This is a genomic window from Mucilaginibacter sp. MD40 (genome assembly GCF_002288635.1).
Classification (GTDB): Bacteria; Bacteroidota; Bacteroidia; order Sphingobacteriales; family Sphingobacteriaceae; genus Mucilaginibacter.
The window spans coordinates 1622701-1738043 of the sequence record NZ_NRSW01000001.1; the positions used below are offsets into that span (position 1 = coordinate 1622701).

Here is a 115343-nt window from a genome sequence, read left to right on the forward strand (position 1 = left end):
ATGACCTGATCACGCCTGTAAGCGCCATACCAAATAGTACCGGAGATGTTTTGCTAAAGCTATTTTTTACAGCGAAGGGAACACTATTCTTCTTAGATAAAACTCACATTGTGTTCGATCTGTATGCTATTTTGCCATGGACGGGTATCATGTTTCTTGGTTATTTATTCGGCACGCTCTACAAAAGCGGTTACAATCCGGCAAGCCGCAGGCGGTTCTTATTAATAGGTTCGGCGTCGTTATTCGTACTGTTTGTGGTTTTAAGGGTACTCAACGGGTATGGCGACCCCGCTCCGTGGTCGGTTCAAAGAAACCCTGTTTTTACAGTAATATCGTTCTTAAATATCAGTAAATACCCGCCATCCCTTATGTATTGTTGTTTAACATTATCAGTAGGCCTAATGGTGTTGGCACTTACAGAGAATGTTTCAGGTAAGTTGGTGGAGTTTTTTAAGACTTACGGCAGCGTGCCATTTTTTTACTACGTGCTGCACTTTTACCTCATACGCATCATAACCGTTATCGTGTTCTTTTTACAGGGCTTCAAAACCTCGCAGATCATTACGCCTAACGATCCGTTCTTGTTTACGCCGCCTCATATGGGTTTTAGCCTTAAGGTAGCATACCTATTCTGGCTGGGTGTAATACTGATACTATACTACCCTTGCAAATGGTTTTCAAAATACAAGAAAACTCACCGGCAGTGGTGGTTAAGCTATTTATAGTTATATGTACTGCTGCAACACCTGCTGCAATTGCGAAGCCTGTAATACGCCGCTTTGCCGCCATTTGCTTTGGCCTTTCTGGAAGATCATTAACGTAGGTACGCTTTGTACATGATATGCGCTGGCGGCTGACGGGTTTTTGTCAATGTCGATTTTTATGATGGTGACCTTATCACCCAGCGCGTCTTTTACCTGCTTTAAAATAGGGGGCATCATTTGGCATGGGCCGCACCATTCGGCAGAAAAGTCAACCAGGACGGGCTTGTCAGAGGCGATTATATCTTTAAAGTTTGCCATAACATCACTTGTTTAATAGTATTAACGCTAAAGGTGGTGATACGTTTGAAAAAAAAAGGCCAGTTAAAGGCCTTCGTAGGTTTTATCGATCAGGAAGGCAAGTGCCTCCTCTATTTTTTTCCTGCCGCCTGTTGTTGCCAGGTCGATACCGCAAAAAGTTGACCCGTTTAATTCGGCGAATAAATTTAAATAATAGGTGCCTGCGATAATTACCGCCATTATTGCCCTGTAAGCTTCGGCGTTATCAGCAAAATGCGGGTCGGTAATGCCTTGTAATAATACCTCACCGTTTGCTTCCTGTCTGGCGGTAAGGGTTTTTAACGCATCGCGCTCTTCGGATAAACGCCAAAGCAAAATTTTCTGAAACTCAGGGTTTTGATGCACATAATCAAATTGCGCCAGTACCATCTGCTTTACAAAGTCATGGCCGCCATTAGGGAACTCAGTTGGTAGTTTATCGCCTTTAACATTACTCCAGAAATCAAGCGAACTTATATACTCATCCAGCAATCCATTTAGGCTGCCGAAATAATTGTAGATCATTTTTTTATCCATGCCCGCCACTGCGGCCACACGGTTTACACCAAGTGTGCTAAAGCCGCCAGTCTTGATGATCTTGCCAACAGCTTTCAATAATTTTTGCTTGCTGCGGTCCTTGTTACGGGTAACGGCTTGCTGCGTTTTTTTTGTTGTAGCCATTGTTAAAGGATGTTTTGCCAAAAATGTTGAAAAGTTGAAACAAAAATAAGTCACCAAATAGTGACTTATTTAATTTTTTATATAATATTTGTATGTCCTTAAGGCGTAACGGCTAATGGAGATATTTGAAAATACGCAGAATTATATTAACAAACAATAAAAACAGACCTCCTAAATCTTGTGCAATTAAAGGCTATCTCGTAATGAGTGGCCTTTTTGTTTTTATTCGTCTTCACTCATAAACCGTTTCCACCAGTTAGAATTGTAAGGTCCTGTAACATCGGTAGGCTGCCCTGGTTCTGGTAACAGCAGGTCAATGTTTTTTTGCAGGCCAAATTCCACCAGTTTTTCGCCGGGCTCATACCAGGCGTGGGGTGCCAGGTTAAAAGTAGCCCAGTGTATAGGCATCATCAGTTTTCCCTTTAAGGCCAGGTGGGCGTTGCTGGCATTGTCAGGGCCCATGTGTATGTCCGGCCAGTATTTGCCGTAAGCGCCAATTTCAAGCAGGGTAAGGTCAAAAGGGCCATAGGCTTCGCCGATCTTCTCAAAATCAGGCGACCAGCCGGAATCCGCGCCAAAGTATATATTATGTTGCGGGCCTTTGATCACGAATGATGCCCAAAGCGTTTCATTACGGTGGGTAATGCCCCTGCCCGAAAAATGCCTGGAAGGGCAGGCGGTTATACTGCAATTTTTAATGGTCACTACATCGCCCCAGTCAACCTCATGTATAAGTTGCGGCGATATACCCCACTTTACCAGATAGTTTGCTACTCCCAATGGGGTAATAAAAGGAATATCTTTACCGGCGAAGAAACGTATGGTAGCCTCGTCGAGATGGTCGTAATGATCATGTGAGCAAATGACCACATCAATAGGAGGAAGCTGTTCAAGCGGCAGCGGCGGCTGAAAAAAGCGTTTAGGACCTATGAGTTGAGAGAAGGAAACCCGCTGGCTCCATACCGGGTCGGTGAGTATACGGATGCCGTCTATCTCGATGATCAGGCTGGAATGGCCAATCCAGGTAATACGCATGCCGTTTGCAGGAGCAGTTTGATAAATACTTATATCCGTCTTAAATGGACCTAATGGCTTTTTGGGAGTATTTTCCGCCTTGGTATTGATATATTCTTTCAGAATAGGGATCATCACATCAAGCCCGCCTTCCTTTGTTGGGATGGTATTGATAAACTTAGGGCCTTCTTTGCGTGATTTGGGTATGCTCATGCCACAAGTATAAACGGTTTTGACCGTTAAGTAAAAATGGTCAGTATTTATTTTACTTTAAGATGTTTTACCGGCAAAAAAAGCTATCGCGGTATTAGCGCATTGCTCCAGTTGCAGGGTTAAGGTATTGGCAAGATAAGGGTGCGTGGCATTAAACACATGGTCGGCATTATTTATCACTACAAATTCCGCCCTGGGTTGAGCTTGTTGTAGCTCACGGCCGTGGGCCAACGGTACACTGGTATCCTTATCGCCATGGATGATGAGCCAGGGCTGGGTGATTTCCGCGGCTTTGCGCGGGATATCTAAGCGGGCCGGGTTTTTCTCCAGATCTTCCAGCATGGTTACACAGTAGGGCATGTCCTGTCCGGTACGCGCGTTTTTCATATACATTACACCTTGCAGCCGCCACTGCTCCTCTGCCTGTTTCGGCCATAGGTTGTAAAAGCTGCTGATTGCAGCCATCGTCACTAATTTCTTAATGCGGCTATCTTCGGCGGTTTTAACGATGCTGATGCCGCCCCCCATACTATGCCCTATCAGGCAAACGCCATCGGCGGCAGGTATGGCCGAGCCGCTGCAGGCAAAATCGATAACGTTCTTCAGATCATCCAGCTCAATGGAAAAGGTGTTATCGCCAAAGGCTATCAGGTCGGCAAATTCGGTGAGGTGATCGGGTGTAGTGCCGTTATGTGAGAAGTTAAACTTAAGAAACCTGAATCCATTCTCTGCAAAACGGCGCGCTACCAAATGATGCGCGCCCCAGTCCTTAAACCCACGTATACCGTGCGCAAATATTACCAGTGGCGCCTTTGGGGAAATATCATCATAAGTAAGGTCGGCGGTAATGGGCCTGCCCTTGGCGCCGGGTATGGTGTATTGCTCGGTAAGGATCATGTGTTAAAATTCAATTTCTTTAACAGTAATATCTGATGATTTTAAAACTACAGTATCTGCCCATAGATCTCCAAGACGCTGATGTTTTGGTGTCTTAACAATTGTAATTAAAGCTGGAATGCCATAAAAAAATATATCAATAGTGTCCAGTAATCTCCGTTTTAAAACATCACTGTATCCCGGCTTTCTGCCGTCAGTTTTAAATACTTTGAGTTTCATTATATCATGTCCGGGCGTGCAGCTATTTGCTGCCTCCAAAACAACAAAATATAAGAGCCAAAATGCTATTAAAGGTAATGCCATAAGGTTATGTACAGTATATTTACCAGGACTGCTATTATCACCAAAGGTGTAAATGTAGACCCCAAATATCAAGCTATAGATCCCGTAATCAATTACGGTAGCGGCAATTCTTTGTAGTAAGTAAGGTTTAGGGTTTATAATATACAATTTCATATCGCAAAATATGAAAATATTGCTCAACGATCCTACACTTTCTTCCCGTTAAAAGTGATGCCGTATAGATCGGTACGTCGGTCTTTCAGGTTTTGTACACTGCCATACTCATGTAGTTCGCCCAAAATGGATAAGTCCACATCCGCTATCACGATCATCTCGCTGTTTGGCGTAGCTTCAGATTGGATGCCGTTGGTAGGAAAACCAAAATCTGATGGGGTAAACACCGCCGACTGCGCATAGGATATATCCATGTTGTTTACATTGGGCAGGTTGCCTACACAGCCGGCAATGGCTACGTAACACTCATTTTCCACCGCGCGTGCCTGCGCGCAAAATTTAACCCTGTTGTAGCCGTTCTGCGTATCAGTAAGGAAAGGTACAAACAATATCTGCATGTCCTGGCTGGCCAATATGCGCGATAGCTCCGGGAACTCCACATCATAGCATATCAGGATGCCTATCTTGCCGGCATCGGTATCAAATACCCGCAGGTCATTACCGCCACGCATGCCCCATGAGCTTATCTCAGATGGGGTAGGGTGTATCTTCACGCTCTCTTCCATGCTGCCATTGCGCCGAAACAGGTATGATACGTTGTACAGGTGCTCACCCTCTATTTTAGGCATGCTGCCCGCAATGATATTTACATTGTATGATACTGCAAGCTTTGAGAATGCCTCCACAATGGGCTCGGTATATTTAGCCAGTTCGCGCATGGCCTTGGCCGCATCCATATGGTTGTATTCGGCCATTAGCGGCGTGTTGAACAGCTCGGGGAATAAAATAAAATCAGACTGGTAATCGCTCACCGCGTCAACAAAGTATTCGGCGTGCTTCATTAATTCGCTGATGTTGTTGTACGGGCGCATTTGCCATTGTACCAACCCTATACGAACAACTGTTTTGTGATTGATAACCGAGCTTACCTCCTCATAGTAAACATTGTTCCACTCTATCAGCGTAGCAAATCCTTTTGAGCGGGCGTCCTCGGGTAGGTAGTTACGCAGTATCTTACGTACGTGAAAATCATTTGCCAACTGGAACGAAAGCGTAGGGTCGTATATCTCCTTATACTTTACTTTGTCAATATACTGGCGAGGTGTAAGGTCATTCTGGAATTTTTGGTAGTTGGGTATGCGGCCTCCTGCAATGATGCTTTTAAGGTTGAGCTTTTCGCACAAAGCCTTCCGTGCCTCATATAAACGGCGGGCCAGGCGAAGGCCACGGTATTTGGGGTGTACAAATATTTCAATGCCGTAAAGCACGTCGCCTTTATCATCATGTGTTTTAAAAGAACCGCCCGCGGTTATCTGCTTATAAGTATGGTTATCGCCGTATTTATCATAGTTAACAATAATACTTAAAGCGCAGCCTACTACTTCGCCGTTTACGGTAACACAGATCTGCCCCTCGGGAAAAAGCTTAATGAGTTTTTTAATGGAGCCCGAATCCCAGTAGTCTTCATCCATATCCAGGTAAGCCGACTTCATAGATTTTTTAAGCTCCTGGTAGTCCTGTGCTTCCAGGTTGCGCAATTCAATACTTTGCAGATCCATAGTGCCTTTTTAACCCATTTTTAAGCCGATTGTTTTATTTAGGGTTTGATTGGCTTAACATGAAACGCTGCTTATTTTCGGTGCCACCAAGCCCAAAGCATAAGCACGGGTTGTAAGAACAGCCTTATCCATGCCAGAGCTGGTGTTACGTGTACTGAGCCAATCTGCATGGGTGCGTGTATAAGCATAGTGATGTGTACCGGAAGAAAAGCGGCTAAAAGGATTATTAAACCCCACGAGGCAACCTTGCGGGTTGCCGGCCGTATCATCAATAATGCTAATATTATTTCCAATATCCCGGCCAGGTAATTGGCAGCAATGGGAGCCGGAATGTAGTGTGGAATAATGCTGATGTAACCTTGCGGATGCACAAAATGGTTGATGCCGGCAAGCAGGTACAATAGCACCAAAATAACGAGGCTGATGTTTTTAAATATTCGCATTTTATGTTGTTCAATCGATTGATTAACGATGAATTTTATAAAAATACGCAATTTTATTGCGGAAAATGCATTATTTATAACCATTCTAAATACGTCTGTTTGACAAATAATTGACATTGCATCCAAAGGGGTGTGTTACTTTTGTTGGGTTAAAAAGAAACTGCTTTGGAGTATTTAAAAGTTATCGCTTTTACACATAAACAGATCGAGCTGAAAGAACTGGGGAAGTTGGTGATTTGCCAGGAAAACTTAACTGACAGGCTTCGGGCAGTGAAAGAACGTTTCGCTATCAACGAGATCTTCTACCTGGCTACCTGTAACCGTGTTGAGTTTGTGATGGCCTCCAAACAACCGCTCAGCCGTGAGTTTGCCGAAACTTTTTTAGCCGCTATGCATGTTGGCCTTTGCCCGCATGTAACCAAAACTTTTCTTGATGCCGCCTCTATTTATGAAGGTCGCGAAGCACTTGTTCATCTTTTACGTACTTCATGCTCTCTTGAAAGCCTGGTGGTGGGTGAGAAAGAAATACTGGCCCAGTTACGCAAGGCATATGAAGATTGCCGTGAGGCAGGCCTCACCGGAGATAAGTTACGTTTGGTAATGGAATGTGTAGTTAAAGCCGCTAAAGAGGTTTATACGCACACTAATATATCCCGTAACCCAATTTCGGTGGTATCATTGGCTTACCGTAAGCTGAAAGATCTTAAACTTTGCTCAAACGCGCGCATCCTGATCATTGGCGCGGGCGAAACCAACCGTAATATCTCTAAATACCTGCAAAAACATAAGTTCTCTAATTTCGCGGTGTTTAACCGTACACTGTCTAAAGCACAGCAATTGGCGGCTGATCTTAACGGCGAGGCATTTGAGCTTACCGATCTTGCCAATTATCATAAAGGCTTTGATGCTATTATTACCTGTACATCAGCGGTTGAGCCTATTATTACCCCCGAAATATACACTTCACTTCTGAACGGCGAAACCGGTAAAAAAACCATTGTTGACCTGGCTATCCCTAATGATACCGCGCCCGAAGTACTGGAACAGTTTGATGTGAACTTTATTGAGGTACATTCACTTAACGAGGTAGCTAAAAAGAACCTGCAGGAACGTTACCACGAACTGGTGCATGCGGAAGCGATAATTGAGCAAAATATTGCTGAATATGGCGTAATGCTTAAACAGCGTAAAATTGAGCTGGCTATGCGCCAGGTTCCTGAAAAGATCAAAGAGATACGCAATAACGCTGTTAACACTGTATTTGCCGATGAGGTACAAGGCCTTGATGAAGAATCTCGCGCCGTGCTCGAAAAAGTGATCAACTATATGGAAAAGAAATATATCAGCGTGCCCATGATCATGGCCAAGGATATATTGATTAACAGCTAATAGTAATGAATTGACCATTTCTGGCCAACTCACATTTCCTCAAGTTTTTCTTCCAATAACCGGTATAAACATACCCGTCAGGCTTTCTTTACAAATTCTGATTTTAAAGCCATTGCGCCAAATCCGTCTATTTTGCAATCGATATTATGGTCGCTATCCACCAGGCGGATGTTTTTAACCTTGGTGCCGGCCTTTATACTTTGTGACGAACCTTTAACAGGCAGATTTTTAATGGTGATCACACTGTCGCCATTGTTGAGGATATTACCGTTGGCATCTTTTACTACAAAACCTTCGTCGGATGTTTGGGTATCTTCCTGGTTCCACTCGTGGCCGCATTCAGGGCAAACCAGCAGATCGTTCATTTCATAGGTAAAGGCAGATGCGCATTGAGGGCAAGGGGCAAGTTCGGTCATGGCGGCAAATTTACTAAAATAGCCGCACAACCGTATGCACAGTTTTGGTTAGCTAATTACACGGCGTGCCTTTAATATCATATTTATGCCGTAGCAGGTAGTAGCCAGGGCCAAACCTACACCTGTAAACACAATCATCGGCATTTTATTTAGCACGTGGTTAAGTGTAAACATAATGGCCAGTACGGCGATAAGGGTGCTCCATGCGCCGATGTAATAATCCATCTTTCTTTCAAATACCTTAGCTAAAGGGAAAAAGTGTAAGCCAACCGCCAACGCTATGGCGGGCACCTGTAGTTCCGGGTGGTGCAGATTAACCACAATGTTAACCGCCAGAAATATTCCGATACCCTCTCCGGCACAAATGATCATGAACCATTTTTCTTTTTTCTTTACTTCAGCCTCATTAACGGGCGCATCAGATACGGGTAAAGTGGGAGCGATTCTTCTGATAAGAAAAATGTAATAAACAAAGCCTATACAGGGTATCACAAAAATACTTAACAGCCATTCATAAGGCAATCCATTAAATCCGTAAAACGCTATGCCAGCCCAAACCAATGTAAACATGGTCATGAGTGTTAAACCGGATATGGTTTGTTTAGCGGTTTCGGTGGTTATGGAGTTCATTTGATATGCCGTTAATTTCTGCACTAAAGCTAATAAAAAACATTATTAATGAACTGATAGAGACTTGATTTGCAGCGTGTTTTTTTGGATTTAATGACAGCGACTTTTTTGGAATTTATCAAAGCTTCTTTTTTGTTATCAATTATGGCCAGTATCTCGCTTACGCGATGACAAGCGTTTGTACCTTGAGAGATATAAGGATACATTTTACCTGAAGACATATAAAGTTTAGTTGATGTAACGTTTTATATGGCGAAGCGTCTTAAAGTCGATATGAAATACTTTTGCCTGTTCCTTTTTTGTTTGTTGCTTTATCTGTAACCCTGTTAAAAGTCAAAAACCGGCTTCTGTTGCCGGCTTAGGCGCACCCGTAATTGACGAGCGTGTTGAATTGGTTTGTATTGCAGCAAGGCTGGCCGAATTTGAGGAATACACTAACGAATACGATAAGTCTTACGTTCAGGATATTCATCAATACTTCGATAAGTTTAAAAACCATCCCTTAATTAAAGTTTACCCGCAGCGAATAAGCAATCACGCTTATTGATTTCTGCATGACTACCGGATTCTCAAATCGGAACATGGTCTTGATCCCGAAAGCGTGCTCATTAAAATGTAAGGCTCGCTTGTATACTTTTCATCGCCAGTAATTTAAAATCAAGTGAAATAGGGATAAAAAAGAAAGGCAAGCGACCGATTTCTCGTGCTTGCCTTTTGCTCCTGAGGCTGGGCTCGAACCAGCGACCCTCTGATTAACAGTCAGATGCTCTAACCGGCTGAGCTACTCAGGAGTATTTCCCGGTTTGGAGTGTGCAAAAGTATGATTTCTGATGTAATTTCACAATATTTGCACAAAAAAATTTTAAAAATATTTTACATGAGTTTGTTAGTCATTGGTACTGTGGCGTTTGACGCAATTGAAACACCTTTTGGTAAAACCGATAAAATAGTTGGAGGCGCCGCTACCTACGCGAGTTTGGCCGCTTCTTACTTCTACAATAAAACAAAGATCATTGCTGTAGTAGGCGACGACTTCCCGCAAGAGGATATTGAGAGTTTCAATGAGCACCATATTGATACCGAAGGCTTGCAGGTTAAAAAAGGGGAGAATTCATTTTTCTGGAGTGGAAAGTACCATAATGATATGAACAGCCGCGATACACTGGTAACAGAGCTAAACGTACTGGCTGATTTTGACCCCATCATCCCGGAAAGCTACCAGGATTGCGAATACCTGATGCTGGGTAACCTAACTCCACAGATACAGCAAACGGTAATTAAACGGCTTAAAAACCGCCCTAAACTAATTGTAATGGACACCATGAACTTTTGGATGGACATTGCCATGGACGACCTGCTGCAGACCATTAAAATGGTAGATGTTTTAACCATTAATGATGCGGAAGCGCGCCAGCTATCAGGCGAGTACTCGCTGGTGAAGGCGGCGCGTAAAATATTAACGCTTGGCCCAAAATACCTCATCATTAAAAAAGGGGAGCATGGCGCTTTATTGTTCCATGAGAACCATATCTTCTCGGCACCTGCATTACCATTGGCCGAGGTTTTTGACCCTACCGGCGCAGGCGATACCTTCGCGGGCGGTTTCATCGGCTACATGGCTAAAGTAGGTACTATCAACTTCAACAACATGAAGAACGCCATTATCTTCGGCTCGGCGCTTGCTTCGTTCTGTGTAGAGAAATTCGGTACCGAAAAGTTAAAGAACTTAACACCACAAGAGGTAAATGAACGCGTACAGCAGTTTGTAGAGCTGTCGTCGTTTGAGATATAACCATTTTAATGTGCAGATTACAGATGCGCAGATATGCAAATTAAGCCGCCTTATCTGTGATCTGCACTTTTTACGCATTGCAGGGCATTAGAATGTTATGGCATTTGCAGATCTGTAATCCGCACATTTGCACATCTTCTAATACTCCAGCCATTTCTTAACTTTGATGCCTACTACATCGCCCTCTTTATAAGCATCAGGCTCATTATTTACTGCACGGAGAATCACACCATTGCTTTCCAGTATCAGGTCTTCATAAGCGCCTTTAAATAGCACTTCTTTCACCAGCCACTCATTCGTTTTAAGCATGGTAGTAACGCGTATCCACTCGGGGTATATTACAACGGTTGCCGAATGTGTATTAATACCACATAATTTGGCTTCATCGGCAGTAAGGATATTGCAATTGGTAAGTAACTCTGCAGTGTATAAGTTTTGCGGATGGTTGTAGAGTTCCTTCGGATGCCCGGTTTCTACTATCTTACCTTGCTTCAGCACTACCAGTACCTCGGCCATGGAAAGTACCTCGGCCGGGTCATGCGATACCATAATTACCGTTAGTCCGGTTTGCTTAACAATCTGCCTGATATCGTGTTGTAAGCCCTCTCTAAACGAGGTATCTACCTGGTTAAAGGGTTCATCGAGCAATAAAACCTGCGGCCGGGTGATGATAGCTCTTGCAATGGCTACACGTTGCTTTTCGCCGCCACTAAGGTCGGCCACGCGTTTTAGCGAGAGGTGCATCATGTTCAACTGGCGCAGCACCTGTTCCGTTTTTTCTTCTTTGGCCTGTACGTTGGTGTTAGGCAGCATAGCCGAAACATTGTCCCAAACGCGGGCAAATAAGTTCAGATCATCGGTGTGCTGTGTTACCATTTTCATGGCATCATGGCCGGGTATCAGCTTTTCTTCCGGGCCCCAAACACGTTCGCCATTGAAAGTGACGGTACCGCTATCAGGGGATAGCAGGCCGTACAGCAGGCGTAACAGGGTGCTTTTGCCACTACCACTTTCGCCTATAATAGCGGTTATTTTACCCGGTGTAACATCCAATGAGATATTGCTCACGCCCGACTGTACCGCCCCTCCGTATGATCTGCTTACTGCATCTGCCCGTAAAAATATTTCGTTAGCCATTAAGGCCAAAGATACGTATTAGCAGCACTTTGAAGATTTTGATTTAAGCGTAAGCAAAAAGGGATTCTCATCATAATGAAAATCCCTCAGTTGTGTATTTTAAATGGCTTGCTTACCAGCCCACGCTCATACCGAAGTTAAACTGCCTCAGGCCGTCCTGCGCGGGGCTGTTATCAAACATATTGTTGAAATAATACTTGGCAAACATCCCTATAGAGCCATAACCTACGCGCAATGCCGCGCCATACCTTACTTTAGCGAAATGGTAATCGCCGGTAAGTTTGGTATCGCCCTGTTTGCTTTCCTGCTTAAGGCTGCTGCTGATGCGGATACCAAGATCTGGCCCGGCCACAAAATGGAAGCGGCGTCCGTCCGCATCATCATGTGTACGGAAGTCAAACGAGATAGGTATACGGATATAAGTAGCCGAAAGTCGGTTCTTGCTATAGTCAACATCATCCTGTGTGTAGGTAAGTGTTGGCTGCCCGCGCTGTATGGTGATGTTATTGCGCAGGCGCAGATTGGTCCAATCGAAACCACCGGCAATGTACACCCTGAAAGCGCTGTTAAAGCGGTAGCCCATTTGCAGCACATCAAAGCCTATGCTGCTGCTGCGCCACGAGCGGTAGCTCAGGAAGCTATTGGCAGGCGAGAGGGTAAAGCTGCCGTTATCATTCAAAGTAGTTAAGCCGATATCAAAACGGGTAAACGTAAGCCCGAAGGAAAAGCCAGGTGCTTTTGACACGGTATGCGTAGTATCGTTAATATTTACCTGCGCTACATCGTCACCAAAACCCAGGCGGATGCGTGTGCGGCGTGTTTTGGTTGTATCGGTTTTAACGGTATCGGTATTGTTTTGCGCGAACAGCGTAGTTGCTGCCAGGCATATGGTTAAGGTTAATAAAAGGCGTTTCATGTTATAAGGTAATTAAAAATCAACGATCTTGTTTTTTTATTTTAATGAAACCAAGGTTAAGGCCTGTAACGCTTGGCTCATCTTCATCTTTGCTTGAAAATTCTATCAGTTTATCTTTCCGTTTATCTATTTTACTCACTACAGCGTTAAGCAGATCGCCAATGCCCCGTATTTTGTGTTTACGTACAGGAGCGGCTGCAAAGGTTTTGTTTTCGGCTGATTTGCTTGCTGCCAGGTTTTCGGCGGTAGGGCCTGTCAGGCTTGTTTTATCCAACAAAGGTGTGCTTTTATCAGGAACGGTAAATTTAATAGCGGGCGTTTTGGGTAAAGCTACCTGTGCCAGGCGTGTTGTTTCAATACCGTTACTATCCGGTTGTTGTTCGGCAATCACCGACTTTGGATTAGGCAATGTTAACTGATTGTGCGCTATATGTCTGTGTGCAGCAACTGGCTTCGCTTTAGCTATCGTCACTTTTTCCGGTACAATCACTTGTGCTAAAACGGGTTGCTTTGCTGCAGGTTCAGCAACACGTGTTTCTTTGGCAGGCTTCTTTTTTATAGGCTGTAGGCCTGCAAACTGTTGCGTTTTTACCGGTTTGTCTACAATTAAATAAACACCTATGGTAAGCATCACCAGCACAGCGGCCGCGATGCTTAAATATACGCGCAGGTTGGTTTGGCGCTTTGGCGCATCCAAGCCATTAGCTATGCTTCTCCACGCCCCTCGTGATGGCTCAACCGATAACTGGCTAAGCTTATCACTAAATAACTGGTCGAGCTCTTTATCCTGCATACTCATATCTTTTACTATCTAATTTTAAGATCTGTTCTTTTAATATAGTCCTCGCTCTTGACAACTGCGATTTTGACGCCCCTTCTGTTATGCCCATTATTCCGGCTATCTCTTTGTGCGAATAGCCATCAATGGCATACAGGTTAAATACCATACGGTAACCGGGCGCCAGTGTTTTTATCAGCTCCAGCAAATCCTTAGCTTCGAGACTGCTGGCTGCCGTTGCGTTCACAGCAGGTTCTTCATGGCCGGTTTCGTTAATATCTACCACCTGCAGCATTTTATGATGCCTGCGCAGGTATTCAATAGCGCTGTGTACCATAATGCGCCTTACCCAACCCTCAAAAGAGCCATCACCGCGGTAATCTGCAATCTTGGCAAACACCTTGATAAAACCGTTCTGTAGCATATCTTCGGCCTCCATACGGTCGGTAGCGTAGCGCATGCATACGCCCAGCATTTTAGAGGCAAACTGCTTGTACAGCTGCTCCTGCGCTTTGCGCTGACCGGCTATGCATCGGCTTACCAGTTCGTTAATCGTGTGCTTAGGTTCCAAAAACATCATTTATTACTAAGATGTGGGGTTTGATGTTTTGGTTGCATGGGTTGGTGAAAAAATAGTATTTTAAGCCAATAATTTTCGTCGTGTAAGATCTAATCTGAGGTTAAATGACAAGGCTCTTTATTTCATTATTTATTTTACTTTATAGTTCCGCGTACTCACAAAGTGTAAATCCAAGCGTTAAAAAGGTAATAAAAATTTTAAAGTCGAATATAGATCAATCATCTAAAAATAGCATAAGCGTAGGCTCGGGAGAATGGTTAATTTGTAATGATGATAGTGCATTTTTCAAAAAAGACACTTTAAAACTTTACAACAACATTAACTTTTTTTATCAGCAAAGTAAATGTTGTGATTTTATTGGATGGACATTTTACAAAACAAGCGCTTTCGTACAATCCAATCTGCAGATATGTAAAGAACCAAGTTCAAGATCAACTCGCACCGATTATTACAAAGCCAAGATGTTTTATAAAAAAGGAAGCACTTATTTGCTGATTAGCAAGTTAAATGATTTAACAAAATCATTTAAAATCATCAATATAAATACCATACACTTAGCGCAGGGTAATCAAGCTACAGTTGTTACATTAAGACGATTGACCGCAGCTATCTCTTCTCCCTAAACCGTTTATAGATCTTAACGGCCATCATCAGGATGATGCTGAAAGCAATGATGCCTACCACGCCAAATATCCAGTTTAACGCGCTTTTAAGCACCACCAGGAAAACGATGGCAAAGAGGATAATGGTAGCCAGTTCGTTCCATAAACGGAGCTGGGTAGATGTCCAGGTGAATTTGCCACGGGCCATCTGTTTCATTTTATTCTGGCAAATGAAATGATAAACCAGCAACCCCACCACAAACAACAGTTTAATGATCAGCCAGCCCGGCCATATCATGTACCACTTGTGCAGGTGTATCATTAAAGCACCGGCAATTACTACCAGGTACATACTGGGCGTAGTGATGATCCACCATAGTTTGCGTTCCATCACTTCAAACTGTTCGGAAAGGATGGTGCGTGCAGGCTCTGGTTTTTCCTGCGCCTCGGTGTGGTAAATAAACAGGCGTACCATGTAGAACAGCCCTGCCATCCAGCAGACTACAAAAATGATATGTATGGCTAAAACGTATTGGTACATACCCCCTCCGCCCCCTAAAGGGGGAACTTTGATTGTTATTTCGATTGCCTCCTGCTCCCCTTCAGGGGCGGGGGCTTAATATCTAAATTCTTTTATCACTTCAACCGCGTATTTCACGTTATCGAACGGAATATCAGGCATAATGCCGTGGCCGAGGTTGAAGATAAAACCTTCCTGGCCGCGCATACGCTCAAACAGGCGATGGATGCGGTCTTTGATCACCGATTTATCAGCGTAAAGGATATGTGGGTCAAGGTTGCCCTGCACGGCTATGCCTTTTGGTAACCTGTTCTTCATATCCAGCAGGTCCACATTCCAGTCTATAGAGATCACATCCGGTTTAGCTTCGGCTATCAACGGCGCGAATACTGAGCTGCCCTTGCAGAACGATATTACCGGAATATCCTTGCGGTTTAGCTTACTGATGATCTCCTGTATGTAACGGTGAGAAAATTCGGTATAATCATCCCATGATAATGCCTGCGCCCAGCTATCGAATATCTGGATGGCATTTACACCCGCTGCAATTTGCAGGTTAAGGTAATCAGCAGTAACGGTAGCTATTTTTGACAATAACTGATGAGCAAGCTCAGGCTGGTTATGCAGCATCAGCTTGGTTAATTTAAAGTCTTTTGACGACCCGCCCTCAACCAGGTAACTCATTACCGTAAACGGTGCACCAGCGAAACCGATCAAAGGTATGCTGCCGTTTAAGCGCTGCTGGATTACTTTGATGGCATCAGCAACATATTGCAGCCTGTCGCCTACATTAGTTTCCAGTGCATCCACATCTGCCTGGGTACGCACAGGGTTGGCAAACTTAGGGCCCACGCCTGCGGTAAAACTCAGGTCGCCGCCCATGGCCTCACCCGTAACCAGGATATCAGAGAACAATATGGCTGCATCAATCCCTAACAGATCAACTGGGAGCATGGTGACATCGGCAGCTATTTCCGGTGTTTTGCACATCTCCAGGAACGAGTATTTGTTTTTGATTTCCCAATACTCAGGCATAAAACGGCCTGCCTGGCGCATCATCCACACGGGTGGTCGTTCAGTTTTCTCTGAAAAAGCGGCTTTTATAAATAACGAATCTTTCATTTGTTTTGGAGAGTCAAGAATCAAGAGCCAAGAATCAAGACAAAATCCCTTTCGATGTCTTGACTCTTGATTCTAATATCTTGGTTCTATTTTAGTGCTTTTGTATTTCCTGCCTCACTTTCAGGATCACGTCCTTCATTTTGGCAGATATGGTATCTTTATGTTTATCAGTTAATTGCAGGTACGCTTTAGCTTTATCATAGTTGCCTTTACGCACGTTGATATTGGCAACGTGCACCAAAGCCGCTACATGGTCGTTAGCGTTCCTGAGCGGAAATAACGCGGCCAGCTCGTAATGCTTTTCGGCCTCGTCAAAATCCTGCTTTTGCAGGCATACGCCCCCGTATATAAATTCATAAAAGCCCCGGCGGTTCTTGCTCAGCATTTCAGGATTATAAACCTGTTGCAGCAAATCCTCGGCTTTAGCATATTCTTTATTATGAAAAGCCTTTGCCGCCAGTACAATGGTACCCTGTTTAAAATAACCCCATATCAGCAGGCCCACAAACATCAGTGCTACGGCTGCTAACTGGTATACCTGGTACCTGATAGCGAAAGCCATCAGTATAATAAACATCCCTGCCACTAATATCCTTGCCCTGTTTGTAAACATGCAATACGATTAGTGGTTATCGGTAAACTTGTAACCTACCCCACGTATAGAGTGGAAATAAACCGGGTTTTTTGGATCCGGTTCAAAATACTTACGGAAGGTAAGGATGAAGTTATCGATGGTACGGGTGGACGGGTAAACGTCATAGTTCCAAACGGTTTCCAATATCTGCTCGCGCGATACGGCTTCGTTACGGCGCTCAATAAGCAGCTTTAAAAGCATAGTTTCCTTTTTGGTAAGAGGAGTAATGCTACCATCATCATTCATCAGTTCAAAAGAGTTGAAATGAATGGTTTTGTCGCCAATTTTATAGCTGTTGAACTCTTTGAGGTCTTCGCCTTTTAAACTGCGTTTAATGAGGTTATTAACACGCAATATCAGTTCTTCCAGGTTGAAAGGTTTGGTGAGGTAATCATCCGCGCCTTTTTTAAGGCCCGATATTTTATCCTCATTGGTATTCTTTGCGGTGAGGAACATGATAGGTACCTCCGAATTCTCCAGCCTAATGGTTTCTGCAACCACAAAGCCGTCAATCTCGGGCATCATCACATCCAGTATCACCAGGTTAAAACGTTCCTCTTTAAATATCTGGAGGGCTTTTTTACCGTTATTGGCTGTGGTAACTTTATATCCTTCCAGCTCAAGGTTTAACTTAATAGCTTCTAACAAGTGTTCCTCGTCTTCGGCCAGCAAAATTCTTTTTTTAGTGGGTGTCATATCTTACGAATAGGTTTATGCAAAAACAACTTCAAAAATACTTCCGGCAGGGCGGTTATCCTTAACTTTTATACTGGCCTGGTGCTTATCTAATACCTCTTTAACAATGTATAAGCCCAATCCGGTACCTTTTGTATTACGTGTATCTTCGCTGCCTACACGATAGAACCTTTCAAATATGCGATTTTTCTCGGTATCTGCTATCCCAATACCATGGTCGGCCACCTGGAAGATAACGCGGCTGTCTTTTTCAAACAGTTTTACAAATACAGTTTCGCATGGACTGGAATATTTTACCGCGTTCTCGATCAAATTGGTTACTACAGATGTTAGGGCAAACTTATCACCGGTTATTTTAATATTAGGTTCAATTTCCGCAGCAATGATCTGCTGGTTGCAATCGCATTTGCTTATCTGCAAACGGTTAACAATACTATCTACCAATACCGACAGATTGAATTCCGCTTTGGGGAAACTGTATGAGCGGTTTTCAATTTTGGCCGCCAGCAGCATGTTCTCTACCATATCGTCCAGCCGCTCCACATCTAAAAGCGACTTATCAATGAAGTTGAGTATCTGCTCCCGGTTAAGGTCGCGTTTTTGAATAGTTTGCAGCAATATTTTGATAGAGGCTAATGGCGATTTAAGCTCATGTGTAACAGAAAGCAGGAAGTTCTTTTTCTGCTCATGCAGTTTAGCCTCTTTGTTAAGCGATTTATGAAGAAAATAGGCGCCTACCAAAAACACCATAATAAACATCATGCCCTCGCCCATGATCATGCCTTTACGGCTCGGGTTAAGGTTTACCAGCATATAACCCCACCAAACCAGTTCGGCAATGGCGTAGATAATAATGGCATAAAATATTACAAGTGTCTTTTTCATTAGCGTGCAGTTTTCAGTCCTCAGTTGGCAGTTATTTGTTTGCAGATTGCTTTGGTGCAAACCGCGCACTGCCTGCTACTTACCACTATTTAAAAACAATATCTAAACTATCAAATATAGCGGTTTTTGTTGTTTCCAGATCAGCGGTGGTATGTGCCGATGATATAAAGCCAACTTCGTAACCTGATGGGCCCATGTAAACGCCGCGGTTAAGTAATTCGCGGTGCATTTCTTTGAACTTCACCATGCTGTTAGGGTCAATCTGTTCAGCGGTGCTGATGCTTTCCTGATCTGTAAACGCGAACCAGAATATAGAGCCGATAGTGAATAGCTTAACCGGATAACCTTTGCCATCAGCGTATTGCCTGATATCGTTTACAAAGGCAGTTGTAGTGGCATTTAAGCTTTCATAAAAGCCTGGTTTTAGCAACTGGCTTAATTGCGCGATACCCGCAGCCATAGCAACCGGGTTGCCCGATAGCGTACCTGCCTGGTATACCGAACCTACAGGCGATATATGATCCATTACTTCAGCCGAAGCACCGTAAGCACCAACCGGTAAACCACCACCAATGATCTTACCATAGGTAATAATATCGGGCTGGATACCATAAACACCTGCCGCACCTTCAAAGCCTACCCGGAAGCCGGAGATCACTTCGTCAAATATAAGCAGTGTGCCATTTTGGGTACAGATATCCCGCAGGTATTGCAGATACTCCCGGCTTTGTAAAAGCAGGCCATTATTGGCCGGGATAGGCTCGATGATAACGGCAGCGATCTGGTCTTTAAACTCCGCGAATGCGTTGTCTAAAGCGTTGGTATCATCTAACGAAACCACAATGGTTTCATTAGCGAAAGCCACAGGCACACCTGCAGATGAGGTTTCACCAAAGGTAACCAGGCCCGAACCTGCCTTAACCAGCAAGCTATCTGAATGCCCGTGGTAGCAGCCTTCAAACTTTAAGATCTTATCGCGTTTGGTATAACCGCGCGCCAACCTGATGGCCGACATTACCGCCTCGGTGCCTGAACTGGTAAAGCGGATCTTTTTAATGAATTTATTGTTACTAAGGATCAGTTCGGCCAGCTCATTCTCCAGCGCGGTTGGCGCACCGAAAGACATGCCCTTTTGCATTACTTCGGTAACCTTTTCGAGTGTGTTAGGGTTTGCGTGACCTAAAATAAGCGGCCCCCAAGAGCAGCAAAAATCAATAAACTCGTTGCCATCCGCATCCCAAATATGGCTGCCATTGCCTTTTTCAATAAACAACGGCGTACCGTAAACAGATTTAAATGCCCTAACCGGTGAGTTTACCCCACCAGGGAAATAGGTTTTAGCTTTCTCGTACAGTTCGGCAGATTTGGCTCTGCTGATATCTTTTATACTCATCTTATTTGGCCCCCTCTAAATCTCCCCCAGGAGGGGGAGACCTTTTTGGAATANTTGGAATAACATTCTAATAATTTTATTAAGCCCTCCCTTTTGGGGAGGGTTTGGGTGGGGCTTCTACAGCCACTTATTCTCCAACACCTCTTTAGCGTGGTAGGTTAATATCGCGCTTGCGCCGGCACGGCGAAGGCTCACCAGTACTTCGGTTATAGCACGCTGATCATTCAGCCAGCCTTTTTGTATGGCAGCTTTTATCATGGCGTACTCACCGCTTACATTGTAAGCTGCAATAGGCAGCTGGGTATTATCTTTTAACAATTTGATCACATCCAGGTAAGGTAAACCGGGTTTTACCATCAGGAAATCGGCGCCTTCTGCTTCGTCCAGGCGGGCTTCTATTAATGCCTCCTGCTGATTAGCAGGGTTCATCTGGTAAGTTTTCTTATCACCAAACTTAGGTGCCGAGTTCAATGCATCCCTAAACGGGCCATAAAAAGCGCTGGCATATTTAGCCGAGTACGACATGATAGATACGTTGGTAAAGCCGTTATCATCCAATACCTGGCGGATGTAGCCTACGCGGCCATCCATCATGTCTGATGGGGCTATGATATCTGCACCGCTCCGTGCATGTGCCAATGCCATTTTTCCCAGTACTTCTAAAGTAGCATCATTCAGTATCTCACCATTTTCCACAATACCGTCATGACCATCGCTGCTGTAAGGGTCCATCGCTACGTCGGTAATTACACAGGCTTCGGGAAACTCTTTTTTAACCGCGTGGATAGCCCGCAGGTACAAACTTTCGTCGCGGTGACTTTCGGTAGCGTACTTATCCTTTAACGCTTCCTCAATGTTAGGGAACAGGTCAAAAGAGTTTAAGCCCAATTTAAGGCAACTCTCTACCTCGCGCAGCAGGTTATCGATAGAGTAACGGTAAATACCCGGCATCGACGATACCTCGGTTTTCTGGTTTTCACCATCAACAATAAACAGCGGAAATATCAAATTGGCCGCGCTTACATGAGTTTCCTGTACCATCTGGCGGATAACTTCACTCTTGCGGTTTCTTCTTGGTCGTTGTAGCATAAGCTTATAGTTCATGGTTGATGGTTCATAGTAAAATCAACAACCTCGTATTAACATGCTCATAATTGGTTTCAGTAAATCACTATGATCTATGAACCATCAACTATGAACTTTATATCCCAAACACTGCCTCGGCTAAACCTACCTCGTCTGGCGAGAAGGGGAGTACGTATTTAACGCCCATCTCATCAAACTTTTTACCGGTTGATTTGCCTATAGCTATTACTTTTTGGCCGGGCTCAAGCAGGTTATTCGCAAAATATGCGTCAACATTGCTTGGGCTGGTAAATATCATTACGTCGGCGCCGCTGGCCTCTACGTCTTCTTCTAAAACAGTTTCGTAAACGGGCAGGTCGATGATCTTGGTATCTGCAGACAAACCCTGATGAATACTTCTCATCGGGTTATCGGCACCCGGGAAAAGTACCGTTGTGCCATTTGCCAGCGCGGCAAAATCGGCGGCAACATCAGCAGTATCGGTACTTTCGCCAACAAAATCAGCAAAGTGGCCATTCTTACGTAACATATCCTCACTACCTGCACCCATTACGCCGAATTTTACCTTCTTAGGAAATTGCGGCTGCAGTTTAAAGAAATATTCAACGGCGTTCTTACTAGTGAAGAATACCCAATCAATGTTCTTTAAAATGTAAGAATCAAAACGGGTGATCACCGGTACCGTACGTATCAACGAGCGGTCTTCTATTTCGATTTTATGTTTCTCCAGTGCCCGGCGGAAGTAGCTGGTTGCCGATATATCTCTTGATATAAACACCTTTGAAGGGAACTTTCTGTCTTTAGCAAACTTGGCCAAAATGCGTTCGGTAACACCCTCAAGTGTTGGCGTTTCTATAAATAAACGATCAGGAAATTCATCCTCATCATCAGATTTTGAGGTGAATACCTGAAATTGTCCGTTCTCTTTACGGCAATAAACGCCCAGTGGTAAGTGGCAACCACCACCAAATTGTTTTAATACGCCCCGCTCTAAAGAAAGCTGTTCGGCCACCTCGGGGTGGTGCAATTCCTGCAGTGCATCAAATAATATTTGATTATTATCGCGAATCTGGATAGCCAGCACACCTTGCGCAGGTGCGGGAATAAACTCCGTGGGAGTGAGTTCCTCTACGTGAAATTCGCTCAGATCGATACCTAAACGGCTAACACCGGCTTTGGCCAGCATAATGGCATCGTATTTCTCGTCGCGTAGTTTACCTATGCGGGTAGGTACGTTGCCGCGTAGGTCTTCTATTTCCAGATCGGGGCGCAGAGCTAATAATTGAGCCTTGCGGCGGTTGGATGAAGTACCCACGATGCCACCGTATTTAACGGAAAGCTTTTGGCGCACATCAACGCAATCCTTCAATATCAGCAACAGTTCAGCCGGGTCTTCCCGTTCTGAAACTGCTGCGATGATGAGTCCCGGCGGATTTTCTGTAGGCAGGTCTTTATGCGAATGTACCGCGATGTCTATAGTGCCTGCCAGTAGTTCTTCTTCTAATTCTTTGGTAAAAAAGCCTTTGCCTTCCAGTTTATCCAGGCTAAGGTTAAGGATACGGTCGCCCTGTGTTTTAATGATCTTAAGTTCTGCAGGGATATGCAATGCTGCAAGTTGGTCCTTAACAAAGTTTGCCTGCCATAGTGCAAGTTCGCTTCCGCGTGTGCCGATAATTACTGTTCTGTCCAAAAGGTTAAATTTTTTACACTGCAAATTTAAGTTTTTACAGGTAGTAACGTGCTATTAATTGAGGATATGAGAGTATCCTGACTATCTGATGAGTAAAGCACGTTGGCTTCAGGTTATCCTCTTGTTGCCTGCCATATAAACCAGGCGTTTAAAATGGCATAGGTGCATATGAGTATCTGTCCGCAAATAAAATCGAACCGCTGGGCGCGTTCCGCTTCGTTGCGTTTTACCAGTTTTAACGAATAGGCCGTGCAGATAATTACCGTAAGGATAAATACCAGGGTGATACCGTGCAGCATATCTACCAGCGTAAATGAGCTGGACTCCGGCAGCGCGGAGTCAACAATGTATTTATTACCAATTACTGCGAACAAGGCACCAACGCTTAATCCGAAGCGCGAGTCGATACTATCGGCATGGATGTAAAAACACATGTAGGCAATAAGAAAAGCCACATACATTCCCAAGAACATCTTCCAGAACAGCCCCATCGCGTCGCGATCAATAGTAAGCAGTACCTTAAAGTTGCTGTACTCGGTATGGGGTTGGGGTATTTTATCGTCGCCAAAGGCGGTTTCATATTTTTTTATACCGGTGCTGATGTCGATACTATCTATGTTCCAGCCTCGCAGGGTAAAGCGCGGATCAAAGTGCTTGCCTAAAGTATCTGCCTTAAATACCAGCGCTTTGGAATCAAACTGCGAATTTTCGATAGAGAACCGTAGTTTTTGCTTGTCAAACGGGAAATTGTTGGTAGCCCAGGAGTCTTTCATTACTGCCTGTAGCTTCATCAGCATATATATGCGGTTATTGCTCGAATCGATAGTAGAGAAGGATGTAGTAACTGATTTGGCTTGTGGTACTTCCAGGTTGTGCAAAAAATCAAACTTTTTGTTCTTGTACTTAAGCCACAACCACATGTTAATGTTATATTCTTTATCCTTAAAGTTGATGTCGTGTATACTGGTAATGTATATACCGCATTGTACGGTATCGATCGGGGCATTCTGAGCATTAGCTTTTAAGGCAGATAGAAAGCCGGCGATAAAAATCAGGATCAGGGTTTTAACTGCTTTTAACATCAAAAGCTATTAACGTTCAATTATAGATGTTGTTTGCAGGGTTATTTAATTTAACGAATTGTTTTTTAGGCAATTAAAAAAACAATTTAACTAATGTTTGGTTGGGTAATAATATAGCAGATACGTTACCCTGTTAAGGGGCTAAAGAGAATATTATACAACAAAGTTGTTTTTTGATCCGCGCATCATAAATCCGCGTGTGTTTTATACTCGTTAGTTATTTAAATACGAACAACAAACACATGAAAACCAATTTTAGAAGCAAGGTAAACGAAATTGTCACCAACATCAGGCGGACCCGCGAAAGGCTTAACTATACACAAGACTACCTGGCGATGCGCATGAACGTTTCACAAAACGCCTACTCAAAAATTGAGCTCGGCTATTCTAAACTCACTCTGGCAAGGCTTATGGAAATATGTGCCATACTGGAAGTGCCTGTATCAGAAATGATAGAGCCGGGCAAACAGCAGCAGGTATACCGGTTAATTTACAACCCGTCCCTACGTTTGCAAACCGTTTAGTTTAATTTAAGTTAATGATTACAGCAATGGCCCGTTTAGCGGGCCATTGCTGTAATATAGTATAGTTTGTATAAAGTATTAAATTAGCGGCACAAGAGCAAATATCCCCTTAATGCATGCCCCATAATAAATTACCTACCGTAAAAGAGATAGCTAAGCGGCTAAATGTTTCCACATCAACTGTTTCGAGGGCGCTGCACAACCACCCAAGTATTGGCCTGGTTACTACCATGCGGGTACATAAAGTAGCCCAGGAACTGGGCTACGAAATAAACAAGACGGCTATTTTTTTTAAAGAACGTAAAACCTATACTATTGGGGTGATAATTCCCGACCTGGCCGAACCTTTTTTTTCGTCGGCTTTAACCGGCATTGAAGATGCTGCGGAAACGTCTCGTTACAATGTGATCATAGGGCAATCGCTAAATAGCTTTGAGCGCGAAAAAAGGATAGTGGCCAACATGAAGGACCACAGGGTTGATGGTATACTGGTATCCATTACCAAAGAAACATCAACCTACGAACATTTTGAGCAGTTGCATAAGTTTAATATCCCTGTAGTTTTTTTTGACCGTGTGCCCAATCGGCAGGATATCAATTACGTAGCCTGTAACCTGGTATCGGGTATGTTGCAGGCAGTAGCTAAACTGGTAGCAAAAGGGTACAGGCGTATAGGCCTTATCAATGGTCCGGCAAAACTTGCCGCCACACTTCAGCGCCTGCAGATCTATCTTAACTGCCTCAGGCAAAATGGGCTGGAGATTGATCAGGATATCATTGTTTCTACCACGTTGAGCAAAGCCGATAACTTAACGGCCATGAATAGGTTACTCGTGCTTGAACAGCCGCCAGAAGCTGTAATTACTTTTAATGATCATGTTTTGCTGGATTGTATGGCGGCCGTAACCAACGCAGGCCTTGAGGTAAATAAGGATATCAGTTTTGTAAGTTTCGCTAATCTGCCTGTTTGGGAGTATATGGATAAGAAGCCGTTGGCTTCTATTGAACAGTTCGCTTACAAGCAGGCTTCAACAGCTGCCGGCTTCCTGTTTAAGCTGATAGATCACTCGGCACAACCTGATGCTCCCGAGATGCCACCATTGCAATGTATAATTGATTCAGAAATGGTTGAATATTCTCAATAGTTATATTTAAAAAAGTAAAATTTACACATACGGTTGCGTAACCTCTTGCAAACGTATGCACAAACTATTCGTATACCCGTTTTTGCCGGCATATTTTCCCAAGCCGGTAATTAATGCCATTTTTACTATGCAATAGCAGGATTCGCGCCTGCCGGTAAACTATACTTTTAAATATATTGCGTAAAATAGCATGCCGCATAAGCCCGGGAATATAGCAGAGGTAGTATCAAACTTTAAATGTAATGCTGATAGCAGCTGGTTTAAAGCGTATGGCTCCGGCCATATTAATGATACCTTCTTTTTGAAAAATTTGTCGGTCGGCGGTCCTCATTATTTATTGCAACGCATTAACCACCATATCTTTCCAAGAGTAGATCAACTGATGCATAACATGCACCGGGTAATAACGCATTTAAAGCAAAAGGTTGAGGCTGCCGGGGGCGATCCGTTTAAAGAAGCCTTAACACTCATTCCCACGCATACCAACCAGTATTATTATCAGGATAGTATGGGCAGCTATTGGCGTATGCTGTATTTTTTGGATGGTGCCCGCAGTTACGATATTGTTACTACTAATAGGCAGGCTTTTGAAGGGGGCAAGGCTTTCGGGAAATTCCAGGCTATGCTGGCGGATCTCCAGGCAAGTGAATTGTATGAGGTAATACCTGAGTTTCATAATATCAGGCATCGTTTGTCGCAGCTTAACCATGCTATCGCTAAAGGTACACCGGAAAGGCTAAAGCAGGTATCGCCAGAGCTGGAAGTGGTTAGGCAATACGCTATGGAAATGCAATACTTTCAGCAGCCTGGGCAGGTGGCCGCGTTACCTCAAAGGGTGATACATAACGATACCAAGTTTAACAATGTATTACTCAACAGCCGCGACGAGGCGCAATGTGTGATTGACCTGGAAACCGTGATGCCCGGGTATGTAGCTTATGATTTTGGCGACGCGATACGCACCATTATTAATAAAGCGGCCGAAGATGAGGCCGATTTAGAAAATATACAGCTGAATATGCCTTTGTTTGAAGCCTACACCAAAGGTTACCTCAAAGAAGCCGCGGGCTTTTTAACCGAAGCGGAGGTTCTGTCGCTTATTAAAGGAGTTTTATTACTTCCCTTTTTACAGTCGGTAAGGTTTCTTACCGACCACATTAACGGTGATATTTATTACAAAATACATTTTGAGGGGCATAACCTGCAAAGGGCAAGGGCACAGTTCAGGTTGTTTCAGCTGCTACATGGCAATGCCGATGTGTTGCACCAGATCATTTTAAACGAATATATAAAATGCAAGGGCCTGCTACGCTAATAGCCGTTGGTCATTGCCAAAGAGCACAAATCCATAACCGATAAAAATATGTTTTTATGAATAGAAGAGATTTTGTTAAGCAAAGCGCCATAGGCGTTGCAGGGTTAACCGTAATACCGTCAGGAACTTTATTTGCCAGAAATGCAGATAAGGTAAGGTTGGGATACATTGGCGTGGGCCTGCGCGGTCGCAGCCATATTAGCGAAGGTTTGTTGCGAGATGATGTAGAAATAGTAGCCATTTGCGATATACAGGAAAGCTCACTTAAATATTGTCGCCAGCAATTTGTAAAAGTGAATAAAAAACTGCCTGCCGAATACACCGGCGGTTTAGACGCCTATAAAAGACTGCTAGAGCGTAAAGATATTGACGCGGTGATTATTGCAACCCCATGGCAGTTTCATAAAAGCCAGGCTATTGATGCTATGCGTGCGGGCAAATATGTAGGCTGCGAGGTAATTGCCGGTATTTCTCTGGAGGACCACTGGGATATCTTAAAAGCGCACGAAGAAACCAAAATGCCTTACATGACACTGGAGAACGTTTGCTACCGCCGCGATGTAATGGCCGTTTTAAATATGGTTCGCCAAAACCTGTTTGGCGAGTTGGTGCATTGTGAAGGTGGTTACCAGCACGATCTGCGCGGTATTTTATTTAATGATGGCAAAAGCTTCTACGGCAAGGGCGGCGAATACGGCCCTAACACCATGGGCGAATCGCAATGGCGCACGCAATGGAACATTAACCGTGATGGCGATATTTACCCAACGCACGGCGCAGGCCCGGTAATGCACTATCTGGATATTAACCATGGTAACCGTTTTACTAACCTTGTTTCGTTTTCAAGCAAGTCGGTTGGTTTAAACCAATATATTGAGAAAGTATCGCCCGGAAATAAGAACGCTAAGATCAAGTTCAGGAACGGCGATGTTACCACCACCATGATCAATTGTGCCAATGGCGAAACGGTGATGTTGAGCCATGATGTGCATTTGCCGCGCCCATATTCGCTGGGCTTCCGTGTACAGGGTACCGGCGGTATCTGGATGGATGTGGCCAACTCTATTTATATTGAAGGAAAATCAGCGCAAGAGGATGTTTGGGATAAGGCTGATGCATGGCTGGAAAAATACGATCACCCGCTTTGGAAAAAGAACGAACACCTGGCAGAGGGTGCGGGTCATGGCGGTATGGACTGGTTTGTATTTAACGCGTTTGTAATGGCTGTTAAGGAACGGAGGCAAACCCCGATAGATGTTTACGACTCATTAACGATGAGCGTGATCACCCCGCTTTCAGAAAAATCCTTAAAAGAAGGTAATACGCCGCAACAATTCCCTGATTTTACCCGAGGTAAATGGAAGCAGAGTAAAAATACTTTCGCTTTGGATGATAGCGGGTTTTAAGTAAAGTTGCAGGCATAAGTTATGCCGGTTTAAACATGTTATTACGAGTATTCGATGGATATCGAAAAGCGTGACAATCCCACACCCAGCTTAAGTTTTGCTAACTATGAGATTGCTTCGTTCCTCGCAATGACATGTTTTCTTAGTCTCTTATGCTAATTTCCTTGCGGATATAAGGTGATGCAAATTGTTACATTTGCTTTATCCTTGAAAGATATTCCAGTACATCAACTTAAAGAAAGAGCCAGTACCGGCCTGGAGATGTGGCAGTATCAAACCGGTGATATGGAAGACGATGATATGCCATTGGCTGCCCATCGGGATGATCACTACATATTTTTTTTGATCACGGATGGGAAGGCGTCGTTGATGATCGATTTTACGGAAGTGAAATTTAACCCCAAAACGCTTTATTATATTTTGCCCGGCCAGGTGCACCAAAGCTTAGATTACAACGAAGCAGCTGGCTGGTTCATCGCAGTAGATACCATGCTTGTCCCGCCCGATTACCGAAAGGTTTTTGAGGGCAGCATGGACTTGCAGCAGCCGCATCGGTTGAATGATGACCAAATGAAGCAATGCACCAGTTTGCTAACGGTGCTGTTGCAGCGTTTCCAGGAAAAAGATAGTTTACCGTTTAATCTGTCGGTGACACACTCTTTGTTGCAGGCATTTGTAGGTATGGTTGCGGGCTGTTACAATTGCGCGGCAAATCCAAGTGTGCGGTTAACCCGGCCAATGGAAATTGTACAACAGTTTAAACGTTTATTAGTTGATAACATTTGTACTGTTAAGAGCCCATCTGCATATGCAGAAATGTTGCGGGTATCTGAAAGTTACCTTAACGAATCGTTAAAAAAGATTACTGGCATGTCTGTAAGTTACTGGATTTCGAACGAATTGGTGTTAGAAGCCAAACGTTTATTATACTACAGCGAATTAAACGTAAAAGAAATAGCCCATAAATTGGGCTATGATGATCATACCTACTTCTCCCGGATCTTCAAAAAATCGGAAGGTATCACGCCTTTATCATTTAGAGCATCATACCGTAAATAGTCCAATCATTCCCGTGGGTTTGCCATTGATGCCGGCTGCTTTTGACCGTTTCTTTGTCTTAAGCAAAACGCACATTATGGAAACATCTACTTTTAACAAACTAAAACAAAAAGCAGGCAACTTGCTTGAGCCGCGCTTACTGCAAACCGGCCGTGTGCTGGACGTAAGACCCTGGGCACCATCAACCATGATAGAAATTGATCTGCATCTGCCATTTACTAATATGGAACATTGGGAGCAGGTGCCTTATATAAAATTCAGGGTTGATCCGCTAACTTATCGTGACTACACACCATCGGGATGGGATGCTGAGACAAGCACCTGTACCATTTTTGTTGATGCGCTGCACAATGGCCCCGGCGCAAAATGGGCCCGGAGCTTAAAAGTTAATGATACGGTTAGTTATTTTAAAAAGATATGTTACACCCAGCATCAGCCAGACCAAACCTCCGCGATAATTGCTTTAGGCGACGAAAGCAGCGTTGGTCACTTGCTGGCACTGCAAAAAATGGTATTACCACATACACGTTTTTCGGGCGGGATTGTTATGGGTAATGAAGACCACCGCAAACAGTTCCACGAATTTTTGTGGACACCCATAGAACCTGTAGAACGCCGCGATGTTTACGGCCACCACAGCCTGATGCAATGGGTGCTAAAACAAAAGTATAGCCTGGAGAATACCATATTTTACTTAACGGGTAACAGTACCATGGTGGGGCAGTTACGCAAATTGCTTAAGCAGCAAGGCTATCCTTCATCACAGATCAAGGCCCAGGGTTTCTGGTCTTAAGAAATCTACGTTAAGCTTATTTCAGCTTAACGTAGGTCTCTATGATCTCGTGGTTAATGTTTAGGCTGTCAATCTTTTCTATTCCTTTTTGTATCAGGGTGTCACCCTTAAATTTTACGGTAAAGTCAAAATCTTTTCCTTCCCAATCGCGGGCGTTCAGGTAGGCTAAATGCTCGGTGTACTTATCGCCTTTAAAATCATAAGTGCCGCCGCCCGCGGTATAAGTAGCTTCCTTACCCTTGCCTTTGCTCAGATCATGGCGCATAAAGGCAAAATGGGTATCATTTAAAATTTTGATCATTTCCTGGTTAGGAACGGGGTATTCTTTAACAGTATCGCCTTTTGTAACCGTAATGGCCGATACCAGTTTCCAGGTGCCCACCATAGGCGAAGCGGATCTTGCTTCTGAATCGGTACTTTCAGCAGGCTTTTGTGTGCATGATGCCAATGCGATGGCCGCAAGAGGCAACAGGTTTTTAACTTTCATGAGATGGAGGTTTGTTGATTTAATACGAATATAAGTGCAATAATAATAAATGCAAGCATGTTAACCTTACTATGCAGGATAATACGTATAACTTACCGGCAAATTTTTATTCTGGAACCAGCGGATTGGTATTACCGGTACCCAACAAGCAGGCTTACCCACCCGAATACCAGAACAGTTCGCGCTTAAATTATTACGGCTCGCTTTTCAACAGCATCGAGATCAACAGCTCATTTTATAGACTGCCCATGGCATCAACTGTTAAGAAATGGGCGAATGAAGTGCCGGATACTTTCAGGTTTACTTATAAACAGCTGCGCGATGTTACGCATAACAAGGAGTTGTTATTTGAGCCTGATGATGTATATCGGTTTTTACAAGTGGTAGATGCCGCGGGTGATAAAAAGGGAAGCCTGTTGATACAGTTTCCGGGGAAAACGGATATTGGCTCTATAAGGCAGTTAGAGAAATTACTGGTCAATACCGGTGATACGGATTGGGACGTTGCGGTCGAGTTCAGAAACAAGAACTGGTATCACGAAGATGTTTACCGCCTGCTTGATGAATACCGGGCCGCAATGGTGATACAGGACATGCCTAAAGCCATTACACCGATGATAGATTCGCCCGCTGATTTTGTTTACCTGCGCTTTCACGGGCCAAATGGCGGTTATCGGGGTAGTTACAGTGAGGTATTTCTGCAGGAGTACGCCCAATTAATAGTTGAGTGGTTAGGTGATGGCAAGCGGGTTTACTGCTACTTTAATAATACCGCGGGCGAGGCGGTACATAATTTAATAACGCTGAATAGCATGGTTGCAGAAGCTGTTGGATAATAAAACAATTGCCCGGTGTAAATGACGGACTTTCGTTATCACTTACACCGGGCAAAGCAATCAACATATTCTATATCATTACCATGGCAATTGTTCGCCTAAGTGATAGAAGCCACCGGTAGGGCCGTCTTCGCCGATAAGCGCCAGTTCCACACTGGTTTTTGCACCATCAACAATTTCCATAGGCGCAACATCATTGCCGCCAAGTTCGGTTTTTACCCAACCCGGGTGCGCGGAGTTTACTTTGATATTGGTATCGGCCAGTTCAATAGCCAGGTGATTAGTAAACATATTTAAAGCTGCTTTTGATGCGTCATATGATAGCACTTTAATGGCCTCTATCGGGCTATTGGGTTGTGAGTGCATAGTTAATGATCCTAAAATGCTTGATAGATTCACGATACGGCCTGCATCACTCTTTTTAAGCAATGGCAGCAGCGCATTGGCTAAATAAACCTGGGCGAAAAAGTTAGTCTGGAAAACGTATTCAAATTCTTCTTCGGTTGTTTCGACGGTGATCTTTTCAAACAACGAACGTTTTGGTGCCACACCTGCATTGTTGATTAAGATATCCAGCTTGCCGAATTTATCTTCTACATAAGCGGCTAAGGCTTTTCTATCATCTGCACTGGTCACTTCAAGTTTAGCGCCGTAAGCGTCTATTCCTTGTTGCTTTAATTTCTCGGCTGATTCATTGGCTACATCCAGGTTGCGGGCAGTAAGGATAACGGTTACGCCTTTCTCACCAAGTTGTTTTGCGGTTTCAAAGCCTATACCTCTGTTTGCACCGGTAATAAGTGCTACTTTTTGATTTTTCATTATTGTATGAAGTTATTTGTTTTATCTTTTATAGACCGTTCGGTCTTTTTTATTTCAAAAAAAAATTAAATACAATTAGCTATAATCTCGTCTTTCAGCATTTTACTGATCTGTTTCATTACATCATTATTGTCGGCTACTCTGGCCATCAGTACTCCTCCTTCGAGCATGGCGAACATCTTGATAGCAAACTCGTCTATCTGCCAGTCGGCCTTGAATTCGTTGTTGGCTTGTCCGCAAGCTAAAATGCCTTTTAATAGAGCCTGCGATTCTTTAATGCTTCTGTTAACCCTTTGCTTTATCGCGGGGTTAGTATCATCGGCCTCCGAGCCAAAATTAAGCATAGGGCAACCACCTTCTATAACAGGCTTATCCACTTTGGCAAAGTGATCTATAAAATAGAACAGCTTTTCTTTAGCAGTTTTTTTCCTGTTTAGTCCGGAGCAAACGCTTTCACTAATAGTATTTAAACAGTAATCTACTACCGCGAATGAAAGCTCTTCCTTGCTTTCAAAGTGCCCATACAAGCCGCCCTTGGCCATTTTGGTAGCTTGCATCACATCACTCATGGCGGTACCTGCAACACCTTTGGTGTTAAATACCGGCGCCGATTGCTCTATAATGAATTGCCTTGTACGTTCTGCTTTTGTCACGGGTCAAATATAGACCGTTCGGTCTATTTTGGCAAGCATTCTTTTTACAAATGTTAATGTAATGACAATTGTTACAAACACCGGTTTAAACTATTATAGCTTTAGCACCGTCATACCACCAAAAAAACAGAAAAACAGATGAAAAAGATATTTTTAATGTTAGCGTTTGTTGCCGGCATAGGTGTTGCCGCAAATGCACAAACCAAAGTAACCAAGACCCCGGAACAACGTGCGCAGCATAGGGCGGCCGCTTTAAGCAAAAAGCTTAACCTCAATGCAGATCAATCTGCCAAGGTGAATGCCATATTCGCTCAACAGGCTTCACAAATGGATAGCCTTAAAACAAATAAATCCGGCGACCGGAAAGCAAACTTTGCAGCCCGTAAGGCTATATTTACCAACACCGATGCCCGTTTGAACGCGGTGTTAACCCCGGAGCAGGAAACCACTTATGCCAACCTGAAAACTGAAATGAAAAATAAATTTCATAGCAGGCACCATGGCGCTAAAACCCCCGATGAAAAAGCGCAGCGTTTAACCGGCGTGTTAACTAAAAAGTTATCGCTAAGTGCCGACCAGTCTGCAAAAGTGAATAGCATATTGCTGCAAAGCGCTACGCAAATGGATAGCTTAAAAGCCAACAAACCAGCCGACCGTGCAGCCGTAAAGCAATCACGTAAGGCTATGCTGCAGAACGCCGATGCGCAGTTGAAAACAGTTTTTACCGCGGAGCAACAAAAAGCCTACGCCGACCTGAAAGCTAAAATGATAGAACGTATAAAGGCACACAGAGGCGCGAAAGTAACCGCGCCAAGTGCAGGATAAATAGTGTGATTGATGAGTAAGTGAGTGGCGGGCAGCGTAATGTTGCCCGCTTTTTTATTTTAAGGCCTCGGCAAGGAGCTTGTTTAACTCTTTATAACGTTCGCCACGCCCATCGTTGTTAAAATAATACGCAACCAGCATGGCGGCATATTGCCCGTTATTATTTACTACCGGGTAGCTGCCAAACAGGCCCGGGCTGCTGACGTTGCCGCCATCCATTACCCACTCGCCAAATCCATAACCAATACCCCCGGCTTCTTTCGGCGTATAAGCGATTTTAACATCAGCTGTTAAGCGGTTAACCTGCATTTGTTTGATGCTCTGTTCAGATAATATACGTTTGCCGTCGGCCGCAATACCCTTGTTAAGTATCATCACCAGAAATTTGAGGTAATCATTAGCAGTACTTACCGCGCCGCCTGCCGGTAAGGCTACCGGTTTGTGGCCAAAATCGGTATTGGTCATGTGTAGTGGCGTGGCAATTCGTTCGTTAAACAGCGTTTCAAAGTTTTTGCCGCTTATTTTTTCCAGTATGGCTCCGGCAATTTGTAGGCCTACGTTGCTATAATGGAAAACTTTTCCGGGGGCACCTTCCATTGGCATAGCGGCTATATCGGCAATGGCGTCGTCCATGCTGTTGTTGTCTTTAAGTTCAGCCAGGCTTTCTTTTAATGCCGGGGCCTTAATAGCCGTAGTATGCGACATGCACTGCCACACGGTAATACCGCCTTTGCCCGCTTTGCTTAACGCCAGCAGGTATTTCCCAACGGTATCTGTTAGTTGGATTTTCCCCTCATCAACAAACGTCATCACCAGGGCGGCGCTTAGCCATTTGCTGCAACTGGCAACAGGCTGGCGGCTATCCGCGTTCAGGTCGGCCATGTCGGCTTCCTTGCCTGTGCGGCGGGCAACAAAGCGGTTGATCATCTTTTGCCTGCGCGATAGGTTATTTTGCGCCGCGGAGTATACTACTTTACCTTTGCTGTAAACAACCAGTACGGCCCTGCCGCCCATATCCGGCGTGTTTGTCTTAAACCATTCATCTACCTTACTGAAATTATTTTGGGCTGATAAGGTGCCGGTAACAAAAATTAACGCTGATATCAGTAATCCTTTTTTCATGATGGATAAAGTTTCCCGAAATATAATAAACTCATCGGTATTTGAAATATTCATGACAGGGGCATTTTGTATCTTTGCCACCATTATGCCTGTATATAAAGTATTACGTTTGGTTGCAGCTGTTTTAGTGGTAAGCGCTGTGATCTCCTGCAACAGTGAGGATAAAAAAAAGCCGGGAACGGATAGTGCCGCTTTGGACAAATCAAACACGGTGGTTACCATGCATGCCGATACCGGCCACCTGGTGGGTGCCTGGCATGATGAGGCTATTAAATCAGACAAAGGGGAGGAGATCGCTTATGAAGTGATCAGCAAAGGGCACAAGGTATACATACAGGCCATTACCTTTAAGGGTAAAGAATTAACCCTGAATGATGCGCCGCCTATAACCGCATCGGCATCAGAGATACGTAAAGACGGTGACAAATACGTTGGCGTAAATTCGCCTACCGAAGTTTACAAAATAGACAAAAGCGGCAACCTGCTCATATATGATGGGGAAACACTGGTTGCTATCTGCAAAAGGATATTGTAATACCCAGCGGGGAGAACTACTTATGGTTCTTGTTCCAGCCTATTTTCATTTTGCCATTTTCTTCGTGGGCGCGTATGTGTACCACAATGCCTTTAAAGCGTTTCTTTTTACGTTCTTCAAGGTCAGTGATTTTAAAATCGTCTTTAGGGTTGCGCAGGGGAATGTCTAACGCGATATCGGTACCTCTATCCAGCCCGTAAACACCGGCAACATCCACATTTAACACGCTCGAACTTACCTCCAGCGGCTTAATGGTGATCATATCGCCGTTCACTACAAAATGTCCGTCCAGTTTAGGTATCTGGATGTTTTTAAGGTCGCGGAAAGGAAACACAAATTTTCCTACCCCGAGCAGCGGCTGAAAATTAAGCAACGCCGCATCCCGAAGACTCAGATCAAGATCACCTTTTAGCGAGCGTGGAACCAAATTACCCGCATCGGTAACACTGCCGCTGATATTTGTTTTTGCTGACAGGTAGCCTTTTAAATTATCGGCGGTAAAATCTTTAAGGGCAAAATTGTTGAACGCTCTAAAAAACTCAGGCATATTCACATTACTTACCACGGCATTAACCGCAAAGCGGTTAAGTTTATCGCCCTGTGTTACCTTACCATTCATCTTTAAAGTACCGCCGGCATGTTTAACACCCACGTTCTGTATCAGGATGCCGTTCTCTGTGGTTAAAAGGTCGGCATGGGCATCGGTAGCCATAAATCTTTTATAGTAAAGTTTATTCACCTGCATGTGCATTTCTGCACGACCACGTTCGAGTACGTTGCCTAACTGGTCAACAAAGTTGCCGCTGTTGCCCCTGCTTTTAGTGGCCTGTGCGGCCTTACGCTCGCTCAGGAAGCCCATAAATTCACCAAGATAAAGGGCCGGACTATGAATCTGCCACGTAAGCAGTATTTTTTCGGGTGAATCGTAATACAAGTTCAGGAAGTTATTTACACGGCCTTCCATGGTAACTACGCTACGCCCGCTTTGTAAATGAATATTATTAAGTATCAAATCGTTCTTAACAAAGTTGAGCGAGAAGGATGTATTTTTTAGCTTGAGGTTACGCGGCAGGTAAAACAGATCTGTATGGCGCAGGTTAATAGAGCCGTTCACGAAAGGCTTATTGATCTTGTAATCTACCACGTCGGCCCGGTAGCGCAAGTTAATATCGGCAGAGCCACCACTAAATTTGGCAATATCATCCTGCAGGAACCAGTTAAGGTCGGCAGCCGGAAAATTGGACCGAAAATTCCCCGTAGCGATAGGTTTATCAAGGTTAATAACGCTGCCCGTGTCAATGGTAAACGGCAGGTGGTTATAGGTGCCTTTGAAGGCGGTGAGCTTTATAACCGAATTGGCATCGCTCAAAGATTGGCTTTTAATATAACTATTGGTAAAAACACCATTAAACGAGCAACTATCAATAACACCGCCGGGTGTGGTAAGCTTGTTATTATTCACTTTGGCGGTTACGTATAAAAGTGGATCGCCGGCACCGAAACTACCGGATATAGCTGCTGTAACCGCTATGGGGCGGTCCAGATTAAACATGTTAAGCGATTTCTGTATGTTAGCAGCCAGCAGGTTGGAGGCATGTTTCCACAAAATACTATTTGCTGCCAGGTTGATGGTAAATTCAGTTGGTTCCTTTTTGGTGCGGAACAAGGCGTTTACCATAAAAGCATCGCCGCCTATATTTAGTGGCTTCACCTGTACGGCTATTTGCCCTTTGTCTTCATTATAACCCGCGTCAAAATCACCCTCGAGCTGCTTATTCTTAATAAAACTGCCTTTTAGCGTGTTAAAGGCCATGCTTTTTGCCAATACATTCAAATGGAAATTGGCATGCCAGCCACTGTCGGGGTAGCTCATTTTTCCCTTAAGGTCATCAATGCTGAAGTTGAACAGCTTATGATCTTTGCGGTTGTCAACAGTAAAGTTTACGTTATCAAAGCTGAAGTTTTTTAACTGCGTCGCCGAACTGCTTTCAGACTTGTTATCTTTTACCTGTTTCTTGTCTTTCTTAAATACTGAGGTGTTACTGTAGCCGGTGCTATCGGTATAGAGGTCTATGCTGGCATCGCTAATGGCAATATGGTTAATATCAATAGTGCCTTTAAACAGCGCGAGTGTATTAAGTGAGATATTAAAATCGCGGGCGTTAAGCAGGGTATGTTTATGTTGTTCAAACTGCTTATCGCGCACGAGTACGTTTTGTAAGGTTAACGAAACATCCGGCAGCCCGCGGAAAAAGTTAGGTTTCATATCGCCTATTACCAGGGTGCCATCTACGCTTTTGGCCAGTTGCTCATTTACCATTTTAAGCACTTTTGCCTTATTGAATGATATATACATTGTTGCACCTACAATGAGCAATAAGATCAGCAGCGCAACGCCACCGATAATCTTAAGCGATATTTTTAACCATTTTGGCATATAAACATTTTAGTGATAAAGTATAAAGTGATGAATTTGTTTGTGTAAGCAATTGATGTTTAAGAGCATTAAGGAGTAAGTCTGCTTGAAATAACTGATGTTAAAGGGCAATCTTAATTTCATATCTTAGCCGCAACATGTCTACAACAGTGTTACCACCAGCATTACGAACGGTTAATGTTACCCGTTATGTAACCCCTTTGCGTGAAGGAGGATCGTTGCCGGCCATTGCCGAAGCGGATGATGGTTTTTTATATGTGTTAAAATTCCGCGGGGCGGGGCAAGGGCCCAAAGCGCTTATAGCAGAACTGATTGGTGGCGAAATAGCCCGCAAGTTAGGTTTTCGCATTCCGGAATTGGTTTTTGTGAATTTGGATGAGGCTTTTGGCCGTACCGAAGCGGATGAGGAAATACAAGACCTGCTTAAGTTTAGTGTAGGGTTAAACCTGGCACTGCATTACTTATCAGGCGCTATCACCTTTGATCCCACGGTTACCGAGGTGGATGAATTACTGGCCTCGCAAATAGTTTGGCTTGATGCTTTACTAACCAACGTCGACCGTACCCCGCGCAATACCAATATGCTTGTTTGGCACCGTGAGCTATGGCTCATTGACCATGGCGCAGCCCTGTATTTTCATCACAGTATGGATAACTGGGAGGAGCAGTCACTGCGCCCGTTTGTGCAGATAAAAGACCATGTACTGATCAAAAGAGCCACACAATTGCAGGAGGTAGATAAAGCTTTTAAAGCAATCCTGACTCCGGATATTATTAATGCCATCGTATCCATTATACCCAATGACTGGCTAACCGACCGCTCATTTGAAACAGAGGACGATCAGCGGCAGGTATATGCCAAATTCCTCAACAACCGCATAGCCAACTCAGAAATATTTGTAAAGGAAGCCGAAAATGCAAGACAGACATTTATTTGAGTATGCCGTTATCAGGGTAGTACCCAGGGTAGAACGTGAAGAGTTTATCAATGTGGGCGTGATATTGTATTGTGCCAAACAGAAATTTCTGCAGATGCGCTATCATATTGACCGGGATAGGCTGCACGCTTTTTCAAAAGACTTAGATATTGATGTGGTAGAAAAGAATCTACTATCCTTTCAAAAAATAGCACAGGGGGGCAAAGGCGCCGGGCCGATAGGAGAGCTGGATGCTCCATCACGCTTTAGGTGGTTAACAGCCACGCGAAGCACGGTGGTGCAAACTTCTAAAGTACACCCGGGCTTTTGTATAGATGGTGAAGATGCCATTGACAAACTTTACCGACAATTAGTATTGCAAGATTAAAAGCGCCTTTTACTCACTACGCCTGATAATGGTGTTATCGCCCGGTGCAGGTACTTCACCTTTTTGTGAGTCGTCCGCGTTCGCGGCCCCGTCTTTAAGCTGTTGGTATACCGTTTCCATTAACCTATCCTGTTGGGTCATCTCAAGTAAATGTTGTATTTGCTCCGGGGTAATTTCAATTTCTATTTTCATGAATATAGCAGGCGCAAAGCTTAGGCCAAATATGCCCGGCCGATAAATAAAATCGTGTGTATGTAAAAAGTACACTATATGTTTTTAAATTAGCTTTTTCAGAAACCAGTTTAAACCCAACATTATGACCGCTTACATAAAAGCCGCCCTCTTTGGCCTGTTCTGCCTGTGCTTTTTAAATTGCGCATTTGCTCAAAAACGAATGGCCGTTGAGCCACGGTTTAAAGTGATAGGATTTTATACAGGTAAGGAAGACCAGGCGCACATCAGCTTTTTGCATGAGGCCACCAAATGGTTCCCCGCTATGGCTAAAAAATACAATTTCAGGTTTGATACAACATCCAACTGGGGTAACCTTAATGATGCATTTCTGAAAAACTACCAGGTGGTTATTTTCCTGGATACCCGGCCGGAAGACCCCGCGCAGCGGGCAGCCTTTGAACGGTACATGAAAAATGGCGGCGGCTGGATGGGTTTTCACTTCTCGGCATTCGCACTTAACAACTCCGCGGTACCCGCCAACTGGGATTGGTACCATAATGAGTTTTTGGGCTCGGGGCAATATGGCAGTAATACCTGGCGGCCAACCTCGGCCATCTTAAAGGTGGAAGACAAAATGCACCCGGTTATGCGTGACCTGCCTGCCACCTTTAAAGCACAACCCAACGAGTGGTATCGCTGGGAAAAAGACCTGACCAAAAATCCCAACATTAAAATATTGGCTTCTATTGATCCGGTAAGCTTTCCTTTAGGCACCGGCCCCAAGCCCAATGAAATATGGCATAGCGGTTATTACCCGGTAGTATGGACCAACAAAAATTATAAGATGGTTTACTTAAACATGGGCCATAATGATATTGATTACGAGCATCATACCAATAAGGATCTTTCACATACATTTGGTAACCCTGTTGAAGATCAATTGATATTAAACGCGCTATTATGGCTGGGCACAATACGTGTTATAAACGCAACCAATTAATTCACTAAATTATATATTCAGCATGAACAAAAAACTACTCGTGGCTTTGCTGCTCGGTGTGTCGGCTAACAGCTTTGGCCAGCGTGTATCGCAAAAGCAGGCTTCGTATTCTGCTGCCAACCGAACGGTTAAAGTATTTGTAACAGAAAAAGGCTCCAGCAAACGCCTTGCACCGGCAGGCGAAATTAAGTTTGAAACAGAAGCCCAGCCGCCTGAAACGGAAACAGTGGTATTTGTTGACCCGGATAAAAAATTCCAAACTATGTTGGGCATAGGTGGCGCGCTTACTGATGCCGCCGCGGAAACTTTTTATAAACTGCCGAAAGATAAGCAGGAGGAATTATTATCGGCATACTACAGTAGCAATGGTATAGGTTACAGTTTTGGCCGTACTACTATACAAAGTTGTGATTTTAGCAGCAGCAGCTACAGTTATGTAAGTAACAGCGATAAAGGTTTATCTACATTTAATATAGCTCACGATAAGCAATACCGCATTCCGTTCATTAAAGCGGCTATCAAAGAAGCTGGTGGTAAACTGCCCATTTTTGTTTCGCCGTGGAGCCCGCCTGCGTTCATGAAAACCAACAACGATGTACTGCACGGAGGCCACCTTAAACCGGAGTATGCTCAAAGCTGGGCCAACTTTTATGTGAAGTTTATTAATGCCTATGAAAAAATGGGTATTCCTGTTTGGGGCCTTTCGGTACAAAACGAACCTATGGCAACGCAAACATGGGAATCATGCAATTACACGGCCGGGGAAGAACGCGATTTTGTTAAAAATCACCTGGGCCCGGTATTAGCAAAAAATGGGCTTGGCGGCAAAAAACTTATCATATGGGATCATAACCGCGACCTGCTGTACCAGCGCGCCAGCACCGTATTGGAAGACCCCGCCGCCGCAAAATATGTTTGGGGGATAGGCTTCCATTGGTATGAAACCTGGACAGGCGCCGGGCAAAATTTTGAGAGCGTGCGCTTAACACACCAGGCTTTCCCCGACAAGAACCTCGTTTTTACAGAGGGCTGTGTAGAAAAGTTTGACTTTAGCCGTTTAGACGACTGGAGTCTTGGCGAACGCTACGGATTATCCATGATCAATGATTTTAATGGCGGTACCGTAGCCTGGACAGATTGGAACATCCTGCTTGACGAAAAAGGCGGACCTAACCATGTAGGTAATTTCTGTTTCGCGCCTGTACACGCTGATACCCGCAGCGGCCAGTTACTTTACACTAACGCCTACTATTATATTGGTCACTTTTCTAAATACATTCGCCCCGGCGCTAAACGTATAGCCAGTTCGCCAAGCCGAGATAAACTTTTAAGTACAGCTTATCTTAACCCTGATGGCAAGATCGCTGTGGTGGTAATGAACCGTACTGATGAGCGGATCGAATACCGTTTATGGATCAAAGGCTGGGCAGCAAAAACAGTGAGCGAGCCGCACTCCATTGCTACATTAGTAGTTAATTAATAACGATGCCATGTAATGGCATGATGATTGTAAATGTTGACCATGTGTGTAAGGATAAGTGCTGGGGATAAGGATGAAACAATTGGGATACCAATCCCATTGATGTAAATGCGAGAAACGCCGCGAAGTTGACTTCCCGGCGTTTTTTGTAATTATAATTCCAGGTGTCAGATCAGTATTCATAAGTAGTTAACCAAGCTGCTCATGCCAAAGGCCGAAACATATTGTTGTATATTTGTGCCATACCAATCTTCCGCCTATGAGATCTCGCATATTCACCATTGTTTTAGTGTTGCTTGCACTGCAGGTATCGGCACAGAAGCGTTTAACCTACTGCAACCCGTTAAATCTTGATTATGGATATACGCCTTTTGCCAACTTCGCGGCATGGGGTAAGCATCGCGCTACCGCCGACCCAACCATGACGCTTTTTAAAGGTAACTATTACCTTTTTAGCACTAACCAGTTTGGTTACTGGTGGAGTCCCGATATGCTGAACTGGAAGTTTGTGTCGCGTAAGTTTGTGAGGCCTTACAACGAAGTGCAGGGCGATGAGCTATGCGCGCCGGGTACCTTGGTTCTGGGCGATACCTTGCTGGTGATCGGCTCAACCTACAATAAAGATTTTACGCTTTGGATGAGTACCGACCCGCGTACCGATACCTGGAAGGCGGCCAAAGATTACTTTAAAGTAGGGGCTTGGGATCCGGGTTTGTTTGCGGATGATGACGGGCGGGTTTATATCTACCACGGTAGTAGCAATACATTGCCAATGTACGGGCAGGAGATAGATCGTAAAACGTTTGACCCCATCGGCCCTAAAAAGGAAATGATCAAACTGGATTGGCAGCAGCATGGCTGGGAGCGTTTCGGCGAAAATAATGATAACGTTTTCCTGACCGGGTTTATGGAAGGTGGCTGGATGAACAAGCATAATGGCAAGTACTATCTGCAATATGCTGCCCCGGGTACCGAAGGCCGTGGCTACGGCGATGGTGTTTATGTGGGTGATAAACCTTTGGGGCCGTTCACTTATCAAAAGCATAACCCGTTCAGTTATAAACCGGGCGGCTTCGCCAAGGGGGCCGGCCACGGTGCAACCTGGGCTGATAAGTTTGGCAATTACTGGCATATCTCCACCATGGTTATTGATGTAAAGAACAACTTTGAGCGCCGCATTGGTTTCTGGCCTGCCGGCTTTGATGCCGATGGCACACTGTTCACCAATACATCTTACGGAGATTACCCGCATTACCTGCCTAATGGTAAAGAAGATCATGTAAAGAACGGCAACTTTACCGGCTGGATGCTGCTGAACTACAATAAGCCTGTACAGGTATCATCAACCCTGGGTGCTTATGTGCCCAACCTGGCAGTTGATGAAGATATCAAAACCTACTGGAGCGCCAAAACAGCCAACCCCGGCGAATGGCTGCAAACCGACCTGGGCGATGTAAGTACAGTGCGTGCTATCCAAATTAACTATGCAGATCAGGATGCTACATTTATGGGCAAATCTTTAGGCGTTTATCATCAGTATAAAATAACAGCCTCTAATGATGGTAAAACATGGCGCACCATTGTAGACAAAAGCAAGAATAAAACAGATGTGCCGCATGATTATGTGGAGTTGAAAACGCCGGTTAAAGCACGCTTCTTAAAGATAACCAACCTGCATATGCCTACCGGAAAGTTTGCCTTATCAGGGTTCAGGGCGTTTGGAAAAGGAGCGGGGGCGGTGCCCGATACCGTTAAGAACTTCATCGTTTTACGCGGCAAGGCCGAGAGCAGAAACTCCTGGCTGCGCTGGCAGCAAACGGATGGCGCTGTTGGTTATACTATTTACATGGGCGTAGCACCGGATAAATTGTACAATAATATTATGGTTTACAACGCTAACGAGTACTATTTTAATGGCATGGAAAAGGATACGACATACTATTTCCAGATAGAAGCCTTTAATGAGAATGGTATAAGCAAGCGAACTAAGGTGATGAAGGTAGAGTAATAAGGTGATAAAAACCTTAAAATTTATTACTGGTTTACACACAGTAAGTGTTTGAAAATTTCATAATTAAATAATATGCCGATTGAATTTTTTAATTTAGCGGCGGGAAAATTGTATGAAGATCACATTTGACTTTGAGAAACCTCTTGCTGAGATAGAGGGACAGATTGAAAAGGTTAAGCAGGTTGAAGAGAAGAACAAGCTTGACATGTCTGCCACCATAGCTGAACTGGAAGCTAAATTGCACGAGGCACAGAAAGAGATATATCAAAACCTTACCGGTTGGCAAAAGGTACAGATATCGCGCCACCCTGAGCGCCCATATACCTTACAGTACCTGGAACTGATGTGCGATGACTTTATTGAATTGCATGGCGACCGTACCGTAGGCGATGATAAAGCTATTATTGGTGGTTGGGGTACCATGAACGGCCAAACCGCTATGTTTATTGGTCATCAAAAAGGCCGTAACACAAAAGAACGCCAGTACCGTAATTTTGGTATGGCTAACCCTGAAGGTTACCGTAAAGCTTTAAGGCTAATGAAAATGGCCGAGAAATTTAACAAGCCGATCATTACCCTGATAGATACGCCCGGAGCATACCCTGGCCTGGAAGCCGAAGAGCGCGGACAAGGCGAGGCTATTGCCCGCAACCTGTTAGAGATGGCGGTGCTTAAAGTGCCCATCATCTGCGTTATTATAGGCGAAGGTGCTTCTGGTGGTGCATTGGGTATAGGTATAGGCGACAAGGTGATGATGTTGGATAACTCATGGTATTCGGTTATCTCGCCGGAGAACTGTTCAACCATCCTGTTCAAGACCTGGGAGCAAAAAGAGCGCGCAGCAGAAATGCTTAAGCTTACCTCAACCGAGATGTTAAAGAACAAGTTGATTGACGGGGTGATAAAAGAACCACTTGGCGGCGCGCACCAGGACCCTGTTGCTATGGCAGCTACACTGAAAAAACAATTACTTAAAGACCTTAAAGCGCTTAGTGAGCGCAATATTGATGAGCTGGTTACAGAACGTATTGATAAGTTCTGCAGCATGGGGGTAGTCGAGGAATAGTCTTTTATAATATTACAGGAACGCGGCATCAAGCCGCTTTTTTTGTTTTTGACGCTGCTCATTCGAGCTATAGCTAAGAATCTTTCAAGTGCCTATAAACGCCGGGAAATATATCACTCGCCAAATTAGGGCGCCAACTAATAAAAGCTATTTCTTCTCCAACTCCTCAATTATCTTCTTCGCCATTTCATTATTCGGGTCCAGCGTAACAGATCGTTTATAGTTAAGCAGCGCTTTTTCTTTATCCCCTTTAGCGTTGTAGGCATCGGCAAGGCTATCATATACATTGCCCGATTTGGGAAACAGTTGCGTGTTGTAATTAAATACCGTAATAGCATCATCAATACGGTTTTTCCCTTTATAATAGTATCCTATCATATTTAATGATGATTCATTGTCAAAACCATATTCAGTTGCGTATTTGCTTTTTAGATGATTATACCACGGTATGATCTCGTTGCCGTTCAAGCTATCCAATTGCCTGGCGAAGTCATTAAGCACCGATTTTTTAGGCTGCTGATAAGGTTTGCCATCCAATATATCCTCAATGGCTTTATTAACATCGTAAAGCGTGTTTTGCTTATTGTTGGTGAGCAGTATAATAGTTCGGCCCCGGGCCGGGTAAGCCGTCAATAATGCCTGGTAGTTAAGAGCGGTACCATCATGCTGATGATAAATTAGCTTTTCACCATCCATAGTGCCGCCGCCTAAACCGCATTGTTTGCCGGGCGAAAAAGGTGTAAGTATCTCGCGGGTAGACTGCGGATTAATAAGTTTAAAGCTTTCCAAAGCTTTTTCCCATTTGTAAAAATCATCCAGGGTAACCGCGGTCCAGCCGGTAATTGGATATGCCATAGGCGACTGTACCCTGGCGTTATTGTATGACCGAGCTACCAGAGGTTCATCGGTAGGGTCTACTATGGAATTGCTCATGCCGCATGGTTTGAGCATTTTATTCGTTACAAACTCTGCGAAACTGCTGCCGGTTATTTCGGCAATGATCTGTCTTTGCAATAAAGTATTGCTATTGTTATAGGCATACTGGGTGCCCGGTTCAAAATCGAGCTTATCAAATTTCTTTAGAGCTGCCATAGCTTCTCCATCAGATTTTAATTCGCCCCATTTAAGGTTAGGCAAACCGCTGGTATACTGCAGCAGATTTTTAATGCTAATCTTGTCTGCCCAGGCCGGAAGCCCGGTGAGATATTTAGATATTTTATCATCGATGCTGAGCTTGCCCTGTTCCTTCAGCATCATAATGGCTACGGCATTAAACTCTTTGGCTATGGAGCCAATATGGAAACGGTAAGCTGTAGTGAGGGTTTGCTTTTCTGTAGCATCGGTATAGCCGATAGCGGCTTTGTAAATTACCTTTCCCTTATCCATTACCAGTACATTGCCTTTAAACACGCCAATGCGGTTGCTGCGATGTATCAATGAATCTACAATGGTGGTTTTGGTTTGCGCACTGGCAACAAGCGATATTGCAAGTGATATGGCAAGGCAGATAGTTTTCATGCTTGTTAGATAATGTAACGTGTATGAATGTTACAAGCATAATTTGAGCTATATCAATGCAAAAAAAAGCGGTAACCACATGGTCACCGCTTTTTCATTCCTTTACAAGGAGCTGGGATAATTATTTACCTCTGCTTTCTTGTTCTGCCTGGCGCAGCGCACGTGAAGTAGTTACCGAAACGATAGTGTCTTCCTGTGCGTTGGTGATAGTAAGGTTAGGGATTTTGATATCGCCAACACGTACTGATTTACCAACTTCCAGTTCTTCAATGCTCACTTCAATGTTATCAAGGTGATCTTTCGGAAGAGCTTTAACACGTAGCTTACGTAATTTCTGCACTAATTTACCACCCACTTTAACACCCGGAGAAGTACCGGTTAATTTAACTGGGATCTCGATAGTTACCGGTTTGTTCTGATCTAACTCTAAAAAGTCGATGTGTAACAGTTGCTCAGTTAAAGGATGGAATTGTGTATCCTTAATAATAGCCTGAGTTTTTTTACCTGCAACTTCAATGTCGATGAAATGAACAACCGGAGTGTAAATTACGGCTCTCAAATCAGCTGCGGACACTGCAAAGTGGGTCTGGGTAGCACCACCGTAAAGTACTGCAGGCACTAAGCCTTGGTAACGCAGTTCTTTAGCGTCTCTTTTCCCTACGTTCTCTCTTGGAGAACCGCTAATAGCAATTGATTTCATTTGTTTATTTAATTACCGTACCACCATTGGTACGGATGTCTTTAGCCTCTCACGAGGGTTTAGTATTCTTCTTAAGACTGCTGACTTCCGACTGCAGCCTTTATTCTATTCTGAACAGCTGGCTTATTGAGCCATGCTCGTTTACGTTCATGATCGCTTTCGCGAACAGGTCTGCAGTTGATAGTACCTTTATCTTATTACTTTGCTGTTTAAGCGGTATAGTATCGGTAACTATCAGTTCAGTCAGGGCCGAATTCTCGATGGTTTCGTAGGCCTTACCCGATAATACCGGGTGCGTACAAACCGCCCTTACCGAACGTGCGCCGCGCTCCATGATCAGGCCTGCGGCCTTTGCAAGTGTACCAGCGGTATCGCATATATCATCTATCAGTACAATGTCCTGGTCGGTTACATCACCAATAACGGTCATGCTCTCGATTTCGTTGGCGCGCTTGCGGCGTTTATCGCAAATTACCACCTCTGCATTAAAATACTTGGCAAAGCTACGTGCCCTGTATGATCCGCCCATATCAGGCGAGGCAATGGTTAGGTTTTCTAAACCAAGGCTTTTAATGTATGGTACAAATATGATAGAAGCATCAAGGTGATCTACCGGTACATCAAAAAAAGCCTGTATCTGCGCGGCGTGCAGGTCCATCGTCATAATACGGTGTATACCTGCTGCAACCAGTAGGTTAGCTACCAGTTTTGAGCCAATAGCCACACGTGGCTTATCTTTCCTGTCCTGCCTTGCCAAACCAAAATACGGGATAACCGCGGTAATGTAATGGGCTGACGCGCGACGCGCGGCATCTACCAGCATTAACAGCTCCATTAAGTTATCGGTAGGCTGGTTGGTTGACTGGATGAGGAATACATCGCAGCCGCGGATAGACTCATCAAAGTGCGGTTGATATTCGCCGTCGCTGAAACGCGAAACAGCTACTTGTCCAAGCTCTTTGCCATATGATGTGGCAATGGCTTTAGCAATGGCGGTTGAACCCGAACCGGCAAATAGCTTAACTGTATTAAACTGTAAAGGCATTTTTTGATTTTATATTTCAGATAAACGGTTTGCGAAATGTAAACCGGCGATCATCATTAATATCAACCCCGTAAAAAAATTTCGGATTTCATATTTCCAGCGCGTTTAAGCAAATCTGAAAATCCGAAATCCGAAACTTTATTGTTGCCCGACCTGGATTCGAACCAAGACAAACGGTACCAAAAACCGTCGTACTACCATTATACTATCAGGCAATCTCCTTTGGTTTGAGTATCTCCCCGAAAAGGAATGCAAATATAAGACGATTTTTTACAAGTCAAAAGCAAAAAATGAAAAAATATAGCACATGAAGATAACTGCCTCATAATCCGTTAAAAATTGTTAAGCTTTTAGGTTTTAAGTTATATATACTGATGTTTTTACTAATTTCGGCTGCTTAAACCTGATGTACAGTAAAATCAGCATGAACTATAAGAAGATAAACAATATCGTGGGCTGGGCGGCCGGTATTATTGCCAGCATCACTTACATTTTAACACTTGAACCTTCAACCAGCTTTTGGGATTGCGGCGAATTTATAGCTTGTATTTATCGCCTGCAGGTGGCCCACCAGCCGGGTGCGCCTTTATTTACCATGATAGGTAAGGTTTTCTCGCTCCTTTCTATGGGCGATAACACCAAGGTGGCTTATTTTACCAATCTCGCGTCGGCATTGGCAAGTGGCGCTACTATATTGTTCCTGTTCTGGACCATTACGGCGCTGGCCAAAAAGTTACTGGTGAAAGCCAATGAGGAGATTGACGTTACTAAAACCATCCTGATCATGGGAGCCGGTTTAGTTGGCGCGTTAGCCTATACTTATTCTGATACTTTCTGGTTTTCGGCGGTAGAGTCTGAGGTTTACGCCCAATCATCGCTTTGCACCGCTATTGTATTCTGGGCTATACTTAAATGGGAAGCTCACGCAGATGAGCCCCGTGCCGATAAATGGCTCGTTTTTATTGCTTATGTAATGGGTTTATCTATCGGTATACACTTGCTAAACCTGCTGGTTATACCTGCCATAGCGCTGGTGATCTATTTTCGCAGGGCAAAAAGCGTTTCTACAAAAGGAACAATCGGCTATTTTATTTTAGGATGTATAACTGTAGCCGTTATCCTTTGGGGAGTTATTCAGTTTACAGTTAAAGGCGCCGCTTTTTCAGATCTGTTGTTTGTAAACACACTGGGCATGGGCTTTAATACCGGTGCCATTATATTTTACCTGTTGGTTACGGGCGCGCTGGCATTTGGTATCATCTATACCATTAATGCTAACAAAACTTTCCTTTGGTTAGCTATTGCCTGCTTTCTATTATTATTGGGCTTTAGCGCCGGTATCATTGGCCTTATTGCCGGTGTAGCTATACTGGCTCTCTTAGAATATGTTTTAAAAGTTCGTACGCAGCGCTCCATATTAAATCAGGTGCTCATCTGCGCGGTGTTCATCATGTTCGGTTACAGCTCATTTGTAATGATCGTGATCCGTGCAAAAGCAGGCACTAATCTTAACAATAGCGATCCTGAGGATGCTTTTGCCCTTAACAGCTACCTTAACCGCGACCAGTATGGCGAAACACCATTACTTTATGGTAACTTCTTTGACGCGCAACCTATCGATCAAAAAGAAGGTGCTATCATCTATCGCCGCGGTGATACTAAGTATGAAGAGGCCGGTAAAAAGATAACCACTATATACGATCGTAATACCTTATTCCCGCGCATGTTTAGCCAAAAGCCGCAGCATCCGGAGTTTTACAGGATGTGGAGCAATCTTGGCCCGGAAGAACACCCTACAATGGCTACTAACCTGGGCTTTTTTCTCAGCTGGCAGGTTACCCAAATGTATACGCGCTATTTTCTATGGAACTTTGTGGGGCGCGCCAATGATATGGACGGGCAAATGAACCAGGGGCCTGACGGCAGCTGGTTAAGCGGTTTCAACTTTGGTAAGATACTTCCTAAAACAGTTACCGAAAGCAAATCTTATAACCGTTTATTTTTCCTGCCGCTCATTATTGGTTTGCTGGGTGTGTTCTATCATTTCAAGCGCCATCAGCGCGATGCCGGCGTAGTAACCGTGTTGTTCTTTTTTACAGGCCTGGCCATTGTGCTATACCTTAACCAGGACCCGTTGCAGCCACGCGAGCGTGATTACGCTTATGCCGGGTCGTTCTATGCTTTTGCCATATGGATAGGGCTTGGGGTGCTGTTCATAGCTGATCTATTGAGCAAAAAGATCAACGCGAAAACAGGTGCCATTATCGCTACAACGGTTGGCTTGCTTGCAGCACCAGTATTGATGGCCAGCCAGGAGTGGGACGATCATGACCGTTCTACCAAGCTTACCCCGCATGATATGGCTTATAATTACCTTAATTCATGCGCGCCAAACGCTATTTTGTTTACTTATGCCGATAACGACACTTACCCGCTTTGGTATATACAGGAAGTAGAAGGTGTTAGACCGGATGTGCGTATTGTTAACCTGAGCTTATTGGGTACTGATTGGTACATCCGCCAGATGAAGACCAAAATGAACGAGTCCGCACCGTTGCCGATAACCATGCCTGATAAGAAATTTGAGGCAGGTGTGCGCGATGTGATCTATTATAACGATAGTAAAATAAGCGGACCGGTTGAGCTGAAGGATATTTTTGACTTTATTACATCTGATAACGCTAACGCGATGGTGCAGTACCAGAGCGGTGAGAATGCCAACTATCTGCCTACTAAAAACTTTAAACTAACCGTAAATGCCGATGAGGTAGTTAAGGCAGGAAGTGTGCCGGCCGATCAAAAAGGCCGCATTGTGCCAGAAATGGACTGGACTTATCCGGGTAAATATGTTACTAAGGATAACCTGGCCATGATGGATATCATCGCTCATAATAACTGGAAACGACCTATTTATTTTGCTACCACCGTGCCAAGCGATAACATGATGGGTTTGGATAAATACCTTTACAGCGAAGGTTTCTCATACCGCCTGATGCCATACAAACCGGATACCGCACGTGCCGCGCAGGAGAACAGCAACACGCTGATCATGTACAACAACATGGTGAATAAGTACAAGTACGGCAATTTTAAGAATGCCCGTTATCTCGATCATGAGTCCATCACGCTTTTTTATCCATTGATCAGCCGCCTTTACTCAACCCTGGCTGATAACCTGTTAAAGGAAGGGCACCGCGATCTGGCCAAGAACGCGCTTAAAAAGTATGATGATGTAATGCCTACTACTATCAATTCGTCTGAAATTGCCATACGGAAATACTACATGGTAGAAACGCTTTACAGCCTGGGCGAAAATGACATGGCCGGCAAGCAGGTAAACGCTATAGATGATTATGTGATGAGTACCCTGCAATATAATTATAGCATATACCAAAAAGGAGATAACAGCCTTAATATGCGTGAGATTCAGCTTTCTCTTTCATTGCTGAATAGCCTGGCGCAATCAACAAAGGAATTTAAGCAAAGTACGCTTTCTGCCAAGCTGGAGGCACAACTCAAAGAATACAGTAACAAGTTCGGCAGCCTGCTGCAACAACAGCAGCAACCCGGGCAATAAATAAAAAAGCGATCTGCAAAGACACCAATGGCCGGAATTTCTTCCGGCCATTTTTTATGCTTTTATTTTTGACTCATGCGTGGTTAATACCAAATTAAAGGATAAAGCAAGCAAGGCCTAATTTTATTACTTTTGCGCCTTATGGGTACAAGGCCCTATTTTAGTAAATATTTAAAAGCAGCTCCCGTTAACAGGAGCCAGGGGAGTATGAAATACTTAGTAGTTGGTTTGGGCAATATCGGGCCCGAATATGCCGATACCCGGCATAATATCGGTTTTATGGTGCTGGATGAATACGCCAGGCAGGAAAACGCTAAATTTTATAACATGCGCCTGGCTTATTACACGGAAGTAAACCATAAGGGCCGTACTCTGCACCTAATAAAACCCACTACATATATGAACCTGAGTGGTAAAGCCCTTAACCATTGGATGAAGGAGCTGAAAGTACCGCTGCAAAATGTGCTGGTGATAGTAGATGACCTGGCCTTGCCGCTTGGTACGCTGCGCCTCAAACCTAAAGGGAGTGCTGCCGGGCATAACGGTTTAAAAAATATTGAAGCGGTTTTGGGTACCAATGAATATGCGCGACTGCGTTTCGGCATTAGTGATAACTTCCCGAAAGGCCGGCAGGTAGACTATGTGCTGAGTGGGTTTGATGATGCCGAGAAACCCGAGTTACCCGCGCTTATTGATCGTTCTATAGAAATGGTAAAAAGCTTTGCCACCATAGGTACCGAGCTTACCATGACTAAGTTTAACAAGTAGCGTTTTTGTTACAATATAAATAGTAGTAATAACAATAGCTTTGGTGCAACAGACGCATGCCAGTTTGCGTCTTATCACCTAAACTATTAAATGAAAAAGCTCCTGCTGGTTGTGTTAGGCTGTATGTGTTACATACTAAGCTTCGCGCAATCTTCTCCTCAAAATTTTACGGTAAAGGGTTTGGTAATTGATTCAGCAGCCAACAAGCCTTTAAGCTACGTTACCGTGGCTTTAACCGATGCAGGCAGCAATGCTCCGGTAAAAAGCATGCTTTCTAAAGATGATGGTACTTTTGAATTTGCCGGCCTGCCGCAAAAGCCTTACAAACTGGCTTTGGTTTACATGGGCTACGCAACAAAAGTTATCAGCATAGCAGGCGATAAAAAAATAACGGATGTTGGCAGGATATTGCTTGCGCCAACCCACAACCAGCTAAAGGAGGTTTCGGTGGTAGCAACCAAGCCGCTGATGAAACAGGAAGTTGACCGCCTCAGCTATGATGTACAGGCCGACCCGGAGGCAAAAACAGTTACCGCGCTGGATATGATCCGTAAAGTGCCACTACTATCAGTTGATGGCAGTGATAACATCAAGCTGCGCGGAAGCGGCAATTATAAGATACTGTTGAATGGTAAAGAGTCGGCACTGATGGCCCGCAACCCTTCTGATATCTTAAAGGCCATGCCGGGTACCAATATTGTTAAGATAGAAGTGATTACCACGCCGCCTGCCAAATACGATGCGGAGGGTTTAGCCGGTATTATAAATATTATCACACAAAAGAAAGGGGATGAGGGTTATAATGGCTCGGTAAACTTAAATTATAACAGTATCTGGGGCCCTCGTGCTAACATAAATCTTACCGTGAAAAAGGGAAAGTTTGGTATAAGCGGTTTTGCCGGTACCGGGCACAGGCCAAAACGCCCTACTGATTTTTACAACCAGACTGATTTCTTGCAGCAACCATCGTCTGTAATGCAAAATGGTAACCGTTATAGTACGGGTAATAATAATTATGTAAGTACCGAACTAAGTTTTGAAGCTGACAGCTTAAACCTGCTTACCGGCACGTTTAACTATTACCAGGGCTCCAACCAAAGCGGCTCAACCCAATATACCACAGAAACCAACGCGGGTATTGCCAACAGCTATACTACTATCAATAACGGGGAAGGTACCAATCGTGGTACCGACTTTGGCCTTAATTACCAGTTAGGTTTTAAGGCTAACAAAGAGCAGCTGCTTACAGCTTCGTACAAATACAGCGACAACTCCAGTAATTCACTCAATTTTGTGTCGCCGGGTAATACGGCCGATTTCAGGCAATCCAACAATGCAGGAGCCAGGGAGCATACCACGCAGTTGGACTATGTGCAGCCACTTAAAAAGCTGAATATTGAAGCCGGCGGAAAAATGATCAACCGGCAAAACTATAGTATGTTCCATACCGATATTAAGGATGCCTTAGGTAATTATACTAATAGCGGGCAAACTAATGATTTTGATTATCATCAGAATATTTATAGCGTATATAACTCATATACCCTCAAATTTACTAAATGGACCTTTAAAGCAGGTGCCAGGTACGAGCGTACGGCAATTGATGCCAATTTTACATCAACCAACACCAACCTCGACCAGTCATATAATAATGTAGTGCCATCCTTTTCTATGCAGCGTTCATTAAAGAACAGCAGCGTAACTTTTGGTTTTACACAGCGTATACAACGCCCGGGCATATATCAATTAAACCCATTTGTTGATAGTACCAACACCAAATTCATCAGTACCGGTAACCCGGCCCTGCGCCCTGCGGTAAACAATAACTTTGAACTTAGTTATGGCAACTTTGCCAAAGGATCATTAAATGTGAGCTTAAGCTACTCATTCGCTAACAACACTATTCAGAACCTTTCCAGCGTAAATGGTACGGTTACCACCACTACCTACGCCAATGTGGGTAAAAACAAAAACCTCGGGCTCGATGTAAGCTGGAATTATCCTATTACCCCTAAGTTTAACGTAAATGTTAATGCCGAGTTGCTACGAGTTTGGTTAAAGGGAACGTATAACAACGAATTTTTTACCAATAGCGGCTACCAGGGCCATGTGTTTACCAATAGCAGCTACAAATTTGATAATGGCTACAGGGTAGGGGTTAACGTAGGTTTCGACAGCCGGTATGTATTGCTGCAGGGTAAAGATAATTACTATCTGGGCTATGGCTTTAGCGCTTCTAAAGAGTTTTTAAATAAAAAGGCCAACATATGGCTCTATGCAAACGGCCCTTTCAGTAAGTATATAAAGCTTGATTTTTACACCCGTACCGATGCTTTTAGTAACTTTTCTTACAATTACCAAAACTTCAGGGCCATTGCCATTGGCTTCAATTATAAATTCGGCAAGCTAAGCTCTGAAATAAAAAAGAATAAGCGCGGAATAAATAATGACGATACATCAGGCGGCGCTAAAAATTAATATTTTAGCGGCATGAAGGTATACGGAATAACCAATTGCAATACAGTAAAAAAAGCGCTCGACTGGTTAAAGGCCAATCATGTAGCATATGAGTTTCATGATTTTAAAAAGCTGGGCGTTACCCCCGAAAAGTTAGAAGAATGGGATGCCAAGGCCGGGTATGAAAAATTCTTGAACAAGCATGGCCTCACCTGGAAACAGCTGGATTCGGCAGTGAAAGAAAGCATCAAGACCAAACAAGACGCACTTAAGTTACTGCAGGAGAAAACCAGCATGATCAAACGGCCGGTAATAGAGAAAAATGGCTTCCTTTTCTTTGGTTTTGATGAGCAGGTGTATGCGGAGCATTTAAAATAATCAAGGCAGGTTAATTCCCCATAAGCTTGCGAGGTAAATTACTTATTACACTTGTATTTTGGTAAGTTACACAAGGGTATATTGTGTATACTTGCTCTTTGTTTTTACTAAATCACTAAATAATTATGAAATTGAAACTCATTGCCGGTGGGATGCTGGCGGCACTGGCCTTTACCAATATGGCCAACGCTCAGGCACCTGTAAGCAACTACAATTATCACGACGCCTTCGCGCCATTTTTTTACACTAAAAATGGTTCTGAGTTTCGTGCGGCTGATGGGCAGCCGGGGCCGAAATACTGGCAAAACCGTGCTGATTACCAGTTAAATGCCAGGCTTAACGATCAAACCAACGAGGTAACAGGTTCAGAGGTATTAAATTATACCAACAACAGCCCCCAAAAGCTGGATTTTTTATGGATGCAGTTAGACCAAAACCTTTTTAAGCAAGGTTCTCGCGGTGAGGCTATCATCCCGCCATCAGGCAGCCGTAATGGAGGCCGTGGCGATCTTTCACAAGGTGGTTACACTATTAAATCTGTAAAACTGGTTGGTGGCCCCGAATTGAAATTTACCATCAACGATACCCGTATGCAGATATTTTTGCCACAGGGTGTAGCTCCAAATGGTGGCCAGATAAAATTGGCTATCGATTATTCTTTCATAGTGCCTCAATACGGTTCAGACCGTACCGGTATACAGGACACCAAGAACGGTAAAATATATACCGTGGCTCAATGGTACCCGCGCATGTATGTTTATGATGATGTACAGGGCTGGAACATGCTGCCTTACACCGGCCCAAGTGAATTTTACCTGGAGTATGGTGATTTTGATATTAATATCACCGCTCCGGCTAATCATATCGTATTCGCATCAGGCGAGTTGCTTAACCCGCAGGAAGTATATACTCCCGAGCAAATGAAGCGCTGGGCTGCTGCCGAAAAGAGCGAGCAAACGGTAATTATTCGTTCTGCCGATGAAGTAACCAACCCGGCATCGCGCCCGGCTGGTAAAAAAGAACTTACCTGGCGCTTTAGAATCAAGAACGCCCGCGATGCTTCGTGGGCATCATCCGCAGCGTTTATTGTTGACGCGGCTAAGATGGATCTGCCAAGCGGTAAGAAATCTACCGCTATATCTGCTTACCCTGTTGAGAGCAATGGTAATAATGCCTGGGGCCGCTCAACCGAGTATGTAAAGAAATCTATAGAATTTAATTCAAAAAAATGGTTTGAGTATCCTTATCCAGCCGCTACAGCCGTTGCCGGCGTGGTTGGTGGTATGGAGTACCCCGGCATCGTGTTCTGTAGCTGGAAATCTACCAAAGGCTCTCTTTGGGGAGTTAACGACCATGAGTTTGGCCATACCTGGTTCCCGATGATCGTAGGCTCAAACGAGCGCCTTTACGGCTGGATGGATGAGGGCTTTAATACCTTTATCAATACTTTAAGCACTGCCGATTTTAATAATGGCGAGTATGCCAATAAAAAAATGGATATGCAGAAAGTAGGCGCATATCTTACCCGCCCTGAACTGGAGCCGGTGATGAGCAACCCCGAGAACTTAAAGGAAATGAACAATGGTATATTGTTATACTTTAAACCGGGCATGGGCTTAACTATGCTGCGCGAAACCATTTTAGGTCCCGAGCGCTTTGATTATGCTTTCCGCACTTATGTTGCGCGCTGGGCTTTCAAACACCCTACACCTGACGACTTTTTCCGTACTATGGAAAATGTAGGCGGCGAAAGCCTGCAGTGGTTCTGGAGAGGCTGGTTTGTAAATAACTGGAGGCTGGATATAGGGGTGCGCGATGTGAAATACATTAACAACGACCCATCAAAAGGCGCGTTGATCACGCTGGATAACCTCGATAAAATGCCTTTCCCGGTTACGCTTGAAGTTAAAACCGTTAGCGGTAAAGTACAACGCTTAACCCTGCCGGTTGAGATATGGGAACGTAACAACAGCTTCATGGCTAAATTCCCGTCAACTGAGGAGATACAGTCAGTAACGGTTGACCCTGACAAAACCTCACCTGATTATAATACGGACAATAACGTTTGGAAGAAATAATAATATATATTAACCCGGCCTAAAAGCCGGGTTTTTTATTGCTTTTTACACATGCAGGCAAACCTTTGGGTTAAAACAAAGGTTTTAAATTTACTAATATCTTAAACCATGAAACGTCTGTTGCTGCTTGTTTACATCCTATCCGTTGCCTCTATTACAGCTATGGCACAAACCACCCTGAAAGGAACGGTTTATGAGGACGGCTCAAGTACCCGCCTTGGTAACGTATTCATCAGGGATAATAATACCCGCAAGGTTTCCATCACCGATAAAAAGGGGAATTTTGAAATAGAAACCGCTCCCGGGCATATCCTTATATTTAACTCTCCGGGTTACACGGCCGATACACTTTATGTAATTGATATGCGGCCAAAGCGTATTAACATGTCTACGCAGTTTATTAAGCTGAGCGAGGTGAACATCACAGCCAAACGGCCTGATTTTAACCCAAGAGCTGAGTATCCGGAGGTTTATGAAAAAAGTAAGGTATATGTTTTTTCGCCTTCTACATGGTTTAGCAAAGAAGGTAAACAAGCGCGCAGGTTAAAAAAATACTTCCAGACGGAGGCCGAGCAGCGGCAGATAGACCAGGCGTTTAGCCCGGCATACGTAGGTAGTATTGTCCCATTAAAGGGCAAGGACCTGGAAAACTTCATGACGATGTACAGGCCCGATTATAAATTTTTGAGAAGTAACAATCGCGAATCAATGGCGGCCTATATTAATGATAGTTACAAGAAGTTTATGGCATTACCACCGGATAAGCGTGCTCCGCAACCATTGAAACTGTAGGTTTTGAAGCGTATGTATCGCATGATAAAAAATATAAATTATTGTATTTCAGATTTAAAAGTTTTTCTCTACCTTTGACGTCCCTGAAAGGAGGTATTTGGGATTATGATCATTATCAACGTAAAAGACGGAGAATCATTAGATAAAGCATTAAAACGCTTTAAAAAGAAATTTGAGAAAACTGGTGTCTTAAGAGAGCTACGTAGTCGTCAGGCTTTTGAAAAGAAATCTGTTACTCGCAGGCATGTCGTTAAAAACGCCATCTACAAACAAGGTTTAAACCAGGAAACTGTTTAATTCTTTCTTTCGATAAAGAATTTTACAAATTTCTTGTCAGCATAAAAAAACTATTTGTACATTCAATTCACTTGGGTGTTCAAATAGTTTTTATGTTTTTAGAGCTTTTCATTAATCATATCCGGCACGAGAAGCGTTACTCGCAACATACGGTAACCGCTTATGAGCATGATCTGCAACAGTTCTTTCTGTATCTGAACCCTGAAGATGCTCCGCCGGCATTTCTGCAGCCAGCGGATATTACGCACCACCAGGTACGCGGCTGGATGGTGAGCCTCATAGACCAGCAAATGAGCCCCAGAACGGTTGGGCGCAAAATTGTTACTCTTCGCAAATATTTTAAGTTCTTACTTTCATTGGGCCGTGTTACCCAAAACCCTGCGGCCCGTGTGGTTGCGCCCAAGGTGCCCAAAATACTCCCGGTTGTTGTAGACAGCGATAGGCTAACAAATTTACTTGATAATAGTAAGCACCATTTTACAGATGATTTTAAGGGGCTGCGCGATAAGCTGGTGATAGAAATGCTTTTTGGTACCGGTATACGCCTCGCCGAATTACTGAATATAAAGGAAACCGATATTGATTTTTATCATAAGACCGTAAAGGTGCTGGGCAAGCGCAACAAGCAGCGCATTGTGCCCCTTAACGCCGAGCTGATCAGTTTGATAAAGCAGTACGGTGAGAAAAAGAAAAATCAAAATTTTGATAACAATTCTTTAACCTTGGTCGTTACAGATAAAGGAGCCGATGCTTATCCGAAGCTAATTTATTTAATAGTGCAGAAGTATCTTTCATATATCACCATTCAGGACAAAAGGAGCCCCCATATTCTGCGGCATACCTTTGCCACCACTTTATTAAATAATGGCGCCGACCTGAATGCCATAAAGGAATTACTTGGCCATGCCAGCCTTGCAGCAACTCAGGTATACACACACAATTCAGTTGAGCGATTAAAGTCTATTTATAAACAAGCCCATCCAAAGGCATAAAAAGGAGGAAAAATGAAAATCACCGTGCAATCTATTCACTTTACTGCAGACAGAAAATTGCTTGATTTTATTCAGAAGAAAGCTGATAAGCTGGAAACTTTTTTTGACCACATCATTAGTGGAGAAGTATATTTAAAGTTGGAAAACGTAGAAGATGAGGCTAATAAGATAACGGAAATTAAACTTTCGCTCCCGGGTGTGCAAATGTTTGCCAAAGAGCAGTGTAAGACCTTTGAAGAAGCTACCGACCTGGCGGTTGAGAGCCTTCGCAAACAAATTGAAAAGTATAAAACTAAAAAATCAATTGCGGCCGAAGCTGCGCGAAAAGCAGCCCTTGTTACGGAAGGCGATGATTTATAAGCATATATGAGGGCGAAAATTGAGCCCGGATCGGCAGGTGAATAGCCTGCCGATTTTTTTTGCAAAAATATTTTGCACAGGTTTATTTTTTTGTAGATTTGCAATCCCTTTCGGAGAGGTCTTAAACACATCTCTCAACATAAAAAGGGAATGGTTCTTTAAAAAGAAATACATAGCGCAAAAAAAAATATTTGCATCTCTAATAATGTTACAGCCGGAAACGGTGACGCGTTGTTAAAAACAAATAAGCCTCCTTAGCTCAGCTGGTAGAGCAACTGACTTGTAATCAGTAGGTCATTGGTTCGATCCCGATAGGAGGCTCTGTTTATTTCGGAGATATGTTGCTTAGCTTCCAATTGAGCAGTATAAATCCGAAATATAACAATGGGGAGATACCAGAGCGGTCAAATGGGACGGACTGTAAATCCGTTGCTTCGGCTACGAAGGTTCGAATCCTTCTCTCCCCACAAAATTCAGTATGCAGTTTCCGGTTTACAGTAAGCAGTTTAGCTGCCAACTGTTAACGGGGAACTGCTAACTGGTTTAAGCGGAAGTAGCTCAGTTGGTAGAGCGATAGCCTTCCAAGCTATAGGTCGCGAGTTCGAACCTCGTCTTCCGCTCTTGTTAAAGTGAGCAGTTGGCAATTAGCAGTTGGCGGTCGTTTTTTAAAGAACCGCAAACTGTGTATTACAAACTGCAAACCCAGCAAAAAAGCCGACGTAGCTCAGGGGTAGAGCACTTCCTTGGTAAGGAAGAGGTCATGGGTTCAAATCCCATTGTTGGCTCAAATACTTAACAGTATTATTTTTAAGAATAAATTAACCTACAAACAAAAATAAATCATGGCAAAAGAAAAGTTTGACCGCAGTAAGCCGCACTTAAACATCGGTACAATCGGTCACGTTGACCACGGTAAAACAACCCTTACCGCAGCTATCACCAAAGTATTAGCTGACGCAGGTTTATCAGAAGCTCGTTCATTTGATTCAATTGACTCTGCTCCTGAAGAAAAAGAACGTGGTATTACTATTAATACTGCTCACGTTGAGTACTCAACTGCAAACCGTCACTATGCGCACGTTGACTGCCCGGGCCACGCTGACTATGTGAAAAACATGGTTACTGGTGCTGCTCAGATGGATGGTGCTATCATTGTGGTTGCTGCTACTGATGGTCCTATGCCACAAACTCGCGAGCACATCCTGTTGGCTCGTCAGGTAGGTGTACCTGCACTTGTAGTGTTCATGAACAAAGTTGACATGGTTGACGACCCAGAGTTGTTAGAGCTTGTTGAAATGGAAGTTCGTGAGTTATTATCATTCTACGAGTTCCCTGGTGATGATATCCCTGTAATTCAAGGTTCAGCTCTTGGTGGCTTGAACGGCGATGCAAAATGGGTTGGTAAAATCATGGAGTTGATGGATGCCGTAGATAGCTACATCCCAATCCCTCCACGTTTGACTGATCTTCCTTTCCTTATGCCAGTTGAGGACGTATTCTCAATCACTGGTCGTGGTACTGTTGCTACCGGCCGTATTGAGCGTGGTGTTATCAACTCTGGTGAGCCGGTAGATATCCTGGGTATGGGTGCTGAGAACTTGAAATCAACCGTAACTGGTGTTGAGATGTTCCGCAAGATCCTTGACCGTGGCGAAGCTGGTGATAACGTAGGTTTATTGTTACGTGGTATTGAGAAAACTGATATCCGTCGTGGTATGGTTATCTGCAAACCAGGTTCAGTAACTCCTCACACTGACTTCAAAGCAGAAGTTTACGTATTATCAAAAGCAGAAGGTGGCCGTCACACTCCATTCTTCAACAAATACCGTCCGCAATTCTATTTCCGTACTACTGACGTAACAGGTGAAATTTCACTTGAACCAGGTGTAGAAATGGTTATGCCAGGTGATAACGTTACCATCACTGTAAAATTGATCAACGCTATCGCAATGGAAAAAGGTCTTCGTTTCGCTATCCGTGAGGGTGGTAGAACCGTAGGTGCTGGTCAGGTAACTGAAATATTAGCATAATCCAATACATACCCTTAAATGGGTATAGCTAACGGTTAATTTTTGTGTAAAGTACCGGGGCAAAGGTCTCGGTACTTTATTCACAATATGCAAAACATATAAATTTCTGGAAGCAGAAATTTACATACACGGGAATAGTTCAATGGTAGAATAGAGGTCTCCAAAACCTTTGATCAGGGTTCGAATCCTTGTTCCCGTGCTTTAAGCGAATAATAAAATGGCAGGCGTAGCTGAATATATTAAAGAATCATACATCGAGTTGACCGAGAAGGTAACCTGGCCAACCTGGAGAGAGTTGCAGAACAGCGCCGTTTTGGTACTGGTTGCAGCCCTGATCATTGCTCTTCTTATTTTCGGTATGGATCAGATAATTGGCTATTTGCTTAAACAGTTTTATACTTCACTAACCTAATTTATACTAACATAGATGAGTGAGCAATTAAAATGGTACGTAGTTAGGGCAATTAGTGGTAAAGAAAAAAAGGTAAAGCAGTATATTGATGCAGAGGTAAACAGGTTAGGCATCAGCCACCTGGTACCACAGGTATTAATACCTACTGAAAAATATTACCAGATGCGCGATGGAAAGAAGATCGCTAAAGAGCGTAACTACTTTCCGGGATATGTATTAATGGAAGCAGCGTTGGATGGTGAGCTTGAGCACGTTATCAAGAACATCAACAGCGTTATTGGCTTTTTAGGCGATAAGGCCGGCAATGCTATCCCGCTTCGCCAGGCAGAAGTTAATCGTATCTTAGGTAAGGTTGACGAAATGACCACCCAGGCCGAAACCATGAACGTACCTTACTATGTAGGCGAGAACGTAAAGGTTATGGATGGTCCATTCAACGGTTTCAGTGGTGTTATTGAAGAGGTGAACGAAGAGAAAAAGAAACTGAAAGTAATGGTAAAGATATTCGGGCGCCGTACGCCGCTTGAATTGAATTACATGCAGGTAGAGAAAGAATAGAGATTAGTTATTAGTGATCAGAGATTAGTTCTCTTCATCATAATTAATTCAAAAATATAAATAAGAGAGTGATTGTACTGATTAACTGATCACTGGTTAACCAATCACTACTCACAAAATCTTAAATGTTACTTAGCTTCCACTTACTAACATTGAGTTATAATAAAGTAAATTAAAAATGGCAAAAGAAGTCGGTGCGTTAGTAAAACTACAAGTAAAAGGCGGCGCTGCAAATCCATCTCCACCAATTGGCCCTGCACTGGGTGCCAAAGGTGTAAACATTATGGAGTTTTGCAAGCAGTTTAATGCACGTACCCAGGATCGTCCTGGTAAAGTGTTACCTGTGGTTATTACTGTGTATGTAGACAAGTCATTCGATTTTATCATCAAAACTCCACCGGTTGCTATTCAACTGTTGGAAGCAACTGGTTTAAAAAGCGGTTCGGCAGAACCTAACCGTAAAAAAGTTGCCAGCGTAAACTGGGAACAGGTTGAAACCATTGCAAAAGATAAAATGACTGATTTAAACGCTTTCACAGTAGAATCAGCCATGAAAATGGTGGCAGGTACTGCCCGCAGTATGGGAATCACCGTTAGCGGTACAGCTCCCTGGAATAATTAATTTATACAAATCAGTTTAAGACAGTGGCAAGATTAACAAAAAATCAAAAAGCGGCACTCTCCAAAATTGAGGCGAACAAAGCTTACACATTACAAGATGCATCTGCTTTGGTAAAGGAACTTACCAATACCAAGTTTGATTCATCAGTAGATATTGATGTACGTTTAGGTGTTGACCCACGTAAAGCCAATCAAATGGTACGTGGTATTGCAACCCTTCCTCATGGAACCGGTAAAACTGTACGCGTATTGGTGCTTTGTACTCCTGATAAGGAACAAGAAGCAAAAGACGCAGGCGCAGATTACGTAGGTTTGGATGATTATATTGCCAAGATTGAAGGCGGTTGGACTGATGTTGATATTATCATCACTATGCCAAGTGTTATGGCTAAAGTAGGACGTTTGGGCCGTATATTGGGTCCGCGTAACTTAATGCCTAACCCTAAATCGGGTACAGTTACTACAGAAGTAGGTAAAGCTGTAACTGACGTAAAAGGTGGTAAGATCGATTTCAAGGTTGATAAAACCGGTATCATCCACACTTCAATAGGAAAAGCATCTTTCTCTGCTGAAAAAATTTATGAGAATGCATTAGAAGTATTGCAAACCATCTCTAAATTAAAACCATCAGCAGCAAAGGGCACATATTTTAAGAGTATACATCTCTCTTCAACAATGTCGCCAGGTATTACAATTGAAACTAAATCAGTAGCGGGGATCTAATCATGAATAAAGAAGAAAAACACGACCTTGTTCTTGCCCTTACTGAGCAGATTAAAGAGTATGGTAATTTCTATATTACTGATACTGCTGATCTTACGGTTGCAAAAGTAAATAATATCCGCCGTCAGTGCTTTGAAAACGAGATCACTATGCAGGTAGCCAAAAACAGCTTGATCAAAAAAGCTATGGAAGCTGCAGGTGGCGAGTTTGACGCGATATACGATGTATTAAAAGGTTCTTCATCAATCCTTTTCTCTAAATCAGCAACAGCTCCGGCTAAGTTGATCAAGAAACTGAGAAAAACAGGTGATAAACCGGTTTTAAAAGCAGCTTATATCGATTCAGCAATTTTCATCGGAGACAATCAGTTAGATACCTTAACTAAGCTTAAATCTAAGGAACAACTGATAGGCGAGATCGTTGGCTTACTGCAATCACCGGCTAAGAACGTTGTTTCTGCTCTACAATCAGGCGGAAGCATTATTGCAGGTGTTGTAAAAACATTACAGGAAAGAGGTTAATCCAAACACCTTTAAAAGTTTGGACATTAAAAAACAAAGTATTTAAAAGTAAAAATTTAAAATAAAATGGCAGATTTAAAAGCCTTTGCTGAACAGTTAGTTAACTTAACAGTAAAAGAAGTAAACGAATTAGCTCAAATCTTAAAAGACGAGTATGGCATTGAGCCAGCTGCTGCAGCTGTTGCTGTTGCTGCTCCTGCAGGTGACGGTGGCGATGCTGCTCCTGCTGCTGCTGAGCAAACTGCATTTGATGTTATCCTGAAAGAAGCAGGTGGCCAGAAATTAGCAGTTGTTAAATTAGTAAAAGACTTAACTGGTCTTGGTCTTAAAGAAGCTAAAGATTTAGTAGACGGCGCTCCAAAAGAATTGAAAGCTGGCGTTTCTAAAGAAGAAGCTGAGTCTCTGAAAAAACAATTAGAGGAAGCCGGAGCAGTAGTTGAGGTTAAATAATTTAACCCTCCGCACACAATAGCATCAGACTCCGACCATTTTTGGTCGGGGTCTATTGCTGTTTATATACGTCCTTATATAAGAGGGTTGTGGTTTGTGGTTCATCCCTTCCCTTAAAATGCAGTAAACCAGGCTTCTGGGATACTTAAAAGCCGCATACAAACAGGTTTAATAAATTAAAATTATAACACCTTGGCAAACGATAATAACCAAAGAGTAAACTTTGCAACCAGCAGAAAGGTACTTGATTACCCTGACTTCCTGGATGTTCAGTTACAATCTTTCCAGGAATTTTTTCAATTAGAAACTACTTCAGATAACCGCTACAAAGAAGGGTTGTTTAAAGTGTTTGCAGAAAACTTTCCTATTTCAGATTCAAGGAACATCTTTGTTTTAGAGTTTCTTGACTATTTTATTGATCCGCCACGTTACGATATACGCGAGTGTATTGAGCGCGGATTAACTTACAGTGTGCCATTAAAAGCAAAGCTTCGCCTGAGCTGTAACGATGCAGAACACGAAGACTTTGAAACCATTGTACAGGATGTGTACTTGGGTACCATTCCTTACATGACGCCTAAGGGAACATTTGTGATCAATGGCGCCGAGCGTGTAATTGTATCGCAATTACACCGTTCGCCAGGTGTGTTCTTTGGCCAGAGCCGCCACACCAACGGTACCAAATTATACTCGGCCCGTGTTATACCTTTCAAAGGTTCATGGATTGAGTTTGCTACAGACGTTAACAACGTAATGTATGCTTACATTGACCGTAAAAAGAAATTCCCGGTTACCACGCTGCTTCGTGCTATTGGCTATGATTCTGATAAGGACATCTTAGAATTATTTGAGCTGGCCGATGAAGTGAAAGTAAGCAAATCAGGCCTGAAAAAATATATCGGCCGTAAGCTTGCTGCAAGGGTGCTTAAAAAATGGGTTGAAGATTTCGTGGATGAAGACACCGGCGAGGTGGTTTCAATTGACCGTAATGAGATCATCCTTGAGCGCGAAACCGTACTGGAAGACGACCATATTGACATGATCATTGATGCAGGTGTTAAAACCATTATCCTTAACAAGGAAGATGCGGCCACCAGCGGTGATTATACCATTATATATAACACTTTACAGAAAGATACTTCAAACTCAGAGAAAGAAGCGGTTGAGCATATCTACCGCCAGCTGCGTAATGCAGAACCACCTGATGAGGAAACCGCACGCGGTATTATTGACAGGTTGTTCTTCTCTGATAAACGATATGACCTGGGTGATGTGGGCCGTTACCGCATTAACCGTAAGCTTAAGCTGGATACCTCTGATGAAACTAAGGTATTAACCAAGCAGGATATCATCGCGATTGTTAAATACCTGATCAAACTCATCAACTCAAAAGCTGAGGTGGATGATATTGACCACTTATCAAACCGTCGTGTGCGTACCGTGGGCGAGCAGCTTTATGCTCAGTTTGGCGTAGGTTTAGCACGTATGGCACGTACCATCCGCGAGCGTATGAACATTCGTGATAACGAGGTGTTCACGCCAACTGACCTGATCAACGCACGTACACTGTCATCAGTGATCAACTCGTTCTTCGGTACCAACCAGCTATCACAGTTCATGGACCAAACCAATCCACTGGCAGAGATTACGCACAAGCGTCGTCTGTCAGCCCTTGGGCCAGGTGGTCTTTCACGTGAGCGTGCAGGTTTCGAGGTTCGTGACGTTCACTATACCCACTATGGTAGGTTGTGTACTATTGAAACACCAGAGGGACCTAACATCGGATTGATCTCTTCTTTGTGTGTACATGCTAAAATCAACAACTTAGGCTTTATTGAAACCCCGTACAAACGTGTGGTTGATGGTAAGGTACAGGTAGATGAGCCGGTTATTTACCTGTCTGCAGAAGATGAAGACGGTAAAACTATTGGCCAGGCTAATGCTGTATACAATGATAAAGGTGAGTTTGCTACCCCGCGTGTAAAAGCACGTTACGAGGGCGACTTCCCGGTAATTGAGCCTGAAAGACTGGATCTGATGGACATTGCGCCAAACCAGATCACCTCTATCGCGGCATCGTTGATTCCGTTTCTGGAGCATGATGATGCTAACCGTGCCTTGATGGGTTCAAACATGCAACGCCAGGCCGTTCCGCTTTTACGCCCTGAGGCGCCAATTGTAGGTACCGGTTTGGAAGGCCGTGTAGCAAAGGATTCACGTACATTGATCAATGCCGAAGGCGATGGTGTAGTAGAATATGTAGATGCTAACCAGATCACCATTAAATATGACCGTAACGACCTTGATCGTTTAACTTCATTTGATGGCGATAGCAAGACCTATCTGTTAACCAAGTTTAAAAAGACCAACCAAAGCACTACCATTAACCTTAAGCCTATTGTTAAGAAAGGCCAGAGGGTTGAAAAAGGACAAGTACTTTGCGAGGGTTACGCTACCCAGAATGGTGAGCTTGCACTTGGCCGTAACCTTAAAGTAGCTTTCATGCCTTGGCAGGGATATAACTTTGAGGATGCGATCGTGATCTCAGAGCGTGTAGTATCTCAGGATATCTTCACTTCAATACACGTTGAAGAGTTTGAGCTTGAAGTACGTGACACTAAACGTGGTGAAGAGGAATTGACACCGGATATTCCTAACGTTTCTGAAGAAGCCACCAAAGACCTTGACGAAGACGGTATTATTCGTGTAGGTGCCGAGGTTAAAGAAGGCGATATATTGATAGGTAAGATCACTCCGAAAGGCGAATCAGACCCATCACCGGAAGAAAAACTGTTGCGCGCCATATTTGGTGACAAGGCAGGCGACGTAAAAGACGCGTCATTAAAAACACCTCCGTCAATTGCAGGTGTGGTTATTGATACCAAACTTTTCAGCCGTGCTAAAAAGACCACCAAGTCTGAAGAGAAAGCACAACTGGAAAAACTGGATGCCAAGCACGAAAAAGCGGTTAGAGAACTTAAAGCTACTTTAGTTGATAAGTTATTTGAAATTGTTAACGGTAAAACCTCACAAGGCGTTTACAACGTTTACAAAGAGCTTTATGTAGCTAAAGGCGTTAAGTTTACCCAAAAAATACTGGCTGAACTTAACTACGAAAACATCAACCCAACTAAGTGGACAACTGATGATGATAAAAATGATCAGATAAAACTTCTGCTGCATAACTACAACATCAAGGTTAACGAAGAACTGGGTGCTTACCGCCGCGATAAGTTCGCGATAAGCGTGGGTGATGAGCTGCCATCAGGTATTGTACAGATGGCTAAAGTTTACATCGCTAAGAAACGTAAGCTTAAGGTAGGTGATAAAATGGCGGGCCGCCACGGTAACAAAGGTATTGTTGCACGTATTGTACGTGATGAGGATATGCCTTTCTTAGAAGACGGAACCCCGGTTGATATTGTGTTGAACCCGCTGGGTGTACCTTCACGTATGAACCTTGGCCAGATATACGAAACTGTATTAGGCTGGGCTGGTAAAGAGCTTGGTGTGAAATTCGCTACCCCTATTTTTGATGGTGCAAGCCACGAAGAGGTAGAGGAATGGATCAAGAAAGCAGGCTTACCGGAGTCGGGCCGTACATACCTTTACAACGGCTTAACCGGCGACCGCTTTGACCAGCAAACTACTGTAGGTATTATCTACATGCTTAAACTGGGCCACATGGTCGATGATAAGATGCACGCCCGTTCAATCGGTCCGTACTCACTTATCACACAACAGCCGCTGGGTGGTAAAGCACAGTTCGGTGGTCAGCGTTTTGGTGAGATGGAGGTTTGGGCATTAGAAGCATTCGGTGCAGCAAACATCCTGCAGGAGATATTGACCGTTAAGTCGGATGATGTTATCGGCCGTGCCAAAACATACGAAGCTATTGTTAAAGGCGAGAACCTGCCAACACCATCAGTTCCGGAATCATTCAACGTATTGGTTCACGAGCTAAGAGGTTTAGGTTTGGATATCACCTTGGAATAATATTGTTTTAAAGTTGTAAGGTTTGAATGTTGTAAGGTTAACACCACATCATTTGAGCCTTACAACATTTCAACTTTACAACGTTCCAACCTTTCAACAACATTAAAAAAAGAGGAGACTATGTCTTACAAAAAGGATAATAAAATCAAAAGTAACTTCACCACCATTACCATCAGTTTGGCCTCTCCGGAGTCTATCCTGGAACGTTCAAGCGGTGAGGTTTTAAAGCCGGAGACCATTAATTACCGTACTTACAAACCAGAGCGTGATGGTTTGTTCTGCGAGCGTATTTTTGGTCCGGTTAAAGATTATGAGTGCCATTGCGGTAAATACAAACGTATCCGTTACAAGGGTATCGTTTGTGACCGTTGCGGTGTTGAAGTAACCGAGAAAAAAGTACGTCGCGAGCGTATGGGCCACATTAACTTAGTGGTGCCGGTTGCACACATCTGGTATTTCCGCTCGTTACCAAACAAAATTGGTTACCTGCTGGGCTTGCCAACTAAAAAGCTCGACCTGATCATTTATTATGAAAGATATGTAGTTATACAGCCAGGTGTTAAAGAAGTTGACGGAATCTCTAAAATGGATTTCCTTACTGAAGAAGAATACCTGGATATCCTGGACACTTTACCAAAAGAGAACCAGTACCTGGATGACAAAGACCCACAAAAATTTGTGGCTAAAATGGGTGCCGAAGCGCTTGAGGAGTTATTGAAACGCATTAATTTAGATGAGCTTTCATACAACCTGCGTCACCAGGCAGCTAATGAAACTTCACAACAACGTAAAAACGAAGCGTTAAAACGCTTGCAGGTTGTTGAAGCTTTCCGTGGTTCAAAAACACGTATCGAGAATAACCCTGAATGGATGATCGTTAAGATCGTTCCGGTTATCCCTCCAGAATTACGCCCGTTAGTACCATTGGAAGGTGGCCGTTTCGCAACTTCAGATTTGAACGATCTTTACCGCCGTGTAATTATCCGTAACAACCGTTTAAAACGTTTGATCGAGATCAAAGCACCTGAGGTAATTTTACGTAACGAAAAACGTATGCTGCAGGAAGCTGTGGATTCGTTATTTGATAACTCACGTAAAGTTAACGCGGTTAAAACTGAGGGTAACCGTGCTTTGAAATCACTTTCAGACATCCTGAAAGGTAAACAAGGCCGTTTCCGTCAGAACCTTTTGGGTAAACGTGTCGACTACTCCGCACGTTCGGTAATTGTTGTAGGTCCTAACCTTAAACTGCATGAGTGCGGTTTACCAAAGGATATGGCTGCCGAGCTGTTTAAACCGTTTATCATCCGCAAAATGATTGAGCGTGGTGTGGTTAAAACAGTAAAATCTGCTAAAAAGATAGTTGACCGTAAAGATCCATTAGTTTGGGATATTTTAGAGAACGTACTTAAAGGCCACCCTGTGTTGCTAAACCGTGCGCCTACGCTGCACCGTTTGGGTATCCAGGCATTCCAGCCTAAACTGGTTGAAGGTAAAGCCATCCAGCTGCACCCGTTAACCTGTACCGCGTTCAACGCCGACTTTGACGGTGACCAGATGGCTGTGCACGTACCACTTGGTAACGCAGCAATTTTGGAAGCCCAGGTATTAATGTTGGCATCGCACAACATCCTTAACCCGGCAAATGGTACGCCAATTACAGTACCATCTCAGGACATGGTACTTGGTTTGTACTACATAACCAAAGGCCGTAAAACTGATGAAACCCGCGTGGTTAAAGGGCAAGGTTTAACTTTCTACTCTGCAGAAGAGGTGATCATCGCTTATAACGAGAAGAAAATTGACCTGCATGCCTTTATTAAAGTAAAAGGCCGTGTTAAAGAGCGCGATGGCAGCATCGTTACTAAATTGATTGAAACTACCGTAGGCCGCGTGTTATTTAACCAGCACGTACCGGAAGAGGTAGGTTACATAAACGAGTTGTTGACCAAGAAATCACTACGTGATATTATTGGTGAGGTAGTGAAAACTACCGGTATGGCACGTGCAGCACAGTTCTTGGATGATATCAAAGAATTAGGCTTCCAGATGGCATTCCGTGGTGGTCTTTCATTTAACCTTAAAGACATCAACATCCCTGAACAAAAAGTTAAACTGATCGACCAGGCTTCAAAAGAAGTTGAGGAAGTGATGAATAACTATAACATGGGTTTCATTACCAACAACGAGCGTTACAACCAGATCATCGATATCTGGACACGTATCAACAACCGCTTAACCGCGAACGTAATGGATATCCTCAGCAACGATAACCAGGGTTTCAACTCTGTTTACATGATGCTTGACTCAGGTGCCCGTGGTTCTAAAGAGCAGATCCGTCAGCTGGCAGGTATGCGTGGTTTGATGGCTAAGCCGCAAAAATCAGGCTCGGGTGGTGAGATCATTGAGAACCCTATCCTTTCAAACTTTAAAGAAGGTTTGTCAGTATTAGAGTATTTCATTTCTACTCACGGTGCGCGTAAAGGTTTGGCGGATACGGCGTTGAAAACAGCGGATGCTGGTTACTTAACCCGTCGTTTACATGACGTTGCACAGGATATGATCGTTGGTGAAGTTGATTGCGGTACACTGCGTGGTATCTATACAACTGCACTTAAAGATAATGAGGACATTGTTGAGCCGTTATATGACCGTATACTCGGCCGTACAACCCTGCATGATGTCCATGATCCTATTACCAATGAGCTAATAGTAGCTGCAGGTGATGATATCACTGAAGAGATCGCTAAGAAAATAGAGAACTCTCCGCTCGAAGGTGTAGAGATACGTTCTGTATTAACCTGCGAAAGCAAGCGTGGCGTGTGTTCACTGTGCTACGGCCGTAACCTTGCAAGCGGTAAACGTGTGCAAATGGGCGAGGCTGTAGGTGTAATTGCTGCACAGTCTATCGGTGAGCCGGGTACACAGTTAACACTTCGTACCTTCCACGTGGGTGGTACTGCGTCAAACATCGCGGCTGAATCACAGATCAACGCTAAATTTGATGGTATCATCGAGTTTGAAAACGTACGTACCGTTACTTATGAAACTGCCGAAGACGGCGCTGTTGATGTGGTATTAGGCCGTTCTGGTGAGTTCCGCATTATAGAGCCGGGCACTAACAAAGTAATTGTTACCAATAACATCCCTTACGGTTCATACCTGTACATTAAAGACGGTGCAACTGTTACTAAAGGCGACCGTATCTGTTCATGGGATCCGTACAACGCGGTAATCATCTCTGAGTTTGCAGGTATCGCTCAGTTCGAGTCGGTACTGGAAGGTGTAACTTTCCGTGAGGAGAGCGACGAGCAAACCGGTCACCGCGAGAAAGTAATTATCGATACCAGGGACAAAACTAAAAACCCTGCTATCCAGATAGTTGATAATAAAGGTAATGTTGTTAAAGGTTACAACATCCCGGTAGGTGCCCACATCTCTGTTGATGAAGGTGATAAACTGCAGACCGGACAAGTTATTGCTAAAATTCCTCGTTCAACCGGTAAAACGCGAGATATTACAGGTGGTCTTCCACGTGTAACCGAGTTATTTGAAGCACGTAACCCATCTAACCCTGCGGTAGTAACCGAGATTGATGGTGTGGTAACTTTAGGTGGTGTAAAACGTGGTAACCGCGAGATCACCATTGAAAGTAAAGACGGACAGGTTAAAAAGTACCTGGTACCACTTTCAAAACACATCCTTGTACAGGATAACGACTTTGTTAAAGCTGGTATGCCATTGTCTGATGGTTCAATCTCTCCGGCAGATATCCTTGCAATTAAAGGCCCTGCTGCCGTGCAAGAGTACCTGGTTAACGGTATACAAGAGGTTTACCGCTTACAGGGTGTGAAGATCAACGATAAACACTTTGAGGTTATCGTTCACCAGATGATGCAGAAAGTAGCTATTGAGGATGCAGGTGATACCCGTTTCCTTGAAAGAGAAGCTGTTGATAGCTGGGATTTCATGATGGAGAACGACGAGATCTACGACAAGAAAGTTGTTGTTGAGCCGGGTGATTCTACCAACCTGAAAGCCGGTCAGATCATTTCATTGCGTAAACTGAGAGACGAAAACTCAATGTTAAAACGTCGTGATATGAAATTGGTTGAGGTAAGGGACGCCATTCCTGCGACTTCAAGCCCAATGCTGCAAGGTATTACAAGGGCTTCATTAGGTACTAAGTCTTTCATCTCTGCGGCATCGTTCCAGGAAACAACTAAAGTACTGAACGAAGCAGCTATCGCCGGTAAACGTGATAATATGCTTGGTTTGAAAGAGAACGTTATCGTTGGTCACTTAATTCCTTCTGGTACCGGTATGCGCGATTATGAAAATATCCGCGTGGGTTCTCAGGAAGAATTTGATCGCCTGATGGCATCAAAAACTGAAGAAGTGGAAGCTTAATCAGGTTTTTTTGAATATTTTTGCAAAGCCTTCTATGAAAATGGAAGGCTTTGCTATTTTTACTACTATGGAAGAACAGAATAACAACCAGCTGAATATTGAGCTTACAGAAGATGTGGCTGAAGGAGTTTACGCTAATCTGGCCATTATAACTCATTCCAGTTCAGAGTTCGTGCTTGATTTTATCAGAGTAATGCCCGGTGTTCCCAAAGCGCGGGTAAAATCACGTGTAGTACTTACGCCCGAACATGCAAAAAGGCTCCTTTCTGCGCTTGAAGATAATATTGAAAAATATGAGGAAGCGCACGGCCGCATTAAAATACAAAACGACCCACCCGCGTTCCCACTAAATTTTGGTGGTACCATGGGGCAGGCGTAGTTAGTTGATTAAGTGATTGGTTAATTAGTTGATTAGGTTTGTCTTCGCGCAGAAGTTATGGTGCGGCTACCTAATGACTCAATGACTCAATGACTCAATGACCAATCAAATGAACAAAGATTCAAAAATATATATAGCAGGCCATCGGGGAATGGTGGGTTCGGCCATTATGCGTAAACTGCAACAGGAGGGCTATACCAACCTGATTACGCGTACCTCGGCAGAGCTTGACCTTCGCGACCAAAATGCTGTTACCAATTTCTTTTCTGCCGAAAAGCCCGAATATGTTTTTTTGGCTGCTGCCAAAGTTGGTGGTATTGTAGCCAATAATACTTACCGTGCGGAATTCCTTTACGATAACTTACAGATACAGAATAATATCATTCATTCATCGCATGTATATGGGGTTAAAAAGCTGATGTTCCTGGGGTCGAGCTGTATCTACCCTAAAATGGCACCCCAGCCATTAAAGGAAGATGCCTTACTGACGGGTTTACTTGAGCCAACCAATGAACCCTATGCCATTGCCAAAATTGCCGGAATAAAAATGTGCGACGCATACCGTGCGCAGTATGGTTGTAACTATATTTCGGTAATGCCTACCAATTTATACGGCTATAATGATAATTATCACCCTCAAAACTCCCATGTGCTGCCGGCGCTCATAAGGCGTTTCCATGAAGCAAAGGAGCAGGGAGCACCAAGTGTAACTATTTGGGGCAGCGGTTCGCCACTAAGGGAGTTTTTATTTGCCGATGACCTGGCCGAAGCTTGTTACTACTTAATGCAGCATTACGATGAAGCTGGTTTCATCAATATTGGCAGCGGAAAGGAAATTTCTATAAAGGATTTGGCGCTGCTAATTAAAGATATTGTAGGCTATAGTGGCAATATTGAATTTGACGCCTCAAAGCCTGATGGTACGCCCCGGAAACTGATGGATGTATCAAAACTGGCTGAAAAAGGTTGGACTTATAAAACAGAACTAAAAGAGGGTATTCAGCTGGCTTATGCCGATTTTTTAAATAAGCACAAAGGGTAATAATGATGAACCGTAATAAAGTGATCGTATTTGGAGCGTCGGGCCAATTGGGGCAATGCCTCAAGAAAGTGGCGGAAGAACAACGCCTGGAAGGCTACATATTTCCTGACGAGGCAGAATCCAATATATTAGATGTATCCGTTTTAGAAAAGTTATTTGTTGCCCACAACCCGGCATATTGTATCAATTGTGCCGCATACACTGCTGTAGATAAAGCAGAAAGTGATAGTGAGACAGCTTTTGCTATAAATAGGAAGGGAGTGGAGAATATTGCCGATATGTGCAACTCCTATGATGCCGTCTTAGTTCATATCTCAACCGACTTTGTATTTGGGGGCGATGGGAACAAGCCGCTTACCGAAGAAGATACCACGGCTCCTGTAAGCGTATATGGCCAGAGTAAGCTCGAAGGCGAAATGGTTATACCGGCTTTGCTCAATAAGTACTTTATATTACGTACGGGCTGGCTGTATTCTGAGTATGGTAACAACTTTGTTAAAACCATGCTGCGCATAGGCCGGGAGCGAGGCGAGATAAAAGTAATAAACGACCAGACAGGTACGCCCACCTACGCTATGGACCTGGCATTAACCGTCACCGGCATCATATCATCAGGCATTAATAAATTTGGCTTATACCATTATGCCAACGAGGGTACCGCAACCTGGTACGATTTTGCCAGGGCGATACATGAATTTGCGGCAACCGGAGTAAAAGTACACCCTATACCCACAACCGAATATCCTACACCGGCAAAACGCCCGTTATATTCCGTAATGGATAAATCAAAAATAAAGCAGACATTTAACATAAATATCCCGCAGTGGGAAGATAGTTTAAAGGTTTGTTTACATAAACTGGAAGCTTAGCCAAACAAAGTAATTAATAACTCATTTACAGCGCATGAAAGGTATCATATTAGCAGGCGGATCGGGTACAAGGCTTTATCCCATTACAAAGGCCATAAGTAAGCAGTTAATGCCTATTTACGATAAGCCGATGATTTACTACCCGCTATCGGTGTTGATGCTGGCGGGCATCAGTGAGATATTGATTATTACCACACCCGAGGATAATGCCGGTTTTAAGCGGCTTTTAGGTACCGGTGAAGAGCTTGGCTGCAGGTTTGAGTATGCCGTACAGGAGCAGCCCAACGGTCTTGCGCAGGCCTTTGTAATAGGGGCCGATTTTGTTGGAAAAGATAAAGTAGCTTTGGTCTTAGGCGATAATATTTTTTACGGTTCGGGTTTTAGTAAACTGATACAAAGCTTTAATAATGTTGATGGCGCCGCCATATTTGCCTACCCCGTTGCCGATCCGGAGCGGTATGGTGTGGTGGAATTTGATAAGGGTAACAAAGCCATATCTATCGAAGAAAAACCATTGAAGCCAAAATCTAAATTCGCGGTACCGGGCCTGTATTTTTATGACAACAGCGTTATTGAAATAGCTAAGAACATTGCTCCATCTCCAAGAGGTGAATACGAAATAACCGATGTGAACAAAGTTTACCTGGAGCAAGGTAAACTGCAGGTAGGTGTAATGGACCGCGGAACAGCTTGGCTGGACACCGGTACTTTTGACTCACTAAGCGATGCTACCGAATTTGTAAGGGTAATTGAAAAACGGCAGTCCAAAAAAATTGGGTGTATAGAAGAGGTAGCTTATTTAATGGGCTATATCAATGCATCTCAATTAGCTATTCTTGCTGATAAATATAGCAAAAGCGGCTACGGACAATACCTAAAAAACCTGCTTAGCTAAGCAGGTTTTTTAGTAAATATAGTAGCTATATATTAAGCGTGCTGTGGTGTAAACAAACTTTCACCTTGCAACGATTTATCAATCATATTTTTGGTAATGCGTTGTACCTTCTCTTTATCGGCACCGGCCATTCCACGTTTGCTGCACCAGTCTGTAGTGGCTGCGTTTACAACGGTGCCTGAAGTAGGTGTTTTTCTAAATACAATAAATGTACCTAAACCGTTGGTCGCTTTTTCAGGGCCTTCAACGCCACCGTTAACCGCGAAATCGTAACCAAGAAGTTCTATTTTATCAAATTTTAGTTTCGAATTATCAATCACCGGTATTTCTTTTGAACCGGGCATGATCATTTTTACTACCGGCGCACCGTCATATTCAACAGTAGGGATCTTTAATATATCACCATTCTTTAAGCCTGTACCTTCAAACAATGGCGATTTATCGTTTACTATTTTATAACCGTCTTGCCTGTTGGTTAGTTTAGAGCCATACCCGCCGCCGCTAAAATCGGCACCTATGCTCGAGGTAATAGGATATTTAAGAAAATCAGTTTCCCACAAAATGGAGCTGTAAGGCGTGTCTTTCAGAGGATCCAGATTATTATCTTTATAACAGATCATCAGGTTATCCTTCTTGTTATACCTCACTTGCCAGTACATGGTATTGCCGGATAACACCAGCATGTTTTTACCACTGGCAACAAATTTATCCACGTTTTCACGTGCTGCCCTTGTCCAGTACTCGCTGTGGCCAACTATCATCAGCAATTTCGACTTTTGGATATTGTTATAATCGTCCAGGTCGGCGTCAGTAATGTAATTTGCATTATAATTCTGGGTAAGCATCCAAAAGAAAAAGCTCGATGTAAAGTCTTTACGACCTACCAAGCCATCCTGGTATCTCAGATAAGACGAAACGGTTGCCCTGTTTCCCAGATCGGGGTCATATGCGCTTTTGCCACCGCCGTAATTGTAGGCGTTATCGGTATTGGTAGGATAAACAATGGTAATATCATACGGGTTTTCGTTATCTGATATCACAAAGTAATTAGTACCTCTGAAACGATATACACCCGGCTTAAGCGTATCAGGCAACTTAAATTCGCCGGTTTTCTCGAACTTACAGCCGTCTAACCAGGGCTTTTCGGTATTTACCTTTTGTACTTTTACAGCTGTGGTATAAGAGGCGTGTATTTTACCATTGAAATCACTTAAAGTAATTATCTGCTTCGGGTTGTCAGGTCCAGAATAATACAAGGTTATCATATCCCCGGCTTTATAAGAAAGCTTATCGGTGTAGCCGTAAAGGGTTTTACTAAAATCAGTCCCTTTGATAAGGTTAGGGCCTAACTCTGTAGTGGAATACAAACTTTGGTCATAAACCTTTGGCGGAATGTCGGGATTGGTTGAACCGGTATTTACAGTGTTGCCGGGTTTGGGTGTAGTGGTAATGATCTCGCTTTTCTTGCATCCAACGAGCACAAGCAAAGCAGAGGCAGATCCTATAAAGGATCGTCTATTAATAGTAGGGGGCATTTTATTATTATTTAATAACTGATGCTAAAATAGCAATAAGTCATTAATTTTAAATCGCAACTATCTTAAATTTATATTAATTTTCAGTTAGTTACAACTTTTTTCTCTGCAAAAGATATTATTTCAGCAGCGTTTAGCCAATTAAGTTCATTATCCTTCCTAAACCAGGTTAGCTGTCGCTTGGCAAAACGCCTTGTATTCTGTTTAATTTTGTCAATAGCATCGTTAAGGCTAACCTTACCATCCAGGTAATCAAATAGTTCTACATAGCCAACCGTATTGAGCGCGCCATAATGCCTTAGCGAATAAAGCTTTTCCACTTCGGGTAAAAGCCCCTCCTGCATCATGACATCCACCCTCATGTTTATCCTGTTATAAAGTTCTTCGCGAGGCAAATCAATACCTATTTTAATGGTGTCAAAACCGCGTTGGTTTTTAGTGCCGGTTAAATAGCTTGACATAGGCTTACCGGTGGCTTCATATATCTCGAGCGCACGTATAACCCTTTGCGGGTTGTTAATATCTACCGTATGGTAATAGTCAGGATCAACCAGTTTAAGCTTTTGCTGTAGTTCGGCAATGCCATTAACTGCCAGCTCAGTATTTAACCGGTCGCGTATGTCAGTATTGGCTGCGGGCAGGTCATCAAAACCTTCCGTTACGGCTTTAATGTATAACCCCGACCCACCTACCATAATTACAACTTTGTAAGTTTTAAATAATTGTTCTAAAAGCGCCAGGCATTCGCGTTCGTAATCTCCAACCGAGTAAGGTTCAGTAACACTTAGCGTATCTATAAAATAGTGGGGGGCGGCGGCAAGCTCGGTTGTGGTGGGCTTAGCCGTACCGATGGACATTTCACGGAAAAACTGCCTGGAATCGGCCGATACGATAACCGTATTGTAATGCTGTGCCAGTTGTATGGCAGCCGCTGTTTTTCCGGATGCTGTAGGGCCGGTAATTACTATTAAAGTAGGGTTGGTAGCGTTCATAGATAGAAAATGGTTTATAGTTCATGGTTCATAGGTTCTTTGCCATGAACTATGAACCACCAACTATCTACTAATTAATAATCGTCACTGCGTCCGGAACGGCGATCGTCCTCCTCAAAATTATCATCGTCGCCAAAGCCGAACTCATCTTCTTCAGTCTCTTCTTCCTCGTGTTCATCATCACTACCGCTAAGGTGTTTAGGAGTACTCTCATCGGCATCGGTTACTTCAGAGAAATCTTCAGCATCTTCAGGGTTAAATTGCATTTCGTTCAAAAAGTCGAAGTCCTCATCAGCAGATGATACCACCGTTGGGTTAAACACGTTGCCAAATTGCTTTGGCGCTTCGCCAACAGAGCGCACTACGTTAGGATAGGTTACAGCCGGATCCTCGTCCAGAATGATTTTCATCAGCTCGACATGAAAGTCAAACGGGCGGTCGAAATTAAAGGTGTAGTAAAATTTCTGATGAGGATCGTCAATATAGTTGCTTAGTTTTGCTTTCTCCATCAGCGGGATGTTGCGATCAATCCTTTTTTGATTGGGCATGTAAGTAATCTCATCACCCTTCATCCATTGGTCGTTACTTACGTAGAACGATGATGGATATTCGGATTTGTATCCTGTAGACTGATGGATAGCTTTATGAAGATCTTCAAAAGTTTGGTTGGATTTAATATCGATATCCCTCGAAACATCATCGTAATCTTCAAAAGTAACCCTGAACCTGTATAGTGCCATTGTGTTTATTTAAGTATAATTTTATCAGAAAAATATTTTATTTAATTAAAATTCAGTTTGCCACAACTTTCAAGCCAATTTCTTTTCCTTTTTCGATAGTGTATTTTATCGCTGCTTCGCGGTCGTTAGGAATTTCCCCTTCCAGAATAGCCTCGCGTATCTTGTTTTTGATAATGCCAACTTCGCGGCCCTCACTTATGCCAAATAGTTGCATAATATCCAGGCCGGTTACCGGCGGCTGCCAATTGCGTATGTTATCGCGTTCTTCCACATCTTTGAGCTTTTGTTGTACCAGCTCAAAATTCTGACGGTATTTTTTTACTTTATATTCGTTTTTTGTGGTTACGTCGGCCTTGCATAACAGCATGAGTGCCTCAATATCGTCACCTGCCTCAAAAAGCAGACGGCGTACGGCAGAATCTGTTACCACTGATTGCGATAATACAATAGGGCGCAGGTGCAGTTGTACCAGTTTTTGCACAAACTTCATTTTTTCATTCAAAGGAAGTTTGAGTTGTGTGAAAATTTTAGGTACCATGCGGGCGCCTTTGTCCTCGTGGCCATGAAACGTCCAGCCGTGGCCTTGCTCAAAGCGTTTGGTGGCGGGTTTGGCAATATCATGCAATATAGCGGCCCAGCGCAGCCAAAGGTCGCCGGTAGTTTCACAAATATTATCCAGTACCTGTAGCGTATGGTAAAAGTTGTCTTTGTGCCCCTTACCGTTGATCACCTCCACGCCATACAATGCAGCCATTTGCGGGAAGATGATATGCAGCAGGCCGGTATCAAATAAATAGTTAAACCCCACGGAAGGTAGTGGCGACAGGATGATCTTATTCAGTTCATCCGTAATGCGTTCCTGCGATACGATCTTTATCCGCTGTAAGTTACTTTTTATAGCTGCAACGGCCTCATCATCTATCCTGAAACCCAGCTGTGAGGCAAAACGTATGGCCCGCATCATGCGTAATGGGTCGTCTGAGAATGTTTCTACCGGGTTAAGCGGTGTACGCATCAGTTTATTGTTCAGATCTGTAATGCCCTCAAAAGGATCTATTAATTCCCCGTAATTATCAGGATGCAACGATATGGCCAGCGCGTTAATGGTAAAATCGCGGCGTTTCTGGTCGTCTTCGAGCGTGCCATTCTCTACAATTGGTTTGCGCGAATCAGAACGGTAGCTTTCTTTACGGGCACCAACAAACTCCACCTCCACATCCTGGTAGCGCAGCATAGCCGTCCCGAAGTTCTTGAAAACCGACACTTTAACGTTGAGGCTTGCCGCAACCGCTTCGGCAAATTCAATACCGTTACCCAATACAACTACGTCAATATCTTTTGATGGCCTGTTCAGGAAAATATCGCGCACGTAACCGCCAATTGCGAAAGCCTGTACATTTTTTTCGGCAGCAAGTTTAGAAATAACAGAAAATACCGGATGTTGCAGGTGTTGTTTCATAGTGTAGGCTGCGAACAGGCTCGTATTGGCAGAGGCAAATTTAATATTATAATTTTTAACGGCGTATAAATTCAAATGTGCCGTTTGGAGCCAGCCGCATAATGGTCGATGGCTTTTTTATTTCAGTAAGGTGCTGATCAACGTCTACCACGTAATCAACCCCATCTATTATATCCTGTGATATTTTACCAAAATACTCCGGTGAAGGCTCCCCACTGATATTGGCCGAAGTGCTAACCAGAGGTTTGCGCAGGCGTTGTATCAGTTGCTGGCAAAAGGGGTGGCTGGTTACCCTAATACCCACACTGCCATCATCAGAAATAAGTGCAGCAGGGAGGTTTTTGGCACCCGGCATTACCAGCGTAAGCGGATTTTCCGCGTATTCTATCAATGTGTAAGCAATGTCAGGTACTTCCTGTATGTAGCTTTGCAATTTGTTGTCTACATCAACCAGAATAATCATGCTTTTGCTTTCCTCACGTTGTTTAAGCGCGAAGATCCGTTTAATGGCATCGGTATTGGTAGCATCGCAGCCTATACCCCAGATAGTATCGGTAGGGTAGAGGATGATACCGCCCTCCTGTACTATCTTCAGCGCTTTATTAACTTCGTCTTTAAGCATAATTAAGGTACAAACTTAAGGCTTTTATTATTTTTTTCTCATCAAGCATTTCCATACACTTCGGGATGCCATATAATTTGCAGGTATTACGTACACACGGTTCGCATGGCAATTCACCGTAACGTATGACCTGCAGATTAGTTTTATTATAAGGCGCCGTATTCCGTTCATCTCCCGCTCCAAAAAGAACAATAGTTGGTGTGTCTACCGCATTAGCCAGATGCGCAGGCCCAGAATCCGTTGTCAGTACCGCTTTAGCGCCGGCCATCAGTTCTGCCAATCCTTTTAAATTAGTTTTACCGGCTTGGTTATGTAAGCGGTTCGGGTTGTTGGTTTCTTTAAGTAGTTCATCAATATAAGGGGCTTCTTTAGGAGAACCAACAAACACGAAGTCCAAATTTGTAAAATGTGCCGTAAGCGCATTAATAATACTTCGGCCTTTATCAACCGGAATACGGCGGGATGAAGCTTCGGAGTTAAAGTTAATAATTACTTTATTACTGGTGTCTTGGGATGCAGCAGCTTTTAAGTCTACATTTCGGTGTAGCACGGGTTTGTTAGTTACCGCTTCCAGTAAACAGATATATTCATCAACCCGGTGCAGGCCAACAGGCTTCTTAACTGATGTAGTCAGTAAGAATACGCCGCCTTCTTTACGGAACCCAACACGTTGTTTGGCGCTGCTTGCCCATGCCATTACAAATGACGAAAGCGAATGCGGCAGGTTAAAGTAAATATCGTAGCGCTCAGGTTTAAGCGATTTACCGAAACGATAAACGCCCTTTAATCCGGGATGATCTTGTTTTGAAAATGAATAGACTTTATTGATGCCTGGGATGAGTTCGGCAATGCCCGTTAATTCTTTTTTGATGATTACATCAATTGTGGCATCACGGTATTCGGCTTTAACGGCATTAACAAAGGCGGTAGCCATTACCACATCGCCAAGCCAGTTAGGAAGCCGAATGAGTATTTTCATGATTAAGTTGATTAAGTGAATAGTTGATTAGGTGAGTCGTTGTAAAAGAAAAACAACTCACCTAATCAACTTAATCAACAAAGTACTTATACAGCAACATTATTATCCCTTAACGCGTCGTTAAGCGATGTTTTTTTGTCGGTTGATTCTTTACGTTTACCAATAATCAGCGCGCATGGCACCTGGTACTCTCCGGCAGGGAAAGTTTTGGTATACGAACCAGGTATAACTACTGAGCGTGCCGGCACGCGGCCTTTGTACTCAACAGGTGTTGAACCGGTAACATCAATTATTTTGGTTGATGCGGTTAAAACCACATTGGCACCTAATACCGCTTCGGACTCAACATGCACACCTTCCACAACTATAGCGCGTGAGCCAAGGAAACAGTTATCCTCAATAATTACAGGTGATGCCTGCACCGGTTCCAGCACGCCGCCTATGCCTACGCCACCGCTCAGGTGAACGTGTTTACCAATTTGCGCGCATGAGCCAACGGTTGCCCAGGTATCTACCATGGTGCCTTCATCAACATAAGCGCCAATGTTTACATATGATGGCATCATGATTACCCCTTTGGCCAGGTAAGCGCCATAACGGGCAATACCATGAGGAACTACACGCACACCAAGCTCTTTATAGTTTGTTTTGAGCTTCATTTTATCATAAAAAACAAAGGGGCCTGTTTTGATTTCTTCCATAGCGCGGGTAGGGAAGTAGAGTATAACGGCTTTCTTTATCCAGTCGTTTGTGTGCCAGCGAGAGCCAATAAGCTCTGAAACACGTATTTCGCCTTTATCAAGGCGGTCAATAACCGCTTCAATAGCATTAATATATTCACCAAAATTTAAAAGGTTGCGGTCTTCCCAGGCATCCTCAATAAGTTTCTTCAGGTTAAGCATCAGTACAAAAATAAATTTCGCCAAATTAAAGGATTTTTGGGGACATTTGTTTGATTATAGTGATAAGATATATGCCTGAGAAAGATAAATTAAGGATAGATAAGTATTTATGGGCCATACGGATTTTTAAAACCCGCACACTTGCTGCCGATGCCTGTAAGGCAGGCAGGGTTAAGCTGGATGGTAATAATATGAAGCCTTCACATGAGGTAAAAGTAGGTGAGGTTTACACCGTATCAAAAGGTATTGAAAAAAAGGTAGTAAAAGTAACAGGAATGCTGGAGAACCGGGTGGACGCTAAAACGGCTGTAAACTTTTATGAGGACATTACGCCTCAGGAGGATACCATGGCTTTTAAATCTATGTTCCATGCGCCAGTGTTAAAACGCGACCGCGGCGCAGGCCGACCCACCAAGCGCGACAGGAGGGAGATAGATGGACTGCAGGAAGATTTTTTTAATTAACAAAAACAATTAGGTTGCGTAATTGTTAAAAACGTCTCTGTACCCCCAGATTTTAACAAATTATAATAGTGTTAAGTTTAGCGATTGCCAAATTTAAATTTCATGTCGCTAACGCATTTGTATTATTATAAAATTTTAAAGGCTTATGTTGATGTAAGTACCACATTATCGTTAGTTTATTTAATAAAAAAATCTATTTTTGCTCCCGATTTACCCTCAACCTATGAAAAAAATAACGTCTTACGTTACAATGCTGATGTTTTGCGTATTAGCGTTAACCTCGTGCATTAACCAGAAAGAGATAGCTTATTTTCAGAAAGGTAATCAGCAGACTGATACCATTGCCATAGCTAAGGCCTATACACCTACTATACAGTCGGGCGATATACTGGGTATATATGTTACCTCGCTTAACCCGGTTGCCAGTAGTTTCTTTAATCCTTATGCCGGTGCTCAAACAAGCAGCACGGCCGATAATGCCGCTAATACCGCGGCAGGAATAAGCCCACAACCCTCTACGCAGGCCACATCAACACCGGGTTACCTGGTTGATGCATCAGGCAATATTGAACTCCCGTTACTGGGCGATATTAAGGTAGCTGGCTTAACCACCATACAAGCCAGGGACCTTATCAGAGAAAAGCTTAAAGCAGGATACCTTAAAGAACCAACGGTAAATGTGAGGTTTCTGAACTACAAGATATCGGTAATGGGCGAGGTTGCCCGTCCATCGGTATATGTAATTCCTAATGAGCGTATTACCCTGCCCGAAGCTTTAAGTTTGGCAGGCGACCTTACCATATACGGCAAGCGCACCAATGTTATGGTGATACGTGACGTTGATGGTAAAAAGGAATTCGCCACGGTTGACCTTACCAAACGTAATGTTTACAGCTCGCCATATTATTATATGCATGCTAATGACATTATATATGTTGAGCCGGGGCGCGGAAGGGTAGCGCAAACCGACAAAACCTACCAGATCATACCGATTGTACTCAGCGCGCTGTCTTTTATAGCCATTATACTCAACTACACACGTAAATAGCCATCGCTTCCTGTACAAATACACACAGCCACATGAATGCAAATGATAGTTTGAATGAGTTTATAGACCAGGAAAGGGACGGTACTAACTTTCGTGAAATATTTTTCAGGTACTTCAGGCACTGGCCCTGGATATTATTATCTGTAATTTTCTTCTTTTTTCTGGGTTACGCCTATGTAAAACTGGCTACGCCACTGTATGAGATAGAAACAGATTTGCTCATTAAGGATAATAAGCAGGGAAGCTCTACATCTAACGATTTATTGAAAGATCTGGATATGTTCTCATCCAGCAAGATCATCGATAACGAGATCCAGATACTGAAGTCACAAACCATCATGCGTAAAGTGGTGGAAAAGCTCAACCTGCAAACCGCTTACTACTATACCAAAACATTAAGGAAACATGAAGTATACGGCACTATACCTTTCCGTATACAGATCATCGATAAAAGCAAAGAGGCTAATTTAAGTATCCTTACGAAGGTTAGGCTTTTAAATAAAAACCAGGTTGAAATAAACCAGGTGAAGTATCCGGTAGGTACACCTGTTAAAACCGACCTCGGTATTGTACTGGTTACCTTAAACAGCGACTGGCAAAAGGCGGTTAATGAAGAGTACGAGGTTAAATTTAACACGGTTGAGAATGTAGCTAAATTTTTAAGCGATATGTTAAAAGTAAGCCCTGTAAGCAAACAGGCTACTGTATTGAATATTTCCCTGGAAGATGCCATACCACAAAGAGGTAAGGATATTTTGAACCAGCTGATCAATGAATATAACCAGGCGGCAGTAGAGGATAAAAATAAAATGACCTCCAGCACGCTTAAGTTTATTGATGAGCGCTTAAATGTAATAGCACGGGATCTGAGCTCGGTTGAAAAGAATGTTGAGCAGTATAAATCAGAAAACCGCATTGCTGATATTAGCCAGGAATCAAAAGAATTTATTACCAGCGCGGGAGAGAATGATGCAGAGCTGAATAAGATAAGCATACGCCTTGGGGTACTCAATAATCTGGAAGGTTATTTGCGAAATGCTGATAAAAATGCTACCGGCCTGCCTTCCATGTTCGGTATTGATGACCCTACATTGTTAGGTTTGGTTCAACAATTAGGCGAGATCCAGTTAAAACGCCAGAGCCTGTTACAAACCGTTCCCGAAACTAATCCGCTGGTAACTTCGTTTGACGACCAGATCACTTCTTTAAAGCAGCAGATAGGCACTGCAGTCTCAAACTTGAAACGCAACCTGCTTACTACTAAGCGCCAGCTGGATATCAAGAACAATAAATTCGAATCGGTGATAAGGCAGGTGCCCGTTAAAGAGCGTGGCTTGCTTGACGTAATGCGTCAGCAGGAGATTAAAAATAACCTGTTCACCTATTTACTTCAAAAGCGTGAGGAAACCGCTATGCAGCTGGCCTCAGGTGTAGCAGATAGCCGTACCATTGACGCGGCTTACAGCAGCTCTGCGCCTGTGAAACCCGTTAAAGGAGTTATATACTTGTTGTTTTCTGCAATTGGTTTGGTACTCCCTATCGGTATTATTTATTTACGAGGCTTGCTTAACTTCAAGATCACACGCAGGCAGGATATAGAACGCATTACCAAGGTGCCGGTTATTGCAGAAGTATCACACTCATCAGATTCGGGGCCTTTGCTGGTAGTTACTAAACCGCGCTCAATGATCGCAGAGCAGATACGTGCCTTGAGAACCAACTTGCAGTTTATTATGCAGGGCCCGGATAAAAAGACACTCTTGTTTACCTCCAGCATGAGTGGCGAAGGTAAATCATTTATTTCGCTCAATCTGGGTGCAAGTTTAGCCATGTCTGGCAAAAAGGTGGTTATCCTGGAGCTCGACCTACGCAAGCCGAAACTGCACCAGGGGCTTGAAATTAATAATGATAATGGTTTATCCAATTATTTAATAGGGCAGGCGGATTATAACAAAATTATTAAGCCCATACCGGCACAGGAAAATTATTACATTATTACCTGCGGCCCAATACCACCTAACCCTGCCGAATTGCTGGTAAACGGAAAAATAGACATACTGATAGAGAAGCTTAAGCAGGATTTTGACTTTGTGGTACTGGATGCTCCTCCGGTAGGCTTGGTTACTGATGCGCAGATATTGGCCAAGTTTGCCGATGCCACTATGTACATTGTAAGGCATGACTATACAGCCAAGAATCAGTTATACGCACTTAACAATTACTTTACAACTAAGAAATTCAAAAACCTCAATATTGTGATGAATGCTATAAACATCCAAAAATCATACGGATATGGTTACGGATACGGATATAGCTATGGTTACAGCTACGGTTACGGTGGTTATTACCAGGAAGATGAAAAAGAAAGCAAAGGTTTTTTTAAGAGATTATTCAAAAAATAATATAAACTGAACTATAAAGCAATTCAATATGTCTTCTACTTATATCCAGAAATATCTGGCCGATCGTTCATCCGATGATATTCATTTAGCCATCATTGGCTTAGGCTATGTAGGCTTGCCGCTTGCTATCGAATTCGGAAAGAAATTTAAGGTATTAGGTTTCGATATTAATAATACCCGGGTTGAAGAGCTTACCCGTGGTGAGGACAGCACACTTGAGGCTAATCTCGACGACCTTAAAAAAGTGATTGAATTAGCTAAACAGGGTAATAGCGGGCTTTCTTTCTCGTCAGACAGGGAGGCATTAAAAAAGTGCAATATTTACATTGTAACCGTACCTACACCTATAAATCAGTTCAAATCTCCTGATCTTATGCCGCTTATCAAGGCGTCTGAAATGTTGGGAAAGGTGCTTAGCCGGGGTGATATTGTTATTTACGAATCAACAGTTTACCCGGGTTGCACCGAGGAAGATTGCGTACCGGTACTGGAGAAATCGTCAGGGCTAAAGTTTAACCAGGATTTTTATATCGGTTACTCACCAGAACGTATTAACCCGGGTGATAAGGTGAATACCCTTACTACTATAAAGAAAGTAACATCAGGCTCAACTCCTGAAATAGCTGATATGGTAAATGAGTTATACTCGGCCATTGTTACTGCGGGCACTCATAAAGCACCAAGCATTAAGGTTGCAGAAGCATCAAAAGCGATTGAAAACGCACAGCGTGATGTGAATATTTCTTTTGTGAATGAATTGGCGCTCATATTTGACAAAATTGGTATTGATACCAATGATGTGCTTGATGCCGCCGGCACAAAATGGAACTTTCTGAAATATAAACCGGGCCTGGTAGGCGGGCACTGTATTGGTGTGGATCCGTACTACCTGGCGCACAAGGCCGAATCATTAGGCTATCATCCGGAGGTTATTCTTTCGGGCAGGCGCGTTAATGATAACATGGCCCAGTTCGTAGCTAACAAGGTGATCAAGTTAATGATCAGGAAAGATCATAAGATCAACGGAGAAAGGGCCCTGATCTTGGGTTTCACCTTTAAAGAAAACTGTCCTGATTTCAGAAATACCAAAGTAGTAGATATTTATAAAGAACTTGAGCAGTTTGGCCTTAAGGTAGATATATATGACCCCTGGATTGATACGCATGAGGCAAAAAATGAGTATGGGGTAGATGTACTTAACCAATTGCAAAGCGATGAGCCGTATGACGCTATTGTAGCCGCTGTATCGCATGATGAGTTTAAGGAGTTTGATTTTAATAAATATACAAAGCAAAACTCGGTCATATTTGACATTAAAGGCACATTAGACCGTAACATGGTTGACGCCAGGTTATAAAAGCATGGCGGCGGTAGCAATTATACAAGCCCGGATGGGTAGTACAAGGCTGCGGGGCAAATCATTAATGCCCCTGGCTGGTGTGCCATTGCTCAAAAGGGTAATCAGCAGTGTGCAGCGTAACGCTTTTATTAATAATGTAATAGTGGCTACCTCCACATTGCCTGAGGATGACCCGATAGAGGCGTATTGCCAATACCTGGATATTGATTGCGTGCGTGGTGACAGTAAAGATGTTTTAAGCCGTTTTGTAAAAGCCGCCGAGGGCTTGCCTGGTACGGATAATATTGTGCGGGTTACAGCAGACAATCCTTTTAACAGGCATGACGTTAGTGCCGATTTATACGAAACGCATGTCACAGGCGGGTATGATTATACCTATGTTGACGGTTTATCGCACATTGCCTATGAGGTGATCAACGTGGGGGCTTTACGTAAAATTTGGGACAGCGCAACACTTAACGAATACCACAGGGAGCATGTAACGCCATATTTCAGGGATAATCCGGAGCAGTTTAAATTGCACTGTGTTAATTCCGATTATGAAGGACTGCGCCCCCAAACAGATAAGCTGCTTACTGTTGACAGCGCTGAGGATCACCAGCGTATTGAAAAAATGATCATTGATATAAATTATGACAAACAGCCTGATATGGATTTTAATGAAATATATCAGTGGCTTAAATTAAATATACACCAATAAAATAGAAGATATTATAATGGATTTAAAAGGAAAATCAATCCTTGTAACAGGTGGTACAGGGTCATTCGGTAAAAAGTTTATCGAAACCATTTTAACTAATTACCCTGAAGTAAAGAGAGTAATAGTTTATTCGCGCGATGAGCTGAAGCAATTTGAAATGGCTCAGCAGTTTAGCCCGGAAAAATATAAAGCCATCAGATATTTTATTGGTGATGTAAGAGATAAAGAGCGTTTGAAAAGGGCATGCGAAAACGTTGATATCATTATCCACGCGGCCGCGCTGAAGCAGGTACCGGCTGCTGAGTATAACCCGATGGAGTGCATCAAGACTAATATCTTTGGTGCTGAAAACGTGATTGACGCTGCTTTGGATTCTAACGTTACGGACGTAGTAGCATTGTCAACAGATAAAGCTGCCGCCCCGATAAACCTGTATGGTGCAACTAAACTTTGTTCTGATAAGTTGTTTGTTGCCGCAAACAACATGAAAGGCTCACGCGACCTTAAATTCTCTGTAGTGAGATATGGTAACGTTATGGGTTCAAGAGGTTCGGTTATTCCGTTCTTCCTTTCAAAACGCGACTCAGGGGTGTTGCCTATTACTGATGAGAAAATGACCCGTTTTAATATCTCATTAGAAGATGGTGTTAAAATGGTATTGCATGCTTTAGAAAATGCATGGGGCGGCGAAATATTTGTTCCAAAGATCCCTTCTTATCGTATAGGTGATGTAGCTGATGCTGTTGGCCCTAAATGCGAGAAGGTAGTAACCGGTATAAGGCCGGGTGAGAAGATCCACGAAGAAATGATCACCGCTTCAGACTCATACAATACGGTTGACGTAGGTACATACTATGTTATTCTGCCACAAACTTTTAGGTATACTAAAGAAGATTACATGAAAGCCAATAACGCCCATGAAGTACCGGCAGGTTTCGAGTACAACTCTGGCTCAAATGATGAGTGGCTGGATGTTGACGGTATCAGAGGGTTGATCAAAGATCACATAGATCCGGAATTTACTTACTAAGCTAACGTTACTTATGCAGCAGGAAAGGGTTTTAGTATTAGGGGCAGCATCATGGTTGGGCTATTTATTGCTTAACCAGCTTGGCTCTACCAATTCTGCAACAGTTTTAGGCGGTACCCTGCATCAGCTCGATGTTGATTTTGAGATGCCGGTAACTAAGTATAAACCCACCGGTTACGATGATTATGTGCAAGCCATAGATGAGTTTGCTCCAACCGTTTTAGTTAATTTTCTAAGAGGCGAGGATGAGCAGGGCTTGCAAATTCATCAACACTGTATTGCTTATGCAACTGCCAGCGGCGCGTATTACGTATACGCCTCATCGGTCCTGGCGTTGGATGGTTACACAGATGTGCCCCTTACAGAAGACCTGCCCGCAAATAGTCTTTCGGAATACGGCATATTCAAAGGTCGGTGCGAAGATCTGCTGAAAGCTTCATCAATTAACTGGTGTGCTTTACGTTTCGCCTCTTTGCAGGGATGGGTGCCGCACCGTGTTACCCGTAACGAGAACTTGCTGAAGAAACTTCAGTCAGGCCAACAAATAACGGTTGACAGGGGAGTAGTTCAAAACCGCATGCTGGCCAGTGATATGATCAAAGGTGTAGCCATGCTGATAGCTCAACGGGTAAACGGCATTATCCATTTTGGTAGTACCGATAGCTCAGAAGAATATCATTTTTTACGGGAGCAGGCAAAAGCTTTCGGGTATTCGCCAGATCTGGTAACCAGCGGCAGCCAGCGTAAGGTAAACCTGGTGGCCATTCCCGGCCGCATTTTTGAATTGTTTGGCGATGAATTTAAAACCACTGAGCAGGATACGCTGAATGGTTTGCTGGCCATACCCCAACTTAAACAATACACTAATTTCAATTAGCCATGAGCGTAAGAATAGACAATAAAATAATTGATGTTAATAACCCGGTATATTTTATAGCGGATATCGCATCAAATCATGCGGGCGACCTGGCAAAAGCCAAGGAACTGATCTATGCTTGTTCTGAATCGGGCGTTGACGCGGTTAAAATGCAGAATTTTAGCGCCGAAACCATCGTTTCCGACCATGGTTTTAAAAACCTTACCAATGTTACCACGCACCAAAGCAAATGGAAAACATCGGTATTTGAATCATATAAAGCGGCATCCATCCCATTGGAGTGGACGCTTGAACTAAAAGAGCTTACCGAAAAGCTTAACATGTCGTACTTCACCTCGCCTTATTCGCTTGAGCTGGTAAGGGCAGTTGAACCTTATGTATCGGCGTTTAAACTTGGTTCGGGTGATATTACCTGGCACGAGGAGATCGAATTAATGGCATCATACCCTAAGCCATTAATTATTGCCACCGGTGCCAGCACGCTTGAGGAAGTAAAGCTCGCGGTAGAAGCCGCCCTTAAAAAAACTGATAACATCTTGTTGCTGCAATGCAACACCAACTATACCGCAAGGCATGGCGAACCGGAGAGCGCTACGCGCGAACGTTTCAGTAACCTGAACCTAAAGGTGCTGGATACTTACAACAAGTTATGGCCGGGTATCCCTGTAGGTCTTTCAGACCATACACATGGTAGTTTGAGTGTGCTGGCGGCAGTAGGCTTATTTGACTGTTGCGCGGTAGAAAAGCACTTTACTTTTGACAGTTCTCTGGAAGGACAGGATCATGCGTTCTCCATGATGCCGGCCGAGTGGAAGAAGATGGTTGATGAAACCAGAGCTTTGAAGGCCGATCTTCGTCCGGGTTTGTCATTTGATGAGCGCTTTGCCATTACCGCCAAGCATGTGGATAATGTAGAGTATCTAAAGCTGTCGATCGGTACCGGTATCAAGGAGGTTGAGGAGAATGAGCAAAATACCGTAATTGTACAAAGGCGTGCCGTACGTGCGGCTAAAGCGTTAAAGGCAGGTACTGTGCTAAGCGCTGATGACCTTATAGTATTGCGCCCTTGCCCTAAAGACGCGCTTCCACCTTATCGTATGAATGAGCTGATAGGCAAAGAGCTGACTACCGACATCGAGAACGGAGATTGTGTTAAACTTTCACAGGTAAACTAATGGAAAGCTGGTACAATAACCCCTATCCCGAAGGTACCACCCAGCATGAAATATGGGAAGTATTGATCAAAAATGATTTTGAAGGCTTTCTTTCCAAAGGTTGGGACTTTGTTAAGGGCGACTTTATAGAAGAGGGTTTTTTTGGCATAGATATGGCCAAAAGCAATAATCCGCAGGATTGGAAATTAACCTATCCCTCCTTAGGAGCCTACAGGGATGCTTGGGTAAAGGATAGCCTCGACTTTGCCGGTAAACAATTTATTTCGGACCCCCGCGAAATATTCTACCGGACTACCAAGCTTGAAAACTTTGATTTTCAGGATAACCAGGTATTGGTACACAAAGTATTTAATGGTGTACTCGAACTGGTTAACGGCGAAACAATTGAGCTTAAGTGGCGCAGTTTATTTCTTTTAAGAAATAAACAAGGCTGGAAAATAGCCGGCTTTTGCGGTTACATGCACGAGTAAACATTTAAGATACAAATGAGCAGAATGTTATTTCGGGTTGATGCCAATAATGTAATTGGCAGGGGGCATCTTTCGCGCACGATAGCTGTCGCAGAGATGTTTCGCGAAAAATTTGAAATTATATTCGTCATTATCGCTGATAATAAAGATTACTGTGCCCCCCTGCTGCAGGATTGGGCCGCTACTTACATCAACAATGATCATAACATTGAAGCCGTACTAAAAGGCGATGATATTATTTGGCTTGATGGCTACCATTTTAACAACGCCTGGGTAAGTGAACTAAAGACGAAGGTAAAATTGGTTGTTGAGATCAATGACCTGCCCGAAGATGCCTACGGGGCCGATGTGATTGTTAATCATTGCCCCGGGATATCCGAAGACAAATACAAAGACATTAATGACCTGAAAATATTAACCGGGCTTAATTATGCCATGCTACGGCCGGCGTTTTTAGAAAGCGCGAAACAAACAGTACAAGCCGCACCCGATGGCCACGGCATATTTGTTTGCTTTGGCGGGGCCGACCCATACCGCATAGGTTACCATTTTGTTGACCTTTTGCTAAAACAGGGCTTTAGGGATACGATATATTTGGTGACACCTGACGCCAGCATACATTTTAATGATCATGCAAATGGCCAAAATGTAAAAATGTTCACCAATCTTAATCAGGAAGAGATGACTTTTTACATGAAAGCGTCGCGCGTTGTGGTGGTACCATCAAGCACCTTAAGCTTTGAAGCCATTGCATTGCGTAAGCCCGTTTACACCGTTTACTATGTAGATAACCAGCAATACATATATGCCGGTTTAGTAAAAGAGCAGTTGGCTTATGGCGCGGGGCATGTACAATCAGCCGGGGATGTTGCACAGATGATGCGGCCCTTTGGCGATTTTTACCGCGATGATGCAGCGCAGCAGGCGATGATCAATGCGCAGGTAAAAGCGTTGGATGGTTACTCTGACCAACGACTTCGGGATGCCGTAATTGATTTTTAAAGTTTTAATACCAGGAGTTTTATATAGAATATGAAAGGCAATACAACATCAAATACATCTGTTTTAACAAAGGCAAAACGCCTTGTCAAAAACCTTCTTCAGGATAAGTATTTGTCAGATACCTTTAAAGGCATTAATTATCCTCCTGTAACCAAGGGAAGTATACTCATGTATGTGGCTATAGGTAACATGTACCTTACGCCGTTGGAAATATTAATGTATCACTTATTGAGGATGGAAGGCTACGATGTAGACTATCTGATATATGATAATGCCGTTCCGTTAAATGAACTGATCACAAAAAAAGTACTGAACGAGGTAGGTAAAGATGCTTTTTGGACTAAAGTAGTTGCTGATGCTGAAAGGATACTTAAAGCATCAAATGTGAACTATTCATTTATAAAATTCCCTGCTGTAATAGACCAGCTGATACAACCTGTAAAGAACAACCTGGACGCGATACTAAAATTTACCTATGATGGAATCGATTTTGGCGATATCGTTTTAGGGGTGATGTACCGCTTTTATAAATCAACCAATTTTGAAAGCGACGCTGCTGATAGGGCTGCTGAGTTTCTGAAAACCGCGCTGGCCAATTATATGCAGGTTAAAGAGCAATGTGAGCGTAAAGCATATAAATACGTGATGTTTTCGCATGGTATCTACTGTACCTGGCAGCCGGTGGCCGAGTATTGCCGTTTAAATCACATTAATTACGTTTGTTATGATCGTGGCAAACGCAACGCGTCAACCAATTTTAACATTAACCAGCCATCGCCAGACTGGAGCTTTAACACCGCATGGGAACGGTTTACAGGCCGTAAGCTTACTGAGCAGGAATATGGTATGGTAAAGCAATATATGGCCGACAGGGAACTGCAAAAAGGCGATGTGTACTCTTATAACCCTGCGCCGAGGCAGGCAGATATCCTTGCAGTAAAAAAAGAGTTAGGTATTCATCCATCGGCTAAGGTGATCACTATTTTCACCAACCTGATATGGGATGCCGCCAATGTTGCGCGGGATATCGCTTTTAAATCGGCACTGGATTGTATTGTACAAACCATAGAGTACTACAAAAACAACCCTGATGTACATATCGCTATCCGCAGCCACCCTGCTGAAAAGGTACTGGGTACTAATGAACGTTATGGCAGCCTGATAAAAGAAAAATTTAATAACAACTTACCGTCAAACGTAAGCATTATTGAACCGGACATGAATGTGAACTCGTTTACGGTGATTGACATGTCTGACATTGGCGTAGTAAACACTTCAACCGTTGGGCTGGAGTTTGCCATGATGGGTAAGCCCATTATATTGATCTCTGAAACCAATTACCGTAACAAAGGCTTCACCTATGACCCGGTTACCGGCGCTGAATATTTCGAAACCCTTAATCGCTTATTGCAAACCGGTGAACTGCTGAAAGACCAGGTTGAACTGGCCGATAAATACTTTTACATGATGATGTTCCTTTATCAAAAGGATATACCTGTAAACTATAAAAATGGCTTGTTTGATGGGTATAGCTTTAAAAAGCCATCAGACCTACCGGCAACAGATAATATTATAAGGATTATTAAAAGCCTGGAACGCCCCGACCTTAAGGATTTTATTTTTTGGGATTAATATAAGGCAAGCAGATACATACAGTAGCGGGAAGATAGATGGATAAGAAAAAGGTTTTAAAAGATACGTATAGCAACTATGGTATTTTAGCGGTAAAATTATTTTTAGCGTTTTTTACCACGCCTATTTATCTGGCGGTTTACGGTAAGGCGCTATACGGCCTTTTTGTGTTATCAACCAGTTTGGCAACATCATTAACCTTTTTGGATTTTGGGGCTGGTAAATCACTTATCAAATACACCGCCGAATATCTGTATGATAAGGATAAGCTAAAATACCAGTCGTCGGTTAATACGGCCATATCACTTAATATTATTTCTATGGTAGCGGTGTTAACCATATGCGCTATTATTTTATTCAAGGTTGATACATTTTTCCGTATAGACGCTAAAGATGTAGCAGAAGCTCGTGTGCTTTTCCTGATAGCGATATTCAGCACTTTGTTCGTATTCCTTGATTTTATACCCTCAAACATTCTGCAGGGGGCGGGTATCTTTCATCAGAAAAACGTTTACCAGATCATTATCGTGGTATTAAACATTTTCATGATAGCATGGGTTTACTTTCTTAAACCCTCAATTACCGCTTTTGGTATAGCCAGTATGCTGTTGTATGCATTTACGTATTTTATTGATTTTTATCTGGTTCGAAAGAATGGGCTATTCAAAAACATACGCTTGAAAATTATTATCAACAAGCAATTATTTCAGCAATCATCATTTAAGTATACTAAGGAAATTTTCCTGCTGTCATTAGTAGGATTCTTTTCCTCCCAGGCCGATAAATTTATTGTAGGTAGTCTTATCAGCGTTTCGGCAGTTTCTATATACACCGTTGTAACTCGTCCGTTTTTTCTTTTAAGATCACTTACCGCAAATATTTACGCGGTATTGCAGCCTTACATTGTACAAACCAAATCAGCGGGGAAGGATGTGGGGGCGCTTGTAGTACGCATAACTGTAATGGTCTTTGCCGTATTCTTGTTTGTAATGGTATGCTTTACCATTTTAGGCCAGAAATTTTTTGAGGTATGGATGCATACCACAGAGTATGACAAATACTTTACCTGGGCGCTTATAGCCGTATTTAACTGGATGCTTACAGGTTTTTACAGTTTAATATACCGCACCATGTTTGTTACGGGCGATACCAAAGCTATTTTCAAAATAGAAGCCATCACCGCTACATTAAACGGTATATTCTCCATCGTATTAACGTATTATTTGGGCTTTTACGGGGTGATATTAGGTACAACCATACAAACTTTTTTCTTGTGTATATTTATGTACAGGGCCGGTAATAGCCTTTATTCTATACATCTAAAGCAAATATTCACAGCTAATTTTAACTGGTTTTTATTGTTTTCTGTTGTGTTGATAGGGTTTACGGGCTATTATACCCATTGGACTTTTAAATTACATATAGCTGCCATGTTACTGGAGATGCTGGTATTACTGCCCGTATTCGGCTTTTTCCTGTATCGCGAAAATATATTGAAAGCATTTAAGTTAAGGGCGGCTAAAGCTTAGCGGGATAATAACAATATGATATGAAAAGCTTTCTTGTAAAACTTTTGGGTGTTTTTATCTCCTTTAAAAGCTACCTGTTTAATAACTGGCTAATGTATTTTCCGTCGCATACTTTAAGGGCGTTTTTGATGAAACGCACCATTAAATCGTTCGGTAAAGAGTCGTCTGTTCTGATGGGGGTTGAAGTAAGGGCTGGTAGTAATGTGAGTATCGGTAACAATACCATTATTAATCAAAAGGTTTTACTGGATGGCCGTGGCGGCAAATTGGTTATTGGCAATAATGTAGACATAGCTCAGGAAACCAACATATGGACCTTGGAGCACGATGTGCATGACGATTACCATGTATCTAAAGGAGCTGATGTGATTATTGAGGATTATGTATGGATAGCCTCAAGAGTAACCATTTTGCCGGGGGTAACCATTGGCAGGGGCGCAGTGGTAGCCAGTAACAGTGTGGTAACCAAAAATGTGGAACCTCTTACAATTGTAGGCGGTGTGCCTGCAAAGCTCATTGGCCAGCGTAAAAGTAATTTACTTTATAAGTTAAACTATCGCCCGTTATTCAGATAAGTATGAAGATTCTGCTCACCTCATATTACTACAAACCCCATGTAGGCGGGATAGAAAATTCTATTTTCTACCTGGCCCAGGCCTACCAGCAGCAGGGGCACGAAGTAGTTATTGCAGCGAGTGATGCCGGACTAAACAACATCCGTTTACCTGCCGATGAAATGGTTGATGGTTTCAGGGTGCTGAGGTTCAGAACATATATGCCGGGCATGGCGGCTTTAAAGGTTTTCAAGTACCAGGCCGATGTACGTTCCTGTACCGCATTTTTTAAAAAACTGCCATTTAAACCCGATGTAGTCATCACCAGGAATCACGTAACCGGTTATGCCGCGTTAAAGGCAGGGTTAAAGAATATCGCCTATATTATACCGGGTGTAGTAAAGATACAGGACCGCGAGTTTGCCGGGTCGGTAGCCTCATCAACAATAGAAAAAAAATTGAAGGACCTGGTCTTCCGGGTGGTGTTTCTCAATTACCTCGAGAATGTTCAGTTTAAATTGCTGAAAGGTTGTAACAGGATATTAGCGTTTAGTAAAAATATGGCTAACCAGGTGCTAAGTGTAGCACCGATGGTAGCGGATAAGATCATCATCACCAAGCCCGGCATTGATGCTGGCTATTTTGATGGCATGCCTGATAAGCCAACCGCGAAGCAAAAGGTAGGGATTGATAAAGATACTTTCGTTTATCTCATACTTTCCAGGCTGGTTAGGCAGAAATCAATTGATATAGCTATTAAGGCTTTTAGCCGGATAGATCACAACGGTGCTGTATTTTTGATTGTAGGCGATGGTTCCGAGGAACAAACTTTGCGGTTGTTGGTAAACGAGTTGGATTTGACAGATAAAGTTATTTTTGCAGGCCGCAGCAATACTCCCAATATCTATTATACCGCGGCAGATGTTTACCTGCTGCCATCAACCCACGAAACCTTTGGACAAACCATTTTAGAAGCTTTGTATGCAGGGGTACCTGTAGTGGCTTTTGATTCGGGCCAGCCTGGGATAGTTACGGCAACTTCAGAGATTGTGGATAAGCATACGGGTGTTTTGGCGAAATTTACCGTTGACGATTACGCGGCAGCTATGAAAGCCATAAGAGAGCGTTATGCCGATTTCCATATTGATAAAGAAGCGGTTGCGGAGAAATACAGTTGGTTAAACTTAGCTAAGAGCTGTATAGATGGTTAAGTTTGTATCATACCCGCCACCCAGGTACTCCGAAGGCAACCCCTTTATGGAGCTGTATTATAACGAATTAAAGTCGCACGGCTGGGAATTGGCGGAGTTTAACTTTACTATACCCAATTTAATTAAGCATGCAGGTAACGTTCAGGTATGTTATTTTCATTGGCCGCAAACGGTATGGCGCAAGGGTAATTTACCGTTATCGTTTATTAAATGCCTTTACTTTAGGTTTAACTGCCTGGTGGCAAAAGCCTTGGGATACCGTTTGATATGGTCGGCACATAATGCGTTACCACACGAATACCATTCATTGCGTTTAGAAAAATGGATGCGGCGTTTCCTGATTAAAAAGTTTGACCTGATTGTTGGGCACGCTGAAAATGCTTACAATGACCTTAAAACCGTTGTTGGCTTCGATTTTAAGAAAAAATACGTATTGGTTGAACACGGCACCTATGGAGATTGGTACAAAGCGGCCGGTTTAATCACACGGGAAACGCTGGGCATACCTGCTGATAAAAAGGTAGTACTCTTAAAATGCAGCGGTAAAGATTACCAGGGAACACAGGATGCCGTCAACTATTTGTTAAATAACGAAATACCGGCTCATCTTCATTTCCTGTTAATAGGAAATTTAGCCAACGAAGATAAACAGGCGCTTTTGAAAAAAGAGCGCGTAAGCGTTATTGACAGGAAAGTGAGCGAAGCTGAACTGGCAGATATTTTCGTATTGGCAGATATTGTTTGGATGCCATACAGGCGTATCACCACTTCGGGCTTTTACCAAATGGCTATTGGCTTTGAAAAGCCGGTATTGGCAACAGATATTGAATTCTTCAGGCTGCATTCAGAACCTGGGATGATTTATTTGTATAACCATACTAACATGCATAAAACTATTAGTAATTTACTTATTAACTATAAAGGCCATAATTTTGCCGGGCTAAAGCAACGCTTTAACTGGCACAACAACGTTACAGCCTTGTTAAATGCTTATGGGAAAAAGTAGTGTTTTTAAACACCCGGGCGTAAAAGCCTTTTTTTTATACTTTGTCGCCTCACAAATTAACGATCCTCTGTCTGTTAATTTTGGGGGTATCCCTGTTACGCCTTTACAGATAGCTATACTGGCAGGTGTGGCCATGAATATTAAGTACTGGTCGCCTTTTGTGTACAAAAAGCTTTCGCTGTTTTACCTTTTTTTACTGGTAATTGTATTTTATACTTTAGTAAAGCTGCTAAGCGAGGGGGAGATGAATTTATACTTCCTAACGTTTACGTTTAACCTGCTTTGGGTAACAACCGTATCTTCATCAATAGTTAAAATCCCTATCCGTAAAGCAGATTACATACTCATATTACAACGTTTAATTTTATTGTTAATACCGAGCGTATTATTTGGTATGTATGAACTGGTTACCAATAAATATGCATTTCCGGAAGGGTTAGGTGGTGCCATGAAGCAGGGTATTGACGAAGGGAACTTTTATGTACGCGGAGGCTTTAGAGACAAGTTTGATTTCTCTTCTTTTATTGTTTTGGCTCCAATAATATACTTAAGCTGCTATTTTAATGATATTAAATTTTCGTTATTGTACAAGATTATCGCATTCATATCAGTGATATTGTTGCTTTCCTCTTATTCCTCATCTGTAATTATCGCTTTTGGGATAGTGGTTATTTATTGTTTTGTGTTTATTGCAAACCTGCGTAAAAGTTTAGGTTTGGTAGCTTTTGCAGTAATACTGATCATTGGTTCATTAACCTACATTACGCAGAGTGATATATATAAAACCCAAATGAACGCCTATAACCTCAAATATCAACGCCAGGTTGAAGATAAGGACGAGTCAAGTTTCAGATGGGTTGCTTTCAATGTTGGGATGGAACACTTTCTTGATCGGCCTTTTTTGGGCTTTGGGTTAGACAACAGTAAAAAGGTGATCTTTAAATATGCGCCTACCATTAGCGCTAAACCAACAAACAGCCATAATTATTTTGTAAACAACCTGGTAGATTTCGGTCTTTTAGGCTTCTCTATCCTTACCGGGGCGTTGGTAAGTTTGTTTTTGTTTTACAGGAAAATACGCAAGTGGCGATCACTTATTAAGCCGATGGCCGACCTGGTGACATTGCTGCTCATATTTAATGTGATTACCTTCCAGACTTACTACCATACTTTTGACAGAAGTATGTACTTCATACTGATTTTTTTAATATTCCTATATTTTTCACTAAAGCTTAATGATGAAAGTGCTGGTATGCGTACGGAAGATCTCAGCGGGGGGCGCCGAAACCCTGGAGTCGAGGTTGGCAGTGGAGCTTAATCGTATCGGTATTGAGGCCGACATATTAAGCCAATATAGCCTCGGTTATTTGGACAGTACCGCTGATGCTGAGTATTGGAAGGGGAAAGGTGTGCATAATATCCTTTGGTTAGAGGCCAATTCTTCTTCCAGGATACCCATGGCGGTAATGAGATTAGTGAAACTAATAAAGCAACATAAGTATGCTTATGTAATTACCAGCAATACAGGGTTGGATACCATTGCTGCCCTGGCCCGTATTTTTGTTAATTTCAAACATGTAGTGGCACTGCATGACTATCCTCATCAATCTGTTACCGGTTCACGCAGGTTTAAAATGTGGAAATCACTAATCGTGCGGAAATTATTTAAGGCATATTCTATATCAGAGTTTGTAAAGAAGGAAAACCTGAAATACTTAAATATAGCGCCCGGTAAAATAGAGAATGTCTACAATTCAATAGATCAGGAGAGTTTTAAAAACGAGCACCTTACTGATCCTGTAGTAATTCAAAAATTAAACGCGATAGAAGGTAAAAAGCTTTTGTTTATTGGCAGGCTTGTTAAAAGAAAAGGAATAGATACTTTACTGGAATTGCTTGCACGCCTGCCTGGTCATGTATCATTGGTAATTGCCGGTGATAGCTTTGATAAAGCATTGGAAGAGGGAGCTGCAAATTATCGTGACGAGATCATTTCGATGATTAATAAGCATCAACTTCAATCAAGGGTGGTGCTTTTGGGCCAATGCAAAGGCATTTATGACATTATGCTGGAATGCGATGTGATGGTTCATTTGCCTAAACATGAAGGATTTGGGTTGGTTTTGTTAGAGGCTTTTGCCGCTCATCTGCCCATTGTAACTGTAAATGTTGGCGGCATACCCGAAGTAATTAAGGATACAGGTTATGAAGCCATTGACCCGAACGATAAAGATGCATTGTTAGCCGAAATTAACCGGATGCTTAACCTGGATGATGTAGAATTGAAGCATATAACTGATTTAGCATACAATAAGCTCGATTATTTTTCAGACAAACGGAGGGCAAAGGAAATTGCCTCAAAAATATTTATATGAACCTCATACACCTGCATAGGGTAGCAAATTTTCTATACCGGCATAAAATACCGTTGCTGCCAAAAATATTGTATTATATCCAGTTCCTCATGTTCAACAGCAGCGTACCTGCCAGTACGCAAATTGGTAAAAAGAGCACTTTCGCGTATGGCGGTATAGGCGTAGTAGTACACGCCCGTGCGGTAATAGGCAGCGGGTGTGTAATTGGGCAGGGTATTACTATCGGCGGGCGGTCAAAAAAGGTTGAAGTGCCCAAAATAGGCAATAATGTTTACCTGGGAGCTGGCTGCCGTATATTGGGTGATATAGTGATTGGCGATGAAGTGGTTATTGGCCCTAATAGTGTAGTACTAACAGATGTGCCATCGGGGTCTATTGTAGTAGGGGTGCCCGGTAAAGTGGTTAAAAGCGGTATTCTGATGCGCGATTTTGTTTAATGTCCGGGTTTACAGAAATGAACAAAGATATCAAAGTACTGGTAATGGGGCCCAGGTTAAACGCCAGGCAGGGAGCAGGTGGCGCGGTTGTGCTGTTTGAGAACCTGTTGCATGAATTGCAGGCGCACAATATCAGCCATACTATTATTGATACTAATAAAAGCAATCATAAGTCTAAGGGCCTCTTCGTATTTAACATCATCAGTCGTTTTATATCACTGCGGCGCCGGCATGATGTCATCTTTTTGAACTCATCACGAGATTACCTATATCTGCTGCCGCTGATGTTTTTCTTTAATACCATTGGTCCTAAAAAAATAGTAATGCGCAAGTTTGGCGGAGAGCTGGATCAGGATCTGAAAAAAAAGACGAAAGGTGCCATCATCAAACGCCTGCTCAGCAAGTTGGATATGGTTTTTGTTGAGTCAAAACTATTATTGGGGCAGGTTAAAGCTATCAATCCAAATACCTACTGGTTCCCGAATGTGAGAGAGCGAAATGCATCGGTAAGGAGTGCAGCTGATTACCAAAAGCGTTTTGTTTTTATCAGCCATATTAAAGAAAGCAAAGGGGTTAAAGAGCTGTTGGAAGCATTCAAGCAGTTGGATAGTTCATACTCATTGCATTTTTATGGCACCATGGTAGAACCGGAGCTATCGGCACTCATCGAAAATAACCCTAACACAACATACAAAGGCCATATAGCACCCGAACAAGTATATCAAATCATATCTGGATCTGATGTGGTGGTGCTGCCTACTCATTACCCGGGCGAGGGCTATCCTGGTATCCTGATAGAAGCCTATGCCTGTGCTAAGCCGGTTGTTTCCACCTATTGGAAGCAAATACCTGAAATTGTTACTGATGGGGTTACGGGTTACCTGGTTAATCCGGGCAATGTAGAAGAATTAATTCAAGCAATTAAAAATATAGAAACTAATTATGCCACTTTGAGCGTTAACGCATTAAACAAATTTGATGAGTTTGACTCAAAGCTGGTGTCGGATAAGATCTTTAACTTATTACTAAACTAATATGCTCATAGACATCATAGCCGGTGCACGGCCAAACTTCATGAAAATTGCCCCAATAATATCGGCAATAAAGCAAGCCGCGGCGGCGGGTAAAAATATTAGCTACCGGCTTATCCACACCGGCCAGCATTATGATAAAAAAATGTCGGGCGACTTTTTTGAGCAGTTGGGCATTCCCGAACCGGATATTAACCTGGAGGCGGGTGGCGGCACACAAGCCGAGCAAACCGGCGCCATAATGGTACGTTATGAGAAAGTTTTGTTAGAAAAACGACCGGACATGGTATTAGTGGTAGGAGACGTAACCTCGACCATGGCGTGCTCAATAGCCGCTAAAAAGCTAAATAATATCCCGGTTGCGCATGTTGAAGCAGGTATACGCAGTGGCGACCTCACCATGCCAGAAGAAATTAACCGTATGGTAACAGATGCTATTACCGATTATTTCTTTACCACGTCTGAAACCGCTAATGATAACTTGCGCAAGGCCGGGACACCAGATAGCCGTATATTTTTTGTTGGGAATACCATGATTGATACACTGCTTACCCAAATGCCTAACTTTAAAAAACCCGCCATTTGGGATAGTATTGGCTTGCAGCCTAAAGAATATATCGTGATGACGCTTCATCGCCCCGCTAATGTGGACGAGGAGGATGGATTACGCAAGTTGATGAAAGCGATTGTTGATTCATCAGATGGGTTGCCGCTTGTTTTTCCAGTGCATCCGCGTACGGCCAAAATGCTGCAAAGTGTGGGTATAGATGCCCCTAACCTGCACATGATCGATCCGTTAGGTTACCTGGAATTTAACTACCTGGTGCAGCATGCCAAAGCCGTGGTAACAGATTCTGGCGGTATTACTGAAGAAACTACCGTAATGGGCGTACCGTGCATGACCTTACGTAACAACACCGAGCGCCCCGAAACCTGCACCATAGGTACAAACGAACTATTGGGTACCAACCCTACCGCTATACCACCGGCATTTAAAAAGCTGCTGAAGGGTGAGTGGAAAAAAGGAAATATACCTGAACTATGGGATGGGAAAACCGCCCATCGTATTGTTGATACATTGTTAAATATTTAATTGCTGATACTATGATACGTGTTAGAAGAATCCTTGCCGCTTTGTTATTGCCATTAATAATGGCTAATTGTAAAACAGTTTCTGCTCAAAACCTGGCCCTCGGGCAAACCTACACCGTATCAAAAAACAGCAATTACCCGGCAGTTTCTGCTGATAACGACCATAACGTATTAACTGATGGTGTTTATACAACCGGGCAGTTCTGGCAGTCAAAAACCACAACCGGCTGGCAGTTTGTTTTAAGGGTAACCATAACTATCCCGTTAAAAGGCATTGCCAATATTGATAAGATAAGTTTTAACACCGCGCGAGGTAGTTCGGCGGGGGTGAATTACCCGGCACATGCATTCGCGTTTACTTCTACAGACAATACTAATTACAGTTACCAGGGCGATGTTACGGCCGGAGCCGATAACAAACCCGGCGACTATGCAATACATAAATTTGTACTGAACAACGTGCGGCAAAAAGCCGCGTTTGTAAAGCTGGTAATTATTCCCAACGGATCGTTTGTTTTTTGCGACGAGATTGAAGTATCAGGCGGTGGCCGTGCCGGCGGCGAAAGGCAAAATATAGCTGTTGCCGATTTGGATAAATCGGTAGACAGGATGTTGGCTACTTCCGCACAGATAGGTAAACTGCAAATGGGTGCTGATATGGATGCCCAAAGTAACCTGAATGATGTATTAGCCCGGTCGTCGCAAAAATGGGCACTTAGTCAACGCAGAAGCTTTAATAAGGATTTAGTGGTAACTAAAATAAATGAATGGGACAAGATAAATGTGCCGTTTAAACCACAAGCTTCGGCAGATAACTCATTCAAAGTAGCTACTGCTATCAACGGCGATCAATACCGGGCTTTCATGGTAACTAACTTATCGTCCAGGCCTCGCGTAATGAACCTATCGGTTCCCGCTATCAGTAACGCGCGTATCACGCTGTATAATGCAGGTTATGTGCTGTCGGGAAAAGGTTATGACCAAATTGCCGACCCGCTTTTAAAAATAAGCGATACGCTATCACTCAACAGCGGTGAATCTAAACTCATATTTTTCCGGATAACCGGAATTAGAGCCGGAACCGCGTCAACCAGTATAAAGGTATCTTCTGCCGGTGTTGCCACTTTGATGCCGGTAAATGTAAGCGTATCAAACTTAACTCTGCCTGACAGGAGTAGCCTCAACGCGGTGAACTGGGCATATCTTAACTTCCCTATGCTTACAGATAAGCGTGAAGCTGCCGCTAATGATCTGAAAGAGCATGGAATAAATACTATGGTAGTGCCGCCAAATGTGCTGCCATATGTGGTGAATAACAACTTTACCTATTACCGCGATTACCTGAAAAATTTACAGGGCTTTAAAAAGCTGCTTATCTATATCAATTTCCCTAACAAGAATAATTATAACGGTACGCAGTTTATGTCTGACGACTGGAAGAACAAGTTCCTGACATGGTATCAGTCTCTGATCCAGAATTCAAAGGATATGAATTTTGATGAGTCGCAGATATACCTTTACCCTTATGATGAGGTGGCAGATAAGGAGCTGGATAACTTTGTAAATTTCCTTAACTGGATAAAGAGCGAACATCCATCCATAAAAGTATATGCAACTGTTGCCTCTACATCGCGCTGGCAAAAAATTGGGTCAATGTTGTCTCTTGTACAGATCAGGAACACCCCAGCTATGCTGGCCGCGGTAAAAGGTTCCGATAAAGAAATATGGATGTACGATATCGCGCCGTTTTCAGAGTCGCTCTCGCCATATACCTATTATCGTTTAATGGCTTGGAAGGCTTTTGCCAACGGCGTAAAGGGAATTGGTTTCTGGAATTATGCCGATTATCGAAACAATGCTGGTAATAAGGCGTTATTGAGCAACTTTAACGGTACAGAAAACACCAATTATTCGGTCATTTATATTGGTCCCGATAATAAAATTGTATCTACCAGGCGTTGGGAGGCTTTTGCCCAAGGCGTACAAGATTACCAGTTGCTGGATAAGTATGCTTTAAAATTTGGTGCATCTAAGGCCAGGCAATTGGCTGCCTCTGTTGCTGATAATCAGGATGATGACAGTCGAGCCGACAAGGCGGTGGCTCAAATATTACTTGAACTGAAATAAATGAAATTAGGGGGCTTAATTAAGAAGATTTCCAGGCTGTTTTACACGGTAAGCTTTTTAAAAAGGCAACAGATCATATACCAGCTAAAATACAGGATAAAAAAGGTAAAGAGCTTAGCGCCCTTTATACCTGTGACACCTGTGCAGGTAAGCTTTTTAAAATTTAGTTTCAATGTTCCTCAGCAAAAAATTGTTGAGGGTGATAAATCATTCACGTTTTTAAATCTTGAGCATAAATTTGTTAACGATATTAACTGGGATGAACAGCGGTATGGGAAACTGTGGAATTACAATTTACAGTATTTTGATTTCCTGCGCCAGCAGGATATTAGTGATAACACAAAACTGCTTTGGCTAAGGGAAATAGGAGATTGGCTGGTAAGTGGCCGCCTAAAGCCAGAGCCTTATCCGGTATCATTACGGGTCATTAACACCATCAGGTTTTTAAGCGGTATCCAACATCATGATGAGGACTTAACCCGTCAGTTATACGCGCAGGTAAATTATCTGGATGCCCGCCTGGAGTATCATTTATTAGGTAACCATTTGCTTGAAAATGGCTTCGCGCTAATAGCCGGTGGCTGCTTTTTTAAAAAGGCCGGCTGGGAACAGAAAGCCAAACAATTGCTTACCGATCAACTAAACGAGCAGATTTTGGATGATGGGGCGCATTTCGAGTTAAGCCCAATGTACCACCAGATCATCCTGTTCCGTATGCTGGAGTTGTTAGACTGGTATCAATCCGTTGAAAATGCCGATGCCGCATTTATCAGCTTTATTATCCAAAAGACTGTAAAAATGCTGGGATGGTTAAAGACTATTACCTTTAATAATGGCGATATACCTCATTTTAACGACAGCGCAACCGGCATAGCGTTTACTTCAGCGCAGTTGTTTGGCTTTGCAGCTCATTTAGGTTTAACAGTTGAAGCGGAAGCCACGCTTGGTTCGTCAGGATACAGAAATTATCGGAATAATAATTATGAGTGTGTGGTGGATGTTGGCCCTGTTGGCCCATCATACCAGCCCGGTCATAGCCATGCCGATGCTTTGTCGTTTATCCTCTATGCCAATAATACACCTTTTATTGTTGATGCCGGTACCTCAACCTACCAGATAGGCGAGCGTCGTGATTATGAACGTTCTACGCATGCTCATAATACTGTTGAAGTGAATTGTGCCAACCAATCCGACGTTTGGGGCGGTTTCAGGGTGGGGCGACGGGCAGATGTAACCGTTACCGAACAAACAGGTAACAGGTTGTGTGCCGCGCAAAACGGCTACAAGAGGAGTTTTGGTATTTTGCATAACAGATGTTTTGATTTTAATGATAATAGCATTATCATTACAGACTTTACTTCCCCCGTAAATAATAATTTAAAGTGCAGGGCATTATTTCACTTTAATCCCAGTATTAATGTGAAATTTGTCGATGCAAATAAACTGGAAGCAGGTGATGGCATGGCTGTTTTAACCCTTAACGGAGCCAAAAACATCCAATTGCAAAATTACCAGCTTGCACAAGCTTACAACCTATATGCCGAAGCTACCTTGTTAACAGTTGAGTTTGATGCGCAATTGGAGACAATTATTGACTTTAAATTATAATGAAGAAGATACTCTACCTTACCTTTTACTTTGAGCCAGACCTGTGTGCCGGCTCGTTCCGGAACTCGCCACTGGCAAAAGAATTGGCCGAACAAGCTAAAGGCAAGGCTACGATTGATGTGGTTACCACACTTCCAAACAGGTACAGTACTTTCCATACCAGCGCGCCGGCTTATGAGGAGCGTGATAATTTAACCATACACCGTATAATTATTCCCAAGCATAAAAGCGGCTTTGCTGACCAGATCAAATCTTTCCAGCGCTATTACAAAGAAGCGAAAAAGCTCATCAGGGGTAAGAAATACGATCTGGTATTCGCGTCATCATCGCGGTTGTTTACCGCTTATCTCGGCTACAAAATAGCACGCAAGCAACGCATCCCGCTTTACCTGGATATCCGCGATATCTTTACGGATACAATGAAGGATGTGCTTAAGAACAAGTTTATTAAAAGTGGCGTTTTACCGGTTCTAAACACCATTGAGTCAAACGTATTTAATTACGCCAGTCACATCAACTTAATATCGGCAGGTTTTAGCCCTTATTTTGAAAAATATAAGCGTAAGCAATATACCACCTATTCTAACGGGATTGATCCAGAGTTTATGAACTTCCCGAAAAGTGAGTCTTTGCAAAAAGAGCAACGTATTATTACCTATGCTGGTAATATTGGGGAAGGGCAGGGTTTGCACAAAATCATCCCAAAAGCAGCCAAAATGGTAGGTAACGAATATAAGTTTCTTATCATTGGAGATGGTGGTGCCAAACAAAAGCTTATTGATGGTTTAAATGACGAAGGCGTATCCAATGTAGAAATGCGCCCGCCTGTTTCCAGAAACGAACTGCTGGCTATTTACGAACAATCTGATTTCTTATTTTTGCATCTTAACGATTACGAAGCTTTCAAAAAAGTGCTTCCATCCAAGGTGTTTGAGTTTGGCGCTTCAGATAAACCTATTATTGCCGGAGTTGCCGGTTATGCAAATAGTTTTATTGCCGAACACATTTCCAATAAAATTTTGTTTCTACCGGGAGATGTTAATGATATGGTATCGCAATTAAACAGCTATACTTACACTAACGAGCACAGGAACGACTTTCTTGAAAAGTTTAAACGTGAGCACATTAATAAAGAAATGGCCACATCTATACTATCTTATCTATAAATGAAAAACGTGTTGATCTCCGGAGTATCGGGGTTTGTGGGTAAAAATCTTAGTGTTTACTTGCAGCAAAAAGGCTTTAGCATCATACCTTTAAGCCGTACTGCGGCTAATGCCGGGGAAAAGCAATTAAGCTGGGAAAAAATTAACGAGGTGCACCAGGCTCATCTGGATGCTTATATTCACCTGGCAGGCAAGGCGCATGATGTAAAAAATACTTCATCGGCCGATGCTTACTTTGAGATCAATACCGAGCTTACCAAAAAGCTTTTTAATGAATTCCTTAAAAGCGATGCTTCGGTGTTTATCTACTTTAGTAGTGTAAAGGCCGCAGCCGATACGGTTAAAGGAGAGTTAGATGAAGATGCCGTACCTGCGCCTAAAACGCCTTACGGACAATCAAAACTAAAAGCGGAAGAATATATCTTATCTCAGAGCCTGCCCGAGCATAAGCGTGTATACATCTTACGTCCTTGTATGATACATGGCCCGGGTAATAAAGGGAACTTAAATTTGCTCTACAAATTTGTTCAAAAAGGCATCCCATATCCATTAGCATCTTTCAGTAATATGCGTTCGTTCCTCTATATCGAGAACCTGAATTTTATTATTGAGCGGTTGCTTGCCGGTAACGCACCTTCGGGTATTTACAATATGGCCGATGATACCACCCTTTCAACAGTAGAGGTGGTAAATATTATTGCCGGTGTTTCAGGTAAAAAGGCCCGGTTGTATTATTTCCCTCAACAGATCATTAAAGCCATTGCCAGCGTAGGCGATCTGCTGCATTTGCCATTAAACTCAGAAAAATTAAAAAAGCTCACCGAGAACTACATGGTGTCAAACAAAAAAATAAAAAATGCTTTAGGCGTACAGCAATTACCCTACGCGGTAAATGACGGACTGGCCAGCACTATTAAAAGTTTTAACGCCAACTAATACCCATGCTTTATTTTATAGTACTTGTTGCTTTTTTTATATTAATGCTGTTGTATTTTAAGATCGCAGAACGATACAACATAGTTGACCGCCCAAATGAACGTAGCTCACATACGGTTGTAACCATTAGAGGAGGGGGCATTATTTTTTGCGCCGCCAGCCTGCTTATTCTACTGTTATACCCCGCGTATTGGTTACCTGCTACCGGCAGCCTCATGATTGGTGCCATCAGCTTTATTGATGACCGTATAACCTTGTCCAACAAGATCCGCCTTATCGTCCATTTCGCTTCGGTAACGGCCATGTTCCTGTTTCTTAATATATTTCATCTCAGCTGGTATTGGCCCGTGATATTTTACATATTAGCTATAGGTATTATAAACGTCTATAATTTTATGGATGGTATAAACGGTATTACCGGCGTGTATACGCTTGTAACCCTGGGTGCCCTGCAATACATTAATTTGCGTGTAATACCTTTTACAGAGGCTAATATGATATGGTTCCTGATGCTGGCCAGCATAGTTTTCCTTTACTTTAACTTTCGTACCCGGGCCCGTTGCTTTGCCGGCGATGTTGGCAGTATTACTATCGCTTTCTGGCTGGTTTTCTTTCTCATCAAGATTATATTGCAAACTAACGACTGGAAATATATTCTCCTGCTCTCGGTATATGGTGTAGATTCAGTTTTAACCATTATACACAGGCTCATACTCAAGCAAAATATATTTAAGGCACATCGCCTGCATTTTTACCAGTTAATGGCCAATGAACGTAAGGTGCCGCATTTAGTGGTATCAGCTATCTATGGCATAGTACAGGGTATTATCAATTTATTCCTTGTTAACCAAATAGGTAATGTTAATTCGGCGATAACATTTGTGGTGGTACTCTTGCCTTTAGTAGTTATATATATTATAGTAAAAAGGTTAATGATGGGTAAGCGTGACGCGCTTTCTGCTGCATAATTTATTAATTAACGTTATGTAAATATGTAATATATTGTATATTTATATACTTAATTTATATTTACATAATATAACAACAAAATCCCCCCACATGTTGTTACACTGCTATACGTGTAGTCGTATAGTAATAGAAAAAATAATAATTGATTTAAACAAAAGCGCAATTGTTATGTCTATGCAGTAGCATAAATAGCAAACATGTTTCGCTATTTGTCAATTTTTTAATAGCTTATTAAAAAATGGTTACATTTGTTTAAATATTTACAACGCAACACCTATGAAGAAATATTTGCTTTTTAACAAAGTGGTGCCAAGATGGATGATAATGGTCTTAGACTTTGTTATTATCACTTGGTCATTTGCGTCATCATATCTCATCGTAAACCGCTTCGAGTTCTCCAATATTTTAAGGGGATATTTTTTCATATATACAGCTTTATATTGTGCTATTGCTGCTTTGGTAATGTACGTAATGCGTATTCATACAGGCCTTATCCGCTATTCAAACACCAGGGATGTGCTTCGGATATTCGGGTCTGTTTTTATCAGCAGCATTGTATATATGCTGGTTATTGCTGCCTGGGTTAAACCATACATGCATATCAACTCGCCAACTATTGATCTGGTTTTGCTGGTAAACTTTTCGGTATCCAGTACTTTACTTATCCTGTTGCGCAGCGCAGTGAAAAGCGCGTTTAATTACCTTAATAATTATTCAACAGCTAAAAAGTCTGTTGTATTAATTTACGGTTCTGATAACAACGCGGTGCTGGTAAAACAGGCTTTGGAGGCAAGCGCAAAAACTAACTTTGTTATTGCAGGCTTTGTTGATAATGATCTTAACAAGATCAACAAAGAAATACAATCTGTAAAGGTGTATGATATTGCCAAACTGGCCAAGCTTAAAGAAAAGCGTGCCATTGATAAATTGGTGATCATGAACCATCATCTGGATGAGCAGGAAAAGAAAACCGCTCTTGAAATTTGCCTGGCCCTTGGCATACAAGTGCTAACGGTGCCGCCGGCAGACCAGTGGATATATGGTAAACTTAACTTACAACAGATAAAAGATCTTAAAATTGAGGATCTTCTTCAACGTAAAACCATACAGATTGATACTACACGCATATCAGAAGACTTGCAGGGTAAACGCGTATTGGTTACCGGTGCTGCCGGCTCAATAGGATCAGAGATTGTGCAACAGGTACTAAAGTACAACCCGGCAATGGTGATACTTTGCGATCAGGCCGAATCGCCCTTGCATGAGATCAGGCTCGAGGTAGAAGAAAAATTCCCTGAAATACCAATTGTGATATACATTGGTGATATCAGGAACTACTACCGTATGCATAAGCTTTTTGCAGATTACAAGCCGGAATTGGTTTACCATGCGGCCGCTTACAAACACGTGCCTATGATGGAGGAAAATCCGTCAGAAGCTATACGTGCCAACGTGTTGGGAACAAAAAATATTGCTGACCTTTCTGTAGCATTTAACGTGCGCAAGTTTGTAATGGTATCAACAGACAAAGCCGTAAACCCAACCAACATCATGGGGGCCAGTAAGCGTATAGCTGAGATTTATATACAATCGCTTAAAGACAATCCGGTTAATAAAAATACCTGCTTTATTACCACAAGGTTTGGTAACGTATTAGGTTCAAATGGTTCGGTTATACCCCGTTTCAGGGCGCAAATACAAAAAGGTGGCCCTATTACGGTTACCCATCCGGAAATCACACGTTACTTCATGACCATACCTGAAGCGGTACACCTCGTTTTGGAAGCAGGAACTATGGGTAGCGGTGGCGAGATATTTATATTTGATATGGGCGAACCAGTGAAAATTGTGGATCTGGCCCTAAAAATGATCAAGCTTGCGGGTTTACAGCCTGATAGAGATATCAAAATTGTATTCTCCGGCTTACGCCCTGGTGAAAAACTGTATGAGGAATTGCTTAATACAGGTGAAAACACCATGCCTACACACCACGAGAAAATTAAGATCTCGCATGTAATTAAATATCCATACAAACAGGTTACTGATAATGTCAACGAGCTTATCCTGCTTAACAATCAGGGTGATGAGATGGCTACGGTAAGTAAAATGAAGGATATAGTACCTGAGTTCCTTAGCAAAAACTCAAAGTTCGAACACCTGGATAATAACAGGCCAGCACGTGTTACCGAGATGCAAAAGCCAGCCTCTAAGCTTTTAGCTGTAGTTTAACAGGCCTTACATGTAAATTCGGCAGCTGTAACTTCTCTTTTTATTGAGTATTATTGCAGTGCCAAAAGGCAGGTAATTTGCGCTATGAGGACTTTAGCCCAAAAAGTATTTGATGTAGAAATAGCCTCTTTGCAGGAAGTGGCATCGCGTTTAGATGCCAGTTTTGAAGAAGCGGTAAACACTATTTTAGAGGTAAAAGGTAGGCTCATTGTATGTGGCATGGGTAAATCGGGCCATGTTGCCCGTAAAATAGCGGCTACTTTTACCAGTACCGGCACCCCAAGCTTTTTTATGCATCCTGCAGAAGCCTTCCACGGCGATCTGGGAATGATTAGCGAAGACGACATTGTGCTGCTGATATCTTATTCTGGCGAAACAGAAGAGATCCTGAAAATAGTTTCCTATCTGCAGCACAGTGGCAATGCGTTTATAGCTATTACCGGCAATTCCAATTCCACCCTTGCGCGTAATGCCATGCATCACCTTAACGTGAAAGTAACGCAGGAAGCTTGTCCGCTCGAGCTGGCGCCAACATCGTCAACCACTGCTACACTGGTAATGGGCGATGCCCTTGCCATAGCGTTAATGACCGCGCGTGATTTCACTCCTGATGATTTTGCCCGTTTCCACCCCGGTGGGAGTTTGGGGCGAAAATTACTGGCCAGGGTAAAAGATAATATGCGTACAGACAGGTTGCCCTTTATTGAGCCCGGCGCATCTTTTGCACAATTGGTGATATGCATGTCTGAAGGGAAGCTGGGGATGGTGATAGTGGGTACAGCAGATGCTGTAGAAGGGGTAATAACAGACGGCGACCTGCGCCGGGGTTTGGTAAAGTATGCTGATATCCACCATATGCCTATTACCGATTTTATGAACGGTAGCCCTATATTTATTGAGGAGAACGAACTGGTAATAGATGCTGAGGCATTAATGCTCGAACGCAAGATCACTACACTATTAGTACGCGACGACAGCGAGCGGGTTACAGGCGTTTATCAGATATTTAACCAGGTATAAAAGTATTGAAAACTGTAATTGTTATTCCTGCCCGTTTGCAGTCAACCAGGTTGCCACGTAAAGTACTGCTTGATCTGGGTGGTAAGCCGGTAATACAGCGGGTTTATGAATCCTGTGCCCGGGCAAAACTGCACCATGAGATATGGATAGCGG

The 115343-nt window shown here is 43.1% G+C and carries 108 protein-coding genes and 7 tRNA genes (2 of these 115 only partly in view); 75 read left to right on the forward strand and 40 right to left on the reverse strand.

The features are described from left to right. Positions 1 to 725, forward strand: partial view of a DUF1624 domain-containing protein gene (locus tag CKK33_RS07330; RefSeq protein ID WP_095703485.1) — the 3' portion only. Its footprint begins 469 nt before the window's first position; the window shows 725 of its 1194 coding nt (coding positions 470-1194); the start codon falls outside the window, past its left edge; its stop codon occupies positions 723 to 725. Here the strand turns inward: CKK33_RS07330 and trxA are convergent, their stop codons facing one another. The 7 genes from trxA to CKK33_RS07365 all read right to left on the reverse strand — a co-directional run bounded on the left by trxA (position 726) and on the right by CKK33_RS07365 (position 6303). Continuing rightward, positions 726 to 1022: a thioredoxin gene (trxA, locus tag CKK33_RS07335; protein ID WP_095703486.1), complete on the reverse strand. Its 297-nt coding sequence runs from the start codon at positions 1020 to 1022 to the stop codon at positions 726 to 728. Between the two features lie 63 nt (positions 1023 to 1085). Beyond that, the gene (locus tag CKK33_RS07340) at positions 1086 to 1721 is read right to left on the reverse strand and encodes a TetR/AcrR family transcriptional regulator (RefSeq protein WP_095703487.1); all 636 of its coding nucleotides are present in this window, start codon (positions 1719 to 1721) and stop codon (positions 1086 to 1088) included. Positions 1722 to 1943: 222 nt separating this feature from the next. Then, positions 1944 to 2948, reverse strand: coding sequence for an MBL fold metallo-hydrolase (locus CKK33_RS07345; protein WP_095703488.1), 1005 nt, complete (start codon positions 2946 to 2948; stop codon positions 1944 to 1946). A gap of 57 nt (positions 2949 to 3005) precedes the next feature. After that, positions 3006 to 3845 carry an alpha/beta hydrolase gene (locus CKK33_RS07350; protein WP_095703489.1) on the reverse strand — a complete coding sequence of 280 codons (840 nt, stop codon included), beginning with the start codon at positions 3843 to 3845 and terminating at the stop codon, positions 3006 to 3008. A gap of 3 nt (positions 3846 to 3848) precedes the next feature. Continuing rightward, complete coding sequence (locus tag CKK33_RS07355) at positions 3849 to 4301, reverse strand: RDD family protein (protein ID WP_095703490.1); 453 nt, start codon at positions 4299 to 4301, stop codon at positions 3849 to 3851. A gap of 32 nt (positions 4302 to 4333) precedes the next feature. Beyond that, entirely contained in the window at positions 4334 to 5860 is a 1527-nt protein-coding gene (locus CKK33_RS07360; protein WP_095703491.1) for a bifunctional GNAT family N-acetyltransferase/carbon-nitrogen hydrolase family protein, read from the reverse strand. A gap of 71 nt (positions 5861 to 5931) precedes the next feature. Continuing rightward, positions 5932 to 6303 (reverse strand): MauE/DoxX family redox-associated membrane protein, encoded by a 372-nt coding sequence (locus CKK33_RS07365; RefSeq protein ID WP_095705777.1) that lies wholly within the window; start codon positions 6301 to 6303, stop codon positions 5932 to 5934. 165 nt (positions 6304 to 6468) lie between these two features. Here CKK33_RS07365 and hemA point away from each other — a divergent pair, with 165 nt between their 5' ends. Continuing rightward, positions 6469 to 7692: a glutamyl-tRNA reductase gene (gene hemA, locus CKK33_RS07370; RefSeq protein ID WP_095703492.1), complete on the forward strand. Its 1224-nt coding sequence runs from the start codon at positions 6469 to 6471 to the stop codon at positions 7690 to 7692. Positions 7693 to 7769: 77 nt separating this feature from the next. On the opposite strand, the gene CKK33_RS07375 is transcribed toward hemA, so the two are convergent. Continuing rightward, entirely contained in the window at positions 7770 to 8108 is a 339-nt protein-coding gene (locus CKK33_RS07375; protein ID WP_095703493.1) for a zinc ribbon domain-containing protein YjdM, read from the reverse strand. Between the two features lie 48 nt (positions 8109 to 8156). Then, complete coding sequence (locus tag CKK33_RS07380) at positions 8157 to 8738, reverse strand: hypothetical protein (protein ID WP_095703494.1); 582 nt, start codon at positions 8736 to 8738, stop codon at positions 8157 to 8159. Positions 8739 to 9111: 373 nt separating this feature from the next. Here CKK33_RS07380 and CKK33_RS19885 point away from each other — a divergent pair, with 373 nt between their 5' ends. Further along, positions 9112 to 9285, forward strand: a complete 174-nt coding sequence (locus tag CKK33_RS19885) for a DUF4932 domain-containing protein (protein WP_369803590.1) — start codon at positions 9112 to 9114, stop codon at positions 9283 to 9285. A gap of 170 nt (positions 9286 to 9455) precedes the next feature. Here the strand turns inward: CKK33_RS19885 and CKK33_RS07385 are convergent. Beyond that, a tRNA-Asn gene (locus tag CKK33_RS07385) sits at positions 9456 to 9529 on the reverse strand. Positions 9530 to 9615: 86 nt separating this feature from the next. Between CKK33_RS07385 and CKK33_RS07390 the strand changes: the two genes are divergently transcribed. After that, a complete protein-coding gene (locus CKK33_RS07390; protein ID WP_095705778.1) occupies positions 9616 to 10530 on the forward strand; it encodes a PfkB family carbohydrate kinase in 915 nt (304 codons plus the stop codon). Between the two features lie 138 nt (positions 10531 to 10668). Here CKK33_RS07390 and CKK33_RS07395 read toward each other — a convergent pair whose 3' ends face one another. The 4 genes from CKK33_RS07395 to CKK33_RS07410 form a co-directional block, all read right to left on the reverse strand. Next, the gene (locus CKK33_RS07395; RefSeq protein ID WP_095703495.1) at positions 10669 to 11667 is read right to left on the reverse strand and encodes an ABC transporter ATP-binding protein; all 999 of its coding nucleotides are present in this window, start codon (positions 11665 to 11667) and stop codon (positions 10669 to 10671) included. A gap of 112 nt (positions 11668 to 11779) precedes the next feature. Further along, the gene (locus CKK33_RS07400) at positions 11780 to 12583 is read right to left on the reverse strand and encodes an outer membrane beta-barrel protein (RefSeq protein ID WP_095703496.1); all 804 of its coding nucleotides are present in this window, start codon (positions 12581 to 12583) and stop codon (positions 11780 to 11782) included. A 19-nt stretch (positions 12584 to 12602) separates the two neighbouring features. Then, entirely contained in the window at positions 12603 to 13382 is a 780-nt protein-coding gene (locus tag CKK33_RS07405) for a hypothetical protein (RefSeq protein ID WP_095703497.1), read from the reverse strand. Further along, entirely contained in the window at positions 13366 to 13941 is a 576-nt protein-coding gene (locus tag CKK33_RS07410; RefSeq protein WP_369803542.1) for an RNA polymerase sigma factor, read from the reverse strand. Before CKK33_RS07410 ends, CKK33_RS07405 begins: the two co-directional genes overlap by 17 nt. Positions 13942 to 14045: 104 nt before the next feature. Here CKK33_RS07410 and CKK33_RS07415 point away from each other — a divergent pair, with 104 nt between their 5' ends. Beyond that, a complete protein-coding gene (locus tag CKK33_RS07415; protein WP_095703498.1) occupies positions 14046 to 14564 on the forward strand; it encodes a hypothetical protein in 519 nt (172 codons plus the stop codon). Here CKK33_RS07415 and CKK33_RS07420 read toward each other — a convergent pair. The 9 genes from CKK33_RS07420 to CKK33_RS07460 all read right to left on the reverse strand — a co-directional run bounded on the left by CKK33_RS07420 (position 14548) and on the right by CKK33_RS07460 (position 23651). Beyond that, the gene (locus CKK33_RS07420) at positions 14548 to 15084 is read right to left on the reverse strand and encodes a CopD family protein (protein WP_095703499.1); all 537 of its coding nucleotides are present in this window, start codon (positions 15082 to 15084) and stop codon (positions 14548 to 14550) included. The two genes, CKK33_RS07415 and CKK33_RS07420, sit on opposite strands and share 17 nt — an antisense overlap. 75 nt (positions 15085 to 15159) lie before the next feature. Then, a complete protein-coding gene (gene hemE / locus CKK33_RS07425; protein WP_095703500.1) occupies positions 15160 to 16185 on the reverse strand; it encodes a uroporphyrinogen decarboxylase in 1026 nt (341 codons plus the stop codon). A gap of 91 nt (positions 16186 to 16276) precedes the next feature. Further along, on the reverse strand, positions 16277 to 16798 hold the full coding sequence (locus tag CKK33_RS07430) for a tol-pal system YbgF family protein (protein ID WP_095703501.1): 522 nt from the start codon (positions 16796 to 16798) through the stop codon (positions 16277 to 16279). 9 nt (positions 16799 to 16807) lie between these two features. Further along, on the reverse strand, positions 16808 to 17515 hold the full coding sequence (locus tag CKK33_RS07435) for a response regulator transcription factor (protein ID WP_095703502.1): 708 nt from the start codon (positions 17513 to 17515) through the stop codon (positions 16808 to 16810). Positions 17516 to 17530: 15 nt separating this feature from the next. Then, a complete protein-coding gene (locus tag CKK33_RS07440; protein ID WP_095705780.1) occupies positions 17531 to 18400 on the reverse strand; it encodes a sensor histidine kinase KdpD in 870 nt (289 codons plus the stop codon). Between the two features lie 85 nt (positions 18401 to 18485). Next, positions 18486 to 19793, reverse strand: a complete 1308-nt coding sequence (gene hemL / locus CKK33_RS07445; RefSeq protein ID WP_095703503.1) for a glutamate-1-semialdehyde 2,1-aminomutase — start codon at positions 19791 to 19793, stop codon at positions 18486 to 18488. A gap of 117 nt (positions 19794 to 19910) precedes the next feature. Further along, positions 19911 to 20882 (reverse strand): porphobilinogen synthase, encoded by a 972-nt coding sequence (hemB, locus tag CKK33_RS07450; protein ID WP_095705781.1) that lies wholly within the window; start codon positions 20880 to 20882, stop codon positions 19911 to 19913. A 112-nt stretch (positions 20883 to 20994) separates the two neighbouring features. Next, complete coding sequence (gene hemC, locus CKK33_RS07455; RefSeq protein ID WP_095703504.1) at positions 20995 to 22569, reverse strand: hydroxymethylbilane synthase; 1575 nt, start codon at positions 22567 to 22569, stop codon at positions 20995 to 20997. 113 nt (positions 22570 to 22682) lie between these two features. Continuing rightward, positions 22683 to 23651 carry a hypothetical protein gene (locus tag CKK33_RS07460; RefSeq protein WP_095703505.1) on the reverse strand — a complete coding sequence of 323 codons (969 nt, stop codon included), beginning with the start codon at positions 23649 to 23651 and terminating at the stop codon, positions 22683 to 22685. 242 nt (positions 23652 to 23893) lie between these two features. Here CKK33_RS07460 and CKK33_RS07465 point away from each other — a divergent pair, with 242 nt between their 5' ends. From CKK33_RS07465 to CKK33_RS07490, 6 genes are all read left to right on the forward strand, one after another. Then, positions 23894 to 24175, forward strand: a complete 282-nt coding sequence (locus CKK33_RS07465) for a helix-turn-helix domain-containing protein (protein WP_095703506.1) — start codon at positions 23894 to 23896, stop codon at positions 24173 to 24175. Positions 24176 to 24291: 116 nt separating this feature from the next. Beyond that, complete coding sequence (locus CKK33_RS07470; RefSeq protein ID WP_095703507.1) at positions 24292 to 25320, forward strand: LacI family DNA-binding transcriptional regulator; 1029 nt, start codon at positions 24292 to 24294, stop codon at positions 25318 to 25320. Positions 25321 to 25510: 190 nt separating this feature from the next. Beyond that, positions 25511 to 26635, forward strand: a complete 1125-nt coding sequence (locus tag CKK33_RS07475; RefSeq protein ID WP_095703508.1) for a phosphotransferase enzyme family protein — start codon at positions 25511 to 25513, stop codon at positions 26633 to 26635. 56 nt (positions 26636 to 26691) lie between these two features. Beyond that, the gene (locus tag CKK33_RS07480) at positions 26692 to 28041 is read left to right on the forward strand and encodes a Gfo/Idh/MocA family protein (RefSeq protein WP_095703509.1); all 1350 of its coding nucleotides are present in this window, start codon (positions 26692 to 26694) and stop codon (positions 28039 to 28041) included. Between the two features lie 207 nt (positions 28042 to 28248). Continuing rightward, positions 28249 to 29100, forward strand: coding sequence for an AraC family transcriptional regulator (locus CKK33_RS07485; RefSeq protein WP_158223409.1), 852 nt, complete (start codon positions 28249 to 28251; stop codon positions 29098 to 29100). A gap of 76 nt (positions 29101 to 29176) precedes the next feature. Next, a complete protein-coding gene (locus CKK33_RS07490) occupies positions 29177 to 29893 on the forward strand; it encodes an SIP domain-containing protein (protein WP_143822924.1) in 717 nt (238 codons plus the stop codon). A 16-nt stretch (positions 29894 to 29909) separates the two neighbouring features. Here the strand turns inward: CKK33_RS07490 and CKK33_RS07495 are convergent, their stop codons facing one another. Beyond that, the gene (locus CKK33_RS07495) at positions 29910 to 30380 is read right to left on the reverse strand and encodes a hypothetical protein (protein ID WP_095703512.1); all 471 of its coding nucleotides are present in this window, start codon (positions 30378 to 30380) and stop codon (positions 29910 to 29912) included. A gap of 71 nt (positions 30381 to 30451) precedes the next feature. On the opposite strand from CKK33_RS07495, the gene CKK33_RS07500 reads away from it, so the two are divergent. After that, a complete protein-coding gene (locus CKK33_RS07500) occupies positions 30452 to 31216 on the forward strand; it encodes a DUF72 domain-containing protein (RefSeq protein WP_095703513.1) in 765 nt (254 codons plus the stop codon). Between the two features lie 78 nt (positions 31217 to 31294). Here the strand turns inward: CKK33_RS07500 and CKK33_RS07505 are convergent, their stop codons facing one another. Both CKK33_RS07505 and CKK33_RS07510 read right to left on the reverse strand, forming a co-directional pair. Next, the gene (locus CKK33_RS07505; protein WP_095703514.1) at positions 31295 to 32035 is read right to left on the reverse strand and encodes an SDR family oxidoreductase; all 741 of its coding nucleotides are present in this window, start codon (positions 32033 to 32035) and stop codon (positions 31295 to 31297) included. 65 nt (positions 32036 to 32100) lie between these two features. Beyond that, the gene (locus CKK33_RS07510) at positions 32101 to 32688 is read right to left on the reverse strand and encodes a TetR/AcrR family transcriptional regulator (protein WP_095703515.1); all 588 of its coding nucleotides are present in this window, start codon (positions 32686 to 32688) and stop codon (positions 32101 to 32103) included. A gap of 138 nt (positions 32689 to 32826) precedes the next feature. Between CKK33_RS07510 and CKK33_RS07515 the strand changes: the two genes are divergently transcribed. Next, positions 32827 to 33513, forward strand: a complete 687-nt coding sequence (locus tag CKK33_RS07515; RefSeq protein WP_095703516.1) for a hypothetical protein — start codon at positions 32827 to 32829, stop codon at positions 33511 to 33513. 54 nt (positions 33514 to 33567) lie between these two features. Here the strand turns inward: CKK33_RS07515 and CKK33_RS07520 are convergent, their stop codons facing one another. Continuing rightward, positions 33568 to 34635: a serine hydrolase gene (locus tag CKK33_RS07520; protein ID WP_095705782.1), complete on the reverse strand. Its 1068-nt coding sequence runs from the start codon at positions 34633 to 34635 to the stop codon at positions 33568 to 33570. Positions 34636 to 34720: 85 nt separating this feature from the next. On the opposite strand from CKK33_RS07520, the gene CKK33_RS07525 reads away from it, so the two are divergent. Further along, entirely contained in the window at positions 34721 to 35170 is a 450-nt protein-coding gene (locus CKK33_RS07525; protein WP_095703517.1) for a hypothetical protein, read from the forward strand. Between the two features lie 16 nt (positions 35171 to 35186). Here CKK33_RS07525 and CKK33_RS07530 read toward each other — a convergent pair whose 3' ends face one another. Next, on the reverse strand, positions 35187 to 37607 hold the full coding sequence (locus CKK33_RS07530; RefSeq protein WP_095703518.1) for an AsmA-like C-terminal region-containing protein: 2421 nt from the start codon (positions 37605 to 37607) through the stop codon (positions 35187 to 35189). Positions 37608 to 37744: 137 nt separating this feature from the next. Between CKK33_RS07530 and CKK33_RS07535 the strand changes: the two genes are divergently transcribed. Continuing rightward, the gene (locus CKK33_RS07535; protein ID WP_095703519.1) at positions 37745 to 38545 is read left to right on the forward strand and encodes a HipA family kinase; all 801 of its coding nucleotides are present in this window, start codon (positions 37745 to 37747) and stop codon (positions 38543 to 38545) included. Next, complete coding sequence (locus tag CKK33_RS07540) at positions 38523 to 38912, forward strand: DUF3037 domain-containing protein (protein WP_095703520.1); 390 nt, start codon at positions 38523 to 38525, stop codon at positions 38910 to 38912. The genes CKK33_RS07535 and CKK33_RS07540 overlap by 23 nt, the downstream gene beginning before the upstream one ends. 9 nt (positions 38913 to 38921) lie before the next feature. Here CKK33_RS07540 and CKK33_RS07545 read toward each other — a convergent pair whose 3' ends face one another. Beyond that, a complete protein-coding gene (locus CKK33_RS07545; protein WP_143822925.1) occupies positions 38922 to 39104 on the reverse strand; it encodes a hypothetical protein in 183 nt (60 codons plus the stop codon). Between the two features lie 124 nt (positions 39105 to 39228). Here CKK33_RS07545 and CKK33_RS07550 point away from each other — a divergent pair, with 124 nt between their 5' ends. The 4 genes from CKK33_RS07550 to CKK33_RS07565 all read left to right on the forward strand — a co-directional run bounded on the left by CKK33_RS07550 (position 39229) and on the right by CKK33_RS07565 (position 44643). Next, positions 39229 to 40086 carry a ThuA domain-containing protein gene (locus CKK33_RS07550; protein WP_095703522.1) on the forward strand — a complete coding sequence of 286 codons (858 nt, stop codon included), beginning with the start codon at positions 39229 to 39231 and terminating at the stop codon, positions 40084 to 40086. A gap of 22 nt (positions 40087 to 40108) precedes the next feature. Next, on the forward strand, positions 40109 to 41566 hold the full coding sequence (locus CKK33_RS07555) for a glycoside hydrolase family 30 beta sandwich domain-containing protein (RefSeq protein ID WP_095703523.1): 1458 nt from the start codon (positions 40109 to 40111) through the stop codon (positions 41564 to 41566). A 259-nt stretch (positions 41567 to 41825) separates the two neighbouring features. Continuing rightward, the gene (locus tag CKK33_RS07560) at positions 41826 to 43574 is read left to right on the forward strand and encodes a family 43 glycosylhydrolase (RefSeq protein WP_095703524.1); all 1749 of its coding nucleotides are present in this window, start codon (positions 41826 to 41828) and stop codon (positions 43572 to 43574) included. A 115-nt stretch (positions 43575 to 43689) separates the two neighbouring features. Then, positions 43690 to 44643 (forward strand): acetyl-CoA carboxylase carboxyltransferase subunit alpha, encoded by a 954-nt coding sequence (locus tag CKK33_RS07565; RefSeq protein WP_095703525.1) that lies wholly within the window; start codon positions 43690 to 43692, stop codon positions 44641 to 44643. Positions 44644 to 44790: 147 nt separating this feature from the next. Here the strand turns inward: CKK33_RS07565 and CKK33_RS07570 are convergent, their stop codons facing one another. The 4 genes from CKK33_RS07570 to CKK33_RS07585 all read right to left on the reverse strand — a co-directional run bounded on the left by CKK33_RS07570 (position 44791) and on the right by CKK33_RS07585 (position 48121). Continuing rightward, on the reverse strand, positions 44791 to 46161 hold the full coding sequence (locus tag CKK33_RS07570) for a serine hydrolase domain-containing protein (RefSeq protein ID WP_095703526.1): 1371 nt from the start codon (positions 46159 to 46161) through the stop codon (positions 44791 to 44793). 121 nt (positions 46162 to 46282) lie between these two features. Continuing rightward, positions 46283 to 46861 (reverse strand): 50S ribosomal protein L25/general stress protein Ctc, encoded by a 579-nt coding sequence (locus tag CKK33_RS07575; protein WP_095703527.1) that lies wholly within the window; start codon positions 46859 to 46861, stop codon positions 46283 to 46285. 100 nt (positions 46862 to 46961) lie between these two features. After that, positions 46962 to 47906, reverse strand: a complete 945-nt coding sequence (locus CKK33_RS07580) for a ribose-phosphate pyrophosphokinase (RefSeq protein ID WP_095703528.1) — start codon at positions 47904 to 47906, stop codon at positions 46962 to 46964. 144 nt (positions 47907 to 48050) lie between these two features. After that, positions 48051 to 48121 (reverse strand) — tRNA-Gln (locus CKK33_RS07585). A 209-nt stretch (positions 48122 to 48330) separates the two neighbouring features. Here CKK33_RS07585 and CKK33_RS07590 point away from each other — a divergent pair. From CKK33_RS07590 to rfbA, 27 genes are all read left to right on the forward strand, one after another. Then, entirely contained in the window at positions 48331 to 51483 is a 3153-nt protein-coding gene (locus tag CKK33_RS07590) for a DUF2723 domain-containing protein (RefSeq protein WP_095705783.1), read from the forward strand. A gap of 207 nt (positions 51484 to 51690) precedes the next feature. Beyond that, a complete protein-coding gene (pth, locus tag CKK33_RS07595; RefSeq protein ID WP_095705784.1) occupies positions 51691 to 52251 on the forward strand; it encodes an aminoacyl-tRNA hydrolase in 561 nt (186 codons plus the stop codon). 90 nt (positions 52252 to 52341) lie between these two features. After that, positions 52342 to 54729, forward strand: coding sequence for an outer membrane beta-barrel family protein (locus CKK33_RS07600; protein ID WP_095703529.1), 2388 nt, complete (start codon positions 52342 to 52344; stop codon positions 54727 to 54729). 12 nt (positions 54730 to 54741) lie between these two features. Further along, positions 54742 to 55086 carry a Spx/MgsR family RNA polymerase-binding regulatory protein gene (locus CKK33_RS07605; RefSeq protein WP_095703530.1) on the forward strand — a complete coding sequence of 115 codons (345 nt, stop codon included), beginning with the start codon at positions 54742 to 54744 and terminating at the stop codon, positions 55084 to 55086. 125 nt (positions 55087 to 55211) lie between these two features. Next, the gene (locus CKK33_RS07610) at positions 55212 to 57164 is read left to right on the forward strand and encodes a M1 family metallopeptidase (protein WP_095703531.1); all 1953 of its coding nucleotides are present in this window, start codon (positions 55212 to 55214) and stop codon (positions 57162 to 57164) included. A 108-nt stretch (positions 57165 to 57272) separates the two neighbouring features. Then, the gene (locus tag CKK33_RS07615) at positions 57273 to 57956 is read left to right on the forward strand and encodes a hypothetical protein (protein ID WP_095703532.1); all 684 of its coding nucleotides are present in this window, start codon (positions 57273 to 57275) and stop codon (positions 57954 to 57956) included. 105 nt (positions 57957 to 58061) lie between these two features. Continuing rightward, on the forward strand, positions 58062 to 58253 hold the full coding sequence (gene rpsU, locus CKK33_RS07620) for a 30S ribosomal protein S21 (RefSeq protein WP_095703533.1): 192 nt from the start codon (positions 58062 to 58064) through the stop codon (positions 58251 to 58253). 92 nt (positions 58254 to 58345) lie between these two features. After that, positions 58346 to 59245 carry a tyrosine-type recombinase/integrase gene (locus CKK33_RS07625; RefSeq protein WP_095703534.1) on the forward strand — a complete coding sequence of 300 codons (900 nt, stop codon included), beginning with the start codon at positions 58346 to 58348 and terminating at the stop codon, positions 59243 to 59245. A gap of 12 nt (positions 59246 to 59257) precedes the next feature. Next, entirely contained in the window at positions 59258 to 59605 is a 348-nt protein-coding gene (gene hpf, locus CKK33_RS07630) for a ribosome hibernation-promoting factor, HPF/YfiA family (RefSeq protein WP_095703535.1), read from the forward strand. A gap of 248 nt (positions 59606 to 59853) precedes the next feature. Next, positions 59854 to 59926: transfer RNA gene (locus CKK33_RS07640), tRNA-Thr, on the forward strand. A gap of 65 nt (positions 59927 to 59991) precedes the next feature. Beyond that, a tRNA-Tyr gene (locus CKK33_RS07645) sits at positions 59992 to 60072 on the forward strand. A gap of 80 nt (positions 60073 to 60152) precedes the next feature. Next, positions 60153 to 60225 (forward strand) — tRNA-Gly (locus tag CKK33_RS07650). A 93-nt stretch (positions 60226 to 60318) separates the two neighbouring features. Next, positions 60319 to 60390: transfer RNA gene (locus CKK33_RS07655), tRNA-Thr, on the forward strand. Between the two features lie 57 nt (positions 60391 to 60447). Further along, positions 60448 to 61635 carry an elongation factor Tu gene (tuf, locus tag CKK33_RS07660; protein ID WP_095703537.1) on the forward strand — a complete coding sequence of 396 codons (1188 nt, stop codon included), beginning with the start codon at positions 60448 to 60450 and terminating at the stop codon, positions 61633 to 61635. Positions 61636 to 61763: 128 nt separating this feature from the next. Next, positions 61764 to 61834 (forward strand) — tRNA-Trp (locus tag CKK33_RS07665). A gap of 18 nt (positions 61835 to 61852) precedes the next feature. Next, entirely contained in the window at positions 61853 to 62047 is a 195-nt protein-coding gene (gene secE, locus CKK33_RS07670) for a preprotein translocase subunit SecE (protein WP_095703538.1), read from the forward strand. A gap of 15 nt (positions 62048 to 62062) precedes the next feature. Further along, on the forward strand, positions 62063 to 62605 hold the full coding sequence (gene nusG / locus CKK33_RS07675) for a transcription termination/antitermination protein NusG (RefSeq protein WP_095703539.1): 543 nt from the start codon (positions 62063 to 62065) through the stop codon (positions 62603 to 62605). A gap of 178 nt (positions 62606 to 62783) precedes the next feature. Further along, the gene (rplK, locus tag CKK33_RS07680; protein ID WP_095703540.1) at positions 62784 to 63227 is read left to right on the forward strand and encodes a 50S ribosomal protein L11; all 444 of its coding nucleotides are present in this window, start codon (positions 62784 to 62786) and stop codon (positions 63225 to 63227) included. 23 nt (positions 63228 to 63250) lie between these two features. Then, positions 63251 to 63949, forward strand: coding sequence for a 50S ribosomal protein L1 (gene rplA / locus CKK33_RS07685; RefSeq protein WP_095703541.1), 699 nt, complete (start codon positions 63251 to 63253; stop codon positions 63947 to 63949). A 2-nt stretch (positions 63950 to 63951) separates the two neighbouring features. Beyond that, the gene (gene rplJ / locus CKK33_RS07690; protein ID WP_095703542.1) at positions 63952 to 64470 is read left to right on the forward strand and encodes a 50S ribosomal protein L10; all 519 of its coding nucleotides are present in this window, start codon (positions 63952 to 63954) and stop codon (positions 64468 to 64470) included. 66 nt (positions 64471 to 64536) lie between these two features. Further along, on the forward strand, positions 64537 to 64920 hold the full coding sequence (rplL, locus tag CKK33_RS07695) for a 50S ribosomal protein L7/L12 (RefSeq protein WP_095703543.1): 384 nt from the start codon (positions 64537 to 64539) through the stop codon (positions 64918 to 64920). Between the two features lie 192 nt (positions 64921 to 65112). Next, positions 65113 to 68916 (forward strand): DNA-directed RNA polymerase subunit beta, encoded by a 3804-nt coding sequence (rpoB, locus tag CKK33_RS07700; protein WP_095703544.1) that lies wholly within the window; start codon positions 65113 to 65115, stop codon positions 68914 to 68916. Between the two features lie 120 nt (positions 68917 to 69036). Then, complete coding sequence (gene rpoC, locus CKK33_RS07705; RefSeq protein WP_095703545.1) at positions 69037 to 73326, forward strand: DNA-directed RNA polymerase subunit beta'; 4290 nt, start codon at positions 69037 to 69039, stop codon at positions 73324 to 73326. 67 nt (positions 73327 to 73393) lie between these two features. Next, complete coding sequence (locus tag CKK33_RS07710) at positions 73394 to 73705, forward strand: DUF3467 domain-containing protein (protein WP_095705785.1); 312 nt, start codon at positions 73394 to 73396, stop codon at positions 73703 to 73705. A gap of 109 nt (positions 73706 to 73814) precedes the next feature. Next, positions 73815 to 74747 (forward strand): GDP-L-fucose synthase, encoded by a 933-nt coding sequence (locus CKK33_RS07715; protein ID WP_095705786.1) that lies wholly within the window; start codon positions 73815 to 73817, stop codon positions 74745 to 74747. 2 nt (positions 74748 to 74749) lie between these two features. Next, complete coding sequence (rfbD, locus tag CKK33_RS07720; protein WP_233138162.1) at positions 74750 to 75616, forward strand: dTDP-4-dehydrorhamnose reductase; 867 nt, start codon at positions 74750 to 74752, stop codon at positions 75614 to 75616. A 34-nt stretch (positions 75617 to 75650) separates the two neighbouring features. Then, positions 75651 to 76511: a glucose-1-phosphate thymidylyltransferase RfbA gene (gene rfbA / locus CKK33_RS07725; protein WP_095703546.1), complete on the forward strand. Its 861-nt coding sequence runs from the start codon at positions 75651 to 75653 to the stop codon at positions 76509 to 76511. Between the two features lie 32 nt (positions 76512 to 76543). Here rfbA and CKK33_RS07730 read toward each other — a convergent pair whose 3' ends face one another. From CKK33_RS07730 to CKK33_RS07760, 7 genes are all read right to left on the reverse strand, one after another. Next, a complete protein-coding gene (locus CKK33_RS07730) occupies positions 76544 to 77992 on the reverse strand; it encodes a N,N-dimethylformamidase beta subunit family domain-containing protein (protein WP_143822926.1) in 1449 nt (482 codons plus the stop codon). 137 nt (positions 77993 to 78129) lie between these two features. Beyond that, complete coding sequence (gene miaA / locus CKK33_RS07735; protein WP_095703548.1) at positions 78130 to 79038, reverse strand: tRNA (adenosine(37)-N6)-dimethylallyltransferase MiaA; 909 nt, start codon at positions 79036 to 79038, stop codon at positions 78130 to 78132. Positions 79039 to 79112: 74 nt separating this feature from the next. After that, positions 79113 to 79778 carry a hypothetical protein gene (locus CKK33_RS07740; RefSeq protein WP_095703549.1) on the reverse strand — a complete coding sequence of 222 codons (666 nt, stop codon included), beginning with the start codon at positions 79776 to 79778 and terminating at the stop codon, positions 79113 to 79115. A 52-nt stretch (positions 79779 to 79830) separates the two neighbouring features. Then, the gene (locus tag CKK33_RS07745) at positions 79831 to 81237 is read right to left on the reverse strand and encodes a CCA tRNA nucleotidyltransferase (protein WP_095705788.1); all 1407 of its coding nucleotides are present in this window, start codon (positions 81235 to 81237) and stop codon (positions 79831 to 79833) included. A gap of 55 nt (positions 81238 to 81292) precedes the next feature. Further along, the gene (locus CKK33_RS07750; RefSeq protein WP_095703550.1) at positions 81293 to 81859 is read right to left on the reverse strand and encodes an L-threonylcarbamoyladenylate synthase; all 567 of its coding nucleotides are present in this window, start codon (positions 81857 to 81859) and stop codon (positions 81293 to 81295) included. Continuing rightward, positions 81852 to 82838, reverse strand: a complete 987-nt coding sequence (locus CKK33_RS07755; protein WP_095703551.1) for a glycosyltransferase family 9 protein — start codon at positions 82836 to 82838, stop codon at positions 81852 to 81854. Before CKK33_RS07755 ends, CKK33_RS07750 begins: the two co-directional genes overlap by 8 nt. 86 nt (positions 82839 to 82924) lie before the next feature. Then, positions 82925 to 83740 (reverse strand): 2,3,4,5-tetrahydropyridine-2,6-dicarboxylate N-succinyltransferase, encoded by an 816-nt coding sequence (locus CKK33_RS07760; protein ID WP_095703552.1) that lies wholly within the window; start codon positions 83738 to 83740, stop codon positions 82925 to 82927. Between the two features lie 71 nt (positions 83741 to 83811). On the opposite strand from CKK33_RS07760, the gene CKK33_RS07765 reads away from it, so the two are divergent. The 28 genes from CKK33_RS07765 to kdsB all read left to right on the forward strand — a co-directional run. Next, entirely contained in the window at positions 83812 to 84204 is a 393-nt protein-coding gene (locus tag CKK33_RS07765) for an RNA-binding S4 domain-containing protein (protein WP_095703553.1), read from the forward strand. Between the two features lie 223 nt (positions 84205 to 84427). Next, positions 84428 to 85252, forward strand: a complete 825-nt coding sequence (locus CKK33_RS07770; protein WP_198952450.1) for a polysaccharide biosynthesis/export family protein — start codon at positions 84428 to 84430, stop codon at positions 85250 to 85252. Between the two features lie 32 nt (positions 85253 to 85284). Further along, entirely contained in the window at positions 85285 to 87654 is a 2370-nt protein-coding gene (locus CKK33_RS07775) for a polysaccharide biosynthesis tyrosine autokinase (RefSeq protein ID WP_095703554.1), read from the forward strand. A 28-nt stretch (positions 87655 to 87682) separates the two neighbouring features. Continuing rightward, complete coding sequence (locus tag CKK33_RS07780) at positions 87683 to 89011, forward strand: nucleotide sugar dehydrogenase (RefSeq protein ID WP_095703555.1); 1329 nt, start codon at positions 87683 to 87685, stop codon at positions 89009 to 89011. Between the two features lie 4 nt (positions 89012 to 89015). Then, on the forward strand, positions 89016 to 89714 hold the full coding sequence (locus CKK33_RS07785; protein WP_143822927.1) for a cytidylyltransferase domain-containing protein: 699 nt from the start codon (positions 89016 to 89018) through the stop codon (positions 89712 to 89714). Positions 89715 to 89730: 16 nt separating this feature from the next. Continuing rightward, the gene (gene pseB / locus CKK33_RS07790; protein WP_233138163.1) at positions 89731 to 90744 is read left to right on the forward strand and encodes a UDP-N-acetylglucosamine 4,6-dehydratase (inverting); all 1014 of its coding nucleotides are present in this window, start codon (positions 89731 to 89733) and stop codon (positions 90742 to 90744) included. A 13-nt stretch (positions 90745 to 90757) separates the two neighbouring features. Then, a complete protein-coding gene (locus CKK33_RS07795) occupies positions 90758 to 91621 on the forward strand; it encodes an NAD(P)-dependent oxidoreductase (protein ID WP_095703558.1) in 864 nt (287 codons plus the stop codon). A 2-nt stretch (positions 91622 to 91623) separates the two neighbouring features. Then, positions 91624 to 92796, forward strand: coding sequence for an N-acetylneuraminate synthase family protein (locus CKK33_RS07800; protein WP_095703559.1), 1173 nt, complete (start codon positions 91624 to 91626; stop codon positions 92794 to 92796). Continuing rightward, positions 92796 to 93266, forward strand: a complete 471-nt coding sequence (locus tag CKK33_RS07805; RefSeq protein ID WP_095703560.1) for a hypothetical protein — start codon at positions 92796 to 92798, stop codon at positions 93264 to 93266. Before CKK33_RS07800 ends, CKK33_RS07805 begins: the two co-directional genes overlap by 1 nt. A 15-nt stretch (positions 93267 to 93281) precedes the next feature. Beyond that, positions 93282 to 94268 carry a hypothetical protein gene (locus tag CKK33_RS07810; protein WP_143822928.1) on the forward strand — a complete coding sequence of 329 codons (987 nt, stop codon included), beginning with the start codon at positions 93282 to 93284 and terminating at the stop codon, positions 94266 to 94268. Between the two features lie 30 nt (positions 94269 to 94298). Then, complete coding sequence (locus tag CKK33_RS07815) at positions 94299 to 95900, forward strand: hypothetical protein (protein ID WP_095703562.1); 1602 nt, start codon at positions 94299 to 94301, stop codon at positions 95898 to 95900. 38 nt (positions 95901 to 95938) lie between these two features. Further along, positions 95939 to 97429 carry a lipopolysaccharide biosynthesis protein gene (locus CKK33_RS07820; protein WP_095703563.1) on the forward strand — a complete coding sequence of 497 codons (1491 nt, stop codon included), beginning with the start codon at positions 95939 to 95941 and terminating at the stop codon, positions 97427 to 97429. Positions 97430 to 97602: 173 nt separating this feature from the next. Next, entirely contained in the window at positions 97603 to 98004 is a 402-nt protein-coding gene (locus CKK33_RS07825) for an acyltransferase (RefSeq protein ID WP_198952521.1), read from the forward strand. 2 nt (positions 98005 to 98006) lie between these two features. Then, positions 98007 to 99194, forward strand: a complete 1188-nt coding sequence (locus CKK33_RS07830; protein WP_095703565.1) for a glycosyltransferase family 4 protein — start codon at positions 98007 to 98009, stop codon at positions 99192 to 99194. Next, positions 99187 to 100200 carry a hypothetical protein gene (locus tag CKK33_RS07835; protein ID WP_095703566.1) on the forward strand — a complete coding sequence of 338 codons (1014 nt, stop codon included), beginning with the start codon at positions 99187 to 99189 and terminating at the stop codon, positions 100198 to 100200. Before CKK33_RS07830 ends, CKK33_RS07835 begins: the two co-directional genes overlap by 8 nt. Next, on the forward strand, positions 100187 to 101518 hold the full coding sequence (locus tag CKK33_RS07840; protein ID WP_158223410.1) for an O-antigen ligase: 1332 nt from the start codon (positions 100187 to 100189) through the stop codon (positions 101516 to 101518). The genes CKK33_RS07835 and CKK33_RS07840 overlap by 14 nt, the downstream gene beginning before the upstream one ends. Next, entirely contained in the window at positions 101436 to 102575 is a 1140-nt protein-coding gene (locus CKK33_RS07845) for a glycosyltransferase (protein WP_095703568.1), read from the forward strand. Before CKK33_RS07840 ends, CKK33_RS07845 begins: the two co-directional genes overlap by 83 nt. After that, complete coding sequence (locus tag CKK33_RS07850; protein WP_095703569.1) at positions 102572 to 103012, forward strand: serine O-acetyltransferase; 441 nt, start codon at positions 102572 to 102574, stop codon at positions 103010 to 103012. Before CKK33_RS07845 ends, CKK33_RS07850 begins: the two co-directional genes overlap by 4 nt. Before the next feature lie 17 nt (positions 103013 to 103029). Further along, positions 103030 to 104046, forward strand: coding sequence for a glycosyltransferase family 4 protein (locus tag CKK33_RS07855; RefSeq protein ID WP_158223411.1), 1017 nt, complete (start codon positions 103030 to 103032; stop codon positions 104044 to 104046). A gap of 1 nt (position 104047) precedes the next feature. After that, positions 104048 to 105136, forward strand: coding sequence for a non-hydrolyzing UDP-N-acetylglucosamine 2-epimerase (gene wecB, locus CKK33_RS07860; RefSeq protein WP_095703571.1), 1089 nt, complete (start codon positions 104048 to 104050; stop codon positions 105134 to 105136). Positions 105137 to 105195: 59 nt separating this feature from the next. Further along, positions 105196 to 107262 (forward strand): glycoside hydrolase domain-containing protein, encoded by a 2067-nt coding sequence (locus CKK33_RS07865; protein ID WP_158223412.1) that lies wholly within the window; start codon positions 105196 to 105198, stop codon positions 107260 to 107262. After that, positions 107263 to 108870 (forward strand): heparinase II/III family protein, encoded by a 1608-nt coding sequence (locus tag CKK33_RS07870; RefSeq protein WP_095703573.1) that lies wholly within the window; start codon positions 107263 to 107265, stop codon positions 108868 to 108870. It abuts the gene before it with no gap. After that, entirely contained in the window at positions 108870 to 110036 is a 1167-nt protein-coding gene (locus CKK33_RS07875; protein ID WP_095703574.1) for a glycosyltransferase family 4 protein, read from the forward strand. Before CKK33_RS07870 ends, CKK33_RS07875 begins: the two co-directional genes overlap by 1 nt. Next, positions 110037 to 110972, forward strand: coding sequence for an NAD-dependent epimerase/dehydratase family protein (locus CKK33_RS07880; RefSeq protein WP_095703575.1), 936 nt, complete (start codon positions 110037 to 110039; stop codon positions 110970 to 110972). A gap of 5 nt (positions 110973 to 110977) precedes the next feature. After that, positions 110978 to 111940 carry a glycosyltransferase family 4 protein gene (locus CKK33_RS07885; RefSeq protein WP_095703576.1) on the forward strand — a complete coding sequence of 321 codons (963 nt, stop codon included), beginning with the start codon at positions 110978 to 110980 and terminating at the stop codon, positions 111938 to 111940. 277 nt (positions 111941 to 112217) lie between these two features. Then, positions 112218 to 114170, forward strand: coding sequence for a nucleoside-diphosphate sugar epimerase/dehydratase (locus CKK33_RS07890; RefSeq protein WP_095703577.1), 1953 nt, complete (start codon positions 112218 to 112220; stop codon positions 114168 to 114170). 84 nt (positions 114171 to 114254) lie between these two features. Next, positions 114255 to 115190, forward strand: a complete 936-nt coding sequence (locus CKK33_RS07895) for an SIS domain-containing protein (RefSeq protein WP_095703578.1) — start codon at positions 114255 to 114257, stop codon at positions 115188 to 115190. 5 nt (positions 115191 to 115195) lie between these two features. Then, positions 115196 to 115343, forward strand: the 5' end (the start) of a protein-coding gene (kdsB, locus tag CKK33_RS07900) for a 3-deoxy-manno-octulosonate cytidylyltransferase (RefSeq protein WP_095703579.1). Its footprint extends 593 nt past the window's final position; the window shows 148 of its 741 coding nt (coding positions 1-148); its start codon is at positions 115196 to 115198; its stop codon lies off the right edge, out of view.

What these genes read in the sequence shown, in the direction of transcription:
- rplJ (WP_095703542.1), top strand. Translation starts at nt 63,952, where the DNA reads ATGAATAAAGAAGAAAAACACGACCTTGTTCTTGCCCTTACTGAGCAG.
- CKK33_RS07460 (WP_095703505.1), bottom strand. Translation starts at nt 23,651, where the DNA reads ATGTTAAAAGCAGTTAAAACCCTGATCCTGATTTTTATCGCCGGCTTT.
- CKK33_RS07490 (WP_143822924.1), top strand. Translation starts at nt 29,177, where the DNA reads ATGGAAACATCTACTTTTAACAAACTAAAACAAAAAGCAGGCAACTTG.
- CKK33_RS07610 (WP_095703531.1), top strand. Translation starts at nt 55,212, where the DNA reads ATGAAATTGAAACTCATTGCCGGTGGGATGCTGGCGGCACTGGCCTTT.
- CKK33_RS07810 (WP_143822928.1), top strand. Translation starts at nt 93,282, where the DNA reads ATGAGCAGAATGTTATTTCGGGTTGATGCCAATAATGTAATTGGCAGG.
- wecB (WP_095703571.1), top strand. Translation starts at nt 104,048, where the DNA reads ATGCTCATAGACATCATAGCCGGTGCACGGCCAAACTTCATGAAAATT.
- CKK33_RS07380 (WP_095703494.1), bottom strand. Translation starts at nt 8,738, where the DNA reads ATGAACTCCATAACCACCGAAACCGCTAAACAAACCATATCCGGTTTA.
- rplK (WP_095703540.1), top strand. Translation starts at nt 62,784, where the DNA reads ATGGCAAAAGAAGTCGGTGCGTTAGTAAAACTACAAGTAAAAGGCGGC.
- rplL (WP_095703543.1), top strand. Translation starts at nt 64,537, where the DNA reads ATGGCAGATTTAAAAGCCTTTGCTGAACAGTTAGTTAACTTAACAGTA.
- CKK33_RS07470 (WP_095703507.1), top strand. Translation starts at nt 24,292, where the DNA reads ATGCCCCATAATAAATTACCTACCGTAAAAGAGATAGCTAAGCGGCTA.
- CKK33_RS07850 (WP_095703569.1), top strand. Translation starts at nt 102,572, where the DNA reads ATGAACCTCATACACCTGCATAGGGTAGCAAATTTTCTATACCGGCAT.
- CKK33_RS07550 (WP_095703522.1), top strand. Translation starts at nt 39,229, where the DNA reads ATGACCGCTTACATAAAAGCCGCCCTCTTTGGCCTGTTCTGCCTGTGC.
- pseB (WP_233138163.1), top strand. Translation starts at nt 89,731, where the DNA reads ATGGATTTAAAAGGAAAATCAATCCTTGTAACAGGTGGTACAGGGTCA.
- CKK33_RS07435 (WP_095703502.1), bottom strand. Translation starts at nt 17,515, where the DNA reads ATGACACCCACTAAAAAAAGAATTTTGCTGGCCGAAGACGAGGAACAC.
- CKK33_RS07775 (WP_095703554.1), top strand. Translation starts at nt 85,285, where the DNA reads ATGAATGCAAATGATAGTTTGAATGAGTTTATAGACCAGGAAAGGGAC.
- CKK33_RS07570 (WP_095703526.1), bottom strand. Translation starts at nt 46,161, where the DNA reads ATGAAAACTATCTGCCTTGCCATATCACTTGCAATATCGCTTGTTGCC.
- CKK33_RS07840 (WP_158223410.1), top strand. Translation starts at nt 100,187, where the DNA reads ATGGGAAAAAGTAGTGTTTTTAAACACCCGGGCGTAAAAGCCTTTTTT.
- secE (WP_095703538.1), top strand. Translation starts at nt 61,853, where the DNA reads ATGGCAGGCGTAGCTGAATATATTAAAGAATCATACATCGAGTTGACC.
- hpf (WP_095703535.1), top strand. Translation starts at nt 59,258, where the DNA reads ATGAAAATCACCGTGCAATCTATTCACTTTACTGCAGACAGAAAATTG.
- CKK33_RS07605 (WP_095703530.1), top strand. Translation starts at nt 54,742, where the DNA reads ATGAAGGTATACGGAATAACCAATTGCAATACAGTAAAAAAAGCGCTC.
- hemL (WP_095703503.1), bottom strand. Translation starts at nt 19,793, where the DNA reads ATGAGTATAAAAGATATCAGCAGAGCCAAATCTGCCGAACTGTACGAG.
- CKK33_RS07565 (WP_095703525.1), top strand. Translation starts at nt 43,690, where the DNA reads ATGAAGATCACATTTGACTTTGAGAAACCTCTTGCTGAGATAGAGGGA.
- CKK33_RS07480 (WP_095703509.1), top strand. Translation starts at nt 26,692, where the DNA reads ATGAATAGAAGAGATTTTGTTAAGCAAAGCGCCATAGGCGTTGCAGGG.
- CKK33_RS07535 (WP_095703519.1), top strand. Translation starts at nt 37,745, where the DNA reads ATGTCTACAACAGTGTTACCACCAGCATTACGAACGGTTAATGTTACC.
- nusG (WP_095703539.1), top strand. Translation starts at nt 62,063, where the DNA reads ATGAGTGAGCAATTAAAATGGTACGTAGTTAGGGCAATTAGTGGTAAA.
- CKK33_RS07375 (WP_095703493.1), bottom strand. Translation starts at nt 8,108, where the DNA reads ATGACCGAACTTGCCCCTTGCCCTCAATGCGCATCTGCCTTTACCTAT.
- miaA (WP_095703548.1), bottom strand. Translation starts at nt 79,038, where the DNA reads ATGAACGCTACCAACCCTACTTTAATAGTAATTACCGGCCCTACAGCA.
- CKK33_RS07820 (WP_095703563.1), top strand. Translation starts at nt 95,939, where the DNA reads ATGGATAAGAAAAAGGTTTTAAAAGATACGTATAGCAACTATGGTATT.
- CKK33_RS07795 (WP_095703558.1), top strand. Translation starts at nt 90,758, where the DNA reads ATGCAGCAGGAAAGGGTTTTAGTATTAGGGGCAGCATCATGGTTGGGC.
- CKK33_RS07555 (WP_095703523.1), top strand. Translation starts at nt 40,109, where the DNA reads ATGAACAAAAAACTACTCGTGGCTTTGCTGCTCGGTGTGTCGGCTAAC.
- CKK33_RS07870 (WP_095703573.1), top strand. Translation starts at nt 107,263, where the DNA reads ATGAAATTAGGGGGCTTAATTAAGAAGATTTCCAGGCTGTTTTACACG.
- CKK33_RS07825 (WP_198952521.1), top strand. Translation starts at nt 97,603, where the DNA reads ATGGGGGTTGAAGTAAGGGCTGGTAGTAATGTGAGTATCGGTAACAAT.
- rpsU (WP_095703533.1), top strand. Translation starts at nt 58,062, where the DNA reads ATGATCATTATCAACGTAAAAGACGGAGAATCATTAGATAAAGCATTA.
- CKK33_RS07875 (WP_095703574.1), top strand. Translation starts at nt 108,870, where the DNA reads ATGAAGAAGATACTCTACCTTACCTTTTACTTTGAGCCAGACCTGTGT.
- CKK33_RS07345 (WP_095703488.1), bottom strand. Translation starts at nt 2,948, where the DNA reads ATGAGCATACCCAAATCACGCAAAGAAGGCCCTAAGTTTATCAATACC.
- CKK33_RS07530 (WP_095703518.1), bottom strand. Translation starts at nt 37,607, where the DNA reads ATGCCAAAATGGTTAAAAATATCGCTTAAGATTATCGGTGGCGTTGCG.
- CKK33_RS07715 (WP_095705786.1), top strand. Translation starts at nt 73,815, where the DNA reads ATGAACAAAGATTCAAAAATATATATAGCAGGCCATCGGGGAATGGTG.
- CKK33_RS07895 (WP_095703578.1), top strand. Translation starts at nt 114,255, where the DNA reads ATGAGGACTTTAGCCCAAAAAGTATTTGATGTAGAAATAGCCTCTTTG.
- CKK33_RS07525 (WP_095703517.1), top strand. Translation starts at nt 34,721, where the DNA reads ATGCCTGTATATAAAGTATTACGTTTGGTTGCAGCTGTTTTAGTGGTA.
- CKK33_RS07420 (WP_095703499.1), bottom strand. Translation starts at nt 15,084, where the DNA reads ATGTACCAATACGTTTTAGCCATACATATCATTTTTGTAGTCTGCTGG.
- CKK33_RS07885 (WP_095703576.1), top strand. Translation starts at nt 110,978, where the DNA reads ATGCTTTATTTTATAGTACTTGTTGCTTTTTTTATATTAATGCTGTTG.
- CKK33_RS07765 (WP_095703553.1), top strand. Translation starts at nt 83,812, where the DNA reads ATGCCTGAGAAAGATAAATTAAGGATAGATAAGTATTTATGGGCCATA.
- rfbA (WP_095703546.1), top strand. Translation starts at nt 75,651, where the DNA reads ATGAAAGGTATCATATTAGCAGGCGGATCGGGTACAAGGCTTTATCCC.
- tuf (WP_095703537.1), top strand. Translation starts at nt 60,448, where the DNA reads ATGGCAAAAGAAAAGTTTGACCGCAGTAAGCCGCACTTAAACATCGGT.
- rfbD (WP_233138162.1), top strand. Translation starts at nt 74,750, where the DNA reads ATGATGAACCGTAATAAAGTGATCGTATTTGGAGCGTCGGGCCAATTG.
- CKK33_RS07440 (WP_095705780.1), bottom strand. Translation starts at nt 18,400, where the DNA reads ATGAAAAAGACACTTGTAATATTTTATGCCATTATTATCTACGCCATT.
- CKK33_RS07580 (WP_095703528.1), bottom strand. Translation starts at nt 47,906, where the DNA reads ATGCCTTTACAGTTTAATACAGTTAAGCTATTTGCCGGTTCGGGTTCA.
- CKK33_RS07340 (WP_095703487.1), bottom strand. Translation starts at nt 1,721, where the DNA reads ATGGCTACAACAAAAAAAACGCAGCAAGCCGTTACCCGTAACAAGGAC.
- CKK33_RS07515 (WP_095703516.1), top strand. Translation starts at nt 32,827, where the DNA reads ATGAAAAAGATATTTTTAATGTTAGCGTTTGTTGCCGGCATAGGTGTT.
- CKK33_RS07495 (WP_095703512.1), bottom strand. Translation starts at nt 30,380, where the DNA reads ATGAAAGTTAAAAACCTGTTGCCTCTTGCGGCCATCGCATTGGCATCA.
- pth (WP_095705784.1), top strand. Translation starts at nt 51,691, where the DNA reads ATGAAATACTTAGTAGTTGGTTTGGGCAATATCGGGCCCGAATATGCC.
- CKK33_RS07560 (WP_095703524.1), top strand. Translation starts at nt 41,826, where the DNA reads ATGAGATCTCGCATATTCACCATTGTTTTAGTGTTGCTTGCACTGCAG.
- CKK33_RS07805 (WP_095703560.1), top strand. Translation starts at nt 92,796, where the DNA reads ATGGAAAGCTGGTACAATAACCCCTATCCCGAAGGTACCACCCAGCAT.
- CKK33_RS07355 (WP_095703490.1), bottom strand. Translation starts at nt 4,301, where the DNA reads ATGAAATTGTATATTATAAACCCTAAACCTTACTTACTACAAAGAATT.
- CKK33_RS07830 (WP_095703565.1), top strand. Translation starts at nt 98,007, where the DNA reads ATGAAGATTCTGCTCACCTCATATTACTACAAACCCCATGTAGGCGGG.
- CKK33_RS07890 (WP_095703577.1), top strand. Translation starts at nt 112,218, where the DNA reads ATGAAGAAATATTTGCTTTTTAACAAAGTGGTGCCAAGATGGATGATA.
- CKK33_RS07390 (WP_095705778.1), top strand. Translation starts at nt 9,616, where the DNA reads ATGAGTTTGTTAGTCATTGGTACTGTGGCGTTTGACGCAATTGAAACA.
- CKK33_RS07855 (WP_158223411.1), top strand. Translation starts at nt 103,030, where the DNA reads ATGAACAAAGATATCAAAGTACTGGTAATGGGGCCCAGGTTAAACGCC.
- CKK33_RS07405 (WP_095703497.1), bottom strand. Translation starts at nt 13,382, where the DNA reads ATGAGTATGCAGGATAAAGAGCTCGACCAGTTATTTAGTGATAAGCTT.
- CKK33_RS07615 (WP_095703532.1), top strand. Translation starts at nt 57,273, where the DNA reads ATGAAACGTCTGTTGCTGCTTGTTTACATCCTATCCGTTGCCTCTATT.
- CKK33_RS07430 (WP_095703501.1), bottom strand. Translation starts at nt 16,798, where the DNA reads ATGTTTACAAACAGGGCAAGGATATTAGTGGCAGGGATGTTTATTATA.
- CKK33_RS07540 (WP_095703520.1), top strand. Translation starts at nt 38,523, where the DNA reads ATGCAAGACAGACATTTATTTGAGTATGCCGTTATCAGGGTAGTACCC.
- CKK33_RS07500 (WP_095703513.1), top strand. Translation starts at nt 30,452, where the DNA reads ATGCAGGATAATACGTATAACTTACCGGCAAATTTTTATTCTGGAACC.
- CKK33_RS07475 (WP_095703508.1), top strand. Translation starts at nt 25,511, where the DNA reads ATGCCGCATAAGCCCGGGAATATAGCAGAGGTAGTATCAAACTTTAAA.
- CKK33_RS07750 (WP_095703550.1), bottom strand. Translation starts at nt 81,859, where the DNA reads ATGCTTAAAGACGAAGTTAATAAAGCGCTGAAGATAGTACAGGAGGGC.
- trxA (WP_095703486.1), bottom strand. Translation starts at nt 1,022, where the DNA reads ATGGCAAACTTTAAAGATATAATCGCCTCTGACAAGCCCGTCCTGGTT.
- CKK33_RS07710 (WP_095705785.1), top strand. Translation starts at nt 73,394, where the DNA reads ATGGAAGAACAGAATAACAACCAGCTGAATATTGAGCTTACAGAAGAT.
- rpoC (WP_095703545.1), top strand. Translation starts at nt 69,037, where the DNA reads ATGTCTTACAAAAAGGATAATAAAATCAAAAGTAACTTCACCACCATT.
- CKK33_RS07395 (WP_095703495.1), bottom strand. Translation starts at nt 11,667, where the DNA reads ATGGCTAACGAAATATTTTTACGGGCAGATGCAGTAAGCAGATCATAC.
- CKK33_RS07780 (WP_095703555.1), top strand. Translation starts at nt 87,683, where the DNA reads ATGTCTTCTACTTATATCCAGAAATATCTGGCCGATCGTTCATCCGAT.
- CKK33_RS07520 (WP_095705782.1), bottom strand. Translation starts at nt 34,635, where the DNA reads ATGAAAAAAGGATTACTGATATCAGCGTTAATTTTTGTTACCGGCACC.
- CKK33_RS07800 (WP_095703559.1), top strand. Translation starts at nt 91,624, where the DNA reads ATGAGCGTAAGAATAGACAATAAAATAATTGATGTTAATAACCCGGTA.
- CKK33_RS07465 (WP_095703506.1), top strand. Translation starts at nt 23,894, where the DNA reads ATGAAAACCAATTTTAGAAGCAAGGTAAACGAAATTGTCACCAACATC.
- CKK33_RS07410 (WP_369803542.1), bottom strand. Translation starts at nt 13,941, where the DNA reads ATGATGTTTTTGGAACCTAAGCACACGATTAACGAACTGGTAAGCCGA.
- CKK33_RS07785 (WP_143822927.1), top strand. Translation starts at nt 89,016, where the DNA reads ATGGCGGCGGTAGCAATTATACAAGCCCGGATGGGTAGTACAAGGCTG.
- CKK33_RS07835 (WP_095703566.1), top strand. Translation starts at nt 99,187, where the DNA reads ATGGTTAAGTTTGTATCATACCCGCCACCCAGGTACTCCGAAGGCAAC.
- CKK33_RS07575 (WP_095703527.1), bottom strand. Translation starts at nt 46,861, where the DNA reads ATGAAATCAATTGCTATTAGCGGTTCTCCAAGAGAGAACGTAGGGAAA.
- CKK33_RS07740 (WP_095703549.1), bottom strand. Translation starts at nt 79,778, where the DNA reads ATGGCACTATACAGGTTCAGGGTTACTTTTGAAGATTACGATGATGTT.
- CKK33_RS07400 (WP_095703496.1), bottom strand. Translation starts at nt 12,583, where the DNA reads ATGAAACGCCTTTTATTAACCTTAACCATATGCCTGGCAGCAACTACG.
- hemB (WP_095705781.1), bottom strand. Translation starts at nt 20,882, where the DNA reads ATGCTACAACGACCAAGAAGAAACCGCAAGAGTGAAGTTATCCGCCAG.
- CKK33_RS07880 (WP_095703575.1), top strand. Translation starts at nt 110,037, where the DNA reads ATGAAAAACGTGTTGATCTCCGGAGTATCGGGGTTTGTGGGTAAAAAT.
- CKK33_RS07865 (WP_158223412.1), top strand. Translation starts at nt 105,196, where the DNA reads ATGGCTAATTGTAAAACAGTTTCTGCTCAAAACCTGGCCCTCGGGCAA.
- CKK33_RS07755 (WP_095703551.1), bottom strand. Translation starts at nt 82,838, where the DNA reads ATGAAAATACTCATTCGGCTTCCTAACTGGCTTGGCGATGTGGTAATG.
- CKK33_RS07590 (WP_095705783.1), top strand. Translation starts at nt 48,331, where the DNA reads ATGAACTATAAGAAGATAAACAATATCGTGGGCTGGGCGGCCGGTATT.
- CKK33_RS07505 (WP_095703514.1), bottom strand. Translation starts at nt 32,035, where the DNA reads ATGAAAAATCAAAAAGTAGCACTTATTACCGGTGCAAACAGAGGTATA.
- hemE (WP_095703500.1), bottom strand. Translation starts at nt 16,185, where the DNA reads ATGAAAGATTCGTTATTTATAAAAGCCGCTTTTTCAGAGAAAACTGAA.
- CKK33_RS07600 (WP_095703529.1), top strand. Translation starts at nt 52,342, where the DNA reads ATGAAAAAGCTCCTGCTGGTTGTGTTAGGCTGTATGTGTTACATACTA.
- CKK33_RS07365 (WP_095705777.1), bottom strand. Translation starts at nt 6,303, where the DNA reads ATGCGAATATTTAAAAACATCAGCCTCGTTATTTTGGTGCTATTGTAC.
- CKK33_RS07770 (WP_198952450.1), top strand. Translation starts at nt 84,428, where the DNA reads ATGAAAAAAATAACGTCTTACGTTACAATGCTGATGTTTTGCGTATTA.
- CKK33_RS07760 (WP_095703552.1), bottom strand. Translation starts at nt 83,740, where the DNA reads ATGCTTAACCTGAAGAAACTTATTGAGGATGCCTGGGAAGACCGCAAC.
- CKK33_RS07745 (WP_095705788.1), bottom strand. Translation starts at nt 81,237, where the DNA reads ATGAAACAACACCTGCAACATCCGGTATTTTCTGTTATTTCTAAACTT.
- CKK33_RS07415 (WP_095703498.1), top strand. Translation starts at nt 14,046, where the DNA reads ATGACAAGGCTCTTTATTTCATTATTTATTTTACTTTATAGTTCCGCG.
- CKK33_RS07815 (WP_095703562.1), top strand. Translation starts at nt 94,299, where the DNA reads ATGAAAGGCAATACAACATCAAATACATCTGTTTTAACAAAGGCAAAA.
- CKK33_RS07845 (WP_095703568.1), top strand. Translation starts at nt 101,436, where the DNA reads ATGATGAAAGTGCTGGTATGCGTACGGAAGATCTCAGCGGGGGGCGCC.
- CKK33_RS07545 (WP_143822925.1), bottom strand. Translation starts at nt 39,104, where the DNA reads ATGAAAATAGAAATTGAAATTACCCCGGAGCAAATACAACATTTACTT.
- CKK33_RS07625 (WP_095703534.1), top strand. Translation starts at nt 58,346, where the DNA reads ATGTTTTTAGAGCTTTTCATTAATCATATCCGGCACGAGAAGCGTTAC.
- CKK33_RS07350 (WP_095703489.1), bottom strand. Translation starts at nt 3,845, where the DNA reads ATGATCCTTACCGAGCAATACACCATACCCGGCGCCAAGGGCAGGCCC.
- CKK33_RS07360 (WP_095703491.1), bottom strand. Translation starts at nt 5,860, where the DNA reads ATGGATCTGCAAAGTATTGAATTGCGCAACCTGGAAGCACAGGACTAC.